The organism is Streptomyces sp. RKAG337, assembly GCF_023701715.1.
Classification (GTDB): Bacteria; Actinomycetota; Actinomycetes; order Streptomycetales; family Streptomycetaceae; genus Actinacidiphila.
In genome coordinates, this window is record NZ_JAJOZA010000001.1 from 1,256,909 (window position 1) to 1,371,195 (window position 114,287).

The following is a 114,287-nucleotide window of genomic DNA, read 5'->3' on the forward strand; positions in this document are numbered from 1 at the left end:
AGCCGGTGCCGGCCGCCATCCGGTCCGCCAGGTACTCGGCCCGCTGGGCGGACCGGACGGTGAGATGGTCGAGGAGTCTGAGGACGCCCAGCACCGCCAGGCGCGGCAGCACCATCAGTACATCGGCCAGTGCCTCCGCCAGCCGGACCAGCCCGGCCTCGGCCGGCGGCCGGGCCGCGCGCTGCGCGAGCTCACCGAGACCGTCGGCCCTGACCATGCGGCTGTTGCGCCGCGCCGGGGTGAAGACCTCGTACCAGGTGACCAGGGAGCGCAGCGCGGTGTGGATGACGAGCCCGTGCCGGGTGTCGCCGTTGGCGTAGTGACCGAATTCGTGGCCGAGCAGGGCGACGCGCTGTTGCGGGGTGAGCGTTGCCCACAGCGGGAGTCCGATGTCGACCCTGCGGTGGCGGCGCCATCCGTACGCGCTGACGGAGGCGTTGAACCGGGCGTCGATGACGACGGCGTCCGCGGCACGGGTGCCGACCCCGCCGGCGATCTCGTCCAGGAGCGTGAACAGGGCCGGGGCGTCGGCCCGGCGCAGGATGACGCCGTCCCCGGGGAGCCGGCCCAGGCGGGGGCGCAGCGCGAACGCCACCACCAGCAGGACCAGGCCGATGACCGGCTGCACCACCGTCTCCCAGCCGAGCACGACGAGCAGGACGCCGCTGACGGCGAGGGCGACCGTGAAGAGATGGACCACGCCTGCCAGCGCGTAGGCAAGGACGCTGTGCGCATCGCGACGCGGCAGCTGGTCACCGCCGCGGGCCAGCTCTTCGTGCAACTGCTCGCCGTGGCGCCGGGCGAGAGCGATCCTGAAGGCGCCGATCCGGCCGGGCTGCGCGTCCGGCTCACCTGAGTCGGCGTTCCAGCCGCATGCGGCGCACCAGGTGGCGAAGCGCGGGTCCACCGGCACCGTGGCGCCGCAGTCCGGGCACGGATCGTCGGGCTTGCGCGGCGTGTCCCCGGCGTTCGTTCTCTTACTGGTGCTCGCGCTGATGTCGGTCATGGTCCCTCCCCGGACTTCCCCCTGCCGGGCGGCCGAACGTTACACGACGGGCACCGGGTGTCCGCAGGCCGGATCGACGGAGGGTGCGCTGGTCGCCGGGGTACCGGGAACCGGCCGGTGACCACCCTCCGGGAGGACTTGACGTGTGTGCGAGTCTCGGACGGTGCGATACATCATCATCGGCGCCGGCGCGATCGGCGGAACCATCGGCGGCAGGCTCTTCGACAGCGGCCGTGAGGTCGTCCTGGTGGCGCGGGGTGCGCATTACGAGGCGCTGCGGGACGGCGGGCTGCGGCTGACGCTGCCGAGCGGGTCGCTCAAGCTGCCGGTTCCGGTCGTCGACGGGCCGGAGGCCCTCGAACTGCGGGCGGACGACGTTCTCGTGCTGGCCGTGAAGACGCAGGACAGCGTCGCGGCGCTGGACGCGTGGGCCGGGCGGCCGGTCGTGGGCGGGGGCACGGCGGGCGGGCGGCTGGCGGTGGTGTGCGCCCAGAACGGTGTCGCGGGCGAGCGGCTCGCGCTGCGCAGGTTCCAGCGGGTGTACGGGATGTGTGTCTGGTTGCCGGCCAGCTATCTGGAGCCCGGGTCGATCGAGGCGTCGTGCGCGCCGCTGACCGGCATTCTGCACCTCGGCCGCTTCCCGGCGGGAGCGGCGGGCACCTCGGGGGCCGACCCGTTGGCGGAGCGCATCGCCACGGATCTCAAGGAGTCGGGCTTCGACGCGCCCACGCCGCCCGATGTGATGCGCTGGAAGTACGGCAAGCTGCTCAAGAATCTCGGCAACGCGCTGCAGGCCACCTGCGGCCCGCTCGACGGCGACGACGCCCACGACGTGTTGCGGCGCGCTGTCGCGGAGGGCGAAGCGGTGCTGGACGCGGCCGGGATCGACCGGGCGAGCGACGCCGAGCAGACGGCGGTCCGGGGCGATCGCGTCCAGCTCCAGCCCCTCAACGGGGTGACGCGCGGCGGCGGTTCGTCGTGGCAGAGCCTCACGCGGGGCACGGGTTCCATCGAGGCGGACTACCTCAACGGGGAGATCGTGCTGCTCGGCCGGATGGCCGGCATCGACACCCCGGTCAACGCGGCGCTCCAGCAGATCGCCAACGCGTTCGCCCGTGAGGGCCGCCGGCCCGGGGAGTTCACGATCCCCGAACTGACGGCCCTCATCGACTCCTACGAGCGGACCCGACGGGACTGACGGTGTGTTCGCACCGTCAGAGCTCCGCCGCCGGACGCATCCGGTAGTCGTACGCCTCCGGCAGCGGGTGCTCGGCGCGCGCCCGCTGCCTGATGTCGGCGGTCACCGGGCCGTCGCCGGCGATCAGCCGCTCCGCGATGGTGTACCAGGTGTCGCTGAGCGACTCCTCCGCCTCGCGGAGGTCGTCGACGACGAAACCCGTGTCGAAGATCGCCCGCGCGGCCGGCACATCGCCCTGGGCGAGCAGCACCTGTGCCTCCAGCAGCCGGAACCGGCCACGCCCGGCGTGGCCCGGTACGTGCTCGTCGAGGACGAACGCCGCGTCGTCGGCGCGGCCGACCGCGAGGAGCGCGGTGACCGCCTCGCGGGCGAGGCCGGCCGAGGCCGCCCACCAGGCGTCGTCGTCGAGCACCTCGTGGTGCGCGATGTCGGAGGCGGCCAGGAAACGGTCCGCGGCCCGTTCGAGGTGGCCGTCCTCCTGGTCGGCGACGGCGAGACAGCGCAGCACCGGCCAGGTCTCGTGCTGCGCGACGGAGCGTTCCCAGCTCCTGATGGCCTGGGCGCGGTCGCCCGCGTGCCACTGGGCGACGCCGAGGAAGTAGTCCCGGTACCACTCGTTCCCGTCGTAGGTGTCCGCGGCCTCCAGGAGTTCGCGCCACTCCGGCGCCACGAGCGCGGGGCCGGGCGGCGCGTCCGCCACCGGCCGCGGGAACATGCCGGCGACCAGCAGCTCCAGCCAGGGCTTCTGCTGCGCGCCCAGCGTCGCGGGATCGAACGGCGTGCCCGGCAGCGCGAACCGGGCCCGCTCGACCTCGAGCGCTCCCCAGCCCGAGCCGGTGGCGATGACGTCCTTCGGCTCGGTGTCCGCGTGCGGCAGCCACGCGGCGTAGGCGGCGTCGACGTCCGCGCGCGGCAGGACGCTCTCCAGCCGGTCCTCGACCGCGGCGCGGGCGGCGCTCCAGTCGTCGCCGTGGACGGCGGCCGGGTCGGCGGCGAGCGGACCGTAGGCCTCCAGCCAGGAGAACTCCGCGCCCGCCTCCATCGGTATGTGCTCCAGCTGGGTACGGGCCAGGCCCGCCTGGATCTCCAGGTAGCCGCCGGTGCCCGGCTCGGTGAGCCACTGCTGCCAGCGCCGGCCGCCGCGCCCGTTGCCCCAGAGGAAGAGCTTGCGGCCGCGCAGCCGGTCGGTCGAGGTCTGGACGAGGCCCTGCCCGGCATCGTCGAGGGCGGTGACCCAGCGGCGGTTGCCGTCCGCTACTTCGTAGAAGTAGTCGGCAGGGTGCTCGGACCGCGTCGGGTACGTGACGTCCGTACCGTCCCATTCGGGGACCGGTACGCGCCGCAGGGAGCGGGCATAGCCGAAGTGCCACGCCTCGTCGGCGGGGGCCAGTACGCGGGTGCCGTCGGTCTCCGGGACGGCGATGTTGGACCACCAGTAGACCGGCACGGTGCGGTGGTGCGGGTTGCGGATCCGGACGCCCACGTACAGGAAGTCGGAGTCCGCCGGCAGCCACATGTCGATCTGGAACGGCAGGTCGCGCAGCCGCTCCCACTCCCACAGCCGCAGCATCTCGCCGCCGTCGGGGGCGGGTACGCGGGCGGCGTGCAGGGGCGCGCAGGTGAGGGTGGTGTGCCCGGTCGCCCCGAGGTTCCACTCGACGCCGCCGGAGAACCAGGCTCCGGCCAGCCCGAAGTCGGCCGGCTGGACGACGGGGTTCCGGTAGAGCAGCTCACGGCCGGTGGACTTCTGCACGAGCGAGTGCAGCCGGCCGCCGAGGCCGGGCAGGACGGTGGCACGTACCCGGTCGTTCTCGATGACGACGGCCTCGAACCCGGCGGGGGCGCGCTCGCGGCCGTACCCGTCGAGGAGCCGTACCGGCAGGACGGAGTGCAGCGGCGCGTAACCGACCTGGCGTGCCATGTCGGCCGGGAGTCCGGCGCGTTCGCGCGGATCGAGCTGGTGCACCTCGTCGAGGGCGCGCAGCGCGGGCAGCGGGTTCTCGGGGCCGATCGGGGCAGCCGGGATGGTCACAGCGATACGTCGCACGGTCGTAGCCAAGGCCACCTCATCCAGTCACGCGGGGCCGCCGGGGAACAGGCGGCCGTCTGATGACCATGGAACAGGGTTACGGCGCCGCTGAACAGGCCCTGCCTCGGTCAGGGTTGGGCAAAGCCCACGCAATCGGTCAGAAGATCGGCTGCCCGGGACCGTCCTCGACCGTCCCGGCGACCGTCCCGGAAGGTCCGGCGGACGTCCCGTACCGTCCGGAAACCGGCGCGTTCCACGACAGGCCGTGCACGGTGATCGCCACGTAGGGTGTTCGCATGACGGATGCGAACCCCGACACCGAGCCCGCGCACGACCCCGAGGTGCTGCAGTTGGCCGGCCAGGTCTTCGACCTCGCCCGTGAGGGCGGCACGGCGACCCTCGCCGCGTATGTGGACGCGGGCGTCCCCGCGAATCTCACCAATGACCGGGGCGACACGCTGCTCATGCTGGCCGCCTACCACGGGCACGCCGACGCGGTCACCGCCCTGCTGCAGCGCGGCGCCGACCCCAACCGGCCCAACGACAAGGGCCAGACCCCGCTGGCCGGAGCGGTCTTCAAGGGCGAGGACGCGGTCGTCCACGCGCTGGTGGCGGGTGGCGCCGATCCGTCCGCCGGCACGCCCAACGCCATCGACACGGCCCGAATGTTCGGCAAGGACGAGCTGCTGAAGCTCTTCGGCGCGCAGTGATCCCCACGGGGATTCCGGCCTGACGAGGCGGTGGCCGTCATGTGCGTGACGGCCACCGCCTCACTGCATCGCTACATCGTTCAGCTGATTTCTTCGGTGCGGGTGGTGAGTTGTTCGGCGCCGCGTGCGGTGAGGGAGCCGTGCAGGCGCAGGCGGGAGATGCCGCCGTCGGGGAAGATGTCGATCCGCACCCGGGTGGCTGGGACCGGGTTGACCAGGAAACGGTGCACCGTGTCCGGCTGGAGCTTGGTCCGCGGCAGCAACTGCGTCCACTCGTCCGAACCGTCGTCCTGCACGAACAACGCCGCCCAGCCCGCCGAGTTCCCCTTCAGATACGCCGTGTCGATCTCCACCGCCCGCACCACACCCTGCGCCACGAGCCGGTACTGCACCCAGTCATTGCCCTTGTCCCGGCGACGACGCGTCTCCCACCCGTCATCCATCTTCCTTGAGCGCCCCGGCAGGATCGTGTTGACGGGTGAGGAGTAGAAGCGGTCGGAGGCGTCCTCGACCGTGCCGCCGTTCTCCAGCGCCACCAGGTCGAACGTGCCCAGCTCCGCCAGCCACCCCGGATCCGGCGCCACCTCCCCATACACCCGCAGGCGGGCCACGCCGCCGTCCGGGTGCTGGTTCAACCGCAGATGCGTGAACCGCCGATCCACCTCCACCGTGAACCCGTTCGCCGCATGACCGCCCACGGCAGTGCGCGGCACGATCGTCGTCCACTCCACACCGTCCGCCAGCAGATCCTCCGGCGACGCCGACAACGAGTGCGCGGTCGCCTCGATCGACACCGACTGCGGGTAGTTGCCGCGGAAGTGCGCGGTGTCGACGATGATCCCGCGGATCACCCCGGGCGCACCCAACCGGATCAGCGCCCAGTCATGATCCGCGTCCACCGGGTGCGGGGTGTCGGTGCCGGTGCCGCGGCGGCGGCGGGTCTCCCAACCGTCCATGATCTTGCCCTTGTGCCCGAAGTGCTCCGGATCAAAATGCGCCGGCTCCGGGATCAGCAGATTCTCCCGCTCCGCGAAGAACTCATCATTCGCCGCGATGACCCCCGCACCCAACCGCCGATCGGCAAGATCCACCAGATCCGTGAACGGCAACTCCGCACGACGGTAATCCGCATACGGATCACCCCCACCGAACGGCCGCGCATCACCGGTGAAAGAAGTCGAGGACGTGGCGGAGGAAGGGGTGCCGGAAGGCGTCTTTGATGTCGTCATGCCTCTACTGTGAGCCGACGACACCGTTCACGTCCATCGAAAGTTTCTGAACCATAGTTTCAGTTGAACTGAACGTTTTCAGTCGGCGTCCACCGGCACCGCGGGCTCCTCCGCCACCTGGCGCAGCACCCGAATCACCCGCCGCAGCAGCGGCCCCTCCTCGGATCCGCTCCGCACCACACCCACCACATGGCGGCGCGGCCGGTCGGCGTCCAGCGGGCGGATCGCGACGTGCTGCCGCTCCCCCACCGTCGCCATCCGGGGCACCAGCGCGACCCCGAGGTCCGCGGCGACCATGGCGAGGATCGCCGACCAGTCGGTCGCGGCGTGCGCCTGTTCCGGGACGAAACCCGCGTCGGCGCAGGCCGCCAGGGTGATCTCCCGCCAGGGGCCGCTGCTGCCGAAGATCCACGGTTCCTGGGCGAGGTTCGCCAGCCGCAGGCCGGGCCGTGCCGCCCAGGAGTGGCCGGCGGGCAGGGCCACGTCGAGCGGATCGGTGAGCAGCGCGATCCGGTGGAAGCGCGGGTCCCGCGCCGAGGGCGCGTGCACCGCCAGCGTCACGGCGAGATCCACGTCGCCGCCCGCCAGTTGCTCGTAGACCTCGGCGGCCTCGGCCTGCCGGACCGACAGGGTGATGCGGGGGAAGTCCTGGCGCAGCAGCCGGGACGCGGGGACGACCAGCCGGGTGATGGCCGTGGCGATGGCGCCGACGCGGACCTCGCCGGCCTCGCCCTGCGTGTAGCCCTCCAGCTCGGCTCCGGCGCGCTCCAGCTGGGCGAAGACCACGTCGGCGTGGCGCAGCAGGACGTGGGCGGCGCCGGTCAGCCGGACGCCCCGGCCCTGTGCCTCGATCACCGGGGTGCCGGCCTGCTTGGAGAGCGCGGACAGCTGCTGCGAGACGGCCGACGGCGTCATCCGCAGTGCGGCGGCCGCCGCGGTGACCGTCCCGGTCTCCTGCAGAGCCCGGAGGATCTGCAGTTTCCTCAAATCCCAGTCCTTCATGAAGGCAGCCTAAACAGCCGGCTGCCGTCATCAGGACGCGGACCTACGCTGCGGCGGGCCGCCGGCGCTGCGTGGGGCGGCCACCGCGGCCGCGGCTGCCGTACGAGGTGCGGCGCACGCGTTCGGCCGCCGGAGGTGCCGCGATGACGACCGGCACCCCGGAGGGCTCCTGCGCGCCGGTGATCCGGGCGAGCTCGTCGTCGTCCGCGCTGACCTGGGTCGTCTGCGGGGTGATGCCGGCGTGCGACATCAGGCGCGCCATCTCGCGGCGCTGGTTGGGCAGCACCAGCGTGACGACACTGCCGGACTCACCCGCACGGGCGGTACGGCCGCCGCGGTGCAGGTAGTCCTTGTGGTCGGTGGGCGGATCCACGTTGACGACGAGGTCCAGGTTGTCGACGTGGATGCCGCGGGCGGCGACGTTGGTCGCGACCAGGACCGTCACATGGCCGCTCTTGAACTGGTCCAGGGTGCGGTTGCGCTGCGGCTGCGACTTGCCGCCGTGCAGCGCGGCGGCCCGGACCCCGCTGGCCAGCAGGTCCCGGGTCAGCAGGTCGACGGCGTGCTTGGTGTCCAGGAACATCAGCACCCGGCCCTCGCGGGCGGCGATGCGCCGTGTCGTGGCCTGCTTGTCCGCACTGGCCACGTGCAGGACATGGTGCTCCATCGTGGTGACCGTGTTGGCCGAGGGATCCACCGAATGGACGACGGGATCGGTGAGGAACTGGCGCACCAGCCGGTCGACGTTGCGGTCCAGCGTGGCGGAGAAGAGCATCCGCTGACCGTCCGGGCGCACCTGCGCCAGCAGGGCGGTGACCTGCGGCATGAAGCCCATGTCCGCCATCTGGTCGGCCTCGTCCAGCACGGTGATGGCCACGTGGTCGAGCCGGCAGTCACGGCGTTCGATCAGGTCCTTGAGCCGTCCGGGCGTCGCCACGACGACCTCGGCGCCGCCGCGCAGCACACTGGCCTGGCGGCCGATCGACATGCCGCCGACGACGGTGGCCATCCGCAGCCGCAGTGAGCGGGCGTACGGGGTGAGCGCGTCGGTGACCTGCTGGGCCAGCTCGCGGGTCGGCACCAGCACCAGCGCGAGCGGCTGCCGCGGCTCCGCGCGCTTCCCCGCGGTGCGGGCGAGCAGCGCCAGGCCGAAGGCGAGGGTCTTGCCGGAGCCGGTACGTCCACGGCCCAGCAGGTCCCGGCCGGCCAGCGAGTTCGGCAGCGTCGCGCCCTGGATGGGAAACGGGACCGTCACACCTTCGCGGGTGAGCGTGTCGAGCAGCTCGGACGGCATGTCCAGGTCCGCGAACGACTCGACCGGGGGAAGGGACGGCGTGGTGCTGACGGGGAGGGCGAACTCACCCGGCGTCGCCATGGGGCGGCGGCGCGGCGCGGACTGGCTGCGGGAATACGACGGGCGATTGCGCGCGGGAACGGAGCCGGAGGAGCGGTACAAAAGAAGGCCTTCCTCGGAACGGCACGTGTCCGGGAAGACTCCGCAAAATGAAAACCGGGCGAAGAATCGCAAAAACGAGCCAAAGCAATACCGGAAAAAACGAATTGGGGCCCGCACCCTCAGGTGCGGGCCCCAACTACGTGGTGCGCGTCAAACGTCAGGCGGGAACGATGTTCTCGGCCTGCGGGCCCTTCTGGCCCTGCGTGACGTCGAAGGTCACCTTCTGACCTTCCTGGAGCTCACGGAAGCCCTGGGTGGCGATGTTCGAGTAGTGGGCGAAGACGTCAGCGCCGCCACCGTCCTGCTCGATGAAGCCGAAACCCTTTTCCGCGTTGAACCACTTCACGGTGCCAGAAGCCATGTCAATCTCCTCAATAGGTGCAGAGCCGGAAATCTGCACTGCGCAGATTCCTCGTCGCCGCATTGTGCCCATCCGGAGATGACCGGTAAAAACAAGAGTGCGCCTGAGGGTTACATCCCGTCAGGCGCACACAAAGTTCATGGGTACCAAAACTGCAACTGGGATCAAGGTAGCACGGCTGCTGCCCGTATGGGGGTTTCCCCGGTGTCTCCCGGAGTGGCGCGGGAAGCCTCGCGCGTAGACCGCGCGCGCGGCGCGCGCGTCGCGCGGGAACCAAAGCGTGCGACCTGCTCTCCTAGAAGGTGCCTTTCGTCCTCGATCTCGCGTTCGGAGCATTTCCCACCATGGATCCGCGTTCCCGGCGTCACCGCCCCCTGGTCCTGCCCGTAGCCGCCGCGCTGCTCGCGCTCGCCGCTCTCGCCGGCTGCGGCTCCTCCGGCGACGGGGGCTCCGCCCCGGCGAACGACCACCTCTCGACCGACGCCGGGAAAGGCGACGGCAAGGGCGGGCCGCGGACGCCGACCGCCGCGCCGACGCCGTCGAAGGTGCTGCTGCCGACCGGACCGAAGGCTGAGCTCAAGCTGGCGCGGTCGACGAAGGCCGGCCCGATCATGGTCACCTCGGTGCGCGGGGCGAAGTCCGGCGTCACCGGGAAGGTCTGGGTGTGGCTGCCTCCGGAGTACAGCGACCCGAAGTACGCGGCCTACGGCTTCCCCGTCGTGATGATGTACGCGGGCGGCCAGAGCAACGGCTACAACACCTGGACCGACCCCCAGCTCCCGATCCAGGAGGCCGACGTCAAGCTGAGCCGGCAGGGCAAGGCCCATCCGTTCATCATGATCATGCCCGTCCAGAACTTCAATTCCCACGAGAACGCGGCCCTGGACTGCAGCGACATCCCCGGCCAGCCCAAGATGGGCACCTGGATGGCCAAGGACGTCCCCGACTTCGTGAAGGCGAACTTCCGCACCCTGCGCAGCCGCGACGGCTGGGGTGTCATGGGCGCGTCCACCGGCGGATTCTGCAGCGCGAAGCTCGCCCTCCAGTACCCCGACGTCTTCAAGGCCGCCATCCCGATGGACGCCTACTTCGACCCGGACTCCCGCCTCTGGCGGGGTCACGAGGCCGACCGTCTCGCCAACAGCCCCAACACCCTCATCAAGCAGGGCAGGGCCGATGTCAGCATCCTCGCCACGGCGGGCAGCGGCGAGTCGTACGAGACCAACCTGGTCAAGAACTGGGTGAAGAAGGCCGTCGCCCCCGTCAGGATCGAGTACTACGAGCTCCCCGGCGGCCGGCACTACACCTCCGACTTCAAGAAGCTCATCCCCCGCGCCCTGACCTGGTTCACCGGCAAACTCGCCGGCCCGACCGCGTAGGACGCGCGGCGCGCCCTCACAGCCAGCCGCGGCGGGCGGCTATCGCGCCGGCCTGGAAGCGGTTGGCGGCGCCCAGGAGGTCGTGGAGGCGGCTGATGCGGCGGCGCATGGTGCGGACGGACCAGCCGAGCTGGCGGGCTATCGCCTCGTCCTTGAGGCCGCTGACCAGGAGGGTGAGGACCAGGCGGTCCTCCTCGTCGAGGGGGTCGTCGGCGGGGGCGTTCAGCGGCAGCGCCTGCTTCCAGCACATCTCCCAGTAGTCGGTGAGGGCGTCGAGCAGGGTGGACGGCCGGATCACCGCGGCGCGGACGTCGTTCAGGTCGAGGGAGAGCGGCATCAGGGCGAGCCTGCGGTCCGCGATGGCGAGTTTGATGCGCAGACCGGGCAGGACCCTGGCCTGTTCGCCGTGCCGGACCAGCTCACGGATGTCGTCGAGGACCCCCGGCCACTCCAGCGCCTCGGGGGCGTAGACCGCGCGGTACCGGACGCCGCGGCCGAGCGCCGTGGCCTCCACCGGGTTGGAGGTGGTCAGGGCGTACGGCGGCCGGTCCAGGGTCATGACGTCCTCGCGGGCCTCCTGCTGGAGGCGGACGAACCAGCGGCCGAGGGCCTCGCTGCCGGTGGTGATCTCCACCTCGTCCTCGTCGGTCGCGCCGGTGCGCGCGGCGGCGAAGAGCCGGGACAGCTCGGCGGCGGCCGAGCGGACCCGTTCCAGGTCGTTGCTCCTGGCCCGCACCAGCGCCTCGACCGCGGCCCCCGGCTCGATCGCGGCGTACCGGCGGCGGGCGCCGGCGAGCCGGCCGACCAGCCCGTGGTCGCGGAGCCGGTCCAGCGCCCGGGCGACCCGCTCGGCCGAACAGCCGAGGTCAGCGGCGAGTTCGGCCGGCGCCGCCGTACGCCGGGTCAGGACGGCGCGGTAGACGCTCTCGTCGAACGGATCGATGCCTGCCGCCGTGAGTTCCGGCGTCTCGGGAGTCATGGACGGATGGTGGCCCAGTTGTGCCAGCGGCAGCAATGGGCCACGAAGATTCATTGTGCGGCAAGTGCCCATACCACTAGGACCTTTACGTATGGCAATGAACTCACGAAGATCGCGTCATGCCGGTCTCGCCGCCGTCGTCCTCGCCGGCACGTTGGCGGCGATACCGGGTGCCGCCACCGCGTCCACGCCCGACCCGTCGCAACGAGTGATCGTCGAACTGTCCGGGAACGCCGCGGTCACCGCCGCGCCCGGTGGATCGCTGCTGTCCGCCGAGGCCGCTTCCGGCGTCGGTGCCGCCCGCCGCGCGCTGGACGCCCGGCAGGAGACCTTCCTCGGCTCGGCGAAGAACGCCGGGCTGCACCCCTCCTCGACCCGCAAGCTCGGTCTGCTCATCGACGCCGTCGCGATGACGGTGCCGGGGTCCGAGGTGGCGCGGCTGGCGAAGCTGCCGGGCGTCACCGCCGTCCTGCCCGACACCCGGGTGCTGGCGAAGACGGATGTGAGCGTGCCGCTGATCGGCGCGCCCGACGTGTGGCAGCGCAAGGACGCCGCCGGCAGCCGCGTCACCGGCAAGGGGACCACCGTCGCGATCCTGGACAGCGGGGTGGACTACACCCACCCCGATCTGGGCGGCGGACTCGGCAAGGGCCACAAGGTCGTCGGCGGGCACGACTTCGTCAACGGTGACGAGGACCCGATGGACGACAACGGCCACGGCACCCACGTCGCCGGCATCATCGCGGGGAAGGCCGCCGAGAAGGGCGGCATCACCGGCGTGGCGCCCGACGCGAACCTGCTGGCCTACAAGGTGATGGACGCCGAAGGCGCCGGCTACACGTCGGACATCATCGCCGGGATCGAGGCGGCGTCCGATCCGGCCAACCCGCACCGTGCCGATGTCATCAACATGAGCCTCGGCGGTCCCGGCGACGGCACCGACCCGCTGGGCCTGGCCGCGACCGCGGCCGTACGGGCCGGTGTGGTCGTGGTGGCCGCGGCCGGCAACGACGGCCCCGGCCTGGGTACGGTCAGCAGTCCCGGCACGGCCGACGGGGTGATCTCGGTCGGCGCGTCGACCAGCAACCTCCGGCTGCCCAGCGCGTATCTGGCCGGCAAGAAGCCCGAGTTGATCCAGACCTACCGCGGCATCCTGTCCGCGAACCCGCCGGAGCGCCCCGTCACCGCGCAGCTCGTCGACGTCGGCGAGGGCACCCCGGAGGACTGGGAGCGGGTCGGCGACGTCCGCGGGAAGATCGTGCGGGCCCAGTTCCTCGTCGCCTCCGAGGTCCGGGACCTGTCGGGCAGCGCCGTGGAGTGGGCGCAGGAAGCGGAGAAGCGCGGCGCGCTCGCCGTGCTGGCCGGCCTGCCCACCAACGACGGCCCGGTGTTCGCCGCCGGAACGCCCGCAGCGGGCGTGGCCCAGGTGCCGTCCTCGCCCGCGCGGATCGATGCCTCCGGCGACTCGTTGCGCATGGACCACCTGGTGGTCATGGGCATCGACGCGACCCAGTACACGGAGTTGAGCTCCCGGCTCGCCGCCGGGAAGGTCTCGGTGACGCTGCGCGGCACCGACACCACCGACCAGATCGCCTCGTTCTCCTCGCGTGGCCCCACGCAGAGCTTCGGCCTCAAGCCCGATCTGGTCGCGCCCGGTGTGGAGATCCGCTCCACCATCCCCAAGTCGCTGTACGGGCCCGGCCAGTACCGCATGTCGGGCACGTCGATGGCGACCCCGCACGTCGCCGGAGCGGCGGCCCTGCTGCGCCAGCTGCACCCCGGCCAGGCGCCCGCCGAGGTGAAGGCCGCGCTGGTCGGCACCGCGAAGCCGCTGCGCGACAGCGGAGCCACGGCACAGGGCTCGGGCCGGCTCGATGTGGCCGCTGCCGCCTCGGCCACGGTCAGCGCCTCACCGGCGTCCGTGTCCTTCGGACTCGCCGACCTGTCCCGGCGGGACGTCGGCGACACCGCGAAGGTGACGCTGCGGAACTCCGGCAACCGGCCGGTCACGACCACCCTCAGGACCGAAGGACCGGCCACGGTCTCGCCGAAGCGGGTCACCGTACCCGCCGGAGGGACCGCGACCGTCACGGTCTCGCTGCGCGTCGACCGCCCGGCCGGCAACACCGAGATCAGCGGCCGTCTCACGGCGACTCCGGACCGGGGACCGGCGATCGGGGTGCCCTATCTGCTCGCCGTCCGGTACCTGGCCGTCCAGGCCGCGCCCGACCCGAGCGACGGTCACTCGACCGTGCACATCGCGGCGCCGACCCGGCTGGCCGCACCGCCGGTCGTCACGGTCACCCCGCCGCGCGGCAAGGCCTTCGACGTCGCCTCCCACCTCGACCCCGCCAGCGGCTACTACCAGGCCGAGGTGACCGGCAGCGCGGCCGGCGCCTACCGGGTCTCGGTGCGCGGCACCGCCGGCTCCGGGCAGCGCCTCATCGGCTCCAGTGCCTTCGAGGTGACGCCGGTCGACAGCCGCAAGGACCGCTGGGAGCCGGTCGGTCCCAACAGCGAATCCGGCTGGGTCGCCCTCTCGCCGAACCGGCCGGGGCAGGCCGTGCTCACCCAGTACCAGAAGGCCGCTCCCTGGCTGACCACCGACAACGGCGCCACCTGGCGCCAGTTGAGCCGGCTGCCGGTCGCGGACGGCACCGGACCGCTCCTGGTCGACGCGAAGAATCCGGACCGCTGGTGGTACGCCGTGAACAGCGTTCACGACTTCAGCCGGCAGGGCGCCATCCTGCGCACCGACGACAACGGGCGGACCTGGCGCAAGCTCGGCGTCCCCGACACCCGCATCACGGCGTTCGCCGCCGATGAGCAGACCCGCACGCTGGTCGCGGTCGCCGCCGGCTCCCTGCTGGTCAGCACCGACGCGGGCGAGCACTGGACCACGTATCCGACCGGCGTCACCGGCGACATCACCAGCGCCACCGTCACCGGTGACACTCTCTACATGACGACGCCCCGCGGCGTCTGGACCCGTTCCGGCATCGGCTCGGGCAACCCCGGCGAGGCACGCCGGCTGTTCGACTCGGTCGACAAGAACGTCGGCGGGCTGGCCGCCGACTCCTCGGTCATCGCGGTGTACGTCCTCGGCACCGGAGTCGTCGGTTCCCACGACGGCGGGAAGACCTGGGCCACCCTGCTGCCCATGCCGCTCGGCGGCCTCGGCCTGACCGTCTCGGGCGGTGACCTGTACCTGAGCACGCTGACCGGCAGCGGCCGGCTCAGCCACGACCACGGACGGACGTGGACCACGGTCGCGGCGCCGGCGCGCGCGGCGGTACCGATGGACTACGACCGCTGGAGCGATGGTTCCGTCTCCGTCTCCATGGAGCAGGACGGTCTCTACCGGGGTCCCGCGAACGGCACCGGATACCGGCGGATCGGCGTCCAGGGACTGACCGTCAACGATCTCGCGATCACCGGCGGCCATCTGCTGGCCGCCACCGACAGCGCGATCTACCGCACCGCTCTTCCCGTCGCGAGCCCCGAATGGGGCCAGTCCGGCGGTGAGGGCAGGGTCGGCGTCACCGTGTCGCAGCTCGCGGTCTCGGCCAAGGAGCCGAACGTGATCTGGAAGGTGCGGCGCACCGCGGTCGGCACGTTCGTCGTCCAGCGCAGCGCCGACGCGGGCGCCACCTGGGAGGTGCGCGGCACGTCGTCGGAGGTGCCGACCGCGCTCCTGGTCGACCCCGCCGACCCGAAGCGGGTGATGGTGAGCTTCCGGAGCCTGCTGGGCCAGGGGCTGTTCGCCACCACTGACGGCGGCGCGACGTGGAAGAACCTCTTCCACGAGCGCTCCTTCGACACCATCGTGGGCGATCCCGCCGATCCGCTGCGGCTGTGGCTCGGCAACTCCGCCGGCCTCTACCGCTCGGACGACGGCGGGGTCACCGTCACCAAGGTCGCCGACGGCCCGGTGGCCGCGATCGACCTCGACGGCAAGCGGCTCGTCATCGGCGGCGAGAACGTCCGCGTCAGCACCGACGGCGGCCGTACCTTCCGCACCGCGGACACCGGCGCCCTCGCGATCCATGTCTCCGACCTGCTCCGGGTCGGCGACACCCTCTACGCGGCCACCAACCGCTCCGGGGCCAGTGGCCTCCTGCAGGGCGGCCGCGGCGTGCTGCGCAGCACCGACCACGGTCTGAGCTGGCACAACATTTCCACCGGCCTGCAGAACACCGACACCACCCACCTGGCCGCGACCCCCGACGGCCGCACGCTCTACGTCGGCACCACCGACGGCGGCGTCCACCGCCTCAACCTCCACCGCTGACCCCGACCCGCACGAAGGAGCACCACAGCTGAGCACGACGGCCCGGCGCCCGGACGGACCCCCGTCCGGACGCCGGGCCGGCTCGTTGTCGGAGGCATCGCCTACGGTGATCCGCAGCTCGGCGCCCGCGGCTCAGTGCTTGGCGCGGCTCGGCTGTACCCGTTTCGGTTCGCCGGCCATTTTCGGGTGTTCGGGCGGGTAGGGGAGGTCGCCCGCGCCGTGGTCGCGTTCGTCGCGGGCGGCGAGGTCCAGGGCGGGGGTGATGTCGAAGGCGTGGTCGTCCATGTCCGCGTGGAGGTCACCGACCTCCGCGTAGCGGGCCGGCATCGAGACGAGGTCGAAGTCCCGTGGCACGGCGCTGTCCAGTTCGTCCCAGAGCAGTGGCGCGGAGACCGGTGCGTGCGGGAAGGGGCGGACGGAGTAGGCGGAGGCGATCGTGCGGTCGCGGGCCATCTGGTTGTAGTCGACGAAGATCTTCTCGCCGCGCTCCTCCTTCCACCACGCGGTGGTGACCTGCTCGGGCATCCGGCGCTCCAGCTCGCGCGCGATGGCGATGGTCGCCCGGCGGACCTCGACGAAGGTCCACCGGGGCGCGATCGGGATGAAGACGTGCATGCCGCGCCCGCCGGAGGTCTTGGGCCAGCCGCGCAGGCCCAGCCCCTCCAGCACATCGCGGAGCTCGTGCGCGGCGCGCACCGCGTCCGCGTAGTCGGTGCCGGGCTGCGGGTCGAGGTCGATGCGCAGTTCGTCGGGGTGGTCGGTGTCCGCGCGGCGCACGGGCCACGGATGGAAGGTCAGACAGCCGCGGTTGGCGGCCCAGAGCAGTGCGCCGACCTCGGTCGGGCAGGTCTCGTCGGCGAAGCGTCCGCTGGGGAAGGCGATACGGGCGGTCGGGGTCCAGTCCGGGAGGTCCTTCGGGGCGCGCTTCTGGAAGAACGACTCCCCGGCGATGCCCTCGGGGAAGCGCTGCAGCGTCGTCGGGCGGTCGCGCAGCGCCCGCAGGGCGCCCTCGCCGACGGCCAGGTAGTAGTTGGCCAGGTCCAACTTGGTGAGGTTCCGCTCGGGGAAGTACACCTTGTCCGGGTGCGTCAGCCGCACCGTCCGCTCGCCGATCCGCAGCTCCAGCGCTTCTGCCATGCCTCCACGCTAGGACCGCTTCCGGGCGCGCGCCTCCGGGGCCGTGCCGCTCCGCGAGAGGCGGCGGGGCGCGGGCGGCCGCACACTCGGACCATGGAGCTTCCCGTGATGCCGCCGGTCAAGCCGATGCTGGCCAAGGCGGCAGCGCGCATTCCGGCCGGGATGCAGTACGAGGCCAAGTGGGACGGATTCCGCGCGATCGTGCACCGCGACGGCCCCGAGATCGTGATCGGCAGCCGCAACGGCAAGCCGCTCACCCGGTACTTCCCCGAGCTGGCGAGCGTGCTGCTGGAGCAGCTGCCGGACCGCTGCGTCGTGGACGGCGAGATCATCATCGTCTCCGGCGACCGGCTGGACTTCGACGCCCTGCAGGAGCGCATCCATCCCGCCGAATCGCGGATCCGGCTGCTCGCCGAGCGCACGCCCGCCTCCTTCGTCGCCTTCGACCTGCTCGCCCTCGGCGACGCCGCGCTGCTGGACACCCCGCTGCGGGAGCGCCGTACCGCCCTCGAAGGGGCCCTGGCGGAGGTGACCGCGCCCGTGCACGTCGCCCCGGTGACGATGGACCTGGCGGTGGCCGAGGAGTGGTTCAGCCGCTTCGAGGGCGCCGGTCTCGACGGCATCGTGGCCAAGTCGCCGGAGCTGCTCTACCGCCCCGACCAGCGGCTGATGGTGAAGATCAAGCACGAGCGCACCGCCGACTGCGTCCTGGCCGGGTACCGCGAGCACAAGAGCGGCCCCGTCATCGGCTCGCTCCTGCTCGGGCTGTACGACGCGGACGGCCGGCTGCAGCACGTGGGCGCGTGCGCGTCCTTCCCCATGCGCCGCCGCGAGGAGCTGATGGCGGAGCTGGCCCCGCTGCGGATGGCGGAACCGGACGAGCACCCCTGGGCGGCGTGGAAGGACCAGGAGGCGCACGCGACCGACCGGATGCCGGGGGCTCCCAGCCGGTGGAGCGGAGCCAAGAACCTGGAGTGGACGCCGCTGCGGCCCGAGCGGGTGTGTGAGGTCGCCTACGACCACATGCAGGGCGACCGCTTCCGGCACACGACGCAGTTCCGCCGCTGGCGCCCGGACCGGGACCCGGACAGCTGTACGTACGCCCAGCTCGACGAGCCCGTCCGCTACGACCTCGCGAGCGTCCTGGCCTCCACCGGCTGACCCGGTAGGCCCGTTAGGACCGGTAGACCGGTAGGCCCGGTGAGCCGCTCAGTGGTCGAAGACCACCGTCACGGGCGCGTGGTCGCTCCAGCGCTCGGGGTGCGATTCGGCCCGCTCCACCACGGCTGACGTGGCCTTCTCCGCGAGGCCTGCCGTGGAGACGTGGTAGTCGATCCGCCAGCCCGCGTCGTTGTCGAAGGCCCGGCCGCGGTAGGACCACCAGGAGTAGGGGCCGGTCGCCTCGGGGTGCAGCCGGCGGACCACGTCGGTGTAGCCGCCCTGCTCGAAGACCTTGCTGAGCCAGGCGCGTTCCTCGGGGAGGAAGCCGGCGCTCTTCCGGTTGGTCTTCCAGTTCTTGAGGTCCGCCTCGCGGTGGGCGATGTTCCAGTCGCCGCAGACGAGCACCTCCCGGCCTTCGGCGGCGGCGCGGGTGCGGAGTTCCGAGAGATGGACGAAGAACTCGGCCATGAACCGCTCCTTCTCGGTCTGGCGCTCGGTGCCGACCTCACCGGAGGGCAGATAGAGGCTGGCGACGGTGATCCCCGGCAGATCGATCTCGAGGTAGCGGCCGGAGCTGTCGAACTCGGCGGAGCCGAATCCGATCTGGACGCGGGTGGGCTCGCTGCGGCTGTAGATCGAGACGCCGGCGCGGCCCTTGGCGGCGGCCGGGGCGTGGAAGGCGGACCAGCCGTCCGGCTCGCGGACCTCGTCCGGGAGCTGATCGGCCTCGGCACGTACTTCCTGCAGACAGACCACGTCGGCGGTGGTGGCCGCCAGCCAGGGCAAAAACCCCTTCTTGGCGGCGGCGCGGAGCCCGTTGACATTCACGGTCGTCACAGTCAGCACAGCATGCTCCCGTATTGCGGATATCGGCGCAGGGCAGCCTACGCGACCGTGACGTGCGCTGATCGGGCACGGGGGGGCACGGAGGCGGGCCCGCGGGCGTACGCACGTACGATGCCGTGGTGGAGATTCGAATCAGGCGCTACGACCACCCCGACGCGGTCAAGCTCAACGACCGGGTGCAGCTGGAGTACGTCGAGCGGTACGGCGACGGCGATCTGACCCCGATGGACGCCGCCCAGTTCGACCCGCCCCGGGGCCTGTACCTGGTGGGGTACGTGGACGGGGAGCCGGTCGCCAGCGGCGGCTGGCGGGCGCAGGACGAGTCGCCGGAAGGGCACTCGGACGGCGACGCCGAGCTCAAGCGGATGTACGTGGTGGACGAGGCGCGGGGCCGGGGGCTGGCGCGGCGGATACTCGCCGAGCTGGAGGCGAGCGCGGCGGCGGCCGGGCGGTCCCGGATGGTCCTGGAGACCGGCACGAAGCAGCCGGAGGCCATCGCGCTGTACGAGTCGTGCAGCTACACCCCGGTGACGAAGTTCGGGCTCTACCGGTACGAGGAGCTCAGCGTGTGCCTGGGCAGGGAGCTCCAGGGGCGCGCGCCGGCCGACGGGGCCTGAGCCGGTCCCTGGTCCTATCCAGTCCCGGGTGAGCTTGCGCCGGCCCCGACCCCCGCGTCACTTCTTGCGGCGGGAGAAGAAGGCGCCGCAGATTCCGCCGATGACGGCCACCGCGAGGAAGGCGAGCCACAGCGGCATCGTCACCTCGGGAATGATCAGCCGTATCTTGACCTGCCGGGTGTTCTCGAAGATGAACACGAGGCCGAGCACCGCCAGCACGGCCACCACGATCCGGCCCGGCGTGAGCCACTCCCGGCCTGACTTCCTGCTGGACGTCGACTTGTCGGGACTCACAGCGGGTCACCTGCTTTCCGGTCGACTGTCACCCCTTGGGTTCAGCATCGCGGCCTTCGGGTCCCGGGGGGCGGTCGGCTGCTCCGTTCGGGTGACGGCGGTCGGCGTGACGGCGGTCGGGGTGACGGCGCTTCGGGTGACGGTGCCGAGCAGGCGCAGCGCCGCCTCGGAGGAGGAGCCCGGCTCGGCGCTGTACATCAGCATCCGGTGCCCCGAGTCGTCCGGGACCTGCAGCATCTCGAAGGAGAGCTCCAGCGGGCCGATCGTCGGGTGGTGGAACGCCTTCGCACCGAAGGTGCAGCCGTTCACCGGATGGCGCGACCACAGGGCGGCGAACTCGGGGCTCTTCATCGACAATTCGCCGATCAGCTCGGCCAGCCGCCGGTCCTCGGAGTACTGTCCCGCGGCCAGCCGCAGCGAGGCGACCGCGCGCCGGGCCTCCTCGTCCCAGCGCGGGTACAGCTCGCGGGTGTGCGGGTCGAGGAAGAGCAGCCACTGCAGGTTGGGGCGGTCGGCGGGGCGCTCGGGGCTCCGCGCGTCGAGGTGCCCCGCGGTCAGCGCGTGCCCCAGCGGATTCCACGCCAGCACCTCGAAGCGCCGGTCCACGACGACGACGGGCACGTCACTCATCGCCGCGATCAGCTGCCGGGTCCCCGGCCTGGCGCTGTCGGGACGCTCGGCCGGGCGGCGCTTGGTGCGGCCGGGGCGCGCCAGGTTGCGCAGGTGCGTGTGCTCGTCCTCGGTGAGGCGCAGCGCGGCGGCGAGGGCGTCGAGCACGCCTTCGGAGGCGTTGTTGCTCTGGCCCTGTTCCAGCCGGGTGTAGTACGCGACGCTCACGCCGGCGAGCTGCGACAGCTCTTCGCGGCGCAGGCCCGGCACCCGGCGCCGGGCGCCGTAGGAGATCAGTCCGACGTCCTCCGGCCGCAGCCGGGCGCGGCGGGTGCGCAGGAATTCGCCGAGTTCCGCGGGAGTGTCCATACCGATCAGTCTCCCCCGCCCGCGCGTTCGCAGCCTGTCCCTGTCAGGAGCAGGCAAGGCCGCGGGGGTGGGGGGAGGCGCCGGTCCGGCCCCCCGCGGCCGACTGCGTCGGGTACGCCCGCTGCTGCGCCTCAGGTGCATGCGCCCGGTGCGCCGCCTCAGGTGCGACCTTCGCCGTCCTGGGCCTGCTCCAGCAGGGGCGCGGATTCCATCCAGCGGGCCCGTCGTACGGTGAATCCGGCGCCCTTGTACGCGTCGCAGACCTGCTTGTCGTCGTCGACGACCAGGCGGATCTCGCCCTTGCGCGCCAGCCGCCGCAGGAGTTCCAGCTTGGTGACGCGGGCCGGCCTGCGGTCGTTGTCGGTCCGCATCCACACCCGGCCCGGCGGCAGCCCATGGCGTTCGAGCCAGGCCGCCGTGTCGCGGCGGCAGCGTTCCGGCCGGCCGGTGACGTACTCGATGTCGCATGCGACGGCGGTTGCCAGCGCCAGTGCCACGCCCTCCGTCAGCGGCGGGTCGTCCACCGCGGCCGCGAAGAAGGCGGCCCAGTCCTTCGGCTGCCGCTCCAGGTGGATCAGCCGGTGCCTGGTGTCGCAGAGGGTGCCGTCCAGGTCGAAGACCGCCAGCGGACGGCTCGGATTTAGTTCATCGTTCACTTTTACCTCCGCGCGGAGGATAACGCCGAGAACCGGGTCCGACCCCCTCCGAGCAGGTCAAGGAGCGATAACGGGGTGCGATCGCCACCTCCCGCCGTCATCATGTGCGGATGACTTGGACCGCACCCGAAGTACCGCGTACCGATCCCCCCATGGTCGCCGACGAGCGCGCCTCGCTGGAGAGCTGGCTCACCTATCACCGCGCGACCCTCCTCACGAAGTGCGCCGGGCTCACCGGCGAGCAGCTGGCGCTGCGCCCGGTGAAGTCGTCGACGCTGTCGCTGCTCGGGCTCGTACGGCACATGGCGGAAGTGGAACGCTGGTGGTTCCGGATGCATCTCGACGGCCGGTCGGACCTCGGCGACCTCTACTGTCCCGACGACGATCCGGACGGTGACTTCGACCGCGCCGACGGCGCCGCCGCCGAGGCCGACTTCGCGGTGTTCGCCACCGAGTGCGAACTCGCGGACCGGGCCGCCGCGGGACGCTCGCTCGACGAGACGTTCGCCCACCGGCGCCGCGGTGAACCGATCGACCTGCGGTGGGTCTACGTCCACATGATCGAGGAGTACGCGCGGCACAACGGCCACGCCGACCTCCTGCGCGAACTGACGGACGGCGTCACCGGGGAGTGACCCCCGCGCCCGCGCCGGCCGAGGCCGACTCCAGCCCGATCGCATCCGCCCCGGCCTGCTCCGGCACGGCCGGTGCCCGGCGCCCGCTCCCCCGCCCCGCCGCGCGGGCCCGCAGTGCCGCCCCGGCCAGCACCGTCACCGCCGCCGTCCCGTAGGACCAGGACTGCAGCCAACTCCCGTGCGCGCCCATGGCGTTGCCGATGTAGAGCACGGTGCCCGCGAGGGGGACGGCGAGCCACTCCCAGCGGCCGTCGAGCGCGACCAGCGCGATCACGAGCAGGGCGTACCAGTAGTAGGAGGGCGAGGTCAGGAGCAGCGCGGTGCCGGTGACGAGCAGTGCGCCGCTCCACGGCCGGTCGGGGTCGCCGCGGCGCATGACGTAGAGGGCCGTCAGCGCGATCAGGGCCACCGCGACCGGGGCGGCGACGCCGTCCGGCAGGAACAGCCGCAGCAGCGCGAACCGGCGGACGCTGCCTGATTCGTACCCTTCCTCCTGCAGATAGCCGGGCAGATAGCCGAGGACGCCGAAGCCGGAGGTCAGGATGTACGGCAGATAGGCGAGCGCGATCACCAGAACGGCGGGCAGCAGGACGCGCGCGGCGTCGCGGGGGCCCCGGCGGGCGAGGGCGCCCGGCAGGACGACCGCGGGCAGCAGCTTGACGGCGATGGCCGCGCCGAGCAGCGCGCCGCGGCGCGGCAGGACGGACGTTCCGAGCGCGAGCACGGTCAGCAGCACGCCGAGCGTGTCGACGTGCGCGTCGTTGACGGCGGCGAAGGACACCGCGGGACACCAGGCCCACAGCGCCGCGCGCCGTGGATCGCCGCGCCGCCGCAGGACGAGGAGCAGGGCGGCGCTGGTCCCGACGGCCAGCAGCGCGCCCGCGATCTGGGTCGGCTTGTGGCGGGCGTCGTCGGGCGACAGCGCGTGGACGGCGAGGAACCAGCCCTCCGCCACCGGCGGGTAGATGGTGTTCACCGCCGGGCGGTTGATGCGGGTGCAGTCCGCACCCGCCGTACTCAGGTCGGGGAAGGAGCAGTCGGGGCCCGGCGGGAAGAGCCAGCTGTCGCGCAGCCCGGCCAGTTCCGGCGCGGCGGGCGGATGGGCGTACGGGGAGATGCCCGCGGCCTGCACCCGGCCGTCCCAGGCGTAGCGGTACATGTCGCTGCTGGTGCGCGGCGGGCCGCTCAGCGCGGCGAGCGACAGCGCGGCGCTGCCGGCGAGCACCAGGACCACGGCGGCGCGCACGGGCACCTTGCGGACCGCCCATACGGCTCCGGCGAACAGCACCCAGGCCGCCGCGTACCAGTACAGAAGGTGGCGCGGGTGTGCCTCGGAACCTCCTGACCGGATGGTGACGGCGACGACGGCGGTCAGCGCGGCGACGAGGACTGAGGTGCATACGGTGCGGACTCCCACACCGCCCACCGTGGCAGGTGGAGCCGCCCGGCGGGCTCCTGCCGGGCCCCGCGTCCGCATTCCGTAAGGTCTCGGCGGCGCGTCCGCATTCCGTAAGGAGTCGCCTCCCCTGCCGGAGCCCTGGTCGGGGGTGTGATGGAGGCATGCAGAATCCATCAGACGGGGAGCGTCCCCCGAAGCCTCCGAGCCCCCGGAGCGACCCGCCGAGCGACCCGCCGAGCGACCCGCCGAAGAGCTCCCGGGGCAGCGCGCCGAGCACTCCGCCGCCCAGCACTCCGTCCGTGCCGAGTACCCCGCCGCCCAGCACCCCGTCGGTGCCGAGTACCCCGCCGAGCCGTCCGCCCGTTCCTCCCCGCGCGCGGCTCGCGCTCCCCGATCCGCCGGCCTGGCTGCGGCGCGGCCCGCTGCGCGAGGGGGCGTTCACCGGGCGGCTGCACGACGCGCGGACGGCCACGGTCGTCGGCCGCGCGCTGGGCGCGGCCATCGCGGTCTGCTTCGTGACCGGCCTCGTCAGTCACTATCTCCAGCACCCGCCGGACTGGGCGGCGGACCGGCTGCCCAGCCGCCCGTCGTGGGGGTACCGGCTCACCCAGGGGCTGCACGTGGCGACCGGCATCGCGGCGATCCCGCTGCTGTTCGCGAAGTTGTGGACGGTGTACCCGCGGCTCTTCGCCTGGCCGCCGGCCAGGTCGGTCGGCAAGGCGCTGGAGCGGCTGTCGATCGCGGTGCTGGTCGGGACGGTGCTGCTGCAGTTGCTCACCGGGCTGCTGAACACCCTGCAGTGGTACCCGTGGCCGTGGAACTTCGTGCCCGTGCACTGGGCACTGGCCTGGGTCGCGATCGGCGCGCTGCTGCTGCATCTGGCGGTGAAGGCGCCCGTCATCGCGGCGCACTGGTCGCGGCGGTCGGGCGGCACCGTGGAACTGCCCGCGGCGGACGGGCCGGACCGGCGGGCGTTCGTGCTGGGGGTCGGCGCGGCGGTGGGCGCGGTCACTCTGACGACCGTCGGGCAGTCCTTCACCCCGCTGAAGGACTTCGACCTGCTCGCGCCACGGCATCCGGACCACGGCCCGCAGGGACTGCCCGTCAACAAGACCGCGGCGGCGGCCGGGATCACCGCCGCCCGGCTGGCGGACTGGCGGCTGCGGGTCGCCGGGCCGCGGCCGTACGAGCTGACGCTGCCCGAACTGCGCGCCCTGGAGCAGCACGCCTCGCTGCTGCCGATCGCCTGCGTCGAGGGCTGGAGCAAGAGCGCGCACTGGGAGGGTGTGCGGGTGCGCGATCTGCTGGACCGGGCGGGCGCCCCGCGCGGGGCGCGGCTCAGGGTGGTGTCCCTGCAACAGGGCGGCGCCTACTCGGTGATGGAGATGGGCGCCACGTACGCACGTGATCCGCTGACGCTGCTGGCGCTGACGCTGAACGGCGCGCCGCTCTCCGCCGACCACGGCTTCCCGGCCCGGATCATCGCGCCGAACCGGCCGGGTGTGCTGCAGACGAAGTGGGTCTCCCGGCTGGAGGTGCTGGCATGAAGGCGCGTATCGCGCTCGGCGCGGTGGGTGTGGCGGCGATGGTGCTGGGCGCCGTACAGCTGTTCACGAACCGTGAGGTGAAGGCGCCGGTCGAGGTGCTGTTCTGGCTGGCGGGCGCCATCGTGCTGCACGACGCGGTGCTGACGCCGGTGGTCCTGGCCGTCGGCGCGGTGCTGGCCCGGTGGCTGCCGCCGCACATCCGGCGGCCGGTGCGCGCCGGGCTGATCACCGCCGCGTGCCTGACCGCAGTGGCGCTGCCGTTCCTGCTGCGGCCGGCCGCGACTTCCAACCCGTCGGTGCTTCCGCTGGACTATCCCCGCAACACGCTGATCGTGCTGGGAGCGGTGGCCGTGCTCACCGCTCTGGCGGCCGGCTGGGCGGCGCTGCGCCGATTTCGCTCTCTTCCCAAAAACTAATGCATAGAGATCCTCTCAAGCATTAGCATGTGTGTGTCGGCGGAACAGTCCCGCCGGCACACATGGGAGGCACGCGCGATGACGGCTCTGGAACTTCCCCGAGTGGCACACCGGTTCGCCGACGTGGACGGCGTACGCGTCTTCTACCGCGAGGCCGGCGACCCGGACGCCCCGACCCTGCTCCTGCTGCACGGCTTCCCGTCCGCCTCGCACCAGTACCGGCGGCTCATCGACGCGCTCGGTGGCCGCTACCACCTGATCGCCCCCGACTACCCGGGCTTCGGGCACAGCGACGCGCCGGCCTCCCTCACCTACACCTTCGACCTGCTCGCCGACGTCGTGGAGGGCTTCTGCGAGGCCCTCGGCCTGCACCGCTTCACGCTCTACGCCTTCGACTTCGGCTCCCCGGTCGGCTTCCGCCTCGCCGCCCGCCACCCGGAGTGGATCGCGGGGCTCGTGGTGCAGAACGGCAACGCGTACGAGGAGGGGCTCAGCCCGATCGCCCGCGCCTTCGTGGCCGAACGCCCCGGGACCGAGGGCTCCGAGGAGCGGCTGCGCCAGATGCTGACCCCCGGCTTCACCCGTAGCCAGTACGAGGGCGGCACGACCGACGCGTCCACCGTGCCCCCCGAGAGCTGGCTCCTCGACCAGCACTTCCTCGATCTGCCGGGGCGCGACGTGATCCAGCTCCAGCTGGCCTACGACTACCACCGCAACGTCGAGCTGTACCCGCAGTGGCAGGCCTGGCTGCGCAAGCACCAGCCGCCGACGCTGGTGCTGTGGGGGAACCGCGACGCCATCTTCGTGGAGGCCGGAGCGCACGCGTTCCTGCGTGATGTGCCGGACGCCGAGGTGCACTCGTTCGACACCGGGCACTTCGCGCTGGAGGAGTGCGTCGGGGAGATCGCACCGCTGATCGCCGACTTCCTGGACCGTACGTGGGCGTGAGCGCCGGCCCGGGACGGTCCTCGGCCACCGGTCTCAGCAGCGCCACAGCTCCACGAAGTGCCGGCCGGCCACGGACCACTCCTCGACCGTCGTCCAGCCCGCGCCGTCGGCGGCCGACCGCAGCGCGGCCGCGCCCAGCCGCGCCCAGGGGAAGTCCCGGCCGTACCGTCCCCGGCCGTCCTCCACCCGTACGGTGAACCGCTCGTCGACGTCGTAGGCCGCCGCCTCGACGAGCAACCGGCCGCCGGGGGCGACCAGTTCGCCGACCCGGGCGAGCAGTGCGCGCGGGTCGCCGCCGATGCCGACGTTGCCGTCGATCAGCAGTGCCGTGCCCCAGCGGCCTTCGGCGGGCAGCCGGTCGAAGACCGACCGGCACAGCACCGCTCCCCCGATGTCGCGGGTGCGGGCCACGGCCGCCGGGCTGACGTCCACGCCGAGGGCCGGTACGCCGGTGGCCGCGATCGCCGCCACCAGCCGGCCGGGTCCACAGCCGATGTCGAGCACCGGGCCGCGCCGGCACCGGAACAGCAGCGCGGTGTCGGCGGCGTCCGGCGCCGCGCACCACCGCTCCACGTCCAGCGGCAGCAGCCAGCCGTCGGCCCTGCGCAGGAACAGCGGGCCCTGTCCCGAACGGATCGCGTGCGCGTACGGGTCGTCGATCCAGGGAGCGGGGGCGGGGACTTCGGGCCGCTGCGCGATCGTCGCGGTCGCGCCGTCCACCGGCGTCATCGGGCCTCCGCCCGGCCGGCAGCGGCGTGCCGCGCCGGCATCGGCAGGATCCTCAGAGGCCCTGGTGGGAGGTCGGCCGCCCGCAGTGCGGCGGCGAAACGTGAGCCGGGTGCGAGGCCGGCGACCTCGGCGGCATCGGCGGCGGTGTCCACATCGCGCAGCACCGGCAGATCACGGACCCGCAGCCCGGCCTCGGTGAGACGGCGGCGCTGGATCTCGCCCGTCCGGTCCGTCGACATCGGCACCCCGGGGAACAGCAAGGGATCCGGCTCGGCGAGGCCGATCGCCCAGAAGCCGCCGTCCTCCGCCGGACCGAACCACGCGTCGCAGCCGAGCCAGGCGTCCGGCCGCAGCGCCGGCTCCAGCAGGGCCGGGGTGAGCTGCGGGGTGTCCATGCCGACCAGCAGCGTGGGCCCGGCGCAGCCGGCGAAGGCCGCCGCCAGCCGTTCGTCCAGGCCGCCGGACGCCTGCGGAACGACGTCGAAGCCCGGCGGCAGCCAGGGACCGGGCCCGCCGTCGAGCACCAGCACCCGGCGGCGGGCCGGGGCGCGCAGTACCGCGTCGAGGGTGTCGGCGAGCGCCGCCTCGGCCAGCGCCGCCGCCTGCCGCGGCGAGTACGGCGGGGTGAGCCGGGTCTTGACCCGTCCCGGTACCGGCTCCTTGGCGATCACCAGCAGCGTCGTCCCGCCGGGAGCGCCGGTCATCGGGCGGCCTGACCGGCGGGAACGGCCCGGGTGGGCTGCGCGGGCGCGGGGACCTCGGCGGTCCGGCCGTCCGCCGCCGTGCCGCCCTCCGCCGGGCCGACCGCCGGCTGCCGCAGTACGGCGCTCATGTCCTGGACCGCCTGCCAGGTCCCGCGCCAGGTGCCGGTCACCTTGGAGCGGCCGGTCCTGGGCGCGTACGGGACGTCGGTCTCGGCGATCCGCCAGCCGGCGTCGGCCGCCCGGACCAGCATTTCGAGCGGATAGCCGGACCGGCGGTCGGCCAGTTCCAGGCCGAGCAGCGCGGTACGCCGCGCGGCCCGCATCGGGCCGAGGTCGTGCAACCGCAGGCCAGTGCGGCGGCGGATCCGCCGGGCCAGTTCGAGATTGGCGACCCGGGCGTGCGGCGGCCAGGCGCCACGGGAGGTCGGCCTGCGGCGGCCGAGCACCAGGTCGAGATCACCCCGCAGCACCGGGTCCGCGACGGACGGCAGCAGGGCGGGGTCGAGCGAGGCGTCGCAGTCGCAGAAGCAGACGATGTCGGCGGTCGCGGCGAGCAGTCCGGCGTGGCAGGCGGCGCCGAAGCCCCGCACCGGCTCGCACACCACCGTCGCTCCGAGGGAAGCGGCGAGGTCGGCGGAACCGTCGGTCGAGCCGTTGTCGACGACGATCGCGCGCCAGCCGGACGGAAGGCGCTCCAGCACCCAGGGCAGGGCACCGGCCTCGTCCAGGCACGGCAGTACGACGTCGACGGGCGGTGTCGTTGGGTTGGTCACGCTCCTCACCCTACGAAGCAGAAACCGACATTCCGGACTTTGGATCCTTACGAAACGCGGACGTCGGCCTCCTGAGCCCCGGCCCGGGAGCCCGGTCCCACCGCTCGGTGCCAGACTCGAAGCGTGACCACCGATCCCGTACAGCGCCGCATCCTCGTCGTGGACGACGATCCGACCGTCGCCGAAGTCGTCGCGGGGTACCTCCTGCGCGCCGGCTTCGTCGTGGACCGGGCCGCCGACGGACCCACCGCGGTGGCCCGCGCCGCCGCCGTCCGCCCGGACCTCGTCGTCCTCGATCTGATGCTGCCCGGCCTGGACGGCCTGGAGGTGTGCCGGCGGATACGCGAGCGCGGCCCCGTCCCGGTCGTGATGCTGACCGCCCGCGGCGACCAGGACGACCGGATCCTCGGCCTGGAGGTCGGCGCGGACGACTACGTCACGAAGCCGTTCAGCCCGCGCGAGCTGGTACTGCGCGTGGAGTCCGTACTGCGCCGCGCCGGGACACCGCCGCCCGCCGGCCCCTGGCTGCGGTCGGGGCCGCTCGCCCTGGACCCGGCCGCCCGGCGGGCCATCCACGGCGGCACGGAACTCGCCCTGACCATCCGCGAGTTCGACCTGCTCGCGTTCTTCCTCCGGCATCCCGGGCGGGTGCTGGGGCGCGAGGAGCTGATGCGGCGGGTGTGGGGCTGGGAGTTCGGCGATCTGTCGACCGTCACCGTGCACGTGCGGCGGCTGCGCGAGAAGATCGAGGACGATCCCGCCCGGCCGCTGCTGATCAGCACGGTCTGGGGTGTCGGCTACCGCTTCGACCCGCCCCCGGGCACTCCGCCCGCGGATCCCGTGCCCGCGGGAGCGGAATCGGCGGCACACGAGGCAGTACAGGAAACGGTGAATCCCGATGCATGACGTCCTGCTGATCGCGGCCTACGCGGCGGTCGGCGCCGCGGCCGCCGGACTCCTCGGCGCGCTGGCGCTGCGGCTGCTGCGGAACCGGTCGGTGGCGCTGTCGCTCGCGGTGGTCGCCGCCGTCACCGTGGCGGCGATGCTCGCCGGCACGCTCTCGGTCGCCTGGGCGATGTTCCTGTCCTCGCACGACCTCGGCGTGGTCATAACGGTCTGCGCGATGGCCGCCGTCGTCTCGCTGGGCGTGAGTCTGCTGCTCGGCCGCAGGGTCGTCGCGGGCAGCCGCGCGCTGGCGAGCGCCACCCGCGACTTCGGCGACAGCGACATCTTCGCCGCGCCCGCCGGCCCGCCGACCGCCGAACTCGCCGACCTGGGCCGCGAACTGGCCGCCACCAGCGCGAAGCTCGCCGCGTCGCGGGAGCGCGAACGCGCACTGGAGGCGTCCCGCCGGGAGCTGGTGGCCTGGATCTCGCACGATCTGCGCACCCCGCTCGCCGGGCTGCGCGCCATGGCCGAGGCGCTGGAGGACGGCATAGCGGAGGACCCCGCGCGCTACCACGCGCAGATCAGGACCGAGGTGGAACGCCTCAGCGGCATGGTCGGCGATCTCTTCGAACTCTCCCGCATCCAGGCGGGAGTGCTCGCCCTGGTGCCGTCCCGGATGTCCGTCTACGACCTCGTGGGCGACGCCATCGCCGGCGCCAATCCGCTGGCCCGCGAGCACGGGGTCCGGCTGATCGGCGACGGCGTCGAGTCCGTGCCGGTGGAGGTCGACGGCCGCGAGATGACGCGGGTGCTCGCGAACCTGCTCGCCAACGCCATCCACCGCACCCCGGCCGACGGAACGGTCGCCGTCTCCGCGCACCGAGAGGCCGACTCCGTGGTCCTGTCCGTCACCGACGGCTGCGGCGGCATCCCCGCCGACGACCTCCCCCGGGTCTTCGACACCGGCTGGCGCGGCACCGGAGCCAGAACGCCTCCCGCGGGGGCCGGACTGGGCCTCGCCATCGTCCGCGGCATCGTCGAGGCCCACGCCGGCCACGCGGCCGTCCGCAACGTTCCGGGCGGCTGCCGCTTCGAGGTCGTCCTGCCGGCCGCCTCGGGCTGACCCGGACCTACCTGATGGAATCGCACCCTGGGAACCCCATCGTCATGGTCGCGCCGACAGTCTGACGTCAGGCCGGGGCAGGCGCGGCGGTCCCGCGCAGCGCGGCCTGGGCGAAGTCCCGCATGCCGTCCGTGAAGCCGACGGCCGGCGCCCAGCCGAGTTCGGTGCGGATCCGCGCGGACGAGGCCGTGATGTGCCGGACGTCGCCGAGCCGGTACTCGCCCGTGGTGACGGGGGCGGGGCCGCCGGTGGCCACGGCGAGGGCGGCGGCCATGTCGCCCACGGAGTGGACGGTGCCGCTGCCGACGTTGTACGTCCGCAGCCCGCCGGACGGTCCGCCGGTGAGCGCCCCGAGCGCGGCCGCGTTGGCGGCCGCGACATCCCGAACGTGCACGAAGTCCCGCCGCTGGGCCCCGTCCTCGAAGACGCGCGGGGCCTCGCCGCGTGCCAGGGCGGAGCGGAAGAGCGCGGCGACACCCGCGTACGGGGTGTCGCGCGGCATCCCGGGTCCGTAGACGTTGTGGTACCGCAGGGACACCGCGCGGCCGTCGGCCGCTCGGGCCCAGGCGGCGGCGAGATGTTCCTGGGCGAGCTTGGTGGCGGCGTAGACATTGCGCGGGTCGGTGGGGGCGTCCTCGGTGACGAGGCCGGGAGCGAGCGGATCGCCGCACTGCGGGCAGGGCGGTTCGAAGCGGCCCGCGTCGAGATCGGCGACCCGGCGCGGTCCCGGCCGGACGACGCCGTGCCGCGTACACGCGTAGCGGCCTTCGCCGTAGACCACCATGGAGCCGGCCAGGACCAGGGACCGCACTCCGGTGGCGGCCATGGCGGCGAGCAGCACGGCCGTGCCGTGGTCGTTGCAGCTGACGTAGTCGGGCGCGTCGGCGAAGTCCTTGCCGAGTCCGACCATGGCGGCCTGATGGCACACCGCGTCCACTCCGCGCAGCGCGTCCTCGACGGCTCCGCGGTCCCGGACGTCGGCCCGCCGCCAGTCGACTCCCGCCGGGAGGTCGGGAGGTTCGGCGTGGTCGCCGTGGGCGGCGGGGAGCAGCGCGTCCAGGACGCGCACGTCGTGTCCGGCTTCGAGGAGGGTGGTCACGATGTGCGAGCCGATGAAGCCCGCGCCTCCGGTGACGAGTGTCAGCATGCTCCGACGCTACGGTCCCGGCCGGTCCTGACGGCGTGACCCGGCCGGGACGTCAGCGGTCCGTAAGGAGTGCCGGGACCTCGATCGTCAGGGTGCGGGCGTCGGCGTCCAGGACGGCGGGCAGGCCGAGCGGGACGGTGATGGTGGAGTCGCAGTGCCCGAACCCCAGCTCCTCCACGACCGGCACCCCCAGATCACCGAGCCGGTCGAGCAGCAGCGGGCGCAGGGTTTCGTAGGGGCCGCACTGGGCCCAGGAGCCGAGGACGATCCCGGCGACGCCGTCCAGCCATCCGGAGCGCAGCAGTTGGGTGAGGTAGCGGTCCAGCCGGTACGGCTCCTCGCCGGTGTCCTCCAGGAGGAGGATCCCGCCGGCGGCGCCCGGCCGGGCCTCCGGGGTGCCGAGCTCCGCGGCGAGCAGGCAGAGCGTGCCGCCGAGGGTACGGCCGCGGGCCCGGCCGGGGACCATGGTCCTGGCGGTGGGCGAGCTCAGAACCTGGACGCTCCCGGGTTCCATCAGGGTGCGGCGCAGATGGTCCTGGGTGGGGTCGTCCTTGAGGAAGGTGGCGGCCGCGGCCATCGGGCCGTGCAGCGTGGCGAGCCCGAGCCGGGTGGCGAACGCCTCGTGCAGCGCGGTGATGTCGCTGTAGCCGATGAACGCCTTCGGTTCCGCGGCCCGCATCGCGTTCCAGTCCAGCAGGTCGGCCATGCGCTGGACGCCGTAGCCGCCGCGGGCGCAGAGCACCGCGGCCACCGAGGGGTCGCACCAGGCCTGCTGGAGGTCCCGGGCACGGTCCTGGTCCGCGCCGGCCAGGTAGCCGAGGCCCGGGTGCCGGTCCAGGACATGCGGCGCGGCGACCGGGTCGAGGCCCCAGCCGCGCAGGATGTCGAGCCCGGCGTCGAGCCGCTCCTGCGGAACGGGACCGCTGGGGGCGACGACGGCTACCCGGTCGCCGGGCACCAGCCGGCGAGCGCGGCGCAGCGGCTCGGGAACGGTCCCCGTCATGTGGTGAGCCCCAGCTGCGGCACACCGGGCGGCACGAAGCCGAAGACCTGCCCGTAGAGCGAGAGTTCGGCCTCCAGGCAGGCGACGATGGTGTCCTCGCGGCGGAATCCATGGCCCTCGCCCTCGAAGGTGAGGTACGCGTGCGGGATGCCGCGCCCGGCGATCCGTTCCAGGAAGCGCTCGCACTGGACGGGCGGACAGATCACGTCGTCCAGTCCCTGCAACAGCAGGAACGGTGCGGTGACGCGGTCGGCGCTGTTGACCGGCGAGCGGTCGCGGTACCGGTCGGGGACCTCGGCGAGCGGGCCGACGAGGGACTCCAGGTACCGCGATTCGAAGTCGTGCGTCTCACCGTTCGCCGACCAGCCGGTGAGGTCCAGGATCGGGAAGCTGATGGCGCCGCACGCGTACAGGTCGGTGGAGGTGAGCGAGGCTCCGGTGGTCCAGCCGCCGGCGCTGCCGCCGCGGATCGCGAGCCGGGCCCCGTCCGCGGTGCCCTCGTCGACGAGAGCCTGGGCGACGGCGGCGCAGTCCTCGACGTCCACGACGCCCCACTGTTCACGGAGCCGCTCGCGGTAGGCGCGGCCGTAGCCGGTGGAGCCCCCGTAGTTGACCTCCGCGACGCCGATGCCCCGCGAGGTGAAGTAGGCGATCTCCACATCGAGCACCATCGGGACCCTGCTGGTGGGGCCGCCGTGCACCCAGATCACATAGGGCGGCAGCTCGCCCGCCGGTGCGCCGGCCGCCGGGTTGCGCGGCGGGTACACCTGCGCGTGCACCTCACGCCCGCCGGGTGCGGTGAAGGTCCGGGCGGTGGGGTCCGGCAGATACGCGGGGTCGACGGCGTCCTGGTGCGCGCAGCCGATGACGCGGGCGTGCCCGGTGCTGGTGTCGAGTTCGACGATCTCGGACGAGGAGCGCGCGCTCGCGGCCACGTCCAGCACCCGGGTGCCGGACGTGGCGAGACCGGCGGCCCATTCCGTCCAGCGGCCAGGAACGTCGGCCAGTTCGCCGGTGGCCGGGTCGAGTATGGCGAGGCGCTGGGCCCCGACGCCGTGCAGAACCGCGAGCAGTCCCTCGCCGACGGGTGCGAACCAGCGGTAGCCGAGCTTCCACACCGGGCCGGCGAACTCCTCCTGGCGCGGGCAGAGGTTGACGGCCTCGCCGGTGCCGGGGTCGACACGGTGCAGGTTCCACCAGCCGGTGCGGTCCGTGGCGGCGATCAGGGTGCCGTCCGCGGCCCATTCGGCCTGCGCGACCGACTCCTCGGAGCCGCCGATCAGGGTGCGGGCGCCGCTGAAGGAGCCGTCCTTCCCGACCTGCGCGAGCTTGAGCTCGGTGCCGTCCCAGGGCATCAGCGGATGGTTCCAGGCGATCCAGACGACCTGCCGTCCGTCCGGCGAGAGCCGGGGGCCGGTGACGAACCGGTCGGCGCCGTCGGTCAGTTCACGCACCGCGCCGCGGTCGGCGGCGGCCGACCCGTCCAGCGGCACGGCGGCGATGACGCGCCGCACGTCGGAGGGACCGTCGCCGGTGAACTCCTCGAGGACGCACCAGACCTCGTCGCGGTCCTGGTGGATCTGCGGGTCCACCCACCGCAGACCGTCGCCCACCGCCGAGACGGGTGTCAGCGGCACCGGTTCCGCGCCCGGCCGGTACGCGTACAGGCGCTGGTCGGCGAAGTTCGCGAAGACGATCAGCGGGCCGTCCGCGTCCGGTGTGCCGGCCCACGGCCGGCCGCCGTACTCCATGACGCGGCTGCGGACGTTCCACGGTGCGGGCAGCGGGCACTGCTCGCTGCCGTCCGCGAGCCGCCGGACCAGCGCGCGGCGCCCGCCCTCGGCGGGGCGCGGCTCGGTCCACCACACCTCGTCCCCGACGAAGCCCACGAATTCGGGGCCGCCGTCGTGCGACGCGGCGGTCGCCGCGCCGATCGGCGACGGCCAGGCTCCGTACGGGACGTCCTGGGTCATTCCGGTGCCTTCCCTGAGGAGGAGGTCAGAAAGCGGTCGAGCACCTGGACGCCGAAGTGCAGCGCCTCGACCGGCACGCGCTCGTCCACTCCGTGGAAGAGCGCCTGGTAGTCGAAGCCCGGGGGCAGCTTGAGCGGTGAGAAGCCGTAGCCGGTGATGCCGAGCCGGGAGAACTGCTTGGCGTCCGTGCCACCCGACATGCAGTACGGGACGACGTGCGCCTCCGGGTCGAAGTGCTCCAGCGCCTCGCGCATCGCGGCGTACGTCGGCGAGTCCACCGGAGCCTGGAGCGGCACCTCGCGGTGGTGGAACTCCCACTCGACGTCCGGTCCGGTGAGCCGGTCCATGGTCTCGGTGAACTCGGCCTCGCCGCCGGGCAGCATCCGTCCGTCCACATACGCGGTCGAGGTGCCGGGGATGACGTTGATCTTGTAACCGGCCTGCAGCATCGTCGGGTTGGCGCTGTTGCGGACCGTCGGCTCGACGAGCGCGGCGGCCGGGCCGAGCTTGCCGAGCAGCCCGTCCACATCGTCCAGATCGGGTTCGATGCCGTGCAGCGCGGCGAGTTCGGTGAGCGAGGCGCGCACGGTGGCGGTCAGCCGGACCGGCCAGTCGTGCTCACCGATCCGCGCGATGGCCGCGGCCAGCCTGCTGACCGCGTTCGCCGGATTGACCTTGGAGCCGTGTCCGGCCTTGCCGTGCGCGGTCAGCCGGAGCCAGGCGGTGCCGCGCTCGCCGGCGGCCACCGGGTACAGCCGCATACCGCCGCCCGCGTGGAAGGTGAAGGCGCCCGATTCGCTGATGCCCTCGGTACAGCCCTCGAAGAGCGCGGCGTGCTGGTCGGCGAGGAAGCCGGAGCCGTACACGGCGCTGTCCTCCTCGTCCGCGGTGAAGGCGAGCACGAGGTCCCGGGCCGGGCGGCGGCCGGTGCGGGCCATGGCCCGCACCGTGGCCAGCACCATCGCGTCCATGTTCTTCATGTCGACCGCGCCGCGGCCCCAGACCACTCCGTCGCGGATCTCGCCGGAGAAGGGGTGCACGCTCCAGTCCGCGGGCTCGGCCGGGACGACGTCCAGATGGCCGTGGACCAGCAGCGCGTCGGCCCCGGGGTCGCTGCCCTCGATACGGGCCACCACATTGGTACGGCCGGGGGCGGACTCCAGGATCATCGGCTCGATCCCGGCGTCGGACAGCAGCGCGGCGACGTATTCGGCGGCGGGCCGCTCGTTGCCGTCGCCGCCGCCGCGGTTGGTCGTGTCGATCCGGATCAGCTCGGAGGTGAAGCGCACCACCTCGTCCAGCGCCTGCTGGTCCACCCCCAGGCCGACCGATTCGAAGACCGCTTGCTCAGCCATACTGTTCCTCCACCGCTGCCGACACGAGCGTGGTGACCGCCTTGAAAGCGCGGATGCCCTCGTACATGGTCGGTGATGTGTAGCCGACTCGGCGTTCGCCGGTCCGCGCCACGCCGGGCACCACCGTGGCGGCCCCGGCAAGGTGTACGGCATCGAACTCGAGCTCGATGTGGAACGGTCCGTCCTGCGCGGGCTCATGGCGCACCGCGAGGGCCACCGCTTCCTTCGCCGCGGCCCGGATGTCGGCCGCGGTCCTGGCCGGGGGCCGGCAGACCGCCGCGTACCGCGACACGTAGTCCTTGACCGCGACCGTACGGGCCCGCGGGGCGTAGCCGCGCGCGTCGGCGCCGGTCCGGTCGTCGCCGGTCACCAGGATCACCGGCACACCGTACTCGGCGACGACCAGCGCGTTCAGCCGCCCCTCGCTCGCCGGTTCGCCGTTGGCCCAGACGCCCGTGATCGAGTTGGCGAGATAGGTGTGCGCGAGCACGCCCTCGGTCCCGGCGCCCGTGTGATAGCCGACGAACGCGATGCCGTCGACGTCCCCGTGCTGCACGCCCTCGACCATCGACAGGTCCTTGTGCCGGCCGGTGAGCATCTCGGCCCGCTCGTCGAGTTTCTCCAGCAGCAGATTGCGCATGGTCCAGTGCGCCTCGTTCACCAGGACCTGGTCGGCTCCGCCGTCGAAGAACCCGGCGATCGCGGCATTCACGTCGGACGTGAACATATGGCGGCAGCGCTGCCACTGCTCGCTTCCCGGCAACACATCGGCAGGCCAGGTGACGCCGGTGGCGCCCTCCATGTCGGCCGAGATGAGGATCTTCATGCGAGGCAACGCTACGCGGTTTTGGGCAGCGCATACCAGAGCTGTGGATAACTGCAGTGGTCCAGACCTCTACAAACCCGGACGGACGCTAGCGTCCACCGCCCGCCACCAGCCAGTTCGACGGCAGCTCGATGCGCGTGCCGTCGGTACGGAACTCCGTCGTCGTCAGCGGCTGCTCACCGCCGGCCAGCAGCTCGAGGCCCGCCGCCCGGAAGTAGCCGGGGACCGCCTCGTCGGCCACCTCACCCGGGGTGAGGCCGTGCGCGAACACCGCCCCCAGCTTCGGCGGCGGGCCGCCGGGCCCCTGGGCGATGCCCAGCAGGACGCCCTTCGCGGCCGCGGCCAGCTCGACCGCGAACACCCGGCCCCGCTCGCCGAGCAGGGCCGCGATGCCCTCGACCAGCGGCGCCCGGTCCGCCGGTTCGCACTGGTGCAGCACACCCCGCATATAGACGTTCGCGTCGCCGATCTCCGCGTGCAGCCGGCGTGTCGCGGCCGCGTCGGCGCCGTTGAGCTGCTGGTATTCGGCGACGCCGTGCGGGTCCGCGCGGCGCGCGTGACCGACCGCCGCCTCGGACAGGTCCACCCCGACCACCCGGTCGTAGCGCTCCGCGAGGTACCGGGTCTGGGTGCCGTTGCCGCAGCCGAAGTCGACGACCGGCAGGCCGGCGTCGAAGTACGGCTCGAAGAGCGGTAGCTGCAGTGCGGCGGTGAGGGACGCGTCCGCGTCCCAGAAGACCGCCCCGGACGTGGCGGGCGCGTCGCGCCAGAAACTCTCCCAGGCCTGCGTGTAGGTGCCGGGCACGTTCATTTCGGGACTCCCCAGGATCCGACGAAACCTCGGTGACTCGGTACGCGGTGACGCGGCGGCCAGCCGCCGAACAGCCGGCCCCCTCAGCGCCGCCGTCGCGACGCCGACCGCGGCAGCGTCTGCTCGAACCAGACCGTCTTGCCCTGCGCCGTACGGCTCGTACCCCACTGCCGCGCCAGCCGGCTCACGATCCGCATGCCCCGCCCGTACTCGTCCTCGGGGCCGGTGTTCAGCAGGACGGGAACCGCGTGGTCGTCGTCCGTGACCTCGCACAGCAGGGCGTCGGCCCGCACCAGGCGCAGCTCGACCTCACTGGTCCCCGCATGCCGGATGGCGTTGGTGACGACCTCGCCGACCAGCAGCTCCGCGGTCTCGGAGACCTCCTCCAGATCCCAGTCGCGCAGCGTCGCGCGGGTCAGCCGGCGGGCGTGCGCGGCCTCGCGCGGATGACGGGCCAGCTGCCACGTCGCCACGTCCGAACGCGGGATGCCGTTCAGCCGCGCCATCAGCAGGGCGACGTCGTCCTTGCGGCCGCCGCGCGGGTTGAGCGCGCGGATGATCGTGTCGCAGGCGTCGTCCATCGACGCCGCCGGGTGCGCGGCGCTCTCGCACAGCGCGGCCAGCCCGGTGCCGATGTCCTGCCCGCGCACCTCGACCAGCCCGTCGGTGCACAGCACCAGCCGGTCACCCTGCGCGACCGGCACCGTGACCGTCTCGAACGGGACGCCGCCCACCCCGATCGGGGCGCCGGTCGGCACGTCGAGCAGCTCGCTGCGCCCGTCGGCCGCCCGCACCAGGACCGGCGGGATGTGTCCGGCGTTGGAGATCACCAGCTCGGACCCGATCGGGTCGTACACGGCGTACAGGCAGGTGGCCAGATAGTGCTCGCCGAGGCGCTGCGCCAGATCGTCGAGATTGCGCAGCAGCTGGGCGGGCGGCATGCCCATCGCCGCCATGGTCTGCACGGCGGTGCGCAGCTGGCCCATCATCGCGGCGGAGTTCAGCCCGTGCCCCATGACGTCGCCGACGACGAGCGCCAGCCGCGAGCCGGCCAGCTTGATCGTGTCGAACCAGTCGCCGCCGACCCGGCCCAGCCGGGTCCCGGGCAGATAGCGGGTGGCCACGTCACAGCCCGGCATCCGCGGGGTGATGTGCGGCAGCATGCTGTCCTGGAGGGTGTCGGCGACATTCTCCTGGTACGTGTACATCCGGGCGTTGTCCAGCACGAGGCCGGCGCGGGCGGCGAACTCCGCGCCCGTCGCCTTGTCCATGTCGTTGAAGACCGCACGCTCCCGGTGGCGCAGCAGGATCATGAAGCCGAGCACCACGTTGCGGGCCTTGAGCGGCACCACGAGCATCGACCGGTTGTTGATCAGCGGGCTGATGTCGCGCTTCTCGAACTGCGCGGCGATCGCGTTGCCCATCTGCTCCGAGATCCGCGGTACGAGCACCGGCTGTCCGCTGGTCATGCACTGGAAGAACGGGGTGTGCTCGGGGAACGGCATCGACTCGCCGACCGGCACCACGTCGTCCCAGCGCCCCGGCTCGTCGGTGTGCTCGACGGCCACCCGATACCACATGGTGGTGACGTCCGGCGGCCCGTCCGGGAACCCCTCGCCCGCGAGCACCTGCTCGCGCAGATACGAGCCGGCGACGTCGGTGAAGCGCGGCACCACGGCCGCGCTCACCTCCTGGATGGTGCGCGCCAGGTCCAGTGAGGTGCCGATACGGGCGCTGACCTCGTTGAGGAATTCGAGGTGCTCGCGCACCGCGGCGTATTCGAGGTCGGGCGCCAGGTCGGCCGGGGCCGCGACCTGCGGGTCCAGCTGGGCGGCCGCGGCGGCGGCGCGCTGCCTGGCCCGGCGCTCGTCGCGCCTGGGCACGCCCCAGTCGGGGGTGACCGGCACCCGGTCGTGCTGGCTGAACTCCAGCACCGGATAGCCGAGCTCCAGCACCTGGGACACGATCCGGGCGCTCTCCGCCGGATTCATGCTCGGCAGGATCTCGGGCAGCCGCTTGGCGAGCTGGTCGGCGCCGGAGAACTCGGTGTGCAGCGCGAAGCCGGGCGCGATCCGTTCGAATTCCCCGGCCGCCGCGTGAGCATCCGAGTCGGCCGTCGCGTCCTGTTCCGGCCCGGAATCCGGCGAGGACCCTAACTGGGTCGCGTCGGCGGCGAGGACGAGCAGTCGCTCGGGTCCCGGGCCGACGAGCGGATACGCCCACCACAGGACGTCCACGGCCCCGTCCTCCCGGTCCGCGCCGCCGCCGTGGCGGTCGTCGAAGAGCCGGGCCCGGCCCGCGGTGGGGTACGAGGTCGCGCCGCTGAGCGAGGCGTCCAGTTCCGGGCCGAAGTCGTCCAGCCCGCTCTCGTCCCCGACCGCGCTGTTCAGAGCGCCGGAGACCGGGAGCAGATCCACCGCCGGACGGCCGACGGCCTCTTCCTTGGAGCAGCCGAAAAGTTTGCGCGCACCGGTGCTCCAGTGCGATACGAGTCCCGCGCCGTCCACGACGATCACCGCGAGCGGGATCCGTCCGGACAGCCCCGGAGGAATGCGGCGGTCCATGGCTGGGTGGGCTCCTTCCCTCGGAACCGCTTCACAGGACCGGCCGGGATCTCCCGCCCCGGTGCAAGATCTGCGGCACCGGTACCACCGTACGACCGCGGACGGGTGCCGCGAAGGGCAATGCCCGAATCGAGGCGCACGCCCGCGCGTGAGCGCCCCCCTGAGCACGTGCTAGCGTCCTTCATCTCTGTTCGAACTCCAGATCCGTGGTGCGAGTTCGACTCCGGCCGGGTGGGGATCCAAGCCGGAGCACGTAGGACCCGCGACTGGAAGAGAACAATGTGACCACCTGGGAGACCGCGGGCTGGGCCGCCGCAAAGCGTCCCAAGTCCTTTCTCCGACTGGCTGATCCGCGCCGGCCGGTGATGGCGGCGACGCTGTTCGCCGCGGTGCTGCACATCGTGTGGGCGCTGTTCCTGGCCAAGGACGCGGGTGACATGGCCGCCCAGTTCGCGTGGACGGACTTCATCCGCGAGCACCCGGACTCCGCGTACAACCTCTCCTGGTACGGCGGGATGCACCCCGCTTCGTACAGCATCCTGTCGCCCTACATCATGGCGTGGCTCGGGGTCCGCACGACCGCGGTGATCGCGGGCACGCTCTCCGCGACCGTCGCCGCGTATCTGCTGGTCCGCTTCCGGATCCGGAAGCCGATGCTGCCCGCGCTGTGGACGGCGTTCGCGCTCTGGTGCGACGTGGCGTCGGGCCGGGTGACCTTCGCGCTCGGCATGCTCTTCGCACTCGCCGCCACCGCCCTGGTCCTCCCCGAGGACGACCAGCGGACCTCGCGCATCGTGGGGGCCTCCGCGCTGGGCGGGCTGGCCACCATGTGCAGCCCGGTGGCCGGGCTCTTCATCGAGGTCCTGGCGGGCGCCCTGTTCCTCTCCGGGCGGCGCAAGCACGCGTACATCCTGGCCGCGAGCCCGCCGATCGTCGTCGGCGGCACCTCGCTGCTGTTCCCCTTCTACGGGGTGCAGCCGTTCACCTGGTACTTCGCCGCGCTGCCGCTGGCCGCCGCCCTGCTGGTGGCGCTCCTGGTGCCGCGCTCCTGGCGCACCCTGCGCACCGGATCGTGGGTCTACTCCGCGGGCATAGTGCTGACCTGGGCGATACCGTCGCCGATCGGCAGCAATGTCGAGCGGCTCTCACTGCTCTTCGGCGGCACCGCGCTGCTCGCCACTGCGGTGGGGCGGACCGACCGGGGCCGCAAGACCCTCGTCATCTTCGCGGCGTTCCTGGCCGTCGCGGTCTGGCAGGTCGCCAAGCCCGTCACCGACCTGGTCAACACCGCGCCGGTGACCGCGACCATCGAGCACGCCCAGGGGCTCATAGACGAACTGGCCCGGGTCGGGGCCGACCGGGGCCGGGTCGAGGTCGTTCCGCTGCGCTCGCACTGGGAGGCGTCGGGGATAGCCCCGCACGTCAACCTCGCCCGCGGCTGGAACCGGCAGGCGGACGTCGAGCGCAACCCGCTCTTCTACGACGGCACCCTCACCCCCGCCACCTATCTGGCGTGGCTGCAGCGCTGGGGCGTCGGGTACGTCGTCCTGCCGTCGGACGAACCGGACGGTGCGGCCGTGGCCGAGGCGAAGATCGTCGCGGCCGGGCACGCCTGGCTGCAGCCGGTCTGGCAGGACGACCACTGGCGGCTGTACAGCGTGACCGGGGCCGAGCCGATGGCCGACCCGCCGTCGATCGTCCGCCAGGCGGGACCGGCCGAGCTGGTCGTCGACGTCCCGAAGTCGGGTCCGGTGCTGCTGCGCATCCCGTGGTCGCCGTGGCTCGCGATAGCGGGAGCCACGGACTCCGAGCACGGCTGTCTGGAGCAGGCCGGCGACTGGACCCGGCTGTACGCGCCGGCGCCGGGCACGTACCGGATAGGCGGGCGCTACGCCCTGTCCCGCGGGACGCCCTGCAAGAAGGACTGACCCCGGCGCCGCCCGGCGCACGCCTCCCTCGCCGCACCCGGGCGCCGAGGGAGTTCCACGTCATCCGCGCGCCCTGTCAGCCCCTGCGTCAGTCCTCGTGCCCCAGCTGCAGATCGCGTTCGGTGCGCCCGCCGCCGGCGACCTGAAGGACGGTGGCCACCGGCGGGTACCCGGCGGCGATCACGGTGTACTCGCCGGCCGCCAGATCGACGAAGCGGAAGAGGCCGTCGGCCCCCGTCGTCACCGAGTCCACCACGTTGCCCGCCGCGTCGAGCAGGGTGACCCGGGCGTCCTCGACCACCCGGCCGCCGGGCGCCCGCACCGTGCCGCGCAGCACCGCGCCGCCGGCCAGTTCGACGTCCTGCCGGGTCTCCCGGGCGGCCTGCACCGAGACCGGCAGCGCGGCCGGGCGGTAGGCGGGAGCGCTGGCGGCCAGCGTGTACTCGCCCGCCACCAGATCGGTCAGCACGTAGCTGCCCTCGCGGGCGCTGCGGGTGCTGGAGACGACGTCGCCGCGTACGTCGGTGAGCGTCACGATGGCGTCGCGGACCGGGGTGCCGTCCGAGGTGTGCACCGTGCCGGCCAGCCGGCCGGCGCCGCCGAGCACCACGTCCAGCTCGACCGGCCGGTCGCCGACCGTCACGCTGACGGCCTGTGGCTGATGCCCGCCCGCGGCCGCGATCAGCACATAGCTGCCGGTGCCGGGGGTGCTCAGCGCGTACCGCCCGTCCTCGCCCGTCGCCCCGCGGCCGATCTGCCGGCCGGTGACGTCGATCAGGGTGAGCGCGGCCCGGCCCACCGAGGTGCCGTCGGAGTGCTGGACGGTGCCGCAGACCGGGACTCCCCCGGCGTCGGCGGTGCGGCCGACGGCCGTCCTGGCCGGGGGACGGCGGGGTCGGAGACGGGACCATGCTGGGTCACCAGGGGTTTCTCCTTCAGGAGGAATGCGAGCAGGAAGCCGAGGACGAGCACCGGCACCAGGTACAGGAAGATCCGCGGCATGGCCACGGCGTACGCCTGGACGTAGCCGTCGCGCAGCGCGGCGGGCAGCGTGTGCACCAGCTGCGGGGTGATCGACTGCGGGTCCGGCAGATGGGCGCCGCGTGGGAGTTCGACGGCGAGCTGGTCGGCCAGCCGGTTGGCGAACAGCGTGCCGAAGACGGCCGCTCCGACGGAGCCGCCGATCTGCCGGAAGTAGTTGTTGGCGCTGGTGGCGGCGCCGATGTCGGCCGGCCGTACCGAGTTCTGCACGGCGAGCACCAGGACCGGCAGCATGAGCCCGATGCCGAGTCCGAGCACGGCCATGAAGGCGCTGTACTCGATCCGGGAGGTGCTCGCGTCCAGCAGGGACAGCAGCCACATGCCGAGCGCGGAGAGCGCGCCGCCGATCAGCGGGAAGATCTTGTAACGGCCGGTCCTGCTGATCAGCTGTCCGGAGGCGACCGAGGCGAGGACGACGCCGAGCATCATCGGGAGCATCAGCAGCCCGGAGCCGGTGGCGCTGGCGCCGTCGACCATCTGCAGGAAGGTCGGCAGATAGCTGGCGGCGCCGAAGAGCGCGACGCCGACGACCGCGCCGACCATCGCGGTGACGTTGAAGATGCCGTCACGGAACAGCCGCAGCGGGATGACGGGTTCGGCCGCGAAGTGCTCGGTCAGGACGAAGAGCACGGCGCTGGCGAGGGCGCCCGCGCCGAGCCCGACGATCATCTCCGAGCGCCAGGCGTAGGTGGTGCCGCCCCAACTGGTCAGCAGCACCAGACAGGTGGAGCCGGCCGCGAGCAGCAGCGCGCCCAGCACGTCGAGGCGGGGCCGGATCGTGGGGCGCGGCAGCCGCAGTACGACGGTGATGAGGGCGAGGGTGAACAGGCCGAACGGCACATTGATGTAGAAGCACCAGCGCCAGGAGGCGTGGTCGGTGAAGAAGCCGCCGAGCAGCGGTCCGGCCACCGACGCCACCCCGTAGGCGGCGCCGATCAGGCCCATGTAGCGGCCGCGTTCGCGGGGCGGGACGATGTCCGCCATGATCGCCTGCACACCGATCATGAGCCCGCCGCCGCCGACGCCCTGCACCGCGCGGAAGGCGATCAGCTGGTCCATGGTGCGTGACCAGCCGGCCAGCGCGGAGCCGATGACGAAGACGATGATCGCGAACTGGAAGACCCGCTTGCGGCCGAAGAGGTCGCCGAGCTTGCCGTAGATCGGCAGGCCGATGGTCGACGCGAGCAGGTACGCGGTGACGGCCCAGGACATCTTCTCCAGGCCGTGCAGCTCCCCGACGATCTTCGGGAGGGCGGTCGCCACGATCATCTGGTCGAGGGCGGCGAGCAGCAGGGTGAGCATCAGGCCGAGGAAGACCAGCCGCACTCGGCGCGGGGTCAGGTCGGCCGGCGGAATGCCGGTGGCCGAACCGGACGGGCCGTCCGCGCCGGGCGGCGGGGCATCGGCCGGTTCAGGGCCGGCCGATGCCGCGCCGTCCGCCGGTTCGGCCCGTCCGGACCTTCCGGCCCGTTCGGCCAGAGTGGTTCCGCCCACGTGCCGCTCCCCTCGTCGCGCCTGCCTCGTCACCCAATTCCCGCATTAAGCGACAACGACGAACAAGCGCGACGATTCTCCGAAGCGATGCAGAACCACCCGTATCAGTGAACGATCGAACCCGGACGGGGGCTCCATCGCAGCGACGACTACGCCGCCGTTTCGACCTCGGCGGCCAGCTTCGCGAGCACCTCGTCGTAGATGCGCCCGAGTCCCTTGGGCGCGAACGTCCGCTCGAAGAAGCCGCCGATGCCGCCGGCGCCGTCCCACGTGGTGGTGGAGACGACCTTGGCCTGCCCGGCACCGGCCGGGGTCACCGTCCACGTGGTGACCATGGACGAGTTGCGGTCGGCCTCGACCAGCTGCCCGGTGGTCGGCGCGGTGACGTCGAAGAGGCAGTCGCGGATCCGCTTGCTGGTCGCCTGCAGCTTCCAGTGCACCAGCGTGCCGGCGCCGCTGCCGCCCTCGCGGACCTCGTACTCGCTGAACTGCTCGGGGAGCAGGGTCTTCCTGGTGCCCGCGTAGTCCGCGAGAGCGTCGTACACCCGCTCCGGTTCCGCTTCGATGACCCGCTGGGTGGTGGCCTCGACCTGCGCCATTTCTTCTCCTCCGGTCCGTGCCCGCATGTGCCGGGCAAGCCAACCACACGCGCAAACCGAATATGTGTTCTATTCTATGGAGGAGCTACTGAGGAGGGCGTCATGCGCTGGGACAACCTGGGCCGCGACGAGGCCGCCACCGCCACCACGTCCGCACTGTTCGGGACGGACGTGGTCACCCGGACCTTCGACACCCCCGAATTCCGCGGCATCACCTTCCACGAGGTACGGGCCCGGTCGATCGTGAACCGCGTGCCGGGCGCCTCGCAGATGCCGTTCGACTGGACGGTCAACCCGTACCGGGGATGCAGCCACGCCTGCGTCTACTGTTTCGCCCGCAAGACGCACAGCTATCTGGACCTCGACACCGGGCTCGACTTCGACTCGCAGATCATCGTCAAGGTGAACGCGCCCGAGCTGCTGCGCAAGGAGCTCGCCGGGCCGCGCTGGCAGGGCCAGCACATCGCCATGGGCACCAATGTGGACTGCTACCAGCGCGCCGAGGGCCGCTACCAGCTCATGCCCGGCATCATCGGCGCGCTGCGCGACCACGCCAATCCGTTCTCGATCCTCACCAAGGGCTCGCTGATCCTGCGCGATCTGGACCTGCTGCGGCAGGCGGCCCGGGTCACCGAGGTCTCCACGGCGGTCTCCGTCGGCTTCCTCGACCGCGAGCTGTGGCGCACCGTCGAGCCCGGTACGCCGTCCCCCGGCAAGCGGCTGGAGGTCTGCCGGACGCTGAACGACAACGGCATCCGCTGCGGCGTGCTGATGGCGCCCGTCCTGCCGTACCTCAGCGACTCCCCCGAGCAGCTGCGCGACACCGTCCGCGCCATCGCGCGGTCCGGGGCCACCTCCGTCACCCCGCTCGTGCTGCATCTGCGGCCGGGCGCCCGCGAGTGGTACCTGGCCTGGCTCTCCGTGCACCATCCGCGGCTGCTCAGCCGCTACAAGTCGCTCTACGCGGAGGGTTCGTACGCCCCCACCTGGTACCAGCGGCGCATCACCCGCCAGGTCCACGAGTTCGCCACGGAGTTCGGCATCGGCCCGAACCGTTCCGGCGCCCTGCGGGCCGTCCCGCCGCCCGCCGCCGCCCCGGTGCAGGCCGCGGGACCGACCCAGTTGTCGCTGCTCTAATCTCCTGCCCATGACCGACGTTCGAGTGATGACCGGCGACGACATCGACGCCGTTTCCGCGATCCGGGTGCACGGCTGGCAGAGCGCGTACGTCGGCATCGTGCCGCAGGACTACCTCGACACGATGTCGGCGCCGGAGGACGCGGCCCGGCGCCGCGAGTGGTTCGCCCACGACACCGGCCGGGTGGAGAACCTCGTGTCGGCCGACGGGACCGAGGTCACCGGCTGGGCCGCCCACGGCCCGTACCGGGGCGACGACGCCGAGGCGGGCGACGGCGAGCTGTACGCGATCTACGTCCGCCCGGACCGGATCGGCACCGGCACGGGCCGGGCGCTCATCGGCGCGGTGCTGGCCCGGGCGGCGGACCGCGGCTTCCCGCGGCTGCGGCTCTGGGTGCTGGCCGACAACGCGCGCGCCCGCCGCTTCTACGAGAAGGCCGGCTTCGTGGCCGACGGCGCCGAACAGCAGGAGGACTACGACGACGTGTTCCTGCGCGAGGTGCGCTACGTGCGCGGTGCCTCGTCGGAAGCGACCTGCGTGTCGGACGCGTCCGCCTCGTAGCCGCCGATCCGTTCGAGGGCCGCGACGGCGGCCGGGCGCAGTCGCGGATGCGCGCACGCGGCCCGCAGTACGGTCGCCGCCCGGGGGTCGCCGAGCTCGCCGAGCCCCTCCACGCAGGCGGGGACGGCGTCCCAGCCGAGGGTCCGCTCGGCCAGCAGCCGGTCCAGGGTCTCGATGAGCGCGGGGACGGATTCCGGCGCCCTCAGTTGGACGAGCAGCCGGATCGGCGGTACGGCGTAGGCGACCCGGAGCGGATTGGTCGCGAGCGCGGCGGCGGCCCGTGCGGTGCGCGGGTCCCCCAGAAGGGCCAGTGCGCGGGCCGCGTTCTCGGCCCGTTCCGGCTCGCGGTAGTTGAGCAGGAGGGCGAGGGTTTCGAAGGCCCTCCGGTCGCCCGCGGCGGCCAGGGCCACGGCGGCGGCCTCCCTGGCTTCCAGGGGCTGTCCCGGTGCGGTGAGTACGCCGGCCAGTTCGTCGCGCGCTGCGGAATCCACCCGCTCAGCCTACGGCGCGCTCATCTGTACGCGGCACAGATCACATGGGCGGTGGTCTGGCGCGTAGGTTACCGGCCGGTTACCCTCGGACCAACGTGCACGGCAGCCTGGTGACGCAGCCGCCGCGCACAGCCCGGAACGCACCACCCGTACGCGGTCCTGGCACGCACCACCGCTCAGCAGCACGCAACACTTCACGTCGGTTCGGCACCATCGCGGCGCGGCCCCGGGACAGGGCCCGCCCCTCACCCTCATGCGGGCATCCACCCCTTCTCCGTGGCCCGCGACTCCACCAACTCCTCAGCCGCGCGCGCCTCCCGGCAGCCGCGGTCTCCTCAGCATCTGGAGTTTCGCGATGGACCGTCCGTCCAGCAGCAGTCCCCTGCCCTCCCTCGCCCTGCCCACCGTCGCCGTCATCGGCCTCGGCACCATGGGCGCCGGAATCGCCGAGGTCATGGCCCGCGCCGGCCATGAGGTCATCGGCATCGACATCAGCGACACCGCCGCCCGCACGGCTGTGACGGCACTGGACCAGTCCACGGCGCGTGCCGTCGAGCGCGGCCGGCTCACCGAGGCCGAGCGCGCCGACACCCTCGCGCGGTTCCGCACCTTCCCCGACCTGCAGGCGGCCGCCGAGGCCGACCTGGTCATCGAGGTCGTGAACGAGCAGTTCGAGGCCAAGCAGGCGGTCTTCGAGGCGCTCGACGTGATCGTGAAGCCGGACGCCATCATCGCGACGGGCACCAACGCCCTGTCGGTGACCCGGCTGGCCTCGCACACCTCGCGCCCGGACCGCGTCCTCGGGCTGCACTTCTTCGCCCCGGCGCCCGCCATGAAGCTGGTCGAGGTGGTCTCCACCGTCCTGACCTCGCCGGAGGCGACCGCCTCGGTGACCGCGCTGGTGCGCGCGCTCGGCAAGGAGCCGGTCCCGGTCGGCGACCGGCCCGGCTTCATCGCGGACGGCCTGCTGTTCGGCTATCTCAACCAGGCCGCGGCGATGTACGAGTCGAAGTACGCGACCCGCGAGGACATCGACGCGGCGATGCGACTCGGCTGCGGCCTGCCGATGGGCCCGCTGGCGCTGCTCGACCTGATCGGCATCGACACCGCGCAGACCGTCCTGGAGGCGATGTACGAGGCGTCCCACGACCGGCTGCACGCGCCCGCCCCGATCCTCGGCCAGCTGGCCGCCGCCGGGCTGTCGGGCCGCAAGTCGGGCCGCGGTTTCTACACCTACGAGGCTCCCGGCAGCGAGACCGTCGTCACCGACGCCTCGACCCCGGGCACCGCCGGGTCCTCCGGTGTCGCGGGCCGCGACGTCCGCAGTGTGGGCGTCGCCGGATCCGGCACCATGGCGACCGGTATCGCCGAGGTCTTCGCGAAGGCCGGCTACGACGTCGTGCTGGCCGCCCGCTCGCAGGAGAAGGCCGACCAGGCCGTCGCCAAGCTGGCCAAGTCGCTGGACCGCTCGGTCGCCAAGGGGCGGCTGACGCAGGAGCAGCGCGACGCGGCCGTCGCCCGGGTGACGCCGGCCGGCTCGTACGACGCCTTCGGCGACGTCGATCTGGCCGTCGAGGCGGTCGCCGAGGCGGTCGCCGTCAAGCAGGCGCTCTTCGCCGCGCTGGACGAGGTGTGCAAGCCCGGTGCGGTGCTGGCCACCACGACGTCCTCGCTGCCCGTCATCGCCATCGCCCGCGCCACCGCGCGCCCGCGGGACGTGATCGGGATGCACTTCTTCAACCCGGCGCCCGCGATGAAGCTCGTCGAGGTGGTCCGTACCGTCCTGACCTCGGACGATGTGCACGCCACCGTCCGCGAGGTGTGCACGAAGGTGCGCAAGCACGCCGTGGACTGCGGGGACCGGGCCGGCTTCATCGTCAACGCGCTGCTGTTCCCGTACCTGAACAACGCCGTGAAGATGGTCCAGGAGAACTACGCGACGGTGGCGGACATCGACACCGCCATGAAGCTCGGCGGCGGGTACCCGATGGGCCCGTTCGAGCTGCTGGACGTCGTCGGCCTGGACGTGTCCCTGGCGATCGAGCAGGTGCTGCACAAGGAGTTCCGCGACCCGGGCCTGGCGCCCTCGCCGCTGCTGGAGCACCTGGTGTCGGCGGGGTGCCTGGGCCGCAAGACGGGCCGCGGCTTCCGCGAGTATGCCCGGCGCTGATCATGAGGGCGGCTGGGGTGGTCTGCTCGGCCCGCGAGGGCCGTCCCGGCCGCCCCGTACGTCCCGCGCGGGCCCGGCCATGGAGTACGTTCCACGTATGGCCCAGCCCCTCAAGTCCGCGACGAAGACCACCGCAGAAGGCCCCGCGCCGGCGACGGCGAACGGCCGCCGTGCCGCCGCCCAGCGCCACCGGGTGCGGCAGGACCTCGCCGCGTCCGCGATGCACCTGTTCGCGTCCCGGGGGTACGAGGCCACGACCGTCGACGACATCGCGGCGGCGGCCGGGGTGGCCCGCAGGACGTTCTTCCGGCACTTCCGGTCCAAGGAAGAGGCGATCTTCCCCGACCACGACGACACCCTGGTGCGGGTCCAGGCCGTCCTGGACTCCGCCGAACCCCATGAGCACCCACTGGACACCGTGTGCCGCGGCATCACCGAGGTGCTGCGGATGTACGCGGAGTCCCCCGAGGTCTCCGTGGAGCGGTACCGGCTGACCCGTGAGGTACCGACGCTGCGGGAGCGCGAGATCGCTTCGGTGGCCCGCTACGAGCGGCTCTTCACCCGTTATCTGCTGGGCCACTTCGACGAGTCGGCGCACCATGACGGCGACGACGACCCGCTGCTGGCCGAGGTCGCCGCGTCGGCCGTGGTGGCGGCGCACAACCATGTGCTGCGGCGCTGGCTGCGGGCCGGCGGCAAGGGCGACGTGGAGGCGCAGCTGGATCACGCCTTCGACGTGATCAAGGTGACCTTCGGCACCGGCATAGGGGTCGGGCGGCCGGCGGGGCCCGCTCCGGCGCCCGCCGCGGCGGTCTCGCAGACCGGCGAGGTCGTGGTCACGGTGGCGCGTACGGACGCCTCGCCCGCCGAGGTGATGCGGATCATCGAACGGGCGCTGCGGGGCGACTGACCGCCCGCGGAGCCCCCTCAGAGGTATGGAACAGCGGCCGTCCGGGCGATCCGGGCGGCCGCTGTTGCTCGTTTGTGGCGACGGGATGACACTTGAGAGAAATTGTTGGCACGCAGTGTCTTTACGAGTGGCACCCCGTGCCATAACGTAAGCCGTGTCCGGGCGGCCGGCGTGTGGTGATCCCACGCACGCCGTCTGTCCCCAAAGGCCCGGACGCCTGCGTCACAGGCACCCCCGGATCCCGTCCGGGGGAACCACCGCGCCACCGCGCGCACCGGTTCCACCCGTGCGACCGTCACGGGAGCAGCACCCCCGCCGAACCGACGGCACCAGTCACCCGTCAGCCCTCGCCGACGTTCCCTCAAACGTTTCTACGTCGCGCTTCGCCGGAGGCACCCCGTGAAGGAAATTCTGGACGCGATTCTCGCGTCGGACAGCTCGGACAACTCGGACCGTTCGGCCGCCGACTTCGCGGCCCTGCCGCTGCCGGAGTCGTACCGCGGCATCACCGTCCACAAGGACGAGGCCGAGATGTTCACCGGCCTCGACAGCCGTGACAAGGACCCGCGCAAGTCGCTGCACCTGGACGACGTGCCGGTCCCCGAACTCGGTCCCGGCGAGGCTCTCGTCGCGGTGATGGCCAGTTCGGTGAACTACAACTCCGTGTGGACCTCGATCTTCGAGCCGGTCTCCACGTTCAGCTTCCTGGAGCGGTACGGGAAGCTGTCGCCGCTGACCAAGCGGCATGACCTGCCCTACCACGTGATCGGCTCCGACCTCGCGGGCGTCGTGCTGCGCACCGGCCCCGGCGTCAACGCCTGGCGGCCCGGCGACAAGGTCGTGGCGCACTGTCTGTCCGTGGAGCTGGAGTCCTCCGACGGCCACAACGACACGATGCTCGACCCCGAGCAGCGGATCTGGGGCTTCGAGACCAACTTCGGCGGTCTCGCCGAGATCGCGCTGGTGAAGTCCAACCAGCTGATGCCCAAGCCCGCGCACCTCAGCTGGGAGGAGGCCGCCGCTCCCGGCCTGGTCAACTCCACCGCCTACCGCCAGCTGGTGTCCCGCAACGGCGCCGGTATGAAGCAGGGCGACAACGTCCTGATCTGGGGCGCGTCCGGCGGCCTCGGCTCCTACGCCACCCAGTTCGCGCTGGCCGGCGGCGCCAACCCGATCTGCGTGGTCTCCAGCGACAAGAAGGCCGACATCTGCCGGGCGATGGGCGCCGAGGCGATCATCGACCGCAACGCCGAGGACTACAAGTTCTGGAGGGACGAGCACACCCAGGACCCGCGCGAGTGGAAGCGGCTGGGCAAGCGGATCCGCGAACTGACCGGCGGCGAGGACGTCGACATCGTCTTCGAGCACCCCGGCCGTGAGACCTTCGGCGCGAGCGTGTACGTCACCCGCAAGGGCGGCACCATCGTCACCTGCGCCTCGACCTCGGGCTACACCCACGAGTACGACAACCGGTACCTGTGGATGTCGCTCAAGAAGATCGTCGGCTCGCACTTCGCGAACTACCGCGAGGCATGGGAGGCCAACCGGCTGGTCGCCAAGGGCAAGATCCACCCGACCCTGTCCAAGACGTACACCCTGGAGGAGACCGGCCAGGCCGCCTACGACGTGCACCGCAACCTCCACCAGGGCAAGGTCGGCGTCCTGGCGCTCGCCCCGGGCGAAGGCCTCGGCGTCACCGACCACGAAATGCGCGCGAAGCACCTCCCGGCGATCAACCGCTTCCGGAACATCTGATGCCGCGACGCGAAAAGGACCGTCCGTGGCTCATGCGGACGTACGCCGGTCACTCCACCGCCGAGGCGTCCAACGAGTTGTACAAGAACAACCTCGCGAAGGGGCAGACCGGCCTGTCCGTCGCGTTCGACCTGCCGACCCAGACCGGCTACGACCCCGACCACATCCTCGCCCGCGGCGAGGTCGGCCGGGTCGGCGTCCCGGTCTCGCACATCGGTGACATGCGGCGGCTCTTCCAGGACATCCCCCTGGAGGGGATGAACACCTCGATGACCATCAACGCCACCGCCATGTGGCTGCTGGCGATGTATCAGGTGGTCGCCGAGGAGCAGGGCGCGGACATCACCAAGCTCCAGGGGACGACGCAGAACGACATCGTCAAGGAGTACCTGTCGCGCGGGACGCACGTCTTCCCGCCCGGCCCCTCGCTGCGGCTGACCACCGACATGATCACGTACACGGTCAACAACATCCCCAAGTGGAACCCGATCAACATCTGCAGCTACCACCTGCAGGAGGCCGGGGCCACGCCGGTCCAGGAGATCGCCTTCGCGATGTCCACCGCGATCGCCGTCCTGGACGCGGTGTTCGCCTCCGGGCAGATCCCGGAGGACCGCCGCGGCGAGGTGGTCGCCCGGATCTCCTTCTTCGTGAACGCGGGTGTCCGCTTCATCGAGGAGATGTGCAAGATGCGGGCCTTCGGCCGCCTCTGGGACACCGTCACCCGGGAGCGGTACGGGATCGAGGACGCCAAGCAGCGCCGTTTCCGCTACGGCGTGCAGGTCAACTCGCTGGGGCTGACCGAGGCCCAGCCGGAGAACAACGTCCAGCGCATCGTCCTGGAGATGCTGGCCGTCACCCTCTCCAAGGACGCCCGCGCCCGCGCCGTGCAGCTGCCCGCCTGGAACGAGGCGCTGGGCCTGCCCCGGCCCTGGGACCAGCAGTGGAGCCTGCGCATCCAGCAGGTGCTGGCCCATGAGAGCGACCTGCTGGAGTACGAGGACATCTTCGAGGGCAGCCATGTCATCGAGGCCAAGGTCACCGAGCTCATGGACCTGGTGACGGCCGAGATGGAGCGCATCGAGAAGATGGGCGGCGCCATGGCCGCCGTCGAGTCCGGCTATCTGAAGTCGGCGCTGGTCTCCTCGCACGCCGAGCGCCGCGCCCGCATCGAGTCGGGCGAGGAGAAGATCGTCGGCGTCAACTCGTACCAGGGCACCGAGCCCAGCCCGCTCACCGCCGACCTCGACACCGCCATCATGACCGTCGACCCGGCCAACGAGGCCCGTGTCGTGAGCGCGCTGCACACCTGGCGGGACAACCGCGACGAGCAGCGCGCCCAGGAGTCGGTGGCGGCGCTGAAGGCCGCGGCGGCGGGCAGCGAGAACCTGATGGCCCCCACGCTGGCCTGTGTACGCGCCGGTGTCACGACCGGCGAGTGGTCCTGGGCGCTGCGGGACGTCTTCGGCGAATTCCGCGCCCCCACGGGCGTCAGCAGCGCCCCGGTGGCGGTCACCGCCGAGGCGGGCACCCCGCTGGCCGAGGTCCGCCGCAAGGTCGCCGCGACCGCCGCCGAACTCGGCAGCGGCAAGCTCCGGCTGCTGGTCGGCAAGCCGGGTCTCGACGGGCACTCCAACGGCGCCGAGCAGATCGCCGTACGGGCCCGTGACGCGGGCTTCGAGGTGGTCTACCAGGGCATCCGGCTCACCCCCGAGCAGATCGTGTCCGCGGCCGTGGCCGAGGATGTGCACTGCGTGGGTCTGTCGATCCTGTCCGGTTCGCACGCGGCCCTCGTGCCGGACGTGCTGGACCGGCTGCGCAGGGCCGGGGTGGACGACGTACCCGTGATCGCCGGCGGGATCATCCCGCCGGCGGACGCGGCGGCGCTGCGGGCCGCCGGGGTGGCGGCGGTGTTCACCCCGAAGGACTTCGGTATCACTGAGATCATCGGGCGGATCGTGGACGAGATCCGGCTCGCGAACAAGTTGGAGGTATGACGGTGCAGTTCGGTCGCACTTACGAAGAGTTCGAGGTCGGTGCTGTCTACAAGCACTGGCCCGGAAAGACGGTCACCGAGTACGACGACCATCTCTTCTGCCTCCTCACGATGAACCACCACCCGCTCCACATGGACGCGAACTACGCCGAGAACACCACCGACTTCGGCAAGAACGTCGTGGTGGGGAACTACATCTACTCCCTGCTGCTGGGCATGTCCGTGCCGGACGTGTCGGGCAAGGCGATCGCCAACCTGGAGGTCGAGTCGCTCAAGCACGTGGCGCCGACGTTCCACGGCGACACCATCTACGGGCAGACCACCGTCCTGGACAAGTGGCCGTCCAAGTCGAAGGACGACCGCGGCATCGTCCACGTCGAGACCAAGGGCTACAAGCAGGACGGCACCATGGTGTGCGTCTTCCGCCGCAAGGTCATGGTTCCCACGGCCACGTACATCAAGGAACGCGGCGGCGAGCAGCCCGGCCGCCCCGAGCTGCAGGAGAAGTGACATGACGCGTCTTGCGCACACCGACGGGCTGACCGACATCCAGCGGGAGATCCTCTCCACCGTCCGCAGCTTCGTGGACAAGGAGATCCTGCCGGTCGCGACGGAGCTGGAACACCGCGACGAGTACCCCACCGAAATCGTTGAGGGCCTCAAGGAACTTGGCATCTTCGGGCTGATGATTCCCGAGGAGTACGGGGGTCTTGGTGAGTCTCTTCTCACATACGCCCTCACGGTCGAGGAGATTGCCCGGGGATGGATGAGTGTTTCCGGAATTATCAACACTCACTTCATCGTCGCCTACATGCTCAAGCAGCACGGAACGCAGGAGCAGAAGGAGTACTTCCTGCCCCGGATGGCGGCCGGTGAGGTGCGTGGCGCGTTCTCGATGTCGGAGCCCGGCATGGGTTCCGATGTGTCCGCGATCCGCACCAAGGGCGTCAGGGACGGCGACGACTACGTCATCAACGGCCAGAAGATGTGGCTGACGAACGGCGGTTCGTCCAACCTGGTGGCCGTGCTCTGCAAGACCGACGAGGGCCTGTCCCCGGAGGAAGCGGCGGCCAAGCCGCACAAGTCGATGACGACCTTCCTCATCGAGAAGGAGCCGGGCTTCGGTCCGAATCCGTCGGTGCCGGGCCTCACGGTCCCCGGCAAAATCGAGAAGATGGGCTACAAGGGCGTCGACACGACGGAAATGATCCTGGAGGACGTCCGGATCCCGTCGAACCGCGTTCTTGGAGGTCAGAGCGGTCGCGGCTTCTATCAGATGATGGACGGCGTCGAGGTCGGGCGGGTCAATGTGGCGGCGCGCGGCTGCGGAGTCGCACAGCGCGCGTTCGAGCTCGGGATCTCCTACGCGCAACAGCGCCACACCTTCGGCAAGCCGATCATCGAGCACCAGGCGATCTCCTTCAAGCTCGCCGAGATGGCGACCAAGGTCGAGGCCGCGCACGCGATGATGGTCAACGCGGCCCGCAAGAAGGACTCGGGCCACCGCAACGACCTCGAGGCCGGCATGGCGAAGTACCTGGCCTCGGAGTACTGCAAGGAGGTCGTGGAGGACGCCTTCCGCATCCACGGCGGGTACGGCTTCTCCAAGGAGTACGAGATCGAGCGGCTCTACCGGGAGGCCCCGATGCTCCTCATCGGTGAAGGAACCGCTGAGATCCAGAAAATGATCATTGGCCGCAGGCTTCTTGAGGAGTATCGTATCCAGGGTTAAATGTCCTGATATAAGCGATATATCCGAGGTGAAGGTCACACCCAGTCATCGCTTACCGGCCATCGACTCGCCCTCGCGCTTGCCGAGTTGTGGGTGGCAACCGATACCATCTTGGTAAAGCCGCCGTCCCCAGAACCATCTTGCGGCACCCTCCGCTACGAAGGTCTTCCATGCCCCACAGCCATTCCTCTGCACCTCGCGGCCGGGTCCGCCTCGCGCGCGGAGCGTCGCCGTGGCTCCTCCCGACCGTCGCCGCCGCGGCGGTCAGCCTTACCCGCGCCCGCCGCTCCGGGCGCTGGGCGACCGTGGCCGTACCCACCACCGCCCTGGCGGCGGGCATGCTGTGGTTCTTCCGTGACCCTGAGCGGGAGATCGCTCAGGGCCGGGTGATCTCACCGGCCGACGGCGTGGTGCAGAGCATCATGCCGTGGAAGGACGGGCGCACCCGCGTCGCGATCTTCATGAGCCCACTGAACGTCCATGTGAACCGCGCACCGCTCGCGGGCACCGTCACCTCCGTGGAGCACATCCCCGGCGGATTCGTTCCGGCGTTCAACAAGGAGAGCGAGAACAACGAACGCGTTGTCTGGCACTTCGACACCGAACTCGGCGACATCGAGATGGTGCAGATCGCCGGCGCAGTGGCCCGCCGCATCGTTCCTTACGTGCCTTCGGGCAGCAAGGTCGAGCAGGGCGAGCGCATCGGTCTGATCCGCTTCGGCTCCCGCGTCGACATCTACCTCCCGGAGGGCGTCCTGCCCGATGTCGAGGTCGGCCAGACCACCATGGCTGGGGTGACTCGTCTTGACCGTGATTGATCCCGACACACAGGCCCCCTGGGTGACCGAGCTGGAGGAAGAGGTCGACGACCTCCCACTCTCCACCCGGCTCTCCATCGCGGACACCCTCACTCTCGGTAACGCCATCTGCGGATTCATGGCCGTGTACTTCACGACCACCGGAGTGCTGGTGCCGCACCTCATGGGCACCGCCGACGGCGGCATGGCGCGGCACAACGCCGCGACTGCCGTGACCCTGATGCTGATGGCGTCCGTCTTCGACCTCCTGGACGGGCTGGTGGCGCGCAAGCTCCGCAGCTCGGCGATGGGAGCGGAGCTCGACAACCTGTCGGACCTGATCAGCTTCGGACTCGCGCCAGCGTATTTCGTGGTGGTGTGGGGGCTGGTCGCGGACGATGCGCACGGCCGGGTCTCGGCGGTGGCCGCCGTCGTGGTCCTGCTCGCCGTGGTCCTCAGGCTCGCGCGCTTCTCCTGCACCACGGTGCGGGACGGGGTCTTCCAGGGCATGCCGAGCCCCTTCGGCGCGATGACGGTCGTCTCCGTCGTCCTGCTGGAGCTGCCGTTCATCCCGACGCTGCTGGCGATCGTGGGTGTGGCGTGGCTGATGATGAGCCGCGTCGAGTACCCCAAGCCGCGTGGCCGGCTCGCGCTGATCACACTGGCCTGGATCTTCATCAGCATGGGCTGCCTGGCGGCCTGGACGCTGGACGTACCGGGCGGGCACCTGCTGCTCCAGACCGGTGCGGCACTCCAGATCGTCGCCGCGGCGGTCATCCCGCTCTTCGCGACGACGCGACGGGTGAACACGTTCCGTAACAACCGCCGTGAGGCGCGCGCCGAGCAGTGACGGCGCCGCCGCCGAGTGCGCGGTACAGCGAAGAAGGGCCCCGGGCGATCCGCCCGGGGCCCTTCGCGTTCCTCGCCCATGGCGTGGACACCCGACGACGGAGGATTCATGGACATCCGGGAAGTGGTCACCGGCTTCCGCGACGCGGCGCCAATGGCGGGCCTGGACGACGCTTGGCTGTGGGCTCCCGCGCCGACTCTGCACTTCGCCGGGGCGCTCTCCGCGGACGGCAAGCGGCTGCTGCAGCTGAACGCACGCGATTCGTTCGACCAGGACCTCGCCGTCGCGACCCTGGCCTTCGCCCGCGCCCACGAGGAGGAGCTCGTCGCGCGCAATCCCCGCTTCGGCGCTCTGGACGGATTCGCGGCGCCCGGCGGATTCCGCTTCGACTCGGTCGTGTTCATTGCTCCCGAGGTGCACGAGTTCTACGGCTACGACCGGCCCGAGCTCACGCCATTCGTCCGGCTCGCCTATCCGGCCTATGCCTCGGAGTTCGCGGGCGACGAGACCCTGGTCGAGGCGCTCACCCGGTTCTCGGTGATGCGGCTGAACGACTTCGGCCGCGATCCGCTGCCGTTCCTCAAGATGCGCTTCGCCAACACCAGGACGCTGGGCCGCAGCACGAACAAAGGCCGCGGCTTCACCGATCCGCGCAACCTCGAGTCGGAACTGCGGGCGCTGGACGGCTCTGCGGGCAGCTTCGTCGAGTTCGAGAACCGGCACCGCCATGTCTGGCGCGTCGAATGGCACGACAGGTACTACGTGGCGGTGTGGGACACCCAGGACGGCGAGCCCCGGGAGATCGCCCTCGACGAACTGCTCGCCTTCGCGGCGGCCCGGTTGGTCGACTGAGGCACGGCATGGATACGGGCGGGCCGGAGAATCTCCGGCCCGCCCGTGTCGCGTTGCGCTACGGCGCCAGGAAGTCCCGGGCCAGTGCCTGGGCGACGCGCTCCAGGAGGGGGCCGGCCTGGGCCATGCAGACGGCCGGGTCCGGCTCGATGTCGGTCAGGGCGTAGGCGCGGCGGATGCCGGCCCCGCCGAGAGCGCCGGGGGCCAGGGCGAGCCGGCCGCAGACGGCGACGACGTCGATGTTGCGGGCGCGGGCGGCCTGTGCGACGCCGACCGGGGCCTTGCCGTGCAGGGTCTGCTCGTCGAGCGAGCCCTCACCGGTGATCACCAGGTCGGCGCGGTCCAGCGCCTCGGCGAAGCCGAGAACGTCGAGCATGACGTCGATACCGGGCCGGAAGGCCGCGTCGAGCCCGACGAGCGCTCCGTAGCCGATACCGCCCGCGGCACCGGCTCCCGGCGCCTCCGCGGCATTCGCCGCGGCGGAGCCACGGGCCTCGGTGAGCACCTCGACGAACCGTCCGAGGGCGGCGTCCAGAGTGGCCACGTCCTGCTCGGTGGCGCCCTTCTGCGGGCCGTAGACGGCCGCGGCGCCCTTCGGGCCGAGCAGCGGGTTGTCGACGTCGCTGGCGAGCACCACCTCGGTGTCGGCCAGCCGCGGGTCGAGCCCGGAGAGGTCCGCGGTGGCGAGGGCGGCCAGCGCCCCGCCGCCGGGACCGACCGGCGCTCCGTCCGCGTCGAGCAGGCGGGCCCCGAGCGCGACGAGCATGCCGGCCCCGCCGTCGTTGGTGGCGCTGCCGCCGACGCCGAGCACGATGGTGCGCGCACCGTCGTCCAGCGCGGCGCGCAGCAGCTCACCGGTGCCGTGGGTGGTGGCCGTGAGCGGCGCGAAGACGCCCTCCGGCAGGTGCCGCAGGCCGGAGGCCTCGGCCATCTCGACCACGGCGGTGGTGTCACGTACGGCGTACGTGGCGGTCACGGGCTCGCCCAGCGGCCCGGTCACCTGGAGCTCACGTCGCTCGAAGCCGGCCGCGACCGCCGCGTCGACGGTGCCGTCACCGCCGTCGGCGACCGGCAGCGACTCGACCGTCAGCCCCGGCACCACGTGCAGCAGGCCGGCCGTGACGTGCTCGGCGACTTGCACCGCGGTCAGCGAACCCTTGAACTTGTCGGCGGCGATCAGCACGCGCCCCGTTGTGTGTCTTGCAGCGTCGGACACGTTTACTCCCCATCCGATACGGAACATCGCGCCGCTCGGACCATATCCCGCCATCGGCCGCCTGCCCATGGCCGGTCCAGCGCGCCACCCCCGCAAACCGGAAGATTCACGACCATAGCGGGATGTCCTGAGCGGTGCCGGCGAGGCACGGACCGCGGCACCGGCGGCGGAAATTCCGTTGCGCGGGCCCGGCGCGGTGCGCCACAGTGCGCCGGTGCTGATCCGACGGGAACGAGCCACCGACATCGACGCGATCCGCGAGGTCATCGCCGCCGCGTTCACCAAGCCCGGCCAGGCCGCGGGCAGCGGCACCGTCGAGGCGCTGCTGGTCGACCGGCTGCGGGCGGACGACGCGTGGCTCCCCGAGCTGTCGCTGGTGGCGACGGACGGGGAAGGGCGGGTGACCGGGCATGTGCTGGCCACCCGCGGCCATGTCGGGGAGACGCCCGTGCTCGCGATCGGCCCGCTGGCGGTGGCCCCCGGCCACCAGCGGTCCGGCGTCGGCAAGGCCCTGATGCACACCGCCCTCGGCGCCTGCGACGCGCTGGGCGCGCCGCTGGTGATCCTGCTCGGCGATCCCCGCTACTACGAACGGTTCGGTTTCCGGCTCGCCGAGGAGTACGGGATCACCCCCGCGGTGCCCGAGTGGCGGCCGTACTTCCAGGTCCGGACGCTGTCCGGCTACGATCCGGCCGATCCGGCACTGCGTGGCGCGTTCGCGTATGCCGCGCCTTTCGACGACGTCCGAGCCGCGTAAGTTGGGTCCGTGACCCAGGACTACGCCTCATACATCGCCGGTCTGCCGAAGATCCTCGCCGGAGCGGCGGTGCTGTTCCGTGACGGGGCAGGCCGTGTGCTGCTCGTGGATCCCAACTACCGCGAGGGCGAGAAGAAGTGGATTCTGCCCGGCGGGACGATCGAGTCGGGGCAGGACGAATCGCCCCGGCAGGGTGCGCGCCGTGAGGCCGCCGAGGAGATCGGCCTGGACATCGCCCCCGGCGCGCTCATCGCGATCGACTGGGTGACCAGCCCCAGCCGACCGCCGCTGGCGGTGTACCTGTACGACGGCGGGGTGCTCGACGGCACCCAGCTCGGCGCGATCCAGCTGCAGAAGGAGGAGCTGGACGCCTGGAACCTGGTCCCCCTCGACCAGGTCGGCACCTTCGTCCAGCCCGGTATGGAACGCCGGATCCGCGCCGGGTTCACCGCGCTGATGGCCGGCACGGGACCCGCGGAGCTGGAGAACGGCCACCGGGTCGGCCCGGCGCCCGCGGTGGATCACACCGGCAGGACCGGTCAGCGGCCGACCGCGTAGCCCTGCATGCCGCGCGGGTTGGCGCCCGCGGACAGCACGCCCGTCGCCGGGTCGCGGGCGACCGCGCAGAGCCGGCCCTCCGACCAGGGGCCGCCGACCGTCACCTGGTGGCCGCGGCGCCGCAGCTCGCCGATCGCCCGCTCGCCGAGCCGGGACTCGACGGTGACGCTGCCGGGCCGCATGGCACGTGGATGGAACGAGCCGGGGAAGCCGTCGGTGTGCCAGCCGGGCGCGTCGATCGCCTCCTGCAGTCCGAGCCCGCCCAGCGCGACGGCCAGGAAGAAGTGCAGTGACCACTGGTCCTGCTGGTCGCCGCCGGGAGTGCCGAACGCCAGGACGGGTTCACCGTCGCGCAGCGCCATCGACGGCGACAGCGTGGTGCGTGGGCGGCGGCCGGGCGTGAGGGAGTTGGGCAGCCCCTCCTCCAGCCAGGTCATCTGCAGCCTTGTGCCGAGCGGGAAGCCGAGTTCCGGGATCAGCGGGCTGGACTGCAGCCAGCCGCCGCTCGGGGTGGCGGCCACCATGTTGCCCCAGCGGTCGACGACATCGACATGGCAGGTGTCGCCGCGGGTGCGGCCGTCGGCGGCGACGGTGGTGGTCGGTTCGGAGGTGGGCGCGGCGGCTGATCCCGGGGCGGGTTCGCCCGACGCCACGGTCGGTTCACCCGTGCCCGGTGCCCGCGGCGTGCTGTCGACGGTGAAGCGCGGCAGCCGGGGCGCGCGTCCGTCCGGGCTGCCGGGGCGCAGCTCGTAGGACGCGTCGGTGCCGATCAGGGCCCGGCGCCCGGCGTTGTACGCGGGTGACAGCAGCGCGCCGACCGGGACCTCCGCGGCGTCGCCGTACCAGGCCTCTCGGTCGGCCATCGCGAGCTTGGCGCCTTCGACGAGGGTGTGGACGTAGCCGGGCTCCTCGTAGCCGAAGCCGTCGGGCAGCAGGGCGAGCTGCTGGGCGAAGACCGGGCCCTGGCTCCACGGCCCCGGCTTGCAGACCGTCCAGCCGAACCGGTCGTACGTCAGCGGGGGTTCGTAGCGGGCCTCGTAGCCGGTCAGGTCGTCCCCGGTGAGCGTCGAGGCGTGCCGTTCGCCGGAGGTGTCCATCGCGGGGCGGGCCGCGGCGGCGGCCAGCGCCTCGCCGATGAAGCCCGAGCGCCAGATCCGCCGGGCGGCCTCGATCCGCTCCTCCCGCCCGCTGCCCGCCGCCCGCGAATCCACCTGCGCGTCGGCCTCGCGCAGCAGGCGCCGCCAGGTGGCGGCGAGGGCGGGGTTCCGCAGCAGGGCGCCGGGCCGCGGCGCCCGGCCGGCCGGCAGATAGAGCGCGGCGGAAGCGGTCCACTCGGTCGCGAAGAGGGTGCGCACCGCCTCCACGGTCGCGCCGATCGCCGCGACCGCCGGATGCCCGTGTTCGGCGTAGCCGATGGCGTACTTCAGGACCTCGGCGGGGGACTTCGTGCCGTGGTCGCGCAACAGCACCATCCACGCGTCGAACGCGCCGGGCACGGCTGCGGCCAGCGGTCCGGTGCCGGGCACCAGGTCCAGGCCGAGGCTCCGGTAGTGCCCGACGGACGCTCCGGCGGGGGCGGGCCCCTGCCCGCACAGCACCCGCACCGGCCCGCCGGCCGGGGCGAGCAGGATCGGCACCTCGCCCGCGGGCCCGTTCAGATGCGGTTCGACGACGTGCAGGACGAAGCCGGCGGCCACCGCGGCGTCGAACGCGTTGCCCCCGTCCTCCAGCACGGCCATCGCCGACTGCGACGCCAGCCAGTGCGTCGAGGAGACCATGCCGAAGGTGCCCTGGAGGGTGGGCCGGGTGGTGAACACCGGGCGCCTACCCGGCTCGGGTGCCGGTGCCGGCGACGAACCCGAGCTCGACGGGACGCTCCGGCGGGCCCTCGTCGCGCAGCCGGGCGAGCAGCTCCGGCAACTGCGGGGGCCACAGCGCCTCCGTGGTCGCCGCGAGCTCCTCCGGGGTCCACCAGCGCCATTCCAGGATCCCGTCCTCCTGGTGAACCCCGCTCACATCACCTGTCGGCGGCCTGCGCGGGCCGTTGCCGAGGAAGATGTGCTCGAACTGCCGGACCGGCACACCGGCCCGGGTGAAGTCGTGCTCCCAGGTGCACAGCACAGCGCCGGGTTCGACATCCGACCAGCCGGTTTCCTCCAGCACCTCCCGCAGCGCCCCCTGCACGGGGGTCTCCCCCGGGTCGAGGCCGCCACCGGGCATGAGCCAGTGGACGCCGACTTCCTCGTTGTCCGACCGGAGCAGGAAAATCGCTCCGGCCGGGTCGAGCACCGCGACTCTCGCCGCCTGCCGGGGTATCCGCATCTACACCCTCACGCCTTCGGTATGTCGAAGAAGTACGTCAGTCCGCCGGCGAGGCGGATGTCGCCCTGGATCTTGAGCTTACGGGTGAAGAACAGCGCCGGGCCAGAGGCGTTGCCCGAGACGAGCTTGAGGAATTCCGGGGCGGCCATGGTGAGGGTGAGCTGCGGATCGCGGCCGCTGTCCTGCCGGGAGACCGTGCAGGCGCCGTCGGCGATATGCGTCTCGTAGACGTCGCGGGCGTCGTCGCCGTTGGTGATCCGCCACCGGATGAGCGCATCACGCTTCCCCGCGACGTCCGGCTTGAAGAGGGTCTCCATCCGGTTGAACACCTCGTCGAGCACGCGCTCGCGCTGCGGCCCGCTCATCAGCTCGGCGATCCGCCGGACGGGCAGCTCCTTGACGATGCGGGCGAATTCCTTCGGCTCGACCGTACCGAAGTCGAGCGTGTCGAGGTCGAGATCGCCGATGTCGGCCATGCCGGGCACCACCCTTACTCCAGAGTAAGTTTACTGGTGGGTAAGCCTAGAGCCGCCACGTCTAGGCTGGCAACGTGTCCCACGATTCCTCCCTCACCCCTCCCCCGGCGCTGAGAGCCCTGCCGTGCACGCGATGGCCGAGCGGCTGGCCGGTCTCCCGGGCATCGCGGGTGTGCTGCTCGGCGGCAGCCGGGCCCGCGGCACCCACCGCCCGGACTCCGACTGGGACCTCGGCCTGTACTACCGGGGTGAGCCCGACACCGCGGCGCTGGCGGCCCTCGCGGCGGAGTTCACCGGTGGACCCGTCGAGGTCGCGGGCCCCGGCGGCTGGGGACCCTGGGTGAACGGCGGCGCCTGGCTGACGGTCGACGGGCTGCCGGTCGACTGGATCCTGCGCGACCTCGACCGCGTCGAGCGCGTCTGGGACGACTGCCGCGCCGGCCGCTACGAGGTCGGCACACAGCCCGGCCACCCGCTCGGCTTCTGGTCCCCCGCCTATCCGGGCGAGGTCGCGCTGGGCCGCGTACTCGCCGATCGGGACGGGGAGTTGACGGCCCTGCGGGAGCAGACCCGGCACTATCCCGAACCGTTGCGCGCGGCGCTCGTCGCCGCCGCCTGGGAAGGTGAGTTCTCGGTGGCCGCCGCCCGCAAGTCCGCCCGCGCGGGCGACACACTGCATGTCGCGCTCTGTCTGTCCCGGGCGGTCGGCGTCCTCACCCAGTCCCTCCACGCGCACCACCGCACCTGGTGCCTCAACGAGAAGGGCGCGCTGGCGGCCGCCGCGGCGCTCCCCGGGACGCCCCCGGACTTCCGTGCCCGCGCCGAGGACGTTCTGACCCGGCTCGACGATCCGGCGGCCGCCGTCGAAGCGGCGGCCGCACTCGTCGCCGACATCCGCGACCTGCTCGACTCCTAGCAGCGGAACGGGCCGTGGGGCCGGAACGGCGTCAGGCGTCCCGCGGCCGCTACGGGCAGGTCACGCGTCCCGCGGCCACTGCGGGGCGCGGCCCAGTATCGCGACGATCCGGTCGAGCGGATCGCCCGTACCGCCGTCGGCCACCGCGGGCCCGAACGCCGCGCCGGCGGTCAGCCGACTCTCCCCCGCCGGTACCGCAGCGGCCACCGGCAGCGCCGCCTCCAGCACCTCCGGGTCGAACTTCGCGTCGACGCCGAGCGCCCGCGCGACATCCCAGCCGTGCACCACCGTGTCCACGAAGTGGAATCCGATCGCCACCGGCGCCGGGAAGGCCCGCCCGTCACGGATCTCCGGAAGCCACCACCTCCGGTCCAGCACCCCCGATTCGCTGAAGGCCGCCGCCACATCGGCGGCCGACGCCGCGAACGCTCCGGCCGGGTCGTCCCCCACCGGCCGGTCGGCGAACACCGACCGGTCCTTCGTCTCGCCCCGCGCCGCCGCGGCGAAGCCGTGGTTCTGCCCCACCATGTGCTCCAGCAACTGCCGCAACGTCCAGTCCCCGCACGGCGTGGCCACATCCAGCCGGGTCGCGCCGATCCTTCCGGTGATCTCTTCCGCCGTCCGCAGCGCCTGCCGATGCAATACCCGAAGATCCGTCATACCCGAAACCGTAGCCGCCGGGTACGACAACGCGGTGGGTCCGAGGCGGCGGAAACCCGCTCGTCCGCACCCGTGTTGGGCCCTACGCTGCGGAGATGAGCAACCGCAAGCTCCTCGTGGCGATCCTGAGCGGGGCCGGCATCTCCACGGACTCGGGGATTCCGGACTACCGCGGCCCCAACGGCCTGTGGCGGCGCGACCCCGGTGCGGAGAAGCTCGTCACCTACGACACGTACATGGCCGACCCGGACATCCGCCGCCGCGCCTGGCTCATGCGGCGCGACAGCGAGACCTGGCACGCGCGCCCCAACGCCGCGCACCTCGCGGTGGCGGAGCTGGAGCGGTGCGGCGTCCCGGTCCGCGTCATCACCCAGAACGTCGACGGGCTGCACCAGTTGGCGGGGCTGCCGGCCCGCAAGGTGCTGGAGCTGCACGGCACGGCCCGCGCCGTCGTCTGCACGAAGTGCCATGCGCGCAGCGGCATGGACACCGCGCTGGAGCGGGTGGCGGCCGGCGAGGAGGACCCGCCGTGCCTGGTGTGCGGAGGGATCCTGAAGTCCGCGACGGTGATGTTCGGGCAGCGGCTCGACCCCGAGGTGCTGGCGCAGGCGATGGCCATCGCCAAGGCGTGCGACGTGTTCTTCTCCGTGGGCACGACGCTGCGGGTGCAGCCCGCCGCGTCACTGGCGGGCATCGCGGCCGAGCACGAGGCGCGGCTGGTGATCGTGAACGCCGAGCCCACGCCCTACGACGAGTTGGCCGCCGAGGTGGTGCGGGAACCGATCGGCACAGCGCTGCCCGCGCTGCTCAGCGCGCTCGCTTCGCCAGGGACCTGAGGACGGAGCGGGCCGCGTGGTGCCCGCTCATGCCGTGTACTCCGGGGCCCGGCGGGGTCGCGGAGGAGCACAGGAAGACGTTGGGTCGGGCGGTGGCGTAGGGGTTCCAGGCGATCTTCGGGCGCAGCACGGTCTGGAGCCCGGCGAAGGCGCCGCAGGCGATGTCACCGCCGACGTAGTTGACGTTGTGGGCGGCGAGTTCGGCCGGTCCCGCGACGGCGCGGGCCAGGACCAGGTCGCGGAAGCCGGGCGCGAAGCGCTCGATCTGCCGCTCGACGGCGTCGGTGGCATTGCCGTGCCAGCCGTGCGGGACGTGGCCGTAGGCCCAGAAGACGTGCTTGCCCCGCGGGGCGCGGGAGGGGTCGACGACCGTCGGCTGCGAGGTGATGAGGAAGGGGGTCTGCGGCGGCCGGCCGCTGACCGCCCGGTTGAGCGCGTCGCCGATCTCCGTGTACGTCGGGCCGATGTGGACCGTGCCGGCGCGGCGGGCGTCGGGCGCGTTCCAGGGGACGGGACCGTCCAGTGCGTAGTCGATCTTGAAGACGGACGGGCCGTAGCTGAAGTTGCGGTAGGCGTCGCCGAGGCCGGCGATGCGGGCCAGTGCGGTCGGGGAGGTGTCGAAGACGTAGGCCCGCGCGGGCGGCAGCTCGTCGAGCTTGCGCACCGTCACCCCGGTGTGGACGACGCCGCCCTGCTCGGTGAGGTACGAGGCGAGGGCGTCCGAGATCGCCTGCGAGCCGCCGCGCGCGATCGGCCAGCCGACGGCGTGTGCGGCGAGCGCGAACATCAGGGCGGTGGCGCCGGTGAGCGGTGCGGTGAGCGGGGTGATCGCGTGCGCGGCCAGACCGGCCAGCAGACCACGGGCCTTGGGGTCGCGGAAGCGCCGGGCCAGCAGGGCGACCGGCGGCAGCCCGGTCAGACCGAACCGCGCGAACCGGTAGGGGTCGATGGGCACCCCGCGCCACTGGGGCCGCAGCAGATCGGCGGCCATCGTGTTCCAGTGGCCGATGTACGGGGCCACCAGCCGCCGGTACCGGACGGCGTCATGGGCGCCGAACGACGCGGCGGTCTCCCCCACCGAACGCGACAGCAGCGCGGCCGTGCCGTCCGGGAAGGGGTGCGCCATCGGCAGTTCTGGATGCAGCCACTCCAGGCCGTGCGCGCGCAGCGGCAGCGCCTTGAACGCGGGCGAGCCGGCGCCCATGGGGTGCACCGCGGAGCACGGGTCGTGCCGGAAGCCCGGCAGCGTCAGCTCCTGGGTCCTGGCGCCGCCGCCGATCGTGTCGGCCGCCTCGTAGATCTGCACGGACAGGCCCGCGCGGGCCAGCTCGGCCGCGGCCGTCAGCCCGTTCGGCCCGGCCCCGACGACCACCACGTCCACTACTGCGGTCCGGCTCATCACACGCCCATCAGCTCGATGATCCGCCGCGCGGTCTCCGCGTCGCGGGCGATGGAGAACGGCAACGCGTTGCCACCGGGGATACGGAACGGCTCACCGGCCACCGTCAGGCTCGCGCCGCCGGCCTCGGTCACCAGGAGCAGCCCGGCGGCGTGGTCCCAGGGCAGTTCCCAGAAGAAGGCGACGCCGTCGACCCCGCCCCTGGCCAGCTCCAGGTACTCGATGCCGGCGCAGGTGCACGCGCGGGTCGCCGCGCCGGCCGCCTCCAGCCGGCCGAGCAGCACCCGCTCCTGGTCGGTGCGGAAGACCGGGTTCGACGTCGAGACCCGCAGGGTGCCGTCCGGTGCGGCGGCCGTGCGCATCCGCTGCCCGTTGAGATACGCGCCGGCGCCGCGCCGCGCGGTCGCCATCAGCCCCCGCTCGGGGACGTAGGTCCAGGACGCGAGCGGCTCGCCACCCTGCACGAGGGTGACGAGCGTCGCGTAACCGTCCTCGCCGCGTACGAAGTTGGCGGTGCCGTCGACCGGGTCGACGACCCACACCGGGTCGTCGCCATCCAGCCGCTTGAGGACGCCGGGGTCGGCGCTGACCGCTTCCTCGCCGACGACCACGGAGCCCGGCAGCAGCGCGGTCAGCTCCTCGGTGAGCCGTTCCTCCGCCCGGCGGTCGGCGGTGGTCACCAGGTCGTAGGGGCCGTTCTTCTCGATCACGTCCTCGGCCGCGAGCCGCCGCCAGCGTGGCGTGACCTCCTCGGCGACCACGGTCCGCACCACCCGCTCGACGGCGGCGAGCAGCTCCTCGTTGACCTCGTTGACCATGGCTCCATCAAATCAGACCGGGGCCGCGTCCTGTCGTACGGTTCGCCGGAGCAGGGGGTGCATGAGGGCCGTGTAGAGGACGAGCGCGGAGCCGAGGCCGACGGCCCAGCCGTAGTCCGCGAGCGGTTTGAGGAACGGGATCATGCCGTCGGCGGGGAAGGGGCCTTTGCCGGGCTCCGAGTGGGAGCCGCCGACCGCCAGCACCCCGCCGACGGCGAAGGCCGCGACCGCCCGCCAGTTCCAGCCTGCGGTGTACCAGTAGCGGCCGCCGGGAGTGTAGAGGTCCACCAGGTCCAGGACGGTGCGGCGGATGATCCAGTAGTCGGCGATGAGGATGCCGGCGACCGTTCCCAGCAGCCCGCCGACCACGCCCAGCCAGGTGAAGATGTAGAACTCGGGGGTCTCGATGAGCTTCCACGGGAAGATCACCACGCCCACCACTCCGGTGATCAGCGCCCCGGTGCGGAAGTCGATGTACTTCGGCGCGAGGTTGGACAGGTCGTAGGCCGGTGACACCACATTGGCCGCGATGTTCACACTGATGGTGGCGATGAGCACGGTGACCAGCGCGAAGACCAGGCCGAAGACGTTGTCGGTCTTGGCGGCCAGCTCGACCGGGTTCCAGATGGCCGCTCCGTAGACGGCCTGCGATCCGGAGGTGACCAGGACCGACAGCAGCGCGAAGAACGTCATCGTCGTGGGCAGGCCCAGCGACTGGCCCCAGATCTGGGCCCGCTGGCCGGCGCCGAAGCGGGTGAAGTCGGGGATGTTCAGCGACAGGGTGGACCAGAAGCCGATCATGCCCATCAGCGACGGGAAGAAGACCGGCCAGAAGTCGCTGCCCCAGCCGAGCTTCGAGGGCTGGTCGAGCAGCGGCCCCAGGCCGCCGGCCTTCACCGTGATCCAGATCAGCAGCACGACGGCGCCGACCAGGACGAACGGCGCGGCCCAGTTCTCGAAGCGCCGCAGGGTGTCCATGCCCCGGTAGATGATGGCCAGTTCGAGGACCCAGAAGACCACGAAGCACAGCCACATGGTCCACGGATAGCCGCCGATCTTCCCCACGTCCGCCCAGCCGCCGCCGAAGATCTTGCCGAGCAGGATGAATATGCCCTGCCCGCCGATCCAGGTCTGGATGCCGAACCAGGCACAGGCCACCGCGGCTCGCACCAGCGCCGGCAGGTTCGCCCCGCGCAGTCCGAACGAGGCCCTGGCCAGTACCGGGAACGGAATGCCGTACCGGGGTCCCGCGTGCCCGGTGAGCAGCATCGGGAAGAGCACGATCACGTTCGCCAGGGCGATCGTGAGAACCGCCTGCTTCCAGTCCATGCCGAGCGCGACGAGACCCGAGGCGAGCGTCCAGGACGGGATGTTGTGCGCCATCCCGATCCACAGCGCGGTGAAGTTGTACGTCGTCCACGTGCGGCGCGCGACCGGGACGGGCAGCAGGTCGTCGTTGGCGAACCGGGTGTCGGGCAGGGCCGCGCCGGCCGGCAGTTCGACGCGGTCACCCGGGCTTGCGGTTATGGGCATCGGCACCTCATCTCGGGGTCATCTCAGGGCGGGGATGATGTGCTCGCCGTAGGCGTCGATGGTCGACTCCTTGGCGTCGTGCATGTCGTACAGCGCGAACTGGTCGACGCCCAGCCCGCGGAGGTGTTCGAGCTTGGCGAGATGCGCCTCGACCGGGCCGAGCAGACAGAAGCGGTCGACGATCTCGTCGGGCACGAAGGCGGTGTCGGGGTTGCCCGAGCGGCCGTGGTGGGCGTAGTCGTACCCCTGGCGCTGCTTGATGTACGCGGTCAGCTCGTCGGGCACCAGGCCGGAGTGCTCGCCGTAGCGGGAGACCAGGTCGGCGACGTGGTTGCCGACCATGCCGCCGAACCAGCGGCACTGTTCGCGGGCGTGCGCGAGCTGTTCGTCGCTGCCGTCCGTGACGTAGGCGGGCGCGGCCACGCAGATGGTGATGGCGGACGGGTCGCGGCCGGCGGCCGACGCCGCTTCCCGCACGGCGTGGATCATCCACTCGGTGAGGAACGGGTCGGCCAGCTGCAGGATGAAGCCGTCGGCCTTCTCGCCGGCCAGGGCGAGCGCCTTGGGCCCGTAGGCGGCCATCCAGACGGGCAGCTTCCCGTTCTCCACCCACGGCAGCCGCATGGGCGTGCCGTCGACGGACGCCTCGCGGCCCTCGGCGAGGTCGCGGATGACGCCCATCGCCTCGCCGACGCGCGCGAGGGTGTTGGGCTTGCGCCCGGCGACCCGCATCGCCGAGTCGCCGCGCCCGATGCCGCACACCGTGCGGTTGCCGTACATGGAGTTGAGGGTGGCGAAGGTGGACGCGGTCACTTCCCAGGTGCGGGTGCCGGGGTTGGTGACCATCGGGCCGACGATCAGTGTGCGGGTGTGTTCGAGGATGCGGCTGTAGATGACGAAGGGCTCCTGCCAGAGCACGGCGGAGTCGAAGGTCCAGCCGTGCGTGAACCCGTTGCGCTCGGCGCGGCGCATGAGGCCGACGACACCGGAAGCGGGCGGATCCGTCTGCAGGACGAGGCCGAAGTCCATGGCGCTGCTCCTAGATGAGGTACTGGCAGGTGCTGCGCGGGGTGTACTGGCCGTGACCGGCCCGCCCCACGTACGTCCGGTCGGTGATCACGGGCTCGCCGCGCGACAGGACGCTCTCGACCCGTCCGGTGAGCCGCTTCCCCTCGTACGCCGAGTAGTCGACGTTCATGTGATGGGTCTCGGCGGAGACGACCTGCTCGGCGTGCGGGTCGTAGATGACGATGTCGGCGTCGGCGCCCGGCGCGATGGTGCCCTTGCGCGGGTAGAGGCCGAACATCCTGGCCGGGGTGGCGCAGGCGATCTCGATCCAGCGCCGCCGGCTGATGCGGCCGTCCACGACCGCCTGGTGCAGCAGGTCCATCCGGTTCTCCACGCCCGGCAGCCCGTTGGGGATCTTGGAGAAGTCGCCCCGGCCGAGGTCCTTCTGCCCGGTGAAGCAGAACGGGCAGTGGTCGGTGGAGACGACCTGGAGATCGTTGGTGCGCAGCCCCCGCCAGAGCGCCTCCTGGTGCTCCTTGGGGCGCAGCGGTGTGGAGCAGACGTACTTGGCGCCCTCGAAGCCCGGCTCGGCGAGGTTGTCGGTGGACAGGAAGAGGTACTGCGGACAGGTCTCGCCGAAGACGTTGAGGCCCTTGTCGCGCGCCTGCACCAGCTCGGCGAGCGCCTCCTCGGCGGAGACGTGCACGACGTACAGCGGGGAGCCCGCCACCCGCGCGAGCTGGATGGCCCGGTGGGTGGCCTCGGCCTCCAGCAGGGCCTTGCGGACCTCGCCGTGGTAGCGGGGGTCGGTGTGGCCGGCCGCCAGCGCCTGCTGGACGAGGACGTCGATGGCGATGCCGTTCTCGGCGTGCATCATGATCAGGCCGCCGTTGCCGGCGGAGCGCTGCATGGCGCGCAGGATCTGGCCGTCGTCGCTGTAGAAGACGCCGGGGTAGGCCATGAACAGCTTGAAGCTGGTCACACCCTCCTCCACCAGGATGTCCATCTCCTTCAGCGTGTCCTCGTTGACGTCGGAGAGGATCATGTGGAAGGCGTAGTCGATGGCGCACTGGGCGTCGGCCTTGGCGTGCCAGGCGTCCAGGCCGGAGCGCAGCGAGTGGCCGACGCTCTGCACGGCGAAGTCCACGATCGTCGTGGTGCCGCCCCAGGCCGCGGCCCGGGTGCCGGTCTCGAAGGTGTCGGACGCGGCGGTGCCGCCGAAGGGCAGCTCCATGTGGGTGTGCGCGTCGACACCGCCCGGGATGACGTACTTGCCGGCGGCCTCGACGATCCGGGCGTCGCCGGAGGTCCAGCTCTCCGCGACGGCCGACTCGTGGGCGGCGAGGGCCACCACCCGGCTGCCCTCGATCAGCACATCGGCGTGGATCTCCTCGGCCGCGGTGATGACGAGTCCGCCGCGGACGACGGTACGTTCGGTGCTCATGACCTGCCTCCGGCGAGCTTGTCCTGGGTCTGCCTGAGCGCGTCCGCGAGGGCGCTCGCGCCTTCTTCCGCCTCGGCGACGCTGAGCGTCAGCGGCGGTGCGATCCGCAGCGCGTTGCCGGCCCGGCCGCCCTTGCCGATCAGCAGCCCGTACTCGCGGGCCGCCTCCAGCACCAGGCTCGCGGCCTGCGCCGACGGTTCGCCGGTGTCGGGTTCGACGAGTTCGAGGCCGAGCATCAAACCCCGGCCGCGCACCTCGCGGACGATGGGCAGCGCGGCGCTGATCGCCTCCAGCCGGGACTTGAGCAGCCCGCCGACCCGGCGGGCGTTGCCCTGCAGGTCGTGGTCGACGAGGTACGTCAGGTTGGCGAGCGCGCCCGCGGTGGTGATCGGGCTGCCGCCGAAGGTCGAGATGGAGTTCGCTGTCAGGCAGTTCATGACCTCGGCGCGGGCCACGACACCGCCCATGGACATGCCGTTGCCGATGCCCTTGGCGAAGGTCAGGATGTCCGGCGGGCCGGCCTGGTCGTGGGCCTGCCAGCCCCAGAAATGATCACCCGTCCGGCCCCAGCCGGTCTGCACCTCGTCGGTGATCCACAGGATGCCGTGCCGGTCCAGGACCCGTTTGAACGCGGCCAGCAGCCCGTCCGGCCCCGAGGTGAAGCCGCCGACGCCCTGGATCGGTTCCGCGATCAGCGCCGCGACGCTGCCGTTGGCCTGGCCGAGGATGTCCTCCAGGTCCTCGACGCACGCGGCGGTGAACGCGGCGTCGTCCAGATGCGCGTACGGGCCGCGGGAGCGGACGCCGCCGTGCACGTACAGCGTCTGGAGCGGGGAGAGGCTGGTCGGCGACCAGGCGGAGTTGCCGGTGATGCCGATCGAGGTGAAGGAGCGGCCGTGGTAGCTGTTGCGCAGCGCCAGGACCTGGTTCGAGCCCCGGTAGGCGGTGGCGAGCAGCAGCGCGGTGTCGTTCGCCTCGGTGCCGGAGGTGGTGAAGAAGACCCGGGCGTCCGGGATGCCGGACAGCCGGGCGATGCGCTCGGCCAGGTCGACGGTCTGCCGGCTCAGATAGAGCGTCGAGGAGTGCAGGATCTTCCCGGCCTGCTCGGTGATGGCGGCGGTGACCTCGGGGAGGGCGTGCGCGGTCATCGTGGTCAGGATGCCGCCGAAGAAGTCGAGGTAGCGGTTGCCCTCGGCGTCCCAGACATGGCGGCCCTGGCCGTGGGTGATCTCGATGGGCTCGCTGTAGTACGTGGCGAGCCAGTCGGGCATGACGGCCTGGTGGCGGGCGTGCAGGGCGGAGTGCAGGTTCTCGGTCACAGTGGCCATAACGATCAGGCCTCCGTGAGGTCGCCGTAGGCGTCCGGCCTGCGGTCCCGGTAGAACGCCCACTGCTGGCGCACCTCGTCGATCAGGTCGAAGTCCAGGTCCCGGACGACCAGCTCCTCCTTGGTGTCGGACCCGACCTCGCCGACGAACTTGCCGCGCGGGTCGACGAAGTAGCTGGTGCCGTAGAAGTCGTTCTCGCCGTACTCCTCCTGGCCCACCCGGTTGATGGCGGCGATGAAGTACTCGTTGGCGACGGCGGCGGCGGGCTGCTCCAGCTGCCAGAGGTAGGCGGACAGCCCGCGTGAGGTCGCCGACGGGTTGTAGACGAGCTGGGCGCCGGCCAGCCCCAGGGCGCGCCAGCCCTCGGGGAAGTGCCGGTCGTAGCAGATGTAGACGCCGATCCGGCCGACCGCGGTGTCGAAGACCGGCCAGCCGAGGTTGCCCGGCTTGAAGTAGAACTTCTCCCAGAACCCCTTGACCTGCGGAATGTGGTGCTTGCGGTACTTGCCGAGGAAGGTTCCGTCGGCATCGATGACCGCGGCGGTGTTGTAGTAGAAGCCGGACTGCTCGACCTCGTAGACGGGCACGACGATCACCATGCCGGTCTCGCGGGCGAGCGCCTGCATCCGCTGGACGGTGGGTCCGTCGGGGACCGGTTCGGCCCAGCGGTAGTGCTCGGCCTCCTGGACCTGGCAGAAGTAGGGGGCGTTGAACACCTCCTGGAAGCCGATGACCTTGGCGCCCTGGGCGGCCGCGGCCCGGGCGTACTCCTCGTGCTTGGCGATCATCGACTCGGTGTCACCGGTCCAGGTCGCCTGGACGAGCGCGGCACGCACAACGTTGCTCATGAGCAGCTCCTCTGACGTGGCATCACGTCCGGTCTACGCACGTAGATTCCGGCCGTGTGGAAGAACGTAGAAGCGCCTTACCCGCTCTGGCAAGACCGCTACCGTTACTTGACCGGGACGATCACGTTTCCTGCCCGACCGGGGCAACCGGCGGCCGCTCCGGCAGTCCGGCGTGCTCCGGCGCCGGTGATTTCGGCGCGCTCACCGGTCCGGCAGGCCCGCGCGGCGCAGGGCGGCCACGATGTCCCGGCGGCGCGGCCTGGAGATCAGCGCGGCGACGTCCAGGAGCGGTGCGGTGAGGCCGGGGTGGGCGCCGGCGACGGCCGCGGCCTCCTCGGGCAGCCGGGTCCTGACCACGGCGCCCAGGAGTGTTCCGGCCTCCTCGCCCCGGTTCTCCCCGTACAGCGCGGCCGCCAGCACCGCGACCTCGGCGGCGGGGCGCGCCGCGGCCTGGTGCAGCAGGGTGCGGCAGTCGTCCGTGCGGCCGGCCTGCGCCAGCGCGGCCGCGGCGGCGGCCAGCCGGTCCGGCGGCAGGACGGCGACCTCCCACAGGAGCGTCGCGACGTCCGCCGCGAGACCGGCCCGTTCCAGCTCGCGGGCCAGCACCGGCAGCGCGGCGGCCGGGCCGGCCGCCGCCTCGCACAGCACCACGTACGCCTCCCCGCCGCGCCCGGCCCGGCGCAGGCCGCCCAGCCGGGCCGCCTCGCTGCGGGCCTCCGCCTGCCGCGGCCCGGCGTCGGGCGGTACGTCGGCGGCCCGTGCCGGTGCCTCCTCGGCGGCGACACCGGCGAAGCGCGCGCCGCGCGGCGCGGGCCCTGCCGCGGGTCCGGGGGCGGCTGTCGCGGCGGGGCCCTCCTGCCGGGGCGCCTCGGACGCCGCGTCGTCCGCCTCGTCGAACGGCTCGTCGAACGTCGTCGCGAACCGGGCGCCGCGCGGGCGCGACCCGGTACCGCGCCCGGCCGCCTTGGGCCGGCGCTTGCCCCGTCCGGCCGGAGCGGCCGGTGCGACGGGTTCGGTGCTCCCGGCCGGTCCGGCGGCGGAGCTCTGCTGCCGCATCAACGGGCCCGCCGGGTCCACCGGGTCCGGCGTGCGCGGCCGGAACCAGTCGTCCGGCGCGGGGGAACGGTCGGCGGCGGACCGGTCCGTGAAGAACTCTCCGGCGAGCCGCTTCTCGACCGCGTCGAGCCGGGCCTGCAGCTCCGCGCAGCGCGCGCCCGCGCGTTCCCGGTCGTCGCGGGCCCAGGCGAGGGCGTTGGCCAGCCGCCCCGCCGTCACGGAGTGGGGGTCGCCGCCCGTCGCTCCGTACTCGTGCGCCGCGTGCGCGGCCTCGCGTTCGCGCAGCACCGCGTCGTGGCGTTCGCGGAGCATCGCGTCCAGCCGGGAGCGCAGCGCCGTCCCGCTGCCGGGGGCCGCGTCCCGGCCGGCCGCGGCGGCGCGGTACAGCCGCTGGGCGCGGCCGACGTCGGCCGGGTCGACCGGTGCGCCATGCAGGGCGGCCAGGTCGTGGAGGACGGCGTGCACCACGTCCCAGGGCGCCAGCTCCACACCCGCCTCGTACGCGTTCACCCCGCCCGGGTCACGTCGCGACAAGGCGCCGTACCAGCCCGGCGCGGCCCCCAGTCCGGCGACCAGCTCCCGGAAGAATTCGGTGAACTCCCTAGCAGAGTCGGCCAGTTGAGGTCCGGCGCCGCGCTGTGTCATCGCTGCTGCCTCTCCGCCCCCGCCCGGAGGCATGCAGTCCCGTCCCAGCATTCGACACCATTCGTGTTACGGGGCGGCTACGGGGAGTTTTCGTCCACACCGCAGCTGCCCCAACCGCCTTACCCGGCGCACCGGTCACCGGCGCCCCACCGGGACGCCTGAGGCGCGGCGATTCCTCTGCGCGGCCGGCCGCCGGTCCGCGAGACTGGCCGCTATGCGTCTTCTCCGCACGATCCCCCGCGCGACATCCTCGGCGAGCGCCACCGCGACCGCCCTGACCGCCGTCGCCGCCGTGCTCGTCATGAGCGCCGCCCTGACCGGGTGTTCCGGCTCCTCGAACTCGTCGGACGGCAAGGACCGGTCCCCGCTGATCCCCGGCCCGACCCGCACGTCCACCGCGTCCGGCACCCCGGCCTCGGGCCGGACCACCGTCACCTACACCCCGCGTTCGGCGCAGGGAGACGAGACGTTGCGGCACACCGTGGATCTGCTGCGCGCCAGGGCCGACGCGTTCGGGCTGGACGGCGCGCGGATCGAGGTGCACGGCGGCACGATCACCGCCGAGGCGCCCGGGGACAGCGGTGACCGGCTGCGCCAGCTGGCCGTCACGGCCGAGCTGGGATTCCGGCCGGTGCTGGGCGGCGACGCCTCCGTGCCGCCCGAACTGCAGCGGCAGTTCACCGCCTTCGACTGCATGGCGCCGGTGCCGGTCAGCGCGCCGGCGCTGTCCCCCACGAGCCCGACGGTCGCCTGTGACCGGACGGGCCCCACGAAGTACGTACTCGGTCCCGTCGCTCTCAGCGGCCGGGACGTGACCAGCGCCAAGGCGTCGCTCGACGCACAGACCGGCAACGGCTGGACGATCAACCTGGTGCTCACCTCGGCGGGCGGTACGAAGTTCGCGGAGCTCACCCGCCGGCTGTCCCAGCAGAGCGCGCCCGCCAACCAGATCGGCATCATGCTGGACCGCCAGGTGATCTCCGCGCCCTCCGTCTCGCAGTCGATCACCGGCGGCGAGGTGCAGATCAGCGGCAACTTCACCCGGACCTCCGCCCAGGATCTGGCCGCCCAGATCAGCTCCGGCGCGCTTCCGGTGGAGCTGACCGTCTCCGACGTCACCCGGATCCCCTCCTAGGCCGTGTCTGACAAATCCCGCCTGGCCCGGGGCGCCTGGCACGCACGCTCGCTGCGTTGTCGGGCTCATCCACGTACCCCGGTACGAGGACGACCCTCCGCCTTGCGATCGCACGCACCAGACGCCCCGGGCCCCGCCCTCCGGGCGGACGCCGCTATTTGTCAGACACGGCCTAGGAGCCGAAGCTCCCAGGAGGGACCGGGAGGCCGGGGGTCAGCCCGCGTGGCTCGGGCTGACCACCATCGCCGAGCCGCCGCCGCGCCGGGTCGTCTCGGCCGCGGCGAGCCAGCGCCCGTCGGGCAGCCGCTGGATGCCGGTGGCCGCGCCGATCTCCGGGTTCAGGGTGAAGACATGGCCGAGCGCTTCGAGCTGTGTCCTAGTCGCGCTGGTGAACAGGGCCGGTTCGAGTTCGGTGGCCGCCGCGTTGCGCTGGCTGGCGCGCGGTGCGGCGATCGCGTCGACGAGCGGCAGACCGCGGTCGACGTGCTCGGTGAGGACCTGCAGCACGGTGGTGATGATGGTGGAGCCGCCGGGCGAGCCGAGCGCGAACGCCGGACGGCCGTCCTTCAGCACGATCGTCGGGGAGATCGAGGAGCGCGGGCGCTTACCGGGGCCGGGCAGGTTCGGGTCGTGGACCGCCGGGTTGGCGGGCGCGAACGAGAAGTCCGTCAGCTCGTTGTTGAGCAGGAAGCCGCGGCCGGGGACGACGATGCCGCTGCCGCCGGTCTGCTCGATGGTGAGGGTGTACGAGACGACGTTGCCCCACTTGTCGGCAACGGTCAGGTGCGTGGTGTTCTCGCCCTCGTACGTCGTCGGCGCGGCCGTGCCGGTGCCGCCGCAGGCGGCGGGGTGGCGCGGGTCGCCCGGTGCGAGCGGGCTGGTGAGCACCGCGGTGTCCTTGATGAGGCAGCCGCGCGAGTCCGCGTAACGCTGCGAGAGCAGTCCGCCGGTCGGGACGTCCTCGAAGGCCGGGTCGCCGAGCCAGCGCCCGCGGTCGGCGAAGGCGATCCGGCTGGCCTCGATGTAGCGGTGCAGGTACTGGGCGTCGGTGGCCTTCTTCGGGGAGAGGTTCGTCCGCTCCAGGATGTTGAGCGCCTCACCGACCGTCGTGCCGCCCGACGAGGACGGCGCGATCGAGTAGACGTCGTAGCCGCGGTAGGAGACCTGGGTCGGGGCCTGCCGCTTGGCCGCGTAGCCGCGCAGGTCGGCGGTGGTCAGATCGCCGGCCCGCACCACGCGGGTGGCGTTGGGGTCGACCGGGGGCTTGCGGACCGTCCGGACGATGTCGGCGCCGATGTCCCCCTGGTAGATCGCTCCGACGCCCTTCTTCCCCAGTTCCTGGTAGGTGCGGGCCAGGTCCGGGTTGGTGAGCGTGGAGCCGACCACGGGCGGGGCGCCGCCCGGCAGGAAGATCTTCGCGGTGGCCGGGAAGTCCTTGAAGCGGTCCTGGTTCGCCGCGGTCTGCGAGCGGAAGGTCTCGTCGACGGTGAAGCCGTCGCGCGCGATCCGCTCGGCGGGCTTGAGCACCTGCCCCAGCGGACGGCTGCCCCAGCTGTCGAGGGCGGTGGCCCAGGTGGCGGGGGTGCCGGGGGTGCCGACGCTCAGACCGCTGGTGACCGCGTCGGCGAACGGGAGCGGCTTGCCGTTCTCCTGGAAGAGCGTCTCGGTGGCGCTGCGCGGCGCGGTCTCCCGGCCGTCGATGGTGAACACCTTGTGCAGCCGGGCGTTGTAGTAGACGAAGTACCCGCCGCCGCCGACGCCCGCCGAGTACGGCTCGGTGACGCCGAGCGCGGCCGCGGTGGCCACCGCGGCGTCCACGGCGTTGCCGCCCTGGCGGAGCACCTCGATACCGGCCGCCGAGGCGTCCGCGTCCACGCTGGCGACCGCGCCCCCGTAGCCGACCGCGACCGGCACCTTGGCCGGCCGGGCCCCCGCATCCTGCGGGGCCGACCGCGCCGGCGGGGCCGCGGCTCCCACCGTGACAACGGCGGCCGTGACGGCCAGCAGCGACAAACTCCGGACGGCGGGGAGACGCATACGGTTTCCTCCAGTCAACAGGGGTCCGCGCAGCCTAACTTGGGTACGGCGATCCCGTCAGGAGCGCGTTCGGTCGAACACCGCTACGATGCCCGGCCATGAGCGATGACGTCCGCAACCTCGTGCTGGGCCTGGCGGCCAGCGCCATCAGTGCAGCGCTGGGCTGGTTTGTCCGCACTTATGTGTGGCGCCGGAAACTGCACCGCAAGCAGCGTTTCTTCGGGCTGCCCAACGGCTCCGAATGCCTTCTCGTGGTGCCGCGCGACCCCGGTGCCCGGGTGTGGAGCGTCGCCCGCCATGACGCGTTCGCGCTGCTGGAACTGGCCGCGCTGATCAAGGACTGCGGGGCGCACGCCGAGATCCTGCCGCACGACACGGCCTGGCAGGGCTTCGGGGCCCGCACCGAGTTCTGCGTGGGCGGCCCGGTCGCCAACCACCGGCTCGGGGCGCACCTGCGGTCGATGCTGCCGGGCATCGACATCAACACCGACGCCTCCCCCGGGCCCGACCAGGGGGCGTTCACCATCGACGGCGAGACCTACCGGATGGACAAGGGCGCCGTCGAGTACGTCCTGCTGGCCCGGCTGGCCGCCGTGCGGGACGCCGGCAACGACCGCCCGGTCTTCCTCTCCTCCGGCCAGCGCGGTGTCGCCAACCAGGCGGCCGTGCGGTACCTGGCCCGGCACCATGTGCGGTTGTCGCGCAAGCACGGCATCGACGGCACGTTCTGCCTGCTGCTCAAGGTCGTCAACTCGCAGGCCTACGGTCCCGACGTCGTCGAGCTCGTCGCCGATGTGACCCGGGCCGCGCAGACGGTTCCGGTCAGTCGGCCAGACCGATCACCAGCCACATGACGGCGCATCCCGCGACCGTGCACAGCAGCGTCGAGCGGGACGGGTGCGGGCTGTGCGCCTCGGGGAGGATGTCGGAGGTCGCCAGGTAGAGCAGGAACCCGGCGAAGAACCCGAGGTAGAGGCCGAGCGCGCCCGCCGGGATGGTGAAGGCGAGGGTGATCGCGGCGCCGATCACCGGGGCGATGGCGTCGCAGCCGAGCAGCACGAGCGCGCGCTGCCGGCCGTTCCCGTACATCCGGGTGATCGTGTAGGTGTTGAAGCCGTCGGCGAAGTCGTGCGCGACCACGGCGATGGCGACCACCAGGCCGACCGTGCTGCCGGCCTGGAACGCGGCGCCGATCGCGAAGCCGTCCATGACGCTGTGGCCGACGAGCGCCGAAGCGGCGGTGAGCCCGATGCCCTTGACGGGTTCACCGGGGTCGGTGAACGCCGGGCCGTGGGCGTGGGTGTGCGCGGCGTACTCGCCCTCGTGCGCGCGGTGGATCGCCACCGACCGCTCGACGATGTGCAGGGTGAGGAAGCCCGCCACGAACATCAGCAGCGCGGCGGGGACGCCGAAGACGTCGTCGGACTGCAGGTCCAGCGCCTCGGGCAGCAGGTCGAAGCCCACCACGCCGAGCATCAGCCCGGCGGCGAGTCCCAGCACCAGATGGCGGCGGTCACCGATGTGCTGGGCGACCAGCCCGCCGATCAGGGTCATCACGAACGCGCCGAGGGCTATCAGCACCGCCATCCGCGTTCACCCGCCTCCGCCGCCGGCCCGCCCGCTTCCGCCCATGATCGGCGAAGCGGACCGACGGCGCGAGTCAGAGCAGGTCAGGCCATGGCAGGTCAGGCCAGATCAGGCCAGGTCGGTGCCGGTCGCTGCCCGGTCAGTGGTGGCAGCAGCGCGGGTCGATCCGGTCGAGCACGGCGACGGCCATGGCCTTCTCGCCCTTGGCGTTGGGGTGCGCGGGCGCGGCCGGGGAAGCCGGTACCAGCGGCTCGATCCAGCGGTTGGCGGGCGCCGTGCACATGTCGTGGCCGACAGTCGGCCGGTAGGTGTCGACGTACTCGGCGTGCGCGGCCCCGGCCTGCCGGCGCAGCATCGTGTTGAGCCGCTTCTCGGTGTCCTTGAGGTACCCGAAGTCCTTGTCCGCGAAGGGGACGGCGGGACGGCACCCGACGCCGTTGTCCGGCAGCAGGTCCGGGTAGCCGACGACGACCACCCGGGCGTGCGGGGCGCGGGCGTGGATGGCGCGCAGCACAGCCGCGACCTTTGGCGCCGTCTGCTGGATGTTGAGGGCGAGCTGGTCGCTGCCGGTGGCGGTGTAGTGCTTCTGGCAGGGGTTGCCGGTCGGGTCGGTGGCGCTGAGCACGGCGCAGGTGCCGATGATCGAGCTGAAGCCGACGTCGTTGCCGCCGATCTGCAGCGTGACGAGGTCGGTGCCGCGGTTCAGCGCGTCGAGCTGCGGTCCGTTGGTGCCCTGCGGCTTCCACATCTCGGCGGTGGTGGCGCCGCCGCAGCTGACGTCCTTGACGGCCGCGAAGCGCTGGTCCGCGGCGACCAGCGACGGATAGTTGTGGCTGGACCGCGCGCAGTTGGCGTCCACCTGGTCGGGGATGCCGGGCCCTGAGGTGTACGAGTCGCCGAGCGCCGCGTAGCTGACGCCGTGTCCGTGACCGGAGTGGCCCGGCCGGCCCGAATGGGCCGAGGCCGGGACGGCGATGCCCGCGGTGAGGGCCAGGGCCCCGCCGAGTGCGGCTGCTGCCAGGACGGTGGTGCGGGCCATCGGTACCCCCAGTGTCGACGGTGACGAGCATCAGATTCCGCGCGAACCGCGCCGGGTGTCAATGACCTTGACGAAAGATCGTCCGACGTACCCGCGTTCGATCGCTGCTCCCGACGGGCCGTCATCTGCCGCCACCTGCCCCGGACGTCCTTCCGCCGCTCCGCGGGCGTCCGGCCGCCCTCAGATCGTTACCCGTGCGTAACATGCACGCCTATTACCGCCGGTAAGGCCGCGAGGTTACTCTCCAGTCACTTTGCATCCGGCCAGACAGGAGCAGTCATGAGAGCAACCACAGCAGGTGTCGTCGGCGCGGCACTGCTCGCCTCCACGGCATTCGGTCTGGCCCCGCTGGCACAGGCCGCGCCCGCACCCACCGTGGTCACCGCCGCCACCGCGCAGGCCGCGGCCGCGTCCACCTTCCGGTTCGTCGACATCCCGGGCTCCGGCGGCATCACGCTCAAGGGCAACGTCTTCACCCCCGGCGGCTACGACGGTTCACAGCGCTACCCCGTCGTCGTGCTCCCGAGCAGCTGGGCCATCAACGACCTGGAGTACCTCGCCCAGGCCAAGCAGCTCGCCGACTCCGGGTACGTCGTCGTCAGCTACACCTCGCGCGGCTTCTGGCTCTCCGGCGGGCAGATCGAGACCGCGGGACCGCCCGATGTCGCCGACGTGTCCAAGGTCATCGACTGGACGCTCGCCAACACCCCGGCCGACCCGGCCCACATCGGGATGGCGGGCGTCTCGTACGGCGCCGGCATCGGTCTGCTCGGCGCCGCGCACGACCCGCGCATCAAGGCCGTCGTCGCGCTCAGCGGCTGGGCCGATCTGATCGACTCGATCTACCAGGGCCGTACCCCGCATCTGCAGGCCGCCGCCCTGCTCGGCGGCGCGGGCTACCTCACCGGCCGGCCGAGCCCCGAACTCCAGAAGATCCTGGGCAACTTCCTCACCGCGAACCTCGCCGCCGAGGACGAGATGATCGCCTGGGGCAAGCTCCGCTCCCCCGTGACCTACCTGGACCAGCTGAACGCCAACGGCACGGCGGTCATGCTCGCCAACGCCTGGGGCGACAGCCTCTTCCCGCCCAACCAGTACGCGAAGTTCTACGAGAAGCTCACCGGCCCCAAGCGCCTCGAGTTCCGGCCCGGCGACCACGCCACCGCCGAGGCGACCGGCCTGCTCGGCCTGCCCAACGACACCTGGGCCAGCTCCAGGCGGTGGCTCGACCACTACCTCAAGGGCGTGGACAACGGCATCGACCACGAGCAGCCGGTCCAGCTCAAGTCCCGTTCCACCGGCGCCTACGAGAGCTACGACAGCTGGTCCGCGGTCCCGTCACGGACCACCACCCTCAAGCTCGGCGCCAAGGGGCTGCGCACCGGCGAGCTCGGCGGCGACGCCGGTTCCGGCTGGCGCACCACCATCGGCACCAATGTCGACTCGGGCGCCGACGGCGGGATCATCTTCCTGTCCAGCCTGCTCGACCAGTTCGCCCAGGCCCCGCCCGTCGCGTCGATCCCGCTGCTGCCGCGCGCCTTCGCCACCGTCTGGCAGTCCGCCGCGTACGGCACCGCCCAGCACGTCCGCGGCACCTCGACGCTGCACACCACGCTGACCCCGTCGGCCGCGAACGGAACCGTCATCGCGTACCTCTACGACGTCGACTCCCTGGGCATCGGCAAGCTGGTCACGCACGCGCCCTACACCTGGGTCGGGCGCACCCCCGGCAAGGCCTTCACCACCGACATCGACCTGCTCTCCACCGCTTACGACGTCCCGGCCGGCCACCGGCTGGCGCTGGTCGTCGACACCGTCGACCCGCTCTACATCGCGCAGAACCCGCTCTTCTCCACGGTCACCGTCTCGTCGCCGGCGTCCGACCCGTCCTGGCTGTCGGTCCCGCTGCACGACCAGTAACGCGCCGACACATCCGTCAGATCTGCTGAGGTGGCGTCGTCGCGACCGGTGTGCCCTTCGTCTTGGGGTTGTGCCGTTCGCGGCGCCCCAGCCAGTTCGCGAACCACGACAGCAGCATGCACATCCCGATGTAGATCGGTGCGATCACCATCACGACCGGAATGAACGGCAGGTCGTAGTCGAGGTTGGTGGCGATGAGTTTCCCGTTGTAGAGGAACTCCTCATAGGTGATGAGGTAGCCGAGCGAGGTGTCCTTCAGCGCCACCACCAGCTGGCTGATGATCGCGGGCAGCATCGCGCGGGCCGCCTGCGGCACCAGGATGTACGTCATCACCTGCGTCTTGCGCATCCCGAGCGCGTAGGCGGCCTCGCCCTGCCCGCGCGACACCGAGTTCACACCGGTACGGAAGACCTCCGCGAGCACCGAGCCGTTGTAGAGCGTCAGACCGGTGATCAGCGCCAACATCGGCTCGACCTTGAGCGCGATGAAGATGAAGAAGATCATCACCAGCAGCGGCATCGCCCGGAAGAACTCCACCACCAGGGTGCTCACCCAGCGGATCACCCGGTGCTCGGAGAGCCGGCCGGCGGCGAAGAGCGCGCCGAAGGCGAGGGAGAGAACGGCCGCCCAGATGAACGCCTTGAGGGTGTTGGCGAGCCCGGTCAGCAGCAGCCGCTGGATGCCCTCGTACTCGAACGGCACCCACTTGGTCGACTCGAACTGGCCGGTGTGGATCAGCATGTAGATGATCCAGCCGACCAGCGCGGCCAGCAGGGCGGTGGTGATCCACGCGTAGAGCCGGTGGCGCGCCAGCGCCTTCGGACCAGGGATGTCGTAGAGCGCGCTACTCATCGGGCGACCCCCATCTTCTTCTCCAGCACGTTGAAGAGCACGCTGATCGACAGCGTGATGATCAGGTAGCCGACCGCGATCCAGATGAAGGACCAGACGATGCTGTAGCCCAGCTCGTTCAGCGGCTTGTAGGTGCCGAGCAGTTCGGTGACCGAGAAGGAGCCGGCGATCGCGGAGTTCTTGGCGAGCGCGATGAGTGTCGAGCCGATCGGGGAGATGACCGCGCGGCCCGCCTGCGGCAGCACCACCAGGTTCAGGGTCTGGCCGAACGTCATCCCGAGGCTGCGGGCGGCCTCGCCCTGGCCCAGCGGCACGGTGTTGATGCCCGACCTGACCGCCTCGCAGATGAACGCCGAGGTGTAGCAGGCCAGCGCGAGGACCGCGAAGGTCATGAACGGCAGCCGCACCCCGAACCGCGGCAGTCCCAGCACGACCGCGAAGAAGAGCAGGGTCAGCGGGGTGTTGCGCAGCACGGTGACCCAGGTGGTGCCGAAGACGCGCAGCGCCTTGACCGGCGAGACCCGGAAGCCGGCGATGACCACGCCGCCGACCAGCGCCAGCACGCCCGCGTACAGGGTCAGTTCGAGGGTGCCGAGGAAACCCTTGCCGTAGAGGGAGAAGTTGTCGAGCAGTACGTTCATGTGCGGCGGCCCTCTCAGTACCGGTCGACGGCGGGCGGGGTGGGCGCCGGGACCCCGGACAGGCCGAGGGTCGCGTCGTACGCCTTCTTCCAGTCGCCGTTCTTCTCGTGGGCCACGATCGCGTCGTCGAGCGCGAGCCGCAGAGCGTTGTCGCTCCTGGCCACCCCGACCCCGTAGGGCTCCTTGGAGAACGCCTTGCCGACGAGCTTCATCTCGTCGGGCGCCTTGGCCGCGTAGCCCAGCAGGATCGAGTCGTCGGTGGTGACGGCGTCGACCTGGAAGGTCAGCAGGTTGTCCACGCAGACGGAGTAGGTGTCGTAGGTGACGGGGATGGCGTCGGGGTAGTCCGACTCGATGCGCTGGATCGGGGTGGAACCGGCGGCCGAGCAGACCTTCTTGCCCTTCAGGTCCTGCGGGCCCTTGATGTCGTTCTCGTCCTTGCGCACCAGCAGGCCCTGGCCCGCGACGTAGTACGGGCCGGCGAAACCGACCTGCTGCTTGCGCTTGTCGTTGATCGTGTACGTGCCGACGTAGTAGTCGATCTGGCCGTTGCTGAGCGCGGTCTCGCGGTTGGCGGAGGCCACCGACTTGTACTGGATGCGGTCGAGGCCGAAGCCGAGCGACGCGGCGAGCATCCGGGCGATCTCGACGTCGAAGCCGGCGTAGGTGCCGTTGGCCGGGTCGCGCTGGCCGAGGTACGGCTGGTCGTCCTTGACCCCGACGACGATCTTGCCGCGCCGGTGGGCGGAGCTCCAGGTCTTCGAGTCGGGGAGGGAGAAGTTCGTGTCCACCTTGTAGGTGGGCAGATCGTCGGAGCTGGGGCCCTTCGTGGGCGGACTGCCCTGCTTGCCGCAGCCCGCCAGCAGGGCCGCGGCCACGGCGAGCAGCGCGATGTGCCTGTTCTTGCGTCGCATGGCGGTCCCGGGTCGTCAGTGGTGGAGGATCTTGGACAGGAAGTCCTTGGCGCGCTCACTGCGCGGCGCGGTGAAGAACTCCTCCGGGACCCGGTCCTCGACGATCAGGCCGTCGGCCATGAACACGACCCGGTTGGCGGCGGAGCGGGCGAAGCCCATCTCATGGGTGACGACGACCATCGTCATGCCGTCCCGGGCGAGCTGCTGCATGACCTCCAGCACCTCGTTGATCATCTCCGGGTCGAGCGCGGAGGTCGGCTCGTCGAAGAGCAGCGCCTTGGGGTCCATCGCCAGCGCGCGGGCGATCGCCACCCGCTGCTGCTGGCCGCCGGACATCTGGGCGGGGTATTTGTCGGCGTGCGCCAGCAGGCCCACCCGGTCGAGCAGTTCCCTGGCCCGTCGGTCGGCCTCGGCGCGGCTGTGGCCGCGCACCTTGACCGGCGCCAGCGCCACGTTCTGCAGCACGGTCTTGTGCGCGAAGAGGTTGAAGGACTGGAACACCATGCCGACGTCGGCGCGCAGCTTCGCCAGTTCCTTGCCCTCGGAGGGCAGCGGCTGCCCGTCGATGGTGATGGTGCCCGACTCGACCGGCTCCAGTCGGTTGATCGCCCGGCACAGCGTGGACTTGCCGGACCCCGAAGGACCGATGACGACCACGACCTCGCCGCGGCCGATGGTCAGGTCGATGTCCCGCAGCACATGCAACTGTCCGAAGTGCTTGTTGACACCGCTCAGCACGATCAGTGGATCCATGCGCAGCCCAGCTCACTCTCACCCCGTCGGACAGTCAACGAATGGGCAACCTATCCCTTCAAATCCGCATATCGCGCCGACACGCAGACCGCCGCCAATAACCCGATTTGCGGCGCGCGCGGTCGCCGACGGCCCGCGCCGCTGAGCGGCGCGGGTCCGGTCGGCGCGGGTGCGGTGTGTGCCGGGCCGGCCGGGGCGGGGTCGGTCGGCGCTGGATCGGTCGGCGCGGGATCGGGCCGGTCGGGTGCGGCCCCGGGTCAGCCCAGGACCCGGTTGACGAGGGTGTCGCGTTCGGTCTGCGGGATGGCGGTCCAGCGGGTGCCGCGGATCGCGCCTTCGAGTGCGAGCAGGGTGTGCGTGCAGGCGTCCTCGGGAAGGTCCTCGCGGATCTTCTCAAAGGCACGGCCGGCGCCGAGCCGGCGCAGTTCGCCGGCGTCCTCGACGCCGCCGCGGCGCAAGCGGTCGGCAAGGACCGCTCCGATATTCGGCATCTGCTGCAGGGAGTCCACGTCGCGCCTCCGGTACCGAGCTGATCAACTGGTGCGTTTCCGACATCATGCACCGTACGGCCGGGCGCGGAGGCGTCATTGCGCGCCGGACACGCCTGCCTGCCGTCGCATTCCGGTGGCGCGGTCCATCACTTCGGGTGACGGCGGGCCGTCAGTTCTCGGACGCCTCGGCGAGTGTCTGGGACAGCTCGGGCGTGCCGCTCTCGGCCCATTCGTGGCCGATCGCGACCACGTCGATCTCACGGCCCGACTCCAGCTTGACCACCGGCAGGCCGTTCGGCCACACCTGCCAGACCGCGCCCGGCACCGTGCGGACGATGACGGTGCCGAGATACAGACCGGCGTCGTTGCCGAGCCAGGGCAGCACCTCGGGGTCGTCGCGCCACTGCGGCACCAACTGGTCGAGAGCCGTCAACGAGCCGGGCGAGTCGTCGAGTTCGACCCCGGCGTCCTGTGCCTGGGCGCGCAGCAGATCGCACTCCGCCAGCAATTCGGCCACGCCCGCCGCGTCCGGGTCGCCGACCCGGACCGCGACCCCGTGCGCCACCACGTTCCGCTTGCGCCACTTGTCCAGGAAGGGGATGTCCATACGGCTCAGCGTCGCACCCGGGGCGGTCGGACTTCTACAGGCGCGCCTGCCCCGCGGGTGTTCCGGGGCGGTGGGTCAGCAGCCGATCGCGTAGGCCTTGCGCAGCGTCTCGTGCACCGTCCAGGTCGTCCGGTCCCCCTCGCGCAGGACGCAGACAACGCCGGGGCCGAGTTCGAGCGTGTCGCCGCCCGCCACCTCGACGGTGGCCCGGCCGCTGACCACGACGAACATCTCGTCGGCCTCGGTGTCGGTCACCACGCCCGGGGTGATCTGCCAAATCCCCCGCAACCGGGTCCCGTCGGCCGACTCCCAGAGCACCTTGCCGGTGACCTCGGGCGTGCCCGACACGATCTGGTCCGGATCGAGCGGCTCGGGCTCCAGCTCGGCGTCGGGAACGTGGACGGCGAAGCTGGCGGAGGGCAGGTCAACGGTGCTCATGAGCGCCGAGCGTACGGGGCGGCGGGCGGGCGCGGGAACGACAGGTTGTATGCGGTCCCTGGCCCGGCCCTACGCCTCGTAGTGCTGTGCGGTGCGGTGCCGGGTGCTGTGAGGTGCGGTGCGGTGCGGTGCGGTGCCGGGTGCTGCGCGGTGCCGGGTGCTGTGCGGTCAGACGGTGAGGTCGACGACGACCGGGGCGTGGTCGGAGGCGCCCTTGCCCTTGCGCTCCTCGCGGTCGACGTACGAGTCGGTGACCGCCTTGGCGAAGGCCTCGTTGCCGTAGACCAGGTCGATGCGCATGCCCCGGTTCTTCGGGAAGCCCAGCTGGCGGTAGTCCCAGTAGGTGTACGGGCGGTCGTACTTGAGCGGACGCGGCACCACGTCCGTCAGACCCGCCTCGCGCAGCGCCGCCAGGGCGGCGCGCTCCTCGGGGGTGACGTGGGTGGCGCCCTCGAACTGGGACAGGTCCCACACGTCCTCGTCGGTGGGCGCGACGTTGTAGTCACCCAGCACCGCGAAGGGCCGCGGGCCGGCGGCGTCCTCGGCGACGGCGGCGCGCAGCGCCTCGAACCACTGCAGCTTGTAGGCGAAGTGCTCGTGCGCGACCTCGCGGCCGTTGGGCACGTACACCGACCAGACCCGGACCCCGCCGCAGGTGGCGGAGACCGCGCGCGGCTCCTCCACACCCTCGTACTCGGGGCCGCCGGGCAGCCCGGTCACGACGTCCTCCAGGCCGGCCTTCGACAGCAGCGCCACGCCGTTCCACCGGCCGGTGGCATTGACGGCCGCCTCGTAGCCGAGCTCGCGCAGCTCGTCGAAGGGGAACTGCTCCAGCGAGCACTTGGTCTCCTGGAGGCACAGCACATCCGTGCCGGTGCTCTCCAGCCAGGCGAGCAGGCGCGGCAGACGGGCGGTGATCGAGTTGACGTTCCAGGTGGCGATGCGCATGGATCCGAATCTACCGCCCGGCACCGACAACCGCCCCGGACCCGCCCCGGACGTGCCCGCGCGCACCGCCCGGGGCTGCCCCGGGGCGGTGCGCGCAGGTCGTGCCGTCAGCCCAGTTCGACGGATTCGCCCGGGACCAGCCGGCGGTGTTCGCCGCCGCCGATGCCGGGGCCGTCGGGGCCGAGCATCCGGCCGTAGATCATGAACGCGATGTCGTTGAGCAGCCCGTCGTGGACGTCGAAGGCGCGCTGCGGCTTCACCTCGCGCAGATAGTCGACAACCTCGGAGAGCTTGCTCCAGGGGGCCTGCAGCGGGAGCAGCAGGGTGTCGACGGGACGGTCGGGGACCGTCAGGGCGTCACCGGGGTGGAAGACCGAGCCGTCGACCACGTAGCCCTGGTTGGCGATCCGCGGGATGTCCGGGTGGATCACGGCGTGCAGTTGGCCGTGCACCTCGATGTCGAAGCCCGCCGCGGTGAAGGTGTCGCCCTCGCCGACGGTGTGCACCCGGCCGGGGAAGGCCGCCGACACCTGGTCGGCGACGCTCTTGAGGGTCCAGACCTGGGCGGCCGGGTTGGCGTCCAGGGCGAGGCGCAGCCGGTCCTCGTTGAAGTGGTCGATGTGCTCGTGGGTGATGAGGATCGCCTCGGCGCCGACCGCGGCGTCCTCCTCCGTGAAGGCGCCGGGATCGATGACGAGCACCTGCCCGTCCTTCTCCAGCCTGACGCAGGCGTGGCCCTTCTTGGTCAGCTTCACTGTTGCTCCTCTGCTCCTCGGAACGTGATCAGCGATATCGACGTGCACCGGGTCGTCACCAGGTCGTCAGGGAACCATCATCGCGGACGATCACCGGCGGGGCCGCCGACGGACGTCTCCTCCTGGATCACGCGCTGCGCGACCGCGAAGGCGGCGTTCGCCGCCGGCAGTCCGCAGTAGACGCCCGTGTGCAGCAGCGTCTCCTTGATCTCGGCGGGCGTGAGGCCGTTGCGCAGCGCCGCGCGGGTGTGGGAGGCGAGCTCGTCGAGGTGCCCGCGGGCGGTCAGCGCCGTCAGCGTGATGATGCTGCGGGTGCGCCGGTCCAGGCCGGGGCGCGCCCACACCTCTCCCCAGGCGTAGCGGGTGATGAACTCCTCGAAGTCCCCGGTGAAGGCGTCCGCCCCCGCGGCGGCCCGGTCGACATGCGCGTCGCCCAGGACCTCCCTGCGGATCAGCGAACCCTCTTCGTACGGGTCGACGCGGCCCGCGGGCACCGCGGTGGGCTGTTCCGCGGCCGGCGGGGCGGGCGGGGCCTGGAGCACGGCGGTGGTGGAGGCGACGACGGACTCGGTCCAGGTGGCGCCGAAGTGCCGTACCAGCAGCTCCCCGACGGCCGCGGGCTGCTCCACGGGGGTGAGGTGGGAGGCGGCGGGCACCACGGCGAGTCGGGCGTCGGGGATCCCGGCGACCAGGACGCGGGCGTCGGCGGGCGGCGTCGCGGGGTCGTCCGCGCCGGCCACCACGAGGGTCGGGACGGTGATCCGGCCCAGCTCGTCGCGTACGTCGTGCGCCGCCAGCGCCTCGCAGGCGGCGATGTAGCACTCCGCGTCGGTGGTGCGCACCATCTGCACGGCCCATTCGACGATGGCTCCCTGGGCGGCCCGGTAGCCGTCGGTGAACCAGCGCTCGGGGACGGTGTGGGAGAACTGCCCGAGGCCGTTGGCCCGCACGATGACACCGCGCTGCCGCCAGGCGTCGGCGGTGCCGTGCCGGGCGGCGGCGGATACGAGGGCCAGCGCCGCGACCCGGTCGGGGCGCGCCAGCGCGATCCGGACGCCGACGGCCGCGCCGAGGGAACAGCCCGCGTAGCCGAACCGGTCGATGCCGAGGAGGTCGAGGGTGGCGAGCAGCCGGTCCGCCAGGTCGGCGACCGAGGTCGCGGGGTCGGCGGGCGCACCCCCGTGGCCGGGCAGGTCGTAGCGCAGGACCCGCCACTGGCGGGTCAGGTCGGGCAGCTGGCGGTCCCACATGTGCCAGGTGGTGCCGAGGGCGGGGCCCAATATCAGGGTCGGTGCGTCTTCTGGCCCGTCAACGCGGTATTGCAGGGTCTTGGCCGTCGTCTCGCTCACCCGACCACGCTCCCACACGTCCCTGGAGCGCCCGCGCCGGGACCCGGCCGGCGGCGCGGGCGGGCGGCGGGCCGGCCTCCGGCGGATGGCATAGTGAGCCGCACCGCGACGGTCGAGTGGGGAGAGCCGGGCCTGTGAGGATCGCTCGTTGGATGGTGCCGGTCGTCGTCGGCGCCGTGGTGACGCCGTTATCGATCGGGCTCGGGGTGTTGCTGCTGGGGACCGCGGACGACAGCGAGGCAGCCGGCGGAGACGCCCCCGCGCCGACGGGCGTCGAGCTGAAGGCGGGGGACGTGGGTGTTCCCCTCGGCTACGCGAAGCTCCTGCGCGATTCCGCGGCCCGCTGCGGCGAGAAGCTGCTCACCGCGCCGGTGCTGGCCGCCCAGTTGAAGCAGGAGAGCAACTTCAATCCCAGGGCCGGTTCGGTCGCGGTCGGCGAGTCGAGCGGATCGGCCGACGGCGAGGGCTCGCTGACGGACCCACGGACCGACGAGCAACGGGCGGCGGACGGCAGGGCCGGTGGGAAACGGGCCGAGGCAAGTCCCTCCACGGCCCAACGGCCCCTCACCAGGGGCATAGCGCAGTTCTCCGACGCCGACTGGGCGGCCGAGGGCATCGACGGCGATCACGACGGCGTCAAGGACGTCCTGGATCCGGCGGACGCCATACCGTCCCAGGGCAGGAAGATGTGCGCGCTCCTGCGGACCGCGAAGCGGCACCCCGGCTACCGGGGCACTCCGCTGGAACTCGCCCTGGCCGGATACCGCCTGGGGTGGAAGGCCGTGGAGGAGTACGGCGGTGTGCCGCGCGCCAGTGGAATGGACGGCGAGACGTATGCGTACGTGGCGGCCGTCATACGGTCCTCCTCCCAGATGGTCGTCCCGGTCGGCGGCGACGTGTCCGGCGGCTGGACCCTGCCCGTCGAGGGGCCGGTCGGCACCCCGTACCACCAGCGGGGCTCTGCCTGGTCCACCGGCGTGCACACGGGCATCGACTTCGTGGTGCCCACCGGAACGCCGGTCAAGGCCGTCGGCCCCGGCGAGGTCGTCGCGGCCGGGGCCGAAGGCGACTACGGCAACCAGGTCGTCATCCGCCACCAGGACGGTATGTACAGCCAGTACGCCCACCTCTCCGAGGTGAAGGCCGTCGTCGGCCAGAGCGTCCAGGGCGGCACGCTCATCGGCTGGTCCGGCGCGACCGGCAACGCCACCGGGCCGCATCTGCACTTCGAGATGCGCACCGGCCCCGCGTTCGGGTCCGACATCTCCCCCGTCCCCTGGCTGCGCGTCAGGGGCCTGATCGTCTGAGGGCGCTACGTGCCGCTGTTGGTGGCGCGGGTGAAGAACTCGATCTCGGCGATCGAAACCTGCTTGTCGGGGCCCGCGTTGAACGCCGAGCGGATGACGAACCGCACGCTGACGACGTTGTCCGCCCGGAACTTCCGCTGCTGTGGGCCGCTCACCTGGTCGAGGGTGATGCGGCGCGTGGTCTGCTTCCCGTCGGCCGTGGTGACGACCGCGTCCAGAGCGTGCGGAAGGGCGGCCTCGGTGAGGTCGGAAGCCTTGGTGGAGATCCCGGCCGTGATGAGGATGTTCAGCAGCCGGGTGGGTTCCCGGAAGCGCGCCTCGACCCACTCGCCCTCGGCGGACTGCGAGACGCCGGGGCCCCACCAACTGTTGTTGATCTTGTCGAAGAGCGCCTTCGGCGGGTGGCCGGCGAAGGTATGGGACGCCGCGGCGGAATCCGGGGTGACCTGGACCCGCTTCGCGAAGTGGTCGCGCGTCGCGTTCCACGCCGTACCCACGTTGAGCGCCGCGTAGATCACCAGCCCGAGCGCCAGGCCGTACGCGATCCAGGGGAAGACGCGGCCGATGCCCCGGCGCAGCCTCGGGCGCTCGCCCGCCCACGGCGCCGGACGGTTGCCGAACTCCCACATCCGGCGCCACCAGGGACGCCGGGCTGCCGGGACGCCGGGACGCTCCGCGAGGGACATGCCGCAGCGCCGGCAGAAGTGCCGGTCGGGGCGGTTGCCGACCTCGCACCAGGGGCACGGGGAGCCGGTCTCGTCGGCCGGCTCGGCGCTGGGGGCCTGGACCCGGGGGCGGGCCGCGGCGGGCACGCCGGGCAGGACCGGCGCGACGTCCGGTGCCGGGGCGGCGGCGCGCTGGTCGGCGACCGGAACGAGCAGCGCCCTGGCCCGCGCGCTCGCGTCCGGGGCCGGGTCCGGGGTCGCGGCCGCGGGGGAGGCGGCCGGCGCGACGGGGTCCGCCGGGATCGTGGGCGGGCCGTCGTCCCCGTCGGGCACCACCGCCGGCGCATCGGTGCCTGCGCGTACCGCTACGGGTCCCCGCACCGGACCTGTGCTCCTGGCGACGGCATCGGGGCCGGTACCGGAGTCGGCGCCGGTGTCCGCGTCGGTATCCGCGTCGGTATTCGCGCCGGTATTCGCGTCGGTATCCGCGTCGGGCGGCGTCCCCTCCTCCGGCTCCGAGGCGCCCGGAGTATCCGCGCCGCGCTGCCGGCCTGCCGCACTCGCGGCGTCCCGTTCCTTGCGGTCCGGGATCCAGCTCAGTACCGCGCCGCAGCCGTCGCAGAAGGACTGCCCCGGAGTCGGCCGCGTGCCGCATTCGGCACAGTGACGTGCCGTGTCCCCCGGGGCGCCACCGGCCGCTGAAGACGGCGGGGTGGACGGGGAAGCCTGCTGACTGGTCACCTGTCGGGAGTCCTTTCGGCGGCGGTCACCTGGACCGTGTAAGGCATATGGGCGGGGCAGGCTGCCGCTACGAGGCGCTCCAGCCGGTGCTCGACCGCGGGGCCGGGCTCCGGCAGTCGCACGGTGACGTGCAGAAACGGGCGGCTCTCGCCGGGGACCGGGCCCATGGGCCCGGCGTCCCAGGCGGCGGCGCCGCTCTCGGTGATCTCCGGCTCCACGCCGAAGGCGAGCCGGATCGCCTCGGACAGTCCGCGCCGGGTGCCGCGAATGCGGTGCAGCCGCACGGCGGCGGTCACCGCGGCGCGCAGCGCGACCGTCGTCTCCACGCCGGCCGTCTCCACACCGGCCGTCTCGGCACCGGCCGTCTCCGTACCTTCGGTCTCCGCGCCCACCCACGTGCCCAGCCAGCGGGTGAAGTCCGCGGGCGCGAGCGACGGGGTGAAGTAGGCGTCCAGGCAGTCGAGCACGTTGTGCAGCGGCGCGAGGGTCTCGTCGAGACCCGCGACGAAGCGCTGGGCGAGATCGTCGTCGGCGAACACCGCCGGCAGCATCAACGCCAGCGGGGCCGAGGAGGCGAGTCCGTCGACGGCGCCGCGCGTGCTTCCGGCGGGGCTCACGACGCGTCCCCTATCACCCGGACGCGGTGGTCGAACGAGAAGGCGAGCGCGGAGGGTTCGAGGTCGATCCGGTCCGTGGGGTCGCCGCGCTTGCCGCTGAGCGGGTCGGCGGGGTGCAGCAGTACCTCGTCCACCAGCTCGACGCCGGGCACCCGTTGCAGCACCGCGAACACCTCGCCCGCCTGGACCGGGCGGCCGAAGGGCCAGCCCGTGCCGTGCGCTCCCCCGGTCAGCGGGTCGAGATGGCGGTACAGGGCGTCATGCGCCTGCCGTCTGACCCGGTCGGTGTCGGTGCCGCGGAAGGCGTGCACCGTCGCGACGACCGTCACCCCCTGGTAGAACGGCGGCCCGACCGCCAGCCGGGTGCCGATCAGGCGCCGCTCGTCCAGGTACCGGGTGATGCGCGCCAGCAGGGCGTCGCCCGGTACGAGTTGTTCGAAGCGCAGCCGGCCGCCCGGGTCGGACACGGCTTGCGGGACGACCAGCACCCGTACGGCGTTCGCACCGTGCTCGTCCGGGTCGGCCGCGAGGCAGGTGATGCGCGCGGTCTCGGGCGCCGCGCGGCGCGCCAGTTCCTCGTAGTCCCGCAGGGTCACGGCGCGGTCCTGCCCACCCAGCGTGATGGGCGCCCTGACCTTCGCCTCCTCGACGGTCTCACCGTCGACCCCGCCCCGCGCGGCCTCCCGGTTGACGACGTCGGAGACGTACGGGATGGAGTCACGCAGCACCTGGATGGCGCGCCGGGCGACGTTGCCTCCTTTCCCTCCACCTGTGCGGTAGCGGTGGGCCCGAATGGGCGCCCCTTGGGCGCTACGGCCCCGTACTGGCGCAGGGTGCCGTCCGGTTCGCGCACGGACGGACCGAAGGCGATCTCACCGGTGGTCGCGTCCAGGGTGATGTGCCGGTCGTCGGGACCCGAGGCGGCGAAGTGGCCGACGGTCTCCCAGTCGACCCATCCGTCACGCTCGGCGACCTGGAGCAGCAGCGGCTGCGCGTCTCCGACGACGGGGCTGTTGGCCAGCCGCAGCCGGTGGCCGGGCAGTCCGGTGGCCTCCCCCAGCGCTTCGTCCCGGACCGTCTCGGCGTGCACGACGCCGGTGCTGCCGCCGATGCTGAACGCCTCGGCGGAGCGGATGGTGGGCGACGTGGTGTAGAAAGGCTGGCCCTCGTCCGGCTCCGTGACCCGGCAGCGCAACCAGCCCGCCTCGCGCCGCCCGGTGCGGGAGAGAGCGTGGCCGCCGGGGACGTGCAGCACCACCTCGCCGGGGCGGTTGAGTCCGCCGGTGGTGTCCCGCTCCACGTCACAGCCGGCCCAGCCGTCGGCGGTCCACGCCTCCCAGACGAGCGGCGGCTGCCGGGGGTCGACCCCGACACCGTCCACCTGGCTGTCGAGTTCCAGGACGACCACGCAGTCGGGTACGGCGGCGCTGAGCCCGAAGAGCATGCGGTCGCCGGGGCGCGGAGCCTCCGTGAAGCAGTGCACGTCCTTGGACGCGGCGAGGTCCGAGGTCCGGTCGGCCGGTTCCTGTTCGGCCCGCTGGACCACGAGGTACGACAACGCACAGGGGACCACGGTCAGTTCGCGCTCGGTGGCGAACACCACCGCGTCCTCGGTCTGGGTACGGACCGTTGCGACCTCGGTGCCCGTCGCCAGCACGACGGGCTGCTGTTGCGGCGCCGACAGCCAGAACGTGACATCGGCGCGCGCCGCGGATGGGGGAAAGAGCGTGATCCCGATGAGGTCCAGGAACGCGAGGTGGTTCTTCTCGGGCACCCGATTGAGCCGGTACACGATCTGATCGGCCATGTGGGCGACGGTCTCGACGAGGGTCACGCCCGGGTCGGAGACGTTGTGGTCGGTCCACTCGGGGGCACGTTGCTGGATGTAGCGCTTGGCATCGTCGACGAACTGCTGGAAGCGCCGGTCGTCGAGGTTCGGGGAGGGCAGGGCCATCAGCGGTCGCTTCCAAGGTGCTCGTCGGGCGTGCCGGACCCCTCGGGCCCGTCGTGGGAGGGGATCACGTAGAACGGGAAGACCAGGCTGCGCGGGTTGTTGGTGCCCGTGATCGAGTAGCGGACGTCGATGAAGAGCACACCCTCTTCCGCGCCGGCCGTCACCGCGACGTCATCCACCTCGATGCGCGGTTCCCAGCGGTCCAGGCAACTGTGCACCTCGTGCTGGATCCGCCCCGCGGTGGCCTCGTTGACGGGGGCGAAGACCATGTCGTGGATGGCACAGCCGAACTCGGGGCGCATCGGCCGTTCTCCGGGCGCGGTGGAGAGGACGAGCCTGATGGCCTCCTCGACCTCGCGTTCCCCGCTGACCAGCGCGATACCGCCGGTGGGGCTGATGCGCAGCGGGAACGCCCATCCGGAGCCGACGAACTGTTCTGCCATCAGACTCCTCCCACTGTCAGCACCGGCTTCAAGTTGGAGGTGAGGAGGCCGGTGGACTTGATCGTGGCCGCTTGCAGCCCGATGTTGATGGCGGCGGTCATCTGCAGGGAGACCCCCGCCGTCAAGGCCATGGCCGCACCGGCCCTCATGGTGAGCGCCCCACCGGCGGCCACGGACGCGACGCCGCCCGAGTTCACGGAGAGGGTGGTCCCCGCGTTGATGTTCATCAGGCCGCCGCTGCGGATCGTCACGGAGCCCACCGCGTTCAGCGAGAGATTGCCGCCCGCGTTGATGGCCACGGCGGCGGACCCTCTGATGGAGACCTTTCCCTTGCTGTCCACGACGATCTCGGTCTTCGTCCGGTCCAGATTGATGGTGAGCCGGTCGTCGCCGGTGGACAGGCGTACCCCGCGCTTGAGGCCGACGCTCTGGTCGAGCAGGTCGATCCGGTTGTTGCTGCGGTCGGACAGAGTGCGCCGGGTGACCTTGCCGCGCGTCGGGTCGTAGACGGGCACGTCGACGGGGTCCGGCTTGTCGACGCCGTTGTACAGGCCGCCGATGACGTACGGGTGGTCCAGCGCGCCGCGGTCGAACGCCACCAGCACCTCGTCGTCGACGTCCGGGGAGATCATGCTGCCGCCCTTGGCCCCGCCGAGCTGGACGGTCCGGGTCCAGTCGCTGACGTACATGTCGTCCAGCCACGGGAACGTCAGCTTGACCCTGCCCTGCCGCAACGGGTCCTTGATGTCGGTGACGAGGGCATTGGCGACGCTCGGCAGCCTGGCCGGACCCGCCCCGCCGCCTCCGGAGGTGAGCCCGTACAGCGAACGCCACTGGCGCCCGCTGACGTGCAGGAACGTCTGGTAGTGCTCCTGGTCGCCGAAGGTGTGGCGGGCGGCGGTGACCGTGTACTTGCCCTGGAAGGGCTTGCCGACGTCCTTGAGGGTGACGGCCACGCCCGGACGCAGTGCGGTGTTGCCGCGCGCCGTGATCTCCACCTCGGCGAAGGCGGAGGTCACGTCGTCCGCCAGGGCGTCGGCGGCGTGCTTGACCTCGTCGAGCTTGTCGTAGGGCGTGCCGGTCTCGACGAGTTCGGCCTTGCCGAACTTCTTGGACGCCGCGGAGGGCCGCATCCCGATGGCGAAGCCCGGGTTGTCCAGCGCGGGCGCCTTGGAGACCAGCGGCTGCTTGGTGGTGACGTTCCAGCCCCGCGCCTCGACCGCGGTCACCTGGTCGGCCGAGGTGACCGCCGCGCGGCAGCGCAGGATGTCCTCTCCGCCCGTCAGCAGGAGCGCGCTCTGCTTGCCCGGCAGACTCTCCGCAGGGGCCGACGCGGCCTGTTGCCGCTTGACGAACTGGAATCTGCCCTGGGAGTTGATGGACATCACCATCTCGTTCTCGTCCGCGAGCCGCTGGACGAAGTCCCAGTCGGTGACGTTGGCCTGGCTGATGAACTCGTACTGCCCCTTGGTCCGGGTGGTGCGGCCCACCGGAATGCCGCTCTTGCGCGCCAGTTCGACGGCGATCTCGGTGGCGGTCTTGTTCCGGTACGCCGCGACCCTGCGCTGCCGCAGCATGCGGTGGCCCTTGTCGTAACCCCGGATGACGGTGAACGTGCCGGTGCGGTCGTAGTCGGTCTCCAGCGCGGTGACCTCGCCGGTGATCATCGGGGTGCCCTTGCCGTCGGCAAGGGGCGCGATGACCACGGGCACACCGATCTCGACGCTCAGTTTGGCGAGGATGTCCTTCTTGTCGTCACGGAAGGTGAGCTGGAACGCGCCGGGCACCCCCGCGCCGAAGTCGACCCGGCCCGCGACCAGTTTCTTGTCCTCCGGGGACTTCAGCTTGGCGCCGCCGATCTGCACCGTGAGGATGTTGGAGAAGCCGATGTCGGACATCAGGCACCGACCTCTTCCGCGGCAGGCAGCATCAGTTCGACCCCGGGCGTCAGCACCTTCGGGTCGTCGATGTCGTTGGCCTCGGCGATCGTGCGCCACACGGTGGCGTCGCCGTACTCGCGCCAGGCGAGGAGCTGGAGCGAGTCGCCGGCCACCACCCGGTGCACCCGGCGGGTGGTGAGCGCGCCGGAGGTGGGGTTCTGGCCGAGCGTGCTGCTCGGGATCTCGTGCAGGCTGACCTGGCAGACGGCCCGGATCGGCATCCCGTTGGTGTTGAAGAGGGTGTACTGGGCCTCCACGGAGCTGACGTACGCGTTGAAGCGGGCGGTGGAGAAGGCACCCCACTCGAAGACCACCCACGGCGTCGACGGCTGCTTCGCCGCGATGCTGGCGGTCGTCGTCTCGCAGCAGGAGAAGAGCGCTTCGACCTTCTTGCGCACGTCGTTGCTGTCCGGGTCGTCGGAGCGGTCGAGGAAGATCTCCACCGACATCTCCCGCGGCTCGGGCCCCATGAACTCCGGTACCGCGCCGTCCCGCACCGCCGCTGTGGGCGTGGTCTTCCACTGGGCCCGGCGGGTGAGCGACAGCTGGGACGGGTTGAAGTCGAAATGGAAGGTCTTCATGAGCGCGCCGGGGCTGGTGCTGCTGCCGATCGGCGGCTGGTGGATAGCGAGTGTCGCCCGCACCAGGCTGTCGCCGATGCCGAAACCGGAGAGGTTCATCGGCTACACCTCCCCCGCGTCCGTGAATCCGTGATGGGCGATCTCCAGGACCTCGGTCGCCACGGCGGGGTTCGCCGGGTCGAAGGAGGGACCGCGCCAGCTCACCGGAAGGACGTCGATCAGCCCCCACTGGGCGACCACCGAGCCGTCGGCGCGCAGCGCGGCGATCTGTCCGGTGGGCCGGGTCACCCCCGTGGTCACGGAGGAGATCCACTCCGCCACCTTCGCGGTGGCCTCGGTGAGGGGGCGGGTCAGCGTGATGTTGGAGAAGGTGACGCGGGAGGGCAGTTGCCAGACGAATCCGTTGTTGCCGCCCTCCTGCCGCTGTTCGATCTCGACCTGCGAGGAGAGCCCTTCACAACCGTTGAAGTTGCCCAGGCTCTCACCGTCGATGGTGAGGTTGAAGAAGATGGTGGAGCCTGCGTCGAGTTCCTGGGGCATCAGGTGGGGCCTTCCTGCGGTTCCACGGGGGTCGGGCGATGGGGCGGGGGGGTCGGGCCTGCGGACCGACGTGACGGATCAGGCGGCTCGGCTCGCGCGCGGGGCTGTCAGTGGCGTGGGTCGCGCAGCTTGCCGATCCGCTCCCGGTCGTGCCGCAGCTCGGTGCGGAGCAGCCGGGTCATCGGCTCGATCAGCCGGTGGGCCAACTCGGCCACCTGGTCCTCCTTCAACTCACGCGGGGTGAACCGGCTCGTCACGGAGGGCGCCGGCCGCTCCGCGGCTCCCCCGCCGCCACCACTGCTCCGCTGCACTTCGACGGACGTGGCACGGCGCGGGGCGGACACCCGCACCGGGGCGGGCGTCGGCGTACGGACCGGCGGCGCCGCGGCTGCAGGCGGAGCGGGACGCGCGGCCGGGATCGCGGGCGCCGCACGCTGCACGGGGAGCGCGACGGCCGGCGCGGGCCGGGCCGGCGCCAGGGACACGACGGAGCTCCGAACCGGCCGGGCCACGGCGGCGGTCGAGAGGGCGGACGCCATGGGGGCAGTGGAGGATCCGGAGCCACCGGGAGCCTGCCGTACCGGCGTACGGCCGGTCCCGCCCGGGACGAGTGGCACCGACGCGGACGCGGCGCGCTGAACGACCGGGAGGGCCGGGGCAGCACCGTGGGGATCGCGCCCTTCGGTACCGGGTCGTACGGGCGAGGACGCCGGGGTGGGAGCGGCCGGGGGCCGGGTCGCGGCCGTGAGCGGCATCGGACGGACGGCGGCGGGCGGGGTGGCGGAGCGCTGTACGGCAGGCCGACGGCTGCCGACGGTCGCGGGCCGAACACGGTGCAGACGCACGGGGGTCGGGGCCCTGTGCGCCGTCGGCGCGGGAGCCGGCGCGTGGGCGGACGGTGAAACGGCACGCTGGACCCCTGGGCGCGCGGACGCCCCGGGAGCGGCGGGCCGCCGCGCAGCGACCGGCTGGGCACCGGCCACCGGGGGCTCCCCGCGGCGCGGCGCGGCGGCTGCCGGAGCATTGCCCGCCGCCGCGACCGGGGCCACGGACCGTGGCCCCGCCGACGCCGGCGTGAACCCGGCGGCCGTGACCGGCCGGGAGGAACCCAGCAGCGGGGCGTACGGAAGGGACCCCTGCCGCGACGCCGACGGCGGGCCGGCCGACGTTCGGGAGACAGCGGGGGTCCGGGATACGGCGGGCGCCCGCCCCCCGGAGGGCAGGGCGGTCGCCGGGGCGCGGGCGGCCGGAGCGGACGGGAGGGCCGAGGCAACGGCAGAAGCCGGCCGGAGCGAGATCGGGGGCCGGGCTGGGGTCAGGGGCCGGGCCGAGGGGGGAGTCAGGGGCGACCGCTGCACGCGCGGCGTACCGCTCGCACGGCCGGATCCGGAGGTGTGGTGCACGGTGGGGCGCACCGCCTCTCCCCCGCCGGACCGGGCGTGGCACCAGGAGCGGGACGGGCACTGCGTCCAGGAACCGGCCGTGGGTGACGCACCGGCCGGGCGGTCGAGGCCGTCACCGACCACCGCACCGGCACGGTGGGCACTGCCGCCCGCGGCAAGGGAGGCGCAGCGGCCTGTTGGTCGGCTCCGGATTCGGCCGCTACGACAGGCGGTGTCGAATTCGGCTCCGGGGTCGCCTTGTTGGCGCCGTCTTCGCCGGATCCGCGCGGCGGCCGAACGGGAGCGCCGGGCGCGGGCGCGCCACCGCCCGCTGCCGGACCGGTGGTTGCCGCTACGGAACGGTGAACCGCCGCCGGACGCGTCACCGCTGACGGCGCGCCGGCCCGGGGGCCCGGTGCGGGTGCAGGTGTAAGTGCTGTTGCAGGTGCGGGAATGCGCCCCAGCGGGGGTTTCCCGGCAGGGCCGGATCCGCCCCTCGGACCGAGCGGTGTCGGCGCAGCAGCGCTGCCGGAGTTTCCCGGGGTGGCGAGCCGCTGCACCGGTAGTGGGCGGCCGCTCCTCCCGGCGGCCGCATCGGGTGTCAGCGTGGTCGGGCCGCGCGTCGGAACGACGGGTGGCCCGGCCACGCCGCCGGGCCCCGGCAGGGCCGCGCCACGCGCACCCGTAAAGGAGCCGGAAGGGCTGGAGGAGACGGGGACATCGGTGGTCGGCGATGAGCCGGGTCCGGGAACCGGAGCGGACCCGGTCGGTGCGGGCGGGCGCCCGCTCGACGACGCGCGGTCGGCAGGACCGTGCCGCTGCACGGGCGACGCCGGTGCGGGAGCGGTCGCGGACGCCGCGGGGCCCGCAGCCGTCCGCTCGGTGGGCCGTACGGCGGGCGGCATGGGAGTGCGCGGCGGCCCGCCGACCGCCGGGGAACGCTGCACGAGTGGTGCCCTGCCGGGAACCGGGGCACCCGTCTGCCGGGGCACCGCCGGGGAGGCCGGCGGGTTCACCGTCCGACCGCCGGCAGGTCCACTCAGCGGAGCACCCAACCCGGGCCGGACGACCGGACGTGGCCCGGGCGGAGCCGCCGCGGGGGTGCCGGCTCCGGCCGTGCTGGTCCCGGACGTGCCGGACGGGCGCACCACGGTTTCCGGCCTGGCTGCCGATGTCCTCGGTGCGGGCGGCGGACCGCCGTTCCCGCCGCCGGCCGCCCGCACCCCGCCCGACGGCACACCGGCCCCGGGGCCGCCGAGCAGCGGCGCTGCCGGCGGTGTCGGTCCTGGCGAGGACGAGGACGGTTGCACGGCGGGACCGACGAGGCCGCGCCGCTGCACCGGTGCGGCCTGCGGTGCAGGTGCCGCCGGCGGAGCCACCGGTCCCGTCAGCGGCGGTCCGAGCAGCGAGCGCCGACGTGGCTCGGCGGCCGCCGGACCAGCCGACGGACCGGGAGCGCTCGCCTCACGCCGCTGCACGGGAAGTGCAGCGGTGTGGGCCGGCGGGGTGTGGGCCGGCGGGGTGTGGGCCGCTGAGGACGCTGCCGAGGGCGCGCCCGCCGGACCCGACCGCGGGGGCCCGGCGGCACGATCCGCGCCGAGCCGCCGCCGCGAGGTCCGTCCTGGTCTCCCTCCGCGCGCTGGACGCGCACAGCGGCGGCCCCGGTCGCGGTGGAAGAAGGTCGGGGAGCCGGGGGTACGGGCGCGGGTGTCGGCGTCCGGACCGGTGTCGGAGCGGACGGGGACACAGACGTCCGCACGGCCACCTCGCCTGCCGCCGGGGCGGGCGTCCCCCGGCGCGGCGCCACCGCGGGAAGCACCCTGCGCTGCACCGTTCCAGGGGCGGAAGCCCGGGTCAGCGCCAAGGGCGCCGGCTTCAGCCGCGGCATTACGGGAGCGACCCGCGGACCCAGGGCGCGCTGGACCGAGGGCCACTGCGGCTGGCCCGGACCGCTCGCACCGGTGTCCCCCCGGGCAGCGTCATCAACGGCAGCGGCGATCGGCAGGGGCCGGGCCGCGCCGCGGTCACCCGGCCGGGGCGTCCCGGCGAACGCCAGGGTGTCCTTGATGAGACCGGTCGGGGCACCGTCCAGGACGGCATGCGAGAGCGTCCCGGAGAAGGAGTGGTTCTGCCAGGCGGTCAGCGAGCCGCCGAAGTCCGCGGACGCGACCGTCACCCGCGCCGGAGCCGTCAGCACGCGCTGGATCGGTGGCAGACCGGCCCAGCCCCGCCCCTTCGCGGAGACAGCGGCACCGGTGCCCGCGGCGGCTCGGTCTCCGGCGGACGCCTCGGGAACGGGGCCCGGCACCGTAGCGCCCCCGCTCCGCTCCCGGCCCCTCAGCCGGTCGAATATGCCCATCACCGCTCCGTTGCAGCACGCGTCACCAACGTGGCGATCTGCTCGGCATATCGCCGCCGCTCACGGTGTTCGAGGTCCAGGATGTCGTCCAGGTTCCAGTGGAAGTGGTAGGCGATGTACGCGATCTCCTCATGGATCCGGTCGGTCGCGTACGTCACGATTCCCCCAGGCGGCTCCCGCCGAGCTCGACCTCGAACGGCTGCTCGCAGTGTGGGCAGGAGACGCCGGCCCTGGTGTGGCCCTCGGCGTTGACCTGCCGGTAGAAGTCCTGGAGAAAGGCGAGGTCGGAGGCGAACATGTTCTCCACCACGCCGTCGTGCATGTGCGCCACAGTGCCCAACTGGGTGATGACCCGGCCGAGCAGCACCACCGAGAGGTACGCGGGGTTCTCCTGCACCCGCATGTCCCGCAGCGGGATCAGCTCGTCCCGAGCGGTCGCCAGTCGCATCACACCCTCGCGATGCACGGTTCCCATGTCGTCCACGTACCCGCGCGGCAGCTCGAACGCGAACTCGGTTCGCAACGGCTGCCGTACGGGCTGTGCTTCCGCCGGTACGACGGCCGGGGCCGCCACGTCCGCGGGAGCGGACGTGGCGGCAGCGGCGTCGGTGGCAGGCCTGGCAGGTCCGCGACGCATTACTCGGTGACCAGCTCTTCGTAGACGATCGTGACGGTCTCGGTCATCACGGAGGCTTCGCCGGCCGTCGCGGCCGCGCCCACCACCTTGCTGCACCAGGCGTTGCGCAGGTGCTGCCGCCGGACCGGGTTGAACTGGTAGTCCATGTAGATGATGCTCGCGTTCTTGCGGGCCGAGCCCATGTCGCCGCGCAGCGAGGCGGCGATCCACTCGGTGAAGGCGGTGGACTGCTCCATGCCGCGCGTGACGGTGGTCTCGCCGGCCTTCTTCACACCGGGCATCTTCTTGGTGATCGGCTGGCCGTTCGCCGAGACCTGCTGGTACTCGATGACGTCCTGCTCCATCCCCACCTCGCCCACGGCGTGCAGGTACTCGACCATGACGCCGTCGATCTGGAGGCCGAAGTTGTGGGTGGTGAGGGCATCACCCTGGGAGAGACTCATGAAAGCCGTTCCTTCTACTGATGGTCGGAAACCGTACGTCGGAGGCGCGTGGCGTGCTACTCCTCCAGCTCGCCGCTGCCGCCGGAGAACTGGGCCAGCCGGAAGATCACGAACTCGGCGGGCTTGACCGGCGAGACACCGATCTGGCAGATGACCCGGCCGAGGTCCACCGACTCCACCGGGTTGGTCTCGGCGTCGCACTTCACGTAGTAGGCGTCCTCCGGCGTGGCGCCGAACAGCGCGCCGCTGCGCCATTCCGTCACCAGGAACGCGGAGATGTTCCGCCGGATGCGGGCCCACAGGGCCTGGTCGTTGGGCTCGAACACCACCCACTGGGTGCCGTTGAGGATCGACTCCTCCAGGTAGTTGAAATACCTGCGGACGTTGAGGTAGCGCCAGGCCGGGTCGGAGGAAAGGGTGCGCGCGCCCCAGACGCGGATGCCGCGGCCGGGGAAGGTGCGGATGCAGTTGACGCCGATCGGGTTGAGCAGGTCCTGCTCACCCCGGGTGATCTGCATCTCCAGGTCGACGGCGCCGCGTACGACCTCGTTGGCGGGGGCCTTGTGCACGCCGCGCTCGGAGTCGTTGCGGGCCCAGATGCCGGCGATGTGGCCGCTCGGCGGGATCAGCCGGGTCTGGCCGCCGGCCGGGTCGAAGACCTTGATCCACGGGTAGTAGAGCGCGGCGTACTTGGAGTCGTAGTTGGACGTCTCCATGCGCCACACCCGGATCTGCCGGGCGTTGAGGCCGGGCGGCGGGTCGATGATCGCGAGCCGGTCGCCCATCAGTTCGCAGTGGGCGATCAGCCCGAGCTGGACGGCCTTCACGGCCTCCAGGTCGATCGCGCCGCGCTGGTAGGCGGCCATCAGGTCGGGGACGGCGACCATGGAGATCTCGTCCACGGCTTCGAGGCCGCCGAAGCCGGTGCGGTCCGAGGAGTCGCCCAGGTACTCGGCGATGCCGACCGGCTCGCTCTCCGCCGCGTCCGGGACCACGGGGGGCCGCGCGGCGGCGACGGGCGCCTCGAGCGCCACCGTCTGGTTGTCGGGGCGGGCGAGTTGCGAGGCCGCGGCCGCCTCCTGCACGGAGATCAGCTTGGACTGTTCCCTGACCTGGGTGACCACATAGTTGCGGGCGCCCTTCTTCGCCGAGACGTCGAAGGTCTCGACCGGCTTCGGGCCGTCCTTGACGACCAGCCGGAACCGCTCGGCGGGGCCTTCGCCCTCGGCGTCCGTGACCTCGACGCTGAGCGTGCCGCTCTCACCGGTCGCGACGGCCGACACCTTGAACGTCCCCAGTGCCTGTGCCGCACCGGCCGTGAGTGCGGCAGGCGCTGCCGCGGCGCCGGCGACCGCCGACCGGCCGCGCCGTCCGCCGACCGGTTCGGCGCCTTCGCCGGGCGCCCCCGTCACTCCGCCGGGCGTGCCGCCCACCCGGACCACATAGGCGGCGGATCCGCCGTTGTTGAAGAAGCCGTAGACCGAGTGCGCCAGGAAGTACCCGTCGGTGAATTCGCCGAACGCGGCCACGTACTGGGTCCAGTTGGTGACCAGTGTCGGCTCGTTCAGCGGGCCCTCGGGCGCCAGCCCGACGAATGCGGCCACCGAGGTGCCGACTCCCTCGATCGGACGAGAGCCGCTGGCCACCTCTTCCACGTATACGCCCGGCGACAGGTAAGACGGCATGCTCTGCTCTCCTCGGGGTACCAAGACAAGACCACACTCACCCTCGCGGCCCGTGCGCGACCGGGGATACGTCCTCCCGTGCCTTACCAGGGGCACCGACTGTGCCCCCAGGGGCAGCCGAGGGTCGCGGAACGGTCTGCCGCCACCAGGAGTTCCGGCGGGGGCGTACCGAAGCGGTGCCGGGCGCCGCACCGCGAAGTCCGGCCGCGGGCGCGGTTCCGCATCCCCGGCGGCCGGCCGGCGCGCGGGTGTTAGAGGGCAGCGAGCGCTACCTTTCGGGCAGCGGCGCTACCCGGCCTCCTCTGCCGTGGGCTCTCCCCCGGGCAGTAGCGTCCATCGGGTGACGACCTGGACATTCCTGGAGCCCGCCTCGACCACGGTCGACCCGGGTGGCAGCACCACCGTACGACTGCGTCTGCGCAACACCGGCGACGTCGTCGACGAGTACCGCTTCGAGGCGGTCGGCGACATCGCCCCGTACGTCTCGGTGGAACCGCCGTCCATCAGGCTCTTCCCGGGAACCACCGGCATCGTGGAGCTGACGTTCGCGCCGCCCCGCACCCCGGACGCGACCGCGGGGCCGCACCCGTACGGCGTCCGCGTCCTGCCCACCGAACACCCCGGAGCCAGCACGGTCGCCGAGGGGAACATCACCTTCACCACGTTCATGGAGGTGCGGGCCGAGCTGGTCCCGCAGACCGTGAAGGGACGCTTCAGGGGCCGGCCCAAGCTGGCCGTCGACAACCTCGGCAACACCGTGCTGACCGCGTCGATCGGCGGTGGCGACAAGAGCAGCGACGACCTCTCGTACGAGATCGTCCCGTCCAACGTCCAGATCGAACCCGGTCGCGCCGCCTTCGTCAACGCGACCCTCAAGCCCCGGCAGATCACCTGGGTGGGGCAGAAACAGCAGCGGCCGTACGAGCTGTCGGTGCGACGCTCGGGGTTCGAACCCCTGGTGGTGAACGGCACGTACGTACAGCGCACCCTGCTGCCGATGTGGATGATGACCACGCTGAGCCTGCTGCTCGCCCTCACGGTCACCGGGCTCGTGCTCTGGTTCACCTACAAGGCACCGGTCCGCACGCTCGCGCAGGAGAAGCTCCAGCAGACGGCGGCCACCGCGCTGCCGGAGGAACCGACGGCGAAACCGGCCGGCAAGCCCACCCAGGACGCCGCGCCCACCGCGCAGCCCAAGGCGCCGGGCGGTGGCGGAGGCGGGAAGAAGCCCCCGGCAGAGGCCAAGCCGCCGCGAGCCCCGCTGCCCATCACGTCGCAGGACAAGCCGAACCTCTTCGTGCAGTTCGCCCAGGTACGGCTGGCCGAGGGGGCGGCCGGCTGCAAGCTGACGGGTACCTACACGGTGGGCAAACTGGACGAGGCGACCACGCAGGCCCTGGAGTGCTTCCAGCAGACCAACGACTCGCGCTTCGGCCAGTTCAGCCAGCTGGCGAAGACCGACGGGCTCGGCAATCTGGGCCGGACCACGATGACCGCGCTCCTGGCAGCGCACTTCGTAGCCTCCAAGTCGCTGTCGCTGAACATGAACGAGGCCAGCCCGGAGGTGCCGTGGGTGCGCAACATCCTGCTCTGGGGCACCCAGGGCGAGTTCGACGACGGCGACCTGGCCACGACGGTCAAGTACACCCGGGCGAACATCGACTACCTGCGCAAGCACATACAGCTCCAGGAGAAGGCGACGCAGGCCGACACGGACCGGATCAAGGAGTACCAGGGCCAGTTCGGAGCCGAGCAGACCGGAGTCCTGGACGAGACGACGCTCACGAAGACGAAGCTGGGCTGGGTCCACACACAGGACACCGCGGGCACGGTGACGGCCAAGGACTGGCTCCCGGCACCGATGAAGTAGCCGGCCCCGCGGCGGGTGGGTGGGCGGCTACCAGGACGCGTCGTCCAGCACCAGCCGGCCCGCCTTGCGGTACTCGCGCCGGGCGCCCTCCAGCAGATCCGCCGTCGTCACGCTGTTGCCCCGGCCCGCCGCCGCGTACGCGGCCGTGACGACCGCACTGCGGATCGAGCCGCCCGCCAGCTCGAAGTCCCCTGCGCAGCCGACCGGATCGAGGTCGTCGGCGCACGGGACGTGGGCGAGGCTGTGCCGCCAGAGCGCCAGGCGCTGCTCCGCTTCGGGGAAGGGGAAGTCGACCACCAGGTCCAGCCGGCGGGTGAAGGCGTCGTCGATGTTGGAGCGCAGGTTGGTGGTCAGCAGGGCGATGCCGTCGAACGACTCCAGACGCTGGAGGAGATAGGCGCTCTCCATGTTCGCGTGGCGGTCGTTGGAACTGCTGACCTCGGAGCGCTTGCCGAAGACGGCGTCCGCCTCGTCGAAGAGCAGCACCGCGTCCGTACGGTCGGCCTCGGTGAAGATCCGCTCCAGGTTCTTCTCCGTCTCACCGACGTACTTGTCCACGACGGACGGCAGCTGCACGACGTAGAGGTCAAGGCCGAGTTCCCCCGCGACCACTTCGGCGGAGAGCGTCTTCCCGGTCCCGGATTCGCCCGCGAACAGCCCCACCACGCCCCGCCCGCGCCCGCCGCCCGCGCTCAGCCGCCAGTCGCCCAGCACGCGGTCGCGATGTCGGGCGCGCAGCACCAGTTCGTGCAGCTGCGCCAGCGGACCCGCGGGCAGGACGAGATCGTTCCAGCCGACGTCGGGCCGGATGCGGCGGGCGTGCCGCTCGAGGCCCGATGCGGACTGCTGCCGGGCCGCGAACCGCAGATGGGCGGCGGACAGTTCGGTACCGTCGAACGCGGCGAGGTCCAGGGCCGCGCGGGACGCTCGGTCGATCCCGCCGGGCCCGAGCCGGTACGCGGCGACGACCGGCGCCAGGTCGAACTCCGGCTCCTCGGGGCCGAGCGCCGCCCGCCAGGCGTCGAGATCGCCGGCACGCTGCCGGGGCGCGTCCAGCACGACCGGGTCGCGCCCGCTGTCGCACCACTGCGGGTCGTACGGGCGCGGGTCCGCGAACAGGACCGGAACGTCGTTCACCGTGAGCGCCCGGATCAGCTCCGCCGGCCGCTCGGGCAACGGGGCCACCACGATCGCGCGTCCCGTCAGCCGCGCCTCGCGGAGCAGCTCCCGGTACGGGAGTCGCTCCCCCGTAGTGCGTTCCACCGGCGGGTGCTCCTCGGGCCCGGGGTCCTCCGAGCGTCCTCCCGGCACCAGGTGCAGGGCCGGGATGCCGGCCGCGCCCAGGGCGGCGATGGCGCAGGCGAGCCCGTCGCCGTCGCGGTGCTCCCGCAGGTAGACCGTGAGCGGGCGCTCCGCGAGGTGCCCGGCCAGTCTCCGTACCAGCAGGTCGGTGCCCTCCGGTGTGCCGCCGGCCGCCGCGTTCTCCGGGCTCTCCGCGCTCTCCGGATTCCGTGGGTCCTCTTCCACGGGCCGGTACGGAAGCGGGCGTACGGTCCCCTCCAGCGCCGGGTCCGGGGTGTCGTCACCGAGCAGATGCGCCACGACCCGGTCGGGCACGCGCAAGGAGCGGCTGAGGAAGGGGCGCTCGGGGTCCTCCACTTCGAGCAGCCCCCGCGCGAGCAGCCGCGCGGCCGGATGGAAGCGGGACCGTCCGGCGGCGGAGTGCGTGGGCAACCCGCACAGGTCGAGCGCGAGCGCGACGGTCGCCCGGCGACGGGTGACGTCGTCGTTGAGGTAGCCGTACAGCGACTCGAAGGAGCGGTCCAGGTCGGGCGCCAGCGCGATCAGCAGGATCTGGGTTTCGAGGGGGCCGAGGCGCAGCCAGTGGGCGAGCCAGTGGAGGCGGTCGTCGTCGGACGGCCAGGACTCGTCCGGTTCCGCTGCTTCCGCCGTCGCCTCCGCCAGGTCCGGCTCGTCCGGGCCGTCCGGGCCGTCCGGGACAGCGGGGGGCGCGGCACCTGCGGGCCCGGACAGCAGGTGCCGTATCCCGTCCTCCGTCAGGTACAGCCCGCGCATCGGGTCGGTGGCCGTCGGGTCCGCGGCGCTGCGCCGGTCGACGAGGAAGGCCACCCGCTCGCGCAGGCCCGCGAGCCGTGCGAGCAGGGGGGCGGAGGAGTCGCTCACGTCAGCCGCTCCTGAGGCGTTCCCGTCGTGCCGTGCTTCCGCACGAAGTCCTCCTTGGCGGCGCTGACGCTCTCCGCACTGTGGTGGCGGGTGGGGCTGTCGTCGGGCACGCCGTCCGTCCCCTCCACCCGAACGCCGAGCCCCTCCGTGACCGGCGGACCGACCCGGTAGTCGGGGGACGCCAGGAAGGGTGCGGTGATCACCACGTCGAGCGAGGGTTTGAGTTCGCCGCCGAGCGCGGACCAGATGTCCGCGAGCGAGCGCGCCTCGGTGTGCAGCCCCGCGACGGTCAGCGGGACGGAGAGGCCGAGTCCGGCGAGGGTGCCGGTCAGGTCCTCCGGCGGCAGGATCTCCTTGGGCAGCAACGTGTGCAGGACCGCGGAGAGCATCCGGTGTTCGTCCTGCGGGCGCTTGGTCCAGGCCGTGACGAGGTACGAGAGCCGGAACCAGCGCGGCGGCTGCTGCTCCTTGAGGACGATGCCCCGCTCGTCGCGGAGCGCCATCCTGCCGCGCTGGCGCCGCTTGGTGTCCTCACGGATGTCGTAGAGATACGCGTTGATCGTCGGGGCGTTGCGCCGCGCCGACCAGTCGCGCGTCGGGGCGTCGAAGGTGACCTCGACGTCGGACCCCGCGAAGGAACCGCGGATGAGCAGCCCTCGCAGGATGTCGTCCACCTCGTGGATCACGGTCGCACAGTCCTTCACGGTCGACGCCCGGGCAGGGAGCTGCCCAGTCCATCGTGGCCGCCGGGACCATCACCCCGCGAGGCACCCGGGGGACGATCACGGGGCAACCCCGTTGCCCCCGCGTCGCCCTTCTCCTGTCCTCAGGGCCCTTGTACCGGCGCAGGGGTGAAACGGCGCGCGGTCCGTCAGATATAGCCCTCGCGCAGGGCATAGGCCACGGCATGGGCGCGGTTGCGCAGATGCAGACGGGTCGTCAGCCCGTGCATGACGTTCTTGACCGTGCGTTCGGAGTACGAGAGCTTGGCGGCGATCTCCCCGGTGTCCATCCCCTCCGACACCAGTCGGAGCACATCGACCTCGCGGGGCGCCAGACCGGACGCCGTCGCCCCCGACACGCTGGTCGCACCGCGCTGCAACGAGCCGACCTGGGCCATCAGCCGCCCCAGCAGGTCCGACGGCAGATCCCCTTCGCCCCGGGAGGCCGCGAGGACCGCTTGGAGCAGGCGGTGGCCGGTGGCCTCGCGCCGCCAGACGATCGCGCCGACCCCGTACTCGATCACCTGGAGCAGCTCCGCCTCGCGGATGAGGCTCGTGACGAGAACGGCCCGGGTGCCGTCCGCGCGGGTCAGCCGTCTCAGCCGCGACAGCGTGGGTTCGTCCAGCGCCTCGGCGAGCAGGACCGCGACCGTACCCGGACGGCTGGTCCCTTCCTCCACCAGCTCCACTTCGGAGTGCCGGCGAAGCTGGCTGACCGCTCCGTCGAGGGACAGCGGGTCGGACGCGTGCACCTCGACCGGGATTCTGTTCGGGCTTCTTTGAACCATGCCATACGTCCTCGCGTCTTACTCAAGGGAGCAGACCATGCCTGCTCTTCCCATCCTTCCTTCGCCGATAGGACGACCACCACCGTGGCTTACCACGAGACCGACCACGAGATCGGCGGCAGGTTCTGATGGCGCTGGGCTCGAATCAGCCACGGCCCCGTCGGCTGCTCCCGGCCCCGCCGTCGGCCCTGGGACCCGCCTCTGCCCGGCTGTTGGAACGTGAGTCCGCGCTGGAGCTGCTGGCGGCGGAGGCCGACCGGGCGATGAGCGGAGCCGGTCGGCTGGTCCTGTTCCGCGCGCCCACTGGTACGGGCCGCAGCGCGCTGCTGGAGGCCGCCGCTGAGCGGGGCGCCAAACTCGGCATGCGGGTCCTGCGGGCCCATGCCTCCGCCGAGTGCTCGAGTATCCCGCTCGCCCTCGTCCGGCAGCTTCTCAACTCACCGTCCGATCCCGGCTGCCTCCACAACGCCCGTGAGATTCCCGACCACTTGACCTATGCGTCCCACCTGTGGCGGTTACTGTGCGAGCACGCGGCCGCATCGCCCCTGCTGGTCGCCGTGGACGACGCGCACCTCGCCGACCAGGCCTCCCGGAACTGGCTGACCGAAGCCGCCCGACGACTGGCCGGAATGCCGGTCCTGATGGTGGTCACCGAACGGGGGCAGTACGACATCACCCCGCCCGCACCGGGCCTCGCGTACTCGCTGCCCCGGGGGTGGTCCGGACGCACGCGGTGGCGCCGCTGAGCCGTCCCGCCGCCGCGAAGCTGGTACGCGGCGTCCTGGGCGCGGACACCAGCGACACCTGGGTGGACGGCTGCGTACGGGCCGGTGCCGGCAATCCGCTGCTGCTGCGCGCGCTGCTCGACGATCTGCGGGCGGTCTTCCCGTACCGCGGGCCGGACAGTGACGGCATGGAGCCACGACTGCCCGAGAGCTGCGCCGACCTGTACCCGGGGGCGTTCGTGGCGGCGGTCTCGTGGTGGCTGAAAAGCGCGGGCCCCGGAAGCAGCGGGGTGGCTCGCGCCCTCGCGGAACTCGAGCACTCGGCACCGGAGCGGTACAACGAAGGAGGGACGGAGAAGGCGGAACGCTGGACTCCCGGCGGACCTGGACTGCCCGGCCTCCCCCCAGGACCCGCCGGGCACCATGAACCCGGTCCGGGCCAGGACTTCGCCGACTTCCTCGCCGAACTCACCGGGGCCGACCCCGACCGCGTCGGCGGCTGGGTCACCGCGATGATCCGGCTCGGGGTGCTGCGCCACGTCCCCGGCAGCGCTCTCCCGCGCTTCGCGCATCCCCTGCTGCGCGGCGCAGTCCTCGACGGCTGGCCCCGCTCGCAGCGGCAGGCCCTGCACCACCGCGCGGCCGACCTGCGCCAACGCCGGGGCGACGGAGCCGAGGCGGTGGCCGGGCATCTGCTGCGGACCGCCCCCGCCGGTGCGGCGGGGGATGCGGCGTCCGTCGACAAGGCGCTCCGGGCCGCGGCAGCCGACGCGTCCAGAGCCGGCAGGACCGGCGCGGCCGCAAGCTATCTGCGCCGCGCGCTGGACGAACCGCTGCCGCGCGAGCGGCGGTCCGCGGTCCTCACCGAGCTCGGCGAACTGGAGTTCGCCACCCTGCGGACCGGCGGGATACCCCGGCTGGCCGAGGCGCTGC

101 protein-coding genes and 2 pseudogenes (2 of these 103 running past the window's edge) are annotated in these 114,287 nt (G+C 72.2%); 35 read left to right on the forward strand and 68 right to left on the reverse strand.

Annotated elements, in window-relative coordinates:
* Positions 1-1,006, reverse strand: the 5' portion of a protein-coding gene (locus tag LNW73_RS05530) for a M48 family metalloprotease (protein ID WP_250989155.1). The gene continues 386 nt to the left of window position 1, outside the view; the window shows 1,006 of its 1,392 coding nt (coding positions 1-1,006); the start codon lies at positions 1,004-1,006; its stop codon lies beyond the left edge, outside the window.
* 163 nt (positions 1,007-1,169) lie between these two features.
* Between LNW73_RS05530 and LNW73_RS05535 the strand changes: the two genes are divergently transcribed.
* Positions 1,170-2,204 (forward strand): ketopantoate reductase family protein, encoded by a 1,035-nt coding sequence (locus LNW73_RS05535; RefSeq protein ID WP_250989156.1) that lies wholly within the window; start codon positions 1,170-1,172, stop codon positions 2,202-2,204.
* 16 nt (positions 2,205-2,220) lie between these two features.
* On the opposite strand, the gene LNW73_RS05540 is transcribed toward LNW73_RS05535, so the two are convergent.
* Together LNW73_RS05540 and LNW73_RS05545 are read right to left on the reverse strand one after the other, a co-directional pair.
* A complete protein-coding gene (locus tag LNW73_RS05540) occupies positions 2,221-4,263 on the reverse strand; it encodes a DUF5107 domain-containing protein (RefSeq protein WP_250989157.1) in 2,043 nt (680 codons plus the stop codon).
* Between the two features lie 127 nt (positions 4,264-4,390).
* Positions 4,391-4,531, reverse strand: a complete 141-nt coding sequence (locus tag LNW73_RS05545; RefSeq protein WP_250989158.1) for a hypothetical protein — start codon at positions 4,529-4,531, stop codon at positions 4,391-4,393.
* Between LNW73_RS05545 and LNW73_RS05550 the strand changes: the two genes are divergently transcribed.
* Positions 4,530-4,943: an ankyrin repeat domain-containing protein gene (locus LNW73_RS05550; protein ID WP_250978431.1), complete on the forward strand. Its 414-nt coding sequence runs from the start codon at positions 4,530-4,532 to the stop codon at positions 4,941-4,943. The two genes, LNW73_RS05545 and LNW73_RS05550, sit on opposite strands and share 2 nt — an antisense overlap.
* Positions 4,944-5,023: 80 nt before the next feature.
* Here the strand turns inward: LNW73_RS05550 and alc are convergent, their stop codons facing one another.
* The 4 genes from alc to LNW73_RS05570 all read right to left on the reverse strand — a co-directional run bounded on the left by alc (position 5,024) and on the right by LNW73_RS05570 (position 8,991).
* Positions 5,024-6,172 (reverse strand): allantoicase, encoded by a 1,149-nt coding sequence (alc, locus tag LNW73_RS05555; protein WP_250989159.1) that lies wholly within the window; start codon positions 6,170-6,172, stop codon positions 5,024-5,026.
* A gap of 78 nt (positions 6,173-6,250) precedes the next feature.
* A complete protein-coding gene (locus LNW73_RS05560; protein WP_250978430.1) occupies positions 6,251-7,174 on the reverse strand; it encodes a LysR family transcriptional regulator in 924 nt (307 codons plus the stop codon).
* Positions 7,175-7,217: 43 nt separating this feature from the next.
* Positions 7,218-8,630, reverse strand: a complete 1,413-nt coding sequence (locus tag LNW73_RS05565) for a DEAD/DEAH box helicase (protein ID WP_250989160.1) — start codon at positions 8,628-8,630, stop codon at positions 7,218-7,220.
* A gap of 157 nt (positions 8,631-8,787) precedes the next feature.
* The gene (locus LNW73_RS05570) at positions 8,788-8,991 is read right to left on the reverse strand and encodes a cold-shock protein (protein WP_069779708.1); all 204 of its coding nucleotides are present in this window, start codon (positions 8,989-8,991) and stop codon (positions 8,788-8,790) included.
* 344 nt (positions 8,992-9,335) lie between these two features.
* Between LNW73_RS05570 and LNW73_RS05575 the strand changes: the two genes are divergently transcribed.
* Positions 9,336-10,370 carry an alpha/beta hydrolase gene (locus LNW73_RS05575; RefSeq protein WP_250989161.1) on the forward strand — a complete coding sequence of 345 codons (1,035 nt, stop codon included), beginning with the start codon at positions 9,336-9,338 and terminating at the stop codon, positions 10,368-10,370.
* 16 nt (positions 10,371-10,386) lie between these two features.
* Here the strand turns inward: LNW73_RS05575 and LNW73_RS05580 are convergent, their stop codons facing one another.
* Entirely contained in the window at positions 10,387-11,349 is a 963-nt protein-coding gene (locus tag LNW73_RS05580) for a helix-turn-helix domain-containing protein (protein ID WP_198359525.1), read from the reverse strand.
* A gap of 97 nt (positions 11,350-11,446) precedes the next feature.
* On the opposite strand from LNW73_RS05580, the gene LNW73_RS05585 reads away from it, so the two are divergent.
* Positions 11,447-15,640 (forward strand): S8 family serine peptidase, encoded by a 4,194-nt coding sequence (locus LNW73_RS05585; RefSeq protein ID WP_285390653.1) that lies wholly within the window; start codon positions 11,447-11,449, stop codon positions 15,638-15,640.
* A gap of 132 nt (positions 15,641-15,772) precedes the next feature.
* Here the strand turns inward: LNW73_RS05585 and ligD are convergent, their stop codons facing one another.
* Positions 15,773-16,777: a non-homologous end-joining DNA ligase gene (gene ligD / locus LNW73_RS05590; protein WP_250989162.1), complete on the reverse strand. Its 1,005-nt coding sequence runs from the start codon at positions 16,775-16,777 to the stop codon at positions 15,773-15,775.
* A gap of 93 nt (positions 16,778-16,870) precedes the next feature.
* Between ligD and LNW73_RS05595 the strand changes: the two genes are divergently transcribed.
* Positions 16,871-17,938, forward strand: a complete 1,068-nt coding sequence (locus LNW73_RS05595; protein ID WP_250989163.1) for an ATP-dependent DNA ligase — start codon at positions 16,871-16,873, stop codon at positions 17,936-17,938.
* 48 nt (positions 17,939-17,986) lie between these two features.
* Here the strand turns inward: LNW73_RS05595 and LNW73_RS05600 are convergent, their stop codons facing one another.
* The gene (locus tag LNW73_RS05600) at positions 17,987-18,784 is read right to left on the reverse strand and encodes an exodeoxyribonuclease III (protein WP_250989164.1); all 798 of its coding nucleotides are present in this window, start codon (positions 18,782-18,784) and stop codon (positions 17,987-17,989) included.
* 119 nt (positions 18,785-18,903) lie between these two features.
* Here LNW73_RS05600 and LNW73_RS05605 point away from each other — a divergent pair, with 119 nt between their 5' ends.
* On the forward strand, positions 18,904-19,401 hold the full coding sequence (locus tag LNW73_RS05605) for a GNAT family N-acetyltransferase (RefSeq protein WP_250989165.1): 498 nt from the start codon (positions 18,904-18,906) through the stop codon (positions 19,399-19,401).
* A 57-nt stretch (positions 19,402-19,458) separates the two neighbouring features.
* Here the strand turns inward: LNW73_RS05605 and LNW73_RS05610 are convergent, their stop codons facing one another.
* The 3 genes from LNW73_RS05610 to LNW73_RS05620 form a co-directional block, all read right to left on the reverse strand.
* A complete protein-coding gene (locus tag LNW73_RS05610) occupies positions 19,459-19,695 on the reverse strand; it encodes a DUF1049 domain-containing protein (RefSeq protein ID WP_250989166.1) in 237 nt (78 codons plus the stop codon).
* Between the two features lie 6 nt (positions 19,696-19,701).
* A complete protein-coding gene (locus LNW73_RS05615) occupies positions 19,702-20,673 on the reverse strand; it encodes a helix-turn-helix domain-containing protein (protein ID WP_250989167.1) in 972 nt (323 codons plus the stop codon).
* A gap of 158 nt (positions 20,674-20,831) precedes the next feature.
* Positions 20,832-21,329 (reverse strand): phosphatase domain-containing protein, encoded by a 498-nt coding sequence (locus tag LNW73_RS05620; protein ID WP_250989168.1) that lies wholly within the window; start codon positions 21,327-21,329, stop codon positions 20,832-20,834.
* Positions 21,330-21,439: 110 nt separating this feature from the next.
* Between LNW73_RS05620 and LNW73_RS05625 the strand changes: the two genes are divergently transcribed.
* Positions 21,440-21,964 carry a DinB family protein gene (locus LNW73_RS05625; protein WP_250989169.1) on the forward strand — a complete coding sequence of 175 codons (525 nt, stop codon included), beginning with the start codon at positions 21,440-21,442 and terminating at the stop codon, positions 21,962-21,964.
* On the opposite strand, the gene LNW73_RS05630 is transcribed toward LNW73_RS05625, so the two are convergent.
* A complete protein-coding gene (locus tag LNW73_RS05630) occupies positions 21,951-23,381 on the reverse strand; it encodes a glycosyltransferase 87 family protein (RefSeq protein ID WP_250989170.1) in 1,431 nt (476 codons plus the stop codon). The two genes, LNW73_RS05625 and LNW73_RS05630, sit on opposite strands and share 14 nt — an antisense overlap.
* A gap of 389 nt (positions 23,382-23,770) precedes the next feature.
* Between LNW73_RS05630 and LNW73_RS05635 the strand changes: the two genes are divergently transcribed.
* The 3 genes from LNW73_RS05635 to LNW73_RS05645 all read left to right on the forward strand — a co-directional run bounded on the left by LNW73_RS05635 (position 23,771) and on the right by LNW73_RS05645 (position 26,274).
* Entirely contained in the window at positions 23,771-24,910 is a 1,140-nt protein-coding gene (locus LNW73_RS05635; RefSeq protein ID WP_250992815.1) for a molybdopterin-dependent oxidoreductase, read from the forward strand.
* Positions 24,907-25,326 carry a hypothetical protein gene (locus LNW73_RS05640; protein WP_250989171.1) on the forward strand — a complete coding sequence of 140 codons (420 nt, stop codon included), beginning with the start codon at positions 24,907-24,909 and terminating at the stop codon, positions 25,324-25,326. The genes LNW73_RS05635 and LNW73_RS05640 overlap by 4 nt, the downstream gene beginning before the upstream one ends.
* A gap of 78 nt (positions 25,327-25,404) precedes the next feature.
* The gene (locus LNW73_RS05645; protein WP_250989172.1) at positions 25,405-26,274 is read left to right on the forward strand and encodes an alpha/beta fold hydrolase; all 870 of its coding nucleotides are present in this window, start codon (positions 25,405-25,407) and stop codon (positions 26,272-26,274) included.
* Positions 26,275-26,307: 33 nt separating this feature from the next.
* Here the strand turns inward: LNW73_RS05645 and LNW73_RS05650 are convergent, their stop codons facing one another.
* The 3 genes from LNW73_RS05650 to LNW73_RS05660 are packed head-to-tail and all read right to left on the reverse strand — an operon-like array spanning position 26,308 to position 28,489.
* A complete protein-coding gene (locus LNW73_RS05650; protein ID WP_250989173.1) occupies positions 26,308-27,003 on the reverse strand; it encodes a methyltransferase domain-containing protein in 696 nt (231 codons plus the stop codon).
* Positions 27,000-27,707: a TIGR04282 family arsenosugar biosynthesis glycosyltransferase gene (locus LNW73_RS05655; protein ID WP_250989174.1), complete on the reverse strand. Its 708-nt coding sequence runs from the start codon at positions 27,705-27,707 to the stop codon at positions 27,000-27,002. Before LNW73_RS05655 ends, LNW73_RS05650 begins: the two co-directional genes overlap by 4 nt.
* Positions 27,704-28,489, reverse strand: a complete 786-nt coding sequence (locus tag LNW73_RS05660) for a glycosyltransferase family 2 protein (protein WP_250989175.1) — start codon at positions 28,487-28,489, stop codon at positions 27,704-27,706. Before LNW73_RS05660 ends, LNW73_RS05655 begins: the two co-directional genes overlap by 4 nt.
* A 114-nt stretch (positions 28,490-28,603) precedes the next feature.
* Between LNW73_RS05660 and LNW73_RS05665 the strand changes: the two genes are divergently transcribed.
* A complete protein-coding gene (locus tag LNW73_RS05665; protein ID WP_250989176.1) occupies positions 28,604-29,386 on the forward strand; it encodes a response regulator transcription factor in 783 nt (260 codons plus the stop codon).
* Positions 29,379-30,491 (forward strand): sensor histidine kinase, encoded by a 1,113-nt coding sequence (locus LNW73_RS05670; protein WP_250978411.1) that lies wholly within the window; start codon positions 29,379-29,381, stop codon positions 30,489-30,491. Before LNW73_RS05665 ends, LNW73_RS05670 begins: the two co-directional genes overlap by 8 nt.
* A gap of 67 nt (positions 30,492-30,558) precedes the next feature.
* Here LNW73_RS05670 and LNW73_RS05675 read toward each other — a convergent pair whose 3' ends face one another.
* From LNW73_RS05675 to LNW73_RS05705, 7 genes are all read right to left on the reverse strand, one after another.
* The gene (locus LNW73_RS05675; protein WP_250989177.1) at positions 30,559-31,638 is read right to left on the reverse strand and encodes an NAD-dependent epimerase/dehydratase family protein; all 1,080 of its coding nucleotides are present in this window, start codon (positions 31,636-31,638) and stop codon (positions 30,559-30,561) included.
* A 52-nt stretch (positions 31,639-31,690) separates the two neighbouring features.
* Positions 31,691-32,641, reverse strand: a complete 951-nt coding sequence (locus LNW73_RS05680) for a S66 peptidase family protein (protein ID WP_250989178.1) — start codon at positions 32,639-32,641, stop codon at positions 31,691-31,693.
* Positions 32,638-34,614 (reverse strand): S9 family peptidase, encoded by a 1,977-nt coding sequence (locus LNW73_RS05685; protein WP_250989179.1) that lies wholly within the window; start codon positions 34,612-34,614, stop codon positions 32,638-32,640. The genes LNW73_RS05680 and LNW73_RS05685 overlap by 4 nt, the downstream gene beginning before the upstream one ends.
* Positions 34,611-35,969 (reverse strand): M20/M25/M40 family metallo-hydrolase, encoded by a 1,359-nt coding sequence (locus LNW73_RS05690; RefSeq protein ID WP_250978407.1) that lies wholly within the window; start codon positions 35,967-35,969, stop codon positions 34,611-34,613. The genes LNW73_RS05685 and LNW73_RS05690 overlap by 4 nt, the downstream gene beginning before the upstream one ends.
* Positions 35,962-36,795, reverse strand: coding sequence for a M55 family metallopeptidase (locus tag LNW73_RS05695; protein ID WP_138355534.1), 834 nt, complete (start codon positions 36,793-36,795; stop codon positions 35,962-35,964). Before LNW73_RS05695 ends, LNW73_RS05690 begins: the two co-directional genes overlap by 8 nt.
* Before the next feature lie 88 nt (positions 36,796-36,883).
* On the reverse strand, positions 36,884-37,606 hold the full coding sequence (locus LNW73_RS05700) for a class I SAM-dependent methyltransferase (RefSeq protein ID WP_250978406.1): 723 nt from the start codon (positions 37,604-37,606) through the stop codon (positions 36,884-36,886).
* Between the two features lie 83 nt (positions 37,607-37,689).
* Positions 37,690-40,170: an ATP-binding SpoIIE family protein phosphatase gene (locus LNW73_RS05705; RefSeq protein WP_250989180.1), complete on the reverse strand. Its 2,481-nt coding sequence runs from the start codon at positions 40,168-40,170 to the stop codon at positions 37,690-37,692.
* A 281-nt stretch (positions 40,171-40,451) separates the two neighbouring features.
* Here LNW73_RS05705 and LNW73_RS05710 point away from each other — a divergent pair, with 281 nt between their 5' ends.
* Complete coding sequence (locus LNW73_RS05710; RefSeq protein ID WP_250989181.1) at positions 40,452-42,098, forward strand: MFS transporter; 1,647 nt, start codon at positions 40,452-40,454, stop codon at positions 42,096-42,098.
* A gap of 88 nt (positions 42,099-42,186) precedes the next feature.
* Here LNW73_RS05710 and LNW73_RS05715 read toward each other — a convergent pair.
* Positions 42,187-44,633 (reverse strand): annotated as a pseudogene (locus tag LNW73_RS05715) (MFS transporter).
* Positions 44,634-44,782: 149 nt separating this feature from the next.
* Positions 44,783-45,232: an SRPBCC family protein gene (locus tag LNW73_RS05720; protein WP_250989182.1), complete on the reverse strand. Its 450-nt coding sequence runs from the start codon at positions 45,230-45,232 to the stop codon at positions 44,783-44,785.
* Between the two features lie 102 nt (positions 45,233-45,334).
* Between LNW73_RS05720 and LNW73_RS05725 the strand changes: the two genes are divergently transcribed.
* Positions 45,335-46,369: an Rv2578c family radical SAM protein gene (locus LNW73_RS05725; RefSeq protein ID WP_250989183.1), complete on the forward strand. Its 1,035-nt coding sequence runs from the start codon at positions 45,335-45,337 to the stop codon at positions 46,367-46,369.
* Positions 46,370-46,379: 10 nt separating this feature from the next.
* Positions 46,380-46,931 (forward strand): GNAT family N-acetyltransferase, encoded by a 552-nt coding sequence (locus LNW73_RS05730; protein WP_250989184.1) that lies wholly within the window; start codon positions 46,380-46,382, stop codon positions 46,929-46,931.
* Here LNW73_RS05730 and LNW73_RS05735 read toward each other — a convergent pair.
* Positions 46,874-47,422: a HEAT repeat domain-containing protein gene (locus tag LNW73_RS05735; RefSeq protein ID WP_250989185.1), complete on the reverse strand. Its 549-nt coding sequence runs from the start codon at positions 47,420-47,422 to the stop codon at positions 46,874-46,876. The genes LNW73_RS05730 and LNW73_RS05735 overlap by 58 nt on opposite strands.
* Positions 47,423-47,777: 355 nt before the next feature.
* On the opposite strand from LNW73_RS05735, the gene LNW73_RS05740 reads away from it, so the two are divergent.
* The 9 genes from LNW73_RS05740 to LNW73_RS05780 all read left to right on the forward strand — a co-directional run bounded on the left by LNW73_RS05740 (position 47,778) and on the right by LNW73_RS05780 (position 58,484).
* Entirely contained in the window at positions 47,778-49,592 is a 1,815-nt protein-coding gene (locus LNW73_RS05740; RefSeq protein WP_250989186.1) for a 3-hydroxyacyl-CoA dehydrogenase family protein, read from the forward strand.
* A 79-nt stretch (positions 49,593-49,671) separates the two neighbouring features.
* Complete coding sequence (locus tag LNW73_RS05745) at positions 49,672-50,502, forward strand: TetR family transcriptional regulator (protein WP_374118041.1); 831 nt, start codon at positions 49,672-49,674, stop codon at positions 50,500-50,502.
* Positions 50,503-50,901: 399 nt separating this feature from the next.
* On the forward strand, positions 50,902-52,257 hold the full coding sequence (gene ccrA, locus LNW73_RS05750) for a crotonyl-CoA carboxylase/reductase (protein ID WP_250989188.1): 1,356 nt from the start codon (positions 50,902-50,904) through the stop codon (positions 52,255-52,257).
* Positions 52,257-54,254, forward strand: a complete 1,998-nt coding sequence (locus tag LNW73_RS05755) for a protein meaA (RefSeq protein WP_250989189.1) — start codon at positions 52,257-52,259, stop codon at positions 54,252-54,254. The genes ccrA and LNW73_RS05755 overlap by 1 nt, the downstream gene beginning before the upstream one ends.
* A gap of 2 nt (positions 54,255-54,256) precedes the next feature.
* A complete protein-coding gene (locus tag LNW73_RS05760) occupies positions 54,257-54,763 on the forward strand; it encodes a MaoC family dehydratase (RefSeq protein ID WP_138355605.1) in 507 nt (168 codons plus the stop codon).
* 1 nt (position 54,764) lies between these two features.
* Positions 54,765-55,985 (forward strand): acyl-CoA dehydrogenase family protein, encoded by a 1,221-nt coding sequence (locus LNW73_RS05765; RefSeq protein ID WP_250978396.1) that lies wholly within the window; start codon positions 54,765-54,767, stop codon positions 55,983-55,985.
* Between the two features lie 170 nt (positions 55,986-56,155).
* A complete protein-coding gene (locus LNW73_RS05770) occupies positions 56,156-56,803 on the forward strand; it encodes a phosphatidylserine decarboxylase (RefSeq protein ID WP_250978395.1) in 648 nt (215 codons plus the stop codon).
* The gene (gene pssA, locus LNW73_RS05775; RefSeq protein ID WP_138355547.1) at positions 56,790-57,632 is read left to right on the forward strand and encodes a CDP-diacylglycerol--serine O-phosphatidyltransferase; all 843 of its coding nucleotides are present in this window, start codon (positions 56,790-56,792) and stop codon (positions 57,630-57,632) included. Before LNW73_RS05770 ends, pssA begins: the two co-directional genes overlap by 14 nt.
* Positions 57,633-57,740: 108 nt before the next feature.
* Positions 57,741-58,484 carry a hypothetical protein gene (locus LNW73_RS05780; protein ID WP_250989190.1) on the forward strand — a complete coding sequence of 248 codons (744 nt, stop codon included), beginning with the start codon at positions 57,741-57,743 and terminating at the stop codon, positions 58,482-58,484.
* Between the two features lie 58 nt (positions 58,485-58,542).
* Here the strand turns inward: LNW73_RS05780 and LNW73_RS05785 are convergent, their stop codons facing one another.
* Positions 58,543-59,667 carry a glycerate kinase gene (locus LNW73_RS05785; RefSeq protein ID WP_138355548.1) on the reverse strand — a complete coding sequence of 375 codons (1,125 nt, stop codon included), beginning with the start codon at positions 59,665-59,667 and terminating at the stop codon, positions 58,543-58,545.
* 247 nt (positions 59,668-59,914) lie between these two features.
* On the opposite strand from LNW73_RS05785, the gene LNW73_RS05790 reads away from it, so the two are divergent.
* Complete coding sequence (locus tag LNW73_RS05790) at positions 59,915-60,457, forward strand: GNAT family N-acetyltransferase (RefSeq protein WP_250989191.1); 543 nt, start codon at positions 59,915-59,917, stop codon at positions 60,455-60,457.
* A gap of 9 nt (positions 60,458-60,466) precedes the next feature.
* Positions 60,467-61,015: an NUDIX domain-containing protein gene (locus LNW73_RS05795; protein WP_250978390.1), complete on the forward strand. Its 549-nt coding sequence runs from the start codon at positions 60,467-60,469 to the stop codon at positions 61,013-61,015.
* Here LNW73_RS05795 and LNW73_RS05800 read toward each other — a convergent pair.
* The 3 genes from LNW73_RS05800 to LNW73_RS05810 are packed head-to-tail and all read right to left on the reverse strand — an operon-like array spanning position 60,997 to position 63,813.
* The gene (locus tag LNW73_RS05800) at positions 60,997-62,832 is read right to left on the reverse strand and encodes a gamma-glutamyltransferase family protein (protein ID WP_250989192.1); all 1,836 of its coding nucleotides are present in this window, start codon (positions 62,830-62,832) and stop codon (positions 60,997-60,999) included. The genes LNW73_RS05795 and LNW73_RS05800 overlap by 19 nt on opposite strands.
* Positions 62,833-62,839: 7 nt before the next feature.
* Complete coding sequence (locus LNW73_RS05805) at positions 62,840-63,337, reverse strand: NUDIX hydrolase (RefSeq protein ID WP_250989193.1); 498 nt, start codon at positions 63,335-63,337, stop codon at positions 62,840-62,842.
* Positions 63,338-63,345: 8 nt separating this feature from the next.
* Entirely contained in the window at positions 63,346-63,813 is a 468-nt protein-coding gene (locus LNW73_RS05810; RefSeq protein ID WP_250989194.1) for an SCP2 sterol-binding domain-containing protein, read from the reverse strand.
* A 133-nt stretch (positions 63,814-63,946) separates the two neighbouring features.
* Between LNW73_RS05810 and LNW73_RS05815 the strand changes: the two genes are divergently transcribed.
* Positions 63,947-64,729 carry a DUF4037 domain-containing protein gene (locus tag LNW73_RS05815; RefSeq protein WP_250992816.1) on the forward strand — a complete coding sequence of 261 codons (783 nt, stop codon included), beginning with the start codon at positions 63,947-63,949 and terminating at the stop codon, positions 64,727-64,729.
* Between the two features lie 60 nt (positions 64,730-64,789).
* Here LNW73_RS05815 and LNW73_RS05820 read toward each other — a convergent pair whose 3' ends face one another.
* Positions 64,790-65,389, reverse strand: a complete 600-nt coding sequence (locus LNW73_RS05820; protein ID WP_250989195.1) for a TIGR03086 family metal-binding protein — start codon at positions 65,387-65,389, stop codon at positions 64,790-64,792.
* Positions 65,390-65,484: 95 nt separating this feature from the next.
* Here LNW73_RS05820 and LNW73_RS05825 point away from each other — a divergent pair, with 95 nt between their 5' ends.
* Positions 65,485-66,225: a Sir2 family NAD-dependent protein deacetylase gene (locus LNW73_RS05825; RefSeq protein WP_250989196.1), complete on the forward strand. Its 741-nt coding sequence runs from the start codon at positions 65,485-65,487 to the stop codon at positions 66,223-66,225.
* Here LNW73_RS05825 and LNW73_RS05830 read toward each other — a convergent pair.
* The 8 genes from LNW73_RS05830 to LNW73_RS05865 form a co-directional block, all read right to left on the reverse strand.
* Positions 66,197-67,624: a phytoene desaturase family protein gene (locus LNW73_RS05830; protein WP_250989197.1), complete on the reverse strand. Its 1,428-nt coding sequence runs from the start codon at positions 67,622-67,624 to the stop codon at positions 66,197-66,199. The genes LNW73_RS05825 and LNW73_RS05830 overlap by 29 nt on opposite strands.
* Positions 67,624-68,442, reverse strand: a complete 819-nt coding sequence (locus tag LNW73_RS05835) for an inositol monophosphatase family protein (protein ID WP_250989198.1) — start codon at positions 68,440-68,442, stop codon at positions 67,624-67,626. The genes LNW73_RS05830 and LNW73_RS05835 overlap by 1 nt, the downstream gene beginning before the upstream one ends.
* A gap of 12 nt (positions 68,443-68,454) precedes the next feature.
* The gene (locus LNW73_RS05840; RefSeq protein ID WP_250989199.1) at positions 68,455-69,975 is read right to left on the reverse strand and encodes an NCS1 family nucleobase:cation symporter-1; all 1,521 of its coding nucleotides are present in this window, start codon (positions 69,973-69,975) and stop codon (positions 68,455-68,457) included.
* An 18-nt stretch (positions 69,976-69,993) separates the two neighbouring features.
* The gene (locus tag LNW73_RS05845; protein ID WP_250978381.1) at positions 69,994-71,004 is read right to left on the reverse strand and encodes a TIGR03842 family LLM class F420-dependent oxidoreductase; all 1,011 of its coding nucleotides are present in this window, start codon (positions 71,002-71,004) and stop codon (positions 69,994-69,996) included.
* 10 nt (positions 71,005-71,014) lie between these two features.
* A complete protein-coding gene (gene hydA, locus LNW73_RS05850; RefSeq protein ID WP_250989200.1) occupies positions 71,015-72,427 on the reverse strand; it encodes a dihydropyrimidinase in 1,413 nt (470 codons plus the stop codon).
* Positions 72,424-73,755: an aspartate aminotransferase family protein gene (locus tag LNW73_RS05855; RefSeq protein WP_250978379.1), complete on the reverse strand. Its 1,332-nt coding sequence runs from the start codon at positions 73,753-73,755 to the stop codon at positions 72,424-72,426. Before LNW73_RS05855 ends, hydA begins: the two co-directional genes overlap by 4 nt.
* Before the next feature lie 5 nt (positions 73,756-73,760).
* Positions 73,761-74,603 (reverse strand): nitrilase-related carbon-nitrogen hydrolase, encoded by an 843-nt coding sequence (locus LNW73_RS05860; protein WP_250989201.1) that lies wholly within the window; start codon positions 74,601-74,603, stop codon positions 73,761-73,763.
* A gap of 201 nt (positions 74,604-74,804) precedes the next feature.
* The gene (locus tag LNW73_RS05865) at positions 74,805-76,304 is read right to left on the reverse strand and encodes a hypothetical protein (protein ID WP_250989202.1); all 1,500 of its coding nucleotides are present in this window, start codon (positions 76,302-76,304) and stop codon (positions 74,805-74,807) included.
* Between the two features lie 214 nt (positions 76,305-76,518).
* On the opposite strand from LNW73_RS05865, the gene LNW73_RS05870 reads away from it, so the two are divergent.
* Positions 76,519-77,439, forward strand: coding sequence for a preprotein translocase subunit SecD (locus LNW73_RS05870; RefSeq protein ID WP_250989203.1), 921 nt, complete (start codon positions 76,519-76,521; stop codon positions 77,437-77,439).
* Between the two features lie 213 nt (positions 77,440-77,652).
* Here the strand turns inward: LNW73_RS05870 and ggt are convergent, their stop codons facing one another.
* Positions 77,653-79,476 (reverse strand): gamma-glutamyltransferase, encoded by a 1,824-nt coding sequence (gene ggt, locus LNW73_RS05875; protein ID WP_250989204.1) that lies wholly within the window; start codon positions 79,474-79,476, stop codon positions 77,653-77,655.
* Between the two features lie 98 nt (positions 79,477-79,574).
* Here ggt and LNW73_RS05880 point away from each other — a divergent pair, with 98 nt between their 5' ends.
* Positions 79,575-80,330 carry a hypothetical protein gene (locus tag LNW73_RS05880; RefSeq protein WP_250989205.1) on the forward strand — a complete coding sequence of 252 codons (756 nt, stop codon included), beginning with the start codon at positions 79,575-79,577 and terminating at the stop codon, positions 80,328-80,330.
* Here the strand turns inward: LNW73_RS05880 and LNW73_RS05885 are convergent.
* Together LNW73_RS05885 and LNW73_RS05890 are read right to left on the reverse strand one after the other, a co-directional pair.
* On the reverse strand, positions 80,299-81,063 hold the full coding sequence (locus LNW73_RS05885) for a ZIP family metal transporter (protein WP_250989206.1): 765 nt from the start codon (positions 81,061-81,063) through the stop codon (positions 80,299-80,301). The genes LNW73_RS05880 and LNW73_RS05885 overlap by 32 nt on opposite strands.
* A 139-nt stretch (positions 81,064-81,202) precedes the next feature.
* Complete coding sequence (locus LNW73_RS05890; RefSeq protein WP_250989207.1) at positions 81,203-82,102, reverse strand: SGNH/GDSL hydrolase family protein; 900 nt, start codon at positions 82,100-82,102, stop codon at positions 81,203-81,205.
* Positions 82,103-82,381: 279 nt separating this feature from the next.
* Here LNW73_RS05890 and LNW73_RS05895 point away from each other — a divergent pair, with 279 nt between their 5' ends.
* Entirely contained in the window at positions 82,382-84,022 is a 1,641-nt protein-coding gene (locus LNW73_RS05895) for a CocE/NonD family hydrolase (protein WP_250989208.1), read from the forward strand.
* 16 nt (positions 84,023-84,038) lie between these two features.
* Here the strand turns inward: LNW73_RS05895 and LNW73_RS05900 are convergent, their stop codons facing one another.
* The 10 genes from LNW73_RS05900 to pcaDC all read right to left on the reverse strand — a co-directional run bounded on the left by LNW73_RS05900 (position 84,039) and on the right by pcaDC (position 91,771).
* Entirely contained in the window at positions 84,039-84,875 is an 837-nt protein-coding gene (locus tag LNW73_RS05900; protein WP_250978370.1) for an amino acid ABC transporter permease, read from the reverse strand.
* On the reverse strand, positions 84,872-85,516 hold the full coding sequence (locus LNW73_RS05905; protein ID WP_250978369.1) for an amino acid ABC transporter permease: 645 nt from the start codon (positions 85,514-85,516) through the stop codon (positions 84,872-84,874). Before LNW73_RS05905 ends, LNW73_RS05900 begins: the two co-directional genes overlap by 4 nt.
* Before the next feature lie 14 nt (positions 85,517-85,530).
* A complete protein-coding gene (locus tag LNW73_RS05910; RefSeq protein WP_250978368.1) occupies positions 85,531-86,430 on the reverse strand; it encodes a glutamate ABC transporter substrate-binding protein in 900 nt (299 codons plus the stop codon).
* Positions 86,431-86,445: 15 nt separating this feature from the next.
* Positions 86,446-87,189, reverse strand: a complete 744-nt coding sequence (locus tag LNW73_RS05915; RefSeq protein ID WP_285370879.1) for an amino acid ABC transporter ATP-binding protein — start codon at positions 87,187-87,189, stop codon at positions 86,446-86,448.
* Between the two features lie 251 nt (positions 87,190-87,440).
* Complete coding sequence (locus LNW73_RS05920) at positions 87,441-87,692, reverse strand: TfoX/Sxy family DNA transformation protein (RefSeq protein ID WP_138355572.1); 252 nt, start codon at positions 87,690-87,692, stop codon at positions 87,441-87,443.
* Positions 87,693-87,843: 151 nt separating this feature from the next.
* Complete coding sequence (locus LNW73_RS05925) at positions 87,844-88,281, reverse strand: DUF6278 family protein (RefSeq protein ID WP_250989209.1); 438 nt, start codon at positions 88,279-88,281, stop codon at positions 87,844-87,846.
* A 75-nt stretch (positions 88,282-88,356) separates the two neighbouring features.
* Positions 88,357-88,719, reverse strand: coding sequence for a cupin domain-containing protein (locus LNW73_RS05930; protein WP_250989210.1), 363 nt, complete (start codon positions 88,717-88,719; stop codon positions 88,357-88,359).
* Between the two features lie 168 nt (positions 88,720-88,887).
* The gene (locus tag LNW73_RS05935; protein ID WP_250989211.1) at positions 88,888-89,667 is read right to left on the reverse strand and encodes an exodeoxyribonuclease III; all 780 of its coding nucleotides are present in this window, start codon (positions 89,665-89,667) and stop codon (positions 88,888-88,890) included.
* 107 nt (positions 89,668-89,774) lie between these two features.
* Entirely contained in the window at positions 89,775-90,422 is a 648-nt protein-coding gene (locus LNW73_RS05940; protein ID WP_250978362.1) for an MBL fold metallo-hydrolase, read from the reverse strand.
* Between the two features lie 77 nt (positions 90,423-90,499).
* A complete protein-coding gene (pcaDC, locus tag LNW73_RS05945; RefSeq protein ID WP_250989212.1) occupies positions 90,500-91,771 on the reverse strand; it encodes a bifunctional 3-oxoadipate enol-lactonase/4-carboxymuconolactone decarboxylase PcaDC in 1,272 nt (423 codons plus the stop codon).
* Between the two features lie 134 nt (positions 91,772-91,905).
* On the opposite strand from pcaDC, the gene LNW73_RS35900 reads away from it, so the two are divergent.
* Complete coding sequence (locus LNW73_RS35900; protein ID WP_308407640.1) at positions 91,906-93,078, forward strand: M23 family metallopeptidase; 1,173 nt, start codon at positions 91,906-91,908, stop codon at positions 93,076-93,078.
* A gap of 5 nt (positions 93,079-93,083) precedes the next feature.
* On the opposite strand, the gene LNW73_RS05955 is transcribed toward LNW73_RS35900, so the two are convergent.
* The 12 genes and pseudogenes from LNW73_RS05955 to LNW73_RS06010 form a co-directional block, all read right to left on the reverse strand.
* Positions 93,084-94,484, reverse strand: a complete 1,401-nt coding sequence (locus LNW73_RS05955; protein WP_250989213.1) for an NADase-type glycan-binding domain-containing protein — start codon at positions 94,482-94,484, stop codon at positions 93,084-93,086.
* Entirely contained in the window at positions 94,481-95,035 is a 555-nt protein-coding gene (locus LNW73_RS05960) for a phage tail protein (protein WP_250992817.1), read from the reverse strand. The genes LNW73_RS05955 and LNW73_RS05960 overlap by 4 nt, the downstream gene beginning before the upstream one ends.
* A 62-nt stretch (positions 95,036-95,097) precedes the next feature.
* Positions 95,098-97,055 (reverse strand): annotated as a pseudogene (locus LNW73_RS05965) (putative baseplate assembly protein).
* The gene (locus LNW73_RS05970) at positions 97,055-97,498 is read right to left on the reverse strand and encodes a GPW/gp25 family protein (protein ID WP_250978359.1); all 444 of its coding nucleotides are present in this window, start codon (positions 97,496-97,498) and stop codon (positions 97,055-97,057) included. The pseudogene LNW73_RS05965 and the gene LNW73_RS05970 overlap by 1 nt, the downstream one beginning before the upstream one ends.
* Positions 97,498-99,396: a VgrG-related protein gene (locus LNW73_RS05975; RefSeq protein WP_250989214.1), complete on the reverse strand. Its 1,899-nt coding sequence runs from the start codon at positions 99,394-99,396 to the stop codon at positions 97,498-97,500. Before LNW73_RS05975 ends, LNW73_RS05970 begins: the two co-directional genes overlap by 1 nt.
* Positions 99,396-100,118 carry a CIS tube protein gene (locus LNW73_RS05980; protein WP_250978357.1) on the reverse strand — a complete coding sequence of 241 codons (723 nt, stop codon included), beginning with the start codon at positions 100,116-100,118 and terminating at the stop codon, positions 99,396-99,398. Before LNW73_RS05980 ends, LNW73_RS05975 begins: the two co-directional genes overlap by 1 nt.
* A 3-nt stretch (positions 100,119-100,121) precedes the next feature.
* Positions 100,122-100,559 (reverse strand): phage tail protein, encoded by a 438-nt coding sequence (locus LNW73_RS05985; protein ID WP_250978356.1) that lies wholly within the window; start codon positions 100,557-100,559, stop codon positions 100,122-100,124.
* A 107-nt stretch (positions 100,560-100,666) separates the two neighbouring features.
* Positions 100,667-101,098, reverse strand: a complete 432-nt coding sequence (locus LNW73_RS05990; protein WP_250989215.1) for an extensin — start codon at positions 101,096-101,098, stop codon at positions 100,667-100,669.
* 3,201 nt (positions 101,099-104,299) lie between these two features.
* A complete protein-coding gene (locus LNW73_RS05995; RefSeq protein WP_014153881.1) occupies positions 104,300-104,458 on the reverse strand; it encodes a DUF6760 family protein in 159 nt (52 codons plus the stop codon).
* A complete protein-coding gene (locus LNW73_RS06000; RefSeq protein WP_250978354.1) occupies positions 104,455-104,937 on the reverse strand; it encodes a hypothetical protein in 483 nt (160 codons plus the stop codon). Before LNW73_RS06000 ends, LNW73_RS05995 begins: the two co-directional genes overlap by 4 nt.
* On the reverse strand, positions 104,937-105,380 hold the full coding sequence (locus LNW73_RS06005; RefSeq protein WP_250989216.1) for a phage tail protein: 444 nt from the start codon (positions 105,378-105,380) through the stop codon (positions 104,937-104,939). Before LNW73_RS06005 ends, LNW73_RS06000 begins: the two co-directional genes overlap by 1 nt.
* A gap of 56 nt (positions 105,381-105,436) precedes the next feature.
* Positions 105,437-107,065: a phage tail sheath family protein gene (locus LNW73_RS06010; RefSeq protein WP_250989217.1), complete on the reverse strand. Its 1,629-nt coding sequence runs from the start codon at positions 107,063-107,065 to the stop codon at positions 105,437-105,439.
* Between the two features lie 340 nt (positions 107,066-107,405).
* Here LNW73_RS06010 and LNW73_RS06015 point away from each other — a divergent pair, with 340 nt between their 5' ends.
* On the forward strand, positions 107,406-108,935 hold the full coding sequence (locus tag LNW73_RS06015) for a COG1470 family protein (protein WP_250989218.1): 1,530 nt from the start codon (positions 107,406-107,408) through the stop codon (positions 108,933-108,935).
* A gap of 27 nt (positions 108,936-108,962) precedes the next feature.
* Here the strand turns inward: LNW73_RS06015 and LNW73_RS06020 are convergent, their stop codons facing one another.
* From LNW73_RS06020 to LNW73_RS06030, 3 genes are all read right to left on the reverse strand, one after another.
* Positions 108,963-111,119, reverse strand: coding sequence for an ATP-binding protein (locus LNW73_RS06020; protein WP_250989219.1), 2,157 nt, complete (start codon positions 111,117-111,119; stop codon positions 108,963-108,965).
* Positions 111,116-111,805 carry a DUF4255 domain-containing protein gene (locus tag LNW73_RS06025; protein WP_250989220.1) on the reverse strand — a complete coding sequence of 230 codons (690 nt, stop codon included), beginning with the start codon at positions 111,803-111,805 and terminating at the stop codon, positions 111,116-111,118. Before LNW73_RS06025 ends, LNW73_RS06020 begins: the two co-directional genes overlap by 4 nt.
* Before the next feature lie 185 nt (positions 111,806-111,990).
* A complete protein-coding gene (locus LNW73_RS06030; protein WP_250989221.1) occupies positions 111,991-112,629 on the reverse strand; it encodes a response regulator transcription factor in 639 nt (212 codons plus the stop codon).
* 212 nt (positions 112,630-112,841) lie between these two features.
* Here LNW73_RS06030 and LNW73_RS36815 point away from each other — a divergent pair, with 212 nt between their 5' ends.
* Positions 112,842-113,375: an ATP-binding protein gene (locus LNW73_RS36815; protein WP_441349472.1), complete on the forward strand. Its 534-nt coding sequence runs from the start codon at positions 112,842-112,844 to the stop codon at positions 113,373-113,375.
* Positions 113,363-114,287, forward strand: the beginning of a protein-coding gene (locus LNW73_RS06035) for a LuxR C-terminal-related transcriptional regulator (RefSeq protein ID WP_441349473.1). Its footprint extends 1,451 nt past the window's final position; only the first 925 of its 2,376 coding nucleotides appear in the window; it begins with the start codon at positions 113,363-113,365; its stop codon lies off the right edge, out of view. Before LNW73_RS36815 ends, LNW73_RS06035 begins: the two co-directional genes overlap by 13 nt.

Coding starts and splice junctions, on each gene's coding strand:
- LNW73_RS05550 (WP_250978431.1), top strand. CDS start 4,530: ATGACGGATGCGAACCCCGACACCGAGCCCGCGCACGACCCCGAGGTG.
- LNW73_RS05545 (WP_250989158.1), bottom strand. CDS start 4,531: ATGCGAACACCCTACGTGGCGATCACCGTGCACGGCCTGTCGTGGAAC.
- alc (WP_250989159.1), bottom strand. CDS start 6,172: ATGACGACATCAAAGACGCCTTCCGGCACCCCTTCCTCCGCCACGTCC.
- LNW73_RS05560 (WP_250978430.1), bottom strand. CDS start 7,174: ATGAAGGACTGGGATTTGAGGAAACTGCAGATCCTCCGGGCTCTGCAG.
- LNW73_RS05570 (WP_069779708.1), bottom strand. CDS start 8,991: ATGGCTTCTGGCACCGTGAAGTGGTTCAACGCGGAAAAGGGTTTCGGC.
- LNW73_RS05575 (WP_250989161.1), top strand. CDS start 9,336: ATGGATCCGCGTTCCCGGCGTCACCGCCCCCTGGTCCTGCCCGTAGCC.
- LNW73_RS05580 (WP_198359525.1), bottom strand. CDS start 11,349: ATGACTCCCGAGACGCCGGAACTCACGGCGGCAGGCATCGATCCGTTC.
- LNW73_RS05585 (WP_285390653.1), top strand. CDS start 11,447: ATGAACTCACGAAGATCGCGTCATGCCGGTCTCGCCGCCGTCGTCCTC.
- ligD (WP_250989162.1), bottom strand. CDS start 16,777: ATGGCAGAAGCGCTGGAGCTGCGGATCGGCGAGCGGACGGTGCGGCTG.
- LNW73_RS05595 (WP_250989163.1), top strand. CDS start 16,871: ATGGAGCTTCCCGTGATGCCGCCGGTCAAGCCGATGCTGGCCAAGGCG.
- LNW73_RS05615 (WP_250989167.1), bottom strand. CDS start 20,673: ATGGACACTCCCGCGGAACTCGGCGAATTCCTGCGCACCCGCCGCGCC.
- LNW73_RS05625 (WP_250989169.1), top strand. CDS start 21,440: ATGACTTGGACCGCACCCGAAGTACCGCGTACCGATCCCCCCATGGTC.
- LNW73_RS05640 (WP_250989171.1), top strand. CDS start 24,907: ATGAAGGCGCGTATCGCGCTCGGCGCGGTGGGTGTGGCGGCGATGGTG.
- LNW73_RS05645 (WP_250989172.1), top strand. CDS start 25,405: ATGACGGCTCTGGAACTTCCCCGAGTGGCACACCGGTTCGCCGACGTG.
- LNW73_RS05650 (WP_250989173.1), bottom strand. CDS start 27,003: ATGACGCCGGTGGACGGCGCGACCGCGACGATCGCGCAGCGGCCCGAA.
- LNW73_RS05655 (WP_250989174.1), bottom strand. CDS start 27,707: ATGACCGGCGCTCCCGGCGGGACGACGCTGCTGGTGATCGCCAAGGAG.
- LNW73_RS05670 (WP_250978411.1), top strand. CDS start 29,379: ATGCATGACGTCCTGCTGATCGCGGCCTACGCGGCGGTCGGCGCCGCG.
- LNW73_RS05675 (WP_250989177.1), bottom strand. CDS start 31,638: ATGCTGACACTCGTCACCGGAGGCGCGGGCTTCATCGGCTCGCACATC.
- LNW73_RS05680 (WP_250989178.1), bottom strand. CDS start 32,641: ATGACGGGGACCGTTCCCGAGCCGCTGCGCCGCGCTCGCCGGCTGGTG.
- LNW73_RS05685 (WP_250989179.1), bottom strand. CDS start 34,614: ATGACCCAGGACGTCCCGTACGGAGCCTGGCCGTCGCCGATCGGCGCG.
- LNW73_RS05690 (WP_250978407.1), bottom strand. CDS start 35,969: ATGGCTGAGCAAGCGGTCTTCGAATCGGTCGGCCTGGGGGTGGACCAG.
- LNW73_RS05695 (WP_138355534.1), bottom strand. CDS start 36,795: ATGAAGATCCTCATCTCGGCCGACATGGAGGGCGCCACCGGCGTCACC.
- LNW73_RS05700 (WP_250978406.1), bottom strand. CDS start 37,606: ATGAACGTGCCCGGCACCTACACGCAGGCCTGGGAGAGTTTCTGGCGC.
- LNW73_RS05705 (WP_250989180.1), bottom strand. CDS start 40,170: ATGGACCGCCGCATTCCTCCGGGGCTGTCCGGACGGATCCCGCTCGCG.
- LNW73_RS05720 (WP_250989182.1), bottom strand. CDS start 45,232: ATGGCGCAGGTCGAGGCCACCACCCAGCGGGTCATCGAAGCGGAACCG.
- LNW73_RS05725 (WP_250989183.1), top strand. CDS start 45,335: ATGCGCTGGGACAACCTGGGCCGCGACGAGGCCGCCACCGCCACCACG.
- LNW73_RS05730 (WP_250989184.1), top strand. CDS start 46,380: ATGACCGACGTTCGAGTGATGACCGGCGACGACATCGACGCCGTTTCC.
- LNW73_RS05740 (WP_250989186.1), top strand. CDS start 47,778: ATGGACCGTCCGTCCAGCAGCAGTCCCCTGCCCTCCCTCGCCCTGCCC.
- LNW73_RS05745 (WP_374118041.1), top strand. CDS start 49,672: ATGGAGTACGTTCCACGTATGGCCCAGCCCCTCAAGTCCGCGACGAAG.
- LNW73_RS05755 (WP_250989189.1), top strand. CDS start 52,257: ATGCCGCGACGCGAAAAGGACCGTCCGTGGCTCATGCGGACGTACGCC.
- LNW73_RS05765 (WP_250978396.1), top strand. CDS start 54,765: ATGACGCGTCTTGCGCACACCGACGGGCTGACCGACATCCAGCGGGAG.
- LNW73_RS05770 (WP_250978395.1), top strand. CDS start 56,156: ATGCCCCACAGCCATTCCTCTGCACCTCGCGGCCGGGTCCGCCTCGCG.
- LNW73_RS05780 (WP_250989190.1), top strand. CDS start 57,741: ATGGACATCCGGGAAGTGGTCACCGGCTTCCGCGACGCGGCGCCAATG.
- LNW73_RS05805 (WP_250989193.1), bottom strand. CDS start 63,337: ATGCGGATACCCCGGCAGGCGGCGAGAGTCGCGGTGCTCGACCCGGCC.
- LNW73_RS05810 (WP_250989194.1), bottom strand. CDS start 63,813: ATGGCCGACATCGGCGATCTCGACCTCGACACGCTCGACTTCGGTACG.
- LNW73_RS05815 (WP_250992816.1), top strand. CDS start 63,947: ATGGCCGAGCGGCTGGCCGGTCTCCCGGGCATCGCGGGTGTGCTGCTC.
- LNW73_RS05820 (WP_250989195.1), bottom strand. CDS start 65,389: ATGACGGATCTTCGGGTATTGCATCGGCAGGCGCTGCGGACGGCGGAA.
- LNW73_RS05825 (WP_250989196.1), top strand. CDS start 65,485: ATGAGCAACCGCAAGCTCCTCGTGGCGATCCTGAGCGGGGCCGGCATC.
- LNW73_RS05830 (WP_250989197.1), bottom strand. CDS start 67,624: ATGAGCCGGACCGCAGTAGTGGACGTGGTGGTCGTCGGGGCCGGGCCG.
- LNW73_RS05835 (WP_250989198.1), bottom strand. CDS start 68,442: ATGGTCAACGAGGTCAACGAGGAGCTGCTCGCCGCCGTCGAGCGGGTG.
- LNW73_RS05840 (WP_250989199.1), bottom strand. CDS start 69,975: ATGCCCATAACCGCAAGCCCGGGTGACCGCGTCGAACTGCCGGCCGGC.
- LNW73_RS05845 (WP_250978381.1), bottom strand. CDS start 71,004: ATGGACTTCGGCCTCGTCCTGCAGACGGATCCGCCCGCTTCCGGTGTC.
- hydA (WP_250989200.1), bottom strand. CDS start 72,427: ATGAGCACCGAACGTACCGTCGTCCGCGGCGGACTCGTCATCACCGCG.
- LNW73_RS05855 (WP_250978379.1), bottom strand. CDS start 73,755: ATGGCCACTGTGACCGAGAACCTGCACTCCGCCCTGCACGCCCGCCAC.
- LNW73_RS05860 (WP_250989201.1), bottom strand. CDS start 74,603: ATGAGCAACGTTGTGCGTGCCGCGCTCGTCCAGGCGACCTGGACCGGT.
- LNW73_RS05865 (WP_250989202.1), bottom strand. CDS start 76,304: ATGACACAGCGCGGCGCCGGACCTCAACTGGCCGACTCTGCTAGGGAG.
- LNW73_RS05870 (WP_250989203.1), top strand. CDS start 76,519: ATGCGTCTTCTCCGCACGATCCCCCGCGCGACATCCTCGGCGAGCGCC.
- ggt (WP_250989204.1), bottom strand. CDS start 79,476: ATGCGTCTCCCCGCCGTCCGGAGTTTGTCGCTGCTGGCCGTCACGGCC.
- LNW73_RS05880 (WP_250989205.1), top strand. CDS start 79,575: ATGAGCGATGACGTCCGCAACCTCGTGCTGGGCCTGGCGGCCAGCGCC.
- LNW73_RS05885 (WP_250989206.1), bottom strand. CDS start 81,063: ATGGCGGTGCTGATAGCCCTCGGCGCGTTCGTGATGACCCTGATCGGC.
- LNW73_RS05890 (WP_250989207.1), bottom strand. CDS start 82,102: ATGGCCCGCACCACCGTCCTGGCAGCAGCCGCACTCGGCGGGGCCCTG.
- LNW73_RS05895 (WP_250989208.1), top strand. CDS start 82,382: ATGAGAGCAACCACAGCAGGTGTCGTCGGCGCGGCACTGCTCGCCTCC.
- LNW73_RS05900 (WP_250978370.1), bottom strand. CDS start 84,875: ATGAGTAGCGCGCTCTACGACATCCCTGGTCCGAAGGCGCTGGCGCGC.
- LNW73_RS05905 (WP_250978369.1), bottom strand. CDS start 85,516: ATGAACGTACTGCTCGACAACTTCTCCCTCTACGGCAAGGGTTTCCTC.
- LNW73_RS05910 (WP_250978368.1), bottom strand. CDS start 86,430: ATGCGACGCAAGAACAGGCACATCGCGCTGCTCGCCGTGGCCGCGGCC.
- LNW73_RS05925 (WP_250989209.1), bottom strand. CDS start 88,281: ATGGACATCCCCTTCCTGGACAAGTGGCGCAAGCGGAACGTGGTGGCG.
- LNW73_RS05930 (WP_250989210.1), bottom strand. CDS start 88,719: ATGAGCACCGTTGACCTGCCCTCCGCCAGCTTCGCCGTCCACGTTCCC.
- LNW73_RS05935 (WP_250989211.1), bottom strand. CDS start 89,667: ATGCGCATCGCCACCTGGAACGTCAACTCGATCACCGCCCGTCTGCCG.
- LNW73_RS05960 (WP_250992817.1), bottom strand. CDS start 95,035: ATGCTGCCGGCGGTGTTCGCCGACGACGATCTCGCCCAGCGCTTCGTC.
- LNW73_RS05970 (WP_250978359.1), bottom strand. CDS start 97,498: ATGGCAGAACAGTTCGTCGGCTCCGGATGGGCGTTCCCGCTGCGCATC.
- LNW73_RS05975 (WP_250989214.1), bottom strand. CDS start 99,396: ATGTCCGACATCGGCTTCTCCAACATCCTCACGGTGCAGATCGGCGGC.
- LNW73_RS05980 (WP_250978357.1), bottom strand. CDS start 100,118: ATGAACCTCTCCGGTTTCGGCATCGGCGACAGCCTGGTGCGGGCGACA.
- LNW73_RS05985 (WP_250978356.1), bottom strand. CDS start 100,559: ATGCCCCAGGAACTCGACGCAGGCTCCACCATCTTCTTCAACCTCACC.
- LNW73_RS05990 (WP_250989215.1), bottom strand. CDS start 101,098: ATGGCGTCCGCCCTCTCGACCGCCGCCGTGGCCCGGCCGGTTCGGAGC.
- LNW73_RS06000 (WP_250978354.1), bottom strand. CDS start 104,937: ATGCGTCGCGGACCTGCCAGGCCTGCCACCGACGCCGCTGCCGCCACG.
- LNW73_RS06005 (WP_250989216.1), bottom strand. CDS start 105,380: ATGAGTCTCTCCCAGGGTGATGCCCTCACCACCCACAACTTCGGCCTC.
- LNW73_RS06010 (WP_250989217.1), bottom strand. CDS start 107,065: ATGCCGTCTTACCTGTCGCCGGGCGTATACGTGGAAGAGGTGGCCAGC.
- LNW73_RS06030 (WP_250989221.1), bottom strand. CDS start 112,629: ATGGTTCAAAGAAGCCCGAACAGAATCCCGGTCGAGGTGCACGCGTCC.